Here is a 115,343-nt window from a genome sequence, read left to right as displayed (position 1 = left end):
TCCACCTGCCCATCACCGACGATCAGAAAGTCAGCCGGGGCGACCTGCTGTTGGCCATCGATCCCAGCGATTATCAAATCAACCTCGATAACGCGCTGGCCAAATCGGCACAGCTGATTATCCAGCGGGACCAAGCGCTGCATCAATACGCCCGGCGCGCGCGGTTGACCAATCAGGTTATTTCCCAAGAAGATCTTGAAACGGCCAAAACAGCGTTGTCCTCATTGAATAATCAAATTGATCAGGCAACGATTGCCATCAAAAAAGCCCGTCTGGACTTGAGCCGCACCAAAATATATGCCCCCGCCGACGGTTACGTCACCAATCTGGCATTACGGGAAGGAAATTACATCAGCGCCGGGCAATCCCTGCTGGCGCTGGTGGATGCAAATTCCTTTTATGTCATGGCCTATTTTGAAGAAACAAAATTGCGCTATATTGCCGCCGGCAAACCAGTGGAAATCGACCCTTATGACGGCGGGCAACCCCTGTACGGACATATTACCGGCATCGGACGGGCAATCGTCGATCAAAGCGCGTCGACCGGAGAGCAGCTATTGCAAAACGTTGAGCCCGATTATCCCTGGGTTCGTCTGGCGCAGCGGATTCCGGTACGGATTGCCATTGACCGCCGGGACGGCGGGGCGGCTTATCCGCCGCTGATCGCGGGTACCACCTGCACCGTAAAAATAAGGGACCGCTAATGGGGGTGGCGGCGCAAAGCATCGCCGAACCGATGGCGAAGATCGGCCGGTTTTTCCAGCGTCCGGATTACTTTTTCGCCCTGCGTTTTTGGCTGGCGACGCTGTTGGCCTGGGCGGCCGCTTTTTCTCTGCAGCTGGATAAACCCTATTGGGCCATTATGACGGTGGCGGTGGTAAGTTACCCCAGCCAGGGGATGCTCATCGCCAAGTTTATCGCCCGGCTGGCGGGCACCGTGGTGGGTATCCTGATGGTGACCTGGCTTGCCGGCATCAGCCTGAACGCGCCCTGGCTGATGTCGCTCTATCTGGCGCTATGGCTCTCCCTTTGCACTTATATTGCCGGCCGCTATAGCGGGATGGTGACCTATGGCTGCGCCCTGTGCGGCTATACGTCGGCCATTGTGGGTTTCGGCATCTCGGTGTCGCCTACGCCCTATACGCTGTTTTTCATCAGCCAGGCCCGGCTGTCGGAAATCGCGTTGGGTCTGGCCGCCGCGCTGCTGGTGACCTTTGCGCTGCCGTCCCGGCTGGATAATCGATTGTTTTTGCAGGCGGCGCAGGGTAATAGCCACAGGATGCGGGATCTGTTCCAATCCTGCTTGCACAGGTATGTGCCGGAACGGGCGCTGTTCCAGCGATGGTATGAACTGTCGACCGGTTTGATGAATGCCGAACTGCTGGCGGCGAACGACTCCCTGTCTGCGGCCGCTGATAGTACCCTGCGCCGGCGGCAGTCCCGTCTTACCCGCCGGCAGCTGAGCTCGGCGAGCGGCCTGTTATCCCTGCACTCCATGTCCGCGCTGCTGCTGCATGACAGCGGCGCGGATGCGGGGGACTATCTCAATGAAGTGGAAAAATGGCTGGGCCCGCGTCCTTTTCCGCCCGATACCGCGCCCCCTTGGCCGCCGGACGGTTTGATGGCCCACCGCGCCGGTCAACACTTCTGTTTAACCCTGCGTTCCTGTCTGGATGACGCGGGGGCACAGGCCGCCGGACCGGCGGAAAGCCGGACGGGGCAAGTATTTGCCGGGGCCCGGGTGTTTCGCGATAGCCATGAAATGCTGCTGAATGCCGTCCGGACCTTTTGCAGCGTCCTGGCGGGCGTATTTTTCTGGTTGGGGAACAACTGGGATATGGGCTATATCCTTACCGTACTCATCGGTATTTCCTGCGCCTTGGGCGCGCATTATCCCGCGGTGAGCAAATTGGTGCTGGTGGTCTTGGCCGCCGTCGTCCTGGCGGTGCCGGTGGCTTATGTGCTGTTGTTCTACGCGTTTATCTCTACCGCCGAACTGTTGCCCGCCATGCTGGCCATGACCCCGGTGCTGTTGCTCGCAGGCGCGGGGAAATCCCTTTCCCCCGTTGCATTCATATTTTTTCATGTGTTTATGCTGGGGGTTATTTTTCTGATTAATTTTGCCAACCCCATGGACTATGATTTTTCCCGCTTTGCCAATATGGCGGTGGCGGCGGTCTTTAGCGTGCTTATCGTCGCCGTGGTCTTTTATTTCATTCCCCAAAGCGCCGACCGGGTCAAACTGGTACGGATGACCCGCGCCATTTCCGATCGTTTTACCGGCGATATGGCGCGGGAAGCCCGGCACGGGCCGTTTGAAGACTATGTCTACAGCGCGCTTTTTCTTACCAGGGTGATGCCGCGCTCTCCGGAGAAACAGCGCTTTGTCCAGTTCTGCTGCGTGATTCTCGCCATGAGCCGGATAAGGTCACGGGCAGGACGGCGCTCCCCGGCGGAACCGTTTTTCCCGGCGGCCTTTATTGACGCATTGATGCAGGGAAATTATGCCCTTTGCCTGGCATTGACTGAGACCTACCTGGCTAAGGGGGATGATAGCGACTGGGGGTATTGGTGGGAAACCGGCACTGTACTGCGCTATTTATCCGGGAAGTTATCCGGAAATTTATCCGGGAATTTACACGGGAATATGCATGGGAATTTGCACGGGCACGCCGCGGGCGGGGAGCGGGGCGGCTGAATGCGCGATTATCCGGGCTTTGGCCCGAACGTGCCGCGCAGGATAAACCGGACAGCGCCGACATCGCCGGACGGGATCGGCGTCAAAAAGGCTAAATCAGCGGCTTATGCAGCAGAGACTCCAGTACCTTTACCGGCGCGCGGCGAGGATTTTTCATGGCCTCCGGCGGCAAGAAAAAAGTCTGTTCCAGCATGAATTGCCCGTTCATCGCCGCGTGGGGCGTCTGATCGGAAAAACAGATCCAGCTGCTGCCGGGGGGGAAATCCACCGCCAGCTGCGGTCCGTACTGCTGGTAATCCCGGTCCGACTTCATGGCGTCGTGCAGCTGCAGCATCAGATGGTCATAGTGGCTGCGGCGGGTTTTGGTGATGCCCATCTTGTTCAGCAGCCAGCTGTTCAGCGGGGAGTAGCGGCCGAGATTCGGCAGGAAGCGCTGCGCCAGCTGCGGAAAAGGCTCGCCCACCCGCCAGGAGCGGTTTTCCCCGTTGGGATTGATATTGGTGAAGATGCGCAGTATGCGCTGGCCGTGGGTAGGGCGTGAAGGGAAGGCATCCACATGCAGGCGGCTATCGTCTTTGCGCCATGAGGTGGTGTTTGTCCAGGCGGTAATCGGATGCAGCCGCAGGGTATTGGCGGGGCTGTGCAGGGTCTGCCGGTATAGGGGGAGTATCGCCGCCGCCAGACGGCAGCAGTCCTGGTAGTAGCGTTCAAGCAAATGCCGCACCGCCGGGATTCGTTCCGTCGCCGCCACCCCGGTGAGCCGGTTTTTCAGCGGCTGGAAGCTGATATTCTTCCGTTTCGGATCCACCAGCGTCGGATCCAGGAGGGCGATTTCATCCGCGGTCAGGCTAAACGAGAGGTGGGGGAAAAAAAGTATTTTTCCCTCTTCCAGCGCTTCCAGGGCGAAAGGCGCATCTTGTCCGTCCGCGTCCCACCGTTCATGGGTAAACGTGGTTACGGCGTGCTCAAAGACAATTTTATTATCTGACATATCATGTCCTTGCTATTGCTATATAACCGTCATACTTGGTTATCAACTCTCTCACGATATTCTGGAGCAATACAATATCAGTATTAAACGAAGCTTAAATACAATAAAACTATATTTCAAACGCCAGAATGTAATGATCCATGAACGTTAATGTATTTCTCCCGGAATAATAGGCATAACGAATTGAGATCGAACCGGCGGGGGATCCACCTGAATATAAATCAGCTGTTTTATTGATGTATTTCCATCCGGCGGCCGGGAGAGGGTATTTTTTGCTGTGTTGAAACTGTGTCCTGAATCACACATTAAATGGCGCTTTCCGCCGCCGCCGGCAGGTTCGCGCCCAGTGAAGAGGACCATGCGACGCCGACCTGTCCGTGGACCAGGCGATTATCGATGCGCAATAAGAGAATATTGGGAGTTGCCATGATGTTTCTCCTTGCCGTTAAGACTGACCGTATCCCGTCTTCGCATCCGTGGGGAAAAACAGGCAGGATGGATGCAAAGAAGGGACACAGGGATTGTGCACGGAGAAGGTTGCCGCGTTGCGTCATGAAGTATGACGGTATGATGCCGCAGGTCCAATTGCGCCATTTTATCGCTCAACCCCACCGGCAGCGACGGATCCGCCAGCCATGGCGGCAACAGCGACCCGAGCGGGTAGTCGCCGAACTCAATACGTTGGCGAATACCCCGGCAATATGCAGATAAAGCGGCGCGGGGATCCTCCGCGGCATAAATGCCGACGACCTTGCCCAGGGGATGGCGCTGGGCTTTCAGCTCGGCCGCCATATCCAGGTCATAGCGGAGTATCTCCTCGTCTGGTGAAAGATACACTATCACCGCGACCGGCTGGTTCACTATCAGTTTGGGGCCGTGGCGAAACGATAGGCTGCTGTGATCGTCGGCGACCTGCAGGCCGTTACACATCTCCAGCAGTTTAAGGCTGGCGTCGGCGGCAATGTATCGCAACGAAGCGGAGCCCAGGCTCACCACCAGCGGTGCATCGGCCTCGGCCAGCTGCATGACCCGGTCCGCCTGATGACTGAAAAAGGATTGGGCGCCATGGCGATATACCGTCAGCGCGCGTTCCGCTAACGCCCACTGATCCGGCCGGAAGATCAACAGTAAATACCACAAGGGCAGCGTGAATTCCGCCGTGGCGGCGAACACTGCGCCTGTTTCACCGGAAAATCCGCGATCGTTATCACGGCGCAGTCCGATGCGCATAAGGGTTTGCAGATTTTCGCGGCCGCTCCCCTGGCGGTTTTGCCCCGGAACGCTTTGTGATAAGCATCACCTTTTACTGGACAGGCGGCGCAATAAATATTCCTTCCCGGACTGTTTTTTATCCATCCCGACATATTAAAAAACCGGCGGCCCCCGGATAATATCGCCAGGTTTCAGATTCACGCAGGAAATAGCAATGAATGAAATTTCAAAGAAATTACATTCAATAAAATAATTATCTCTACTTTTCATAATTAAATAACCTTACATTTAAAACTGGAGTTTTAATCCCATGCACGATTTGCATTTGGCTTGGTATGGCGCCATATTGGGTCTGTTTATTGCCATATTTTTAATATTAAGAAAAATCAATCCCGTCTATGCCCTGTTTTTTGGCGCCATTGCCGGCGCCATTATCGGCGGCGCTGATTTACAGCAAACCATCAACGTGCTTATATCAGGCACCCAAAGCATTATGGGTACGGTAATCAGGGTATTGGCGGCAGGGATCCTGGCGGGGGTCATGATGGAATCCGGCGCCGCAAATACCATTGCCCGGGAAATAGTCCGCCGGATGGGCGAAGGTAAAGCCATTTTTGCCTTGGCGCTTGCCACCATGGTTATTACCGCCGTAGGGGTATTTATTCCCGTGGCGGTGCTGATTGTGGCGCCCATTGCCCTTTCGGTGGGCAACAGGATGGGATTATCCAAAACCGCTTTATTATTGGCGTTATCCGGCGGCGGCAAAGCGGGCAATATTATTTCCCCCAACCCTAATACCATCGCGGCGGCCAATGGTTTTCATCTTGGCTTAAGCGATGTCATGATTGCCGGTTTTATTCCGGCCATCGGCGGATTAATTGTCACCGTATTGCTGGCTTCGCTGATTAAGCATAAGGGACAAATGGTCTCGGATGCGGAAGCCGATACCGATACCCGCGCGCAGGTCAGCGGTCCGTCGCTGGGAAAATCCATCGTCGCTCCCGCCGTGGCGGTGATATTGCTGATGATCAACCCCCTGGGTTCCATTTTGCATATCAGCGCATTAAGCGCATTCAAACTTGACGCGATGTATGTGCTGCCTATCGCGGGCATTGTCGGTATGGTGGCCATGGGGCAAAGCGGGAAAATCATTCAATACACCACCTCCGGCATTGAAAAAATGACCGCTACCGTGCTGATACTTATCGGCGCCGGCGCCATAGCCGGATTAATCGGCGCGTCCACTCTTTCCGAGCAGGTGATTGCCCTGATAAACGCGGCGGGCATCTCGGGCACCTTCCTCGCCCCGATATCGGGCATCCTGATGGCCGCCGCCACCGCATCAACCTCCACCGGCGTTATTCTCGCCACCGGCACGTTCGGCTCCACCCTTATCCATATGGGGATTCCGGCCCTGGCCTCGGCGGTCATGATGCACACCGGCGCCACGGTAATCGATTCCCTGCCGCAGGGCAATTATTTCCACGTCACCGCCAACAGCATGTTTATGTCCATCAGGCAACGTATCGGCCTGATTCCTTATGAAGCGCTGGTGGGGGGCACCATGACCATTATCGCCACGCTGCTTTATGGCTTTATTCTGTAATTGTATGAAGGTAAGCATTATGACCCACATGAAATTCGTCCTGGCGCCGGATTCCTTTAAAGAGAGCATGACCGCCAAACAGGTTTGCGTGGCGATGGAACAAGGTTTCAAAACCGTTTTCCCCGATGCCGAGTTTGTCCATGTCCCCATGGCGGACGGCGGAGAAGGGACGGTACAGTCGCTGGTGGACGCCACCGGCGGGGAAATCTTTCACCTGGACGTCACCGGGCCGCTGGGAAGCCGGGTCAAGGCGGGTTACGGCGTGCTGGGAGATGGCAAAACCGCGGTGATTGAGATGGCTTCCGCCAGCGGCATCCAGTATATCAACGCGGAAAACCGTAATCCCCTCATCGCCACGACCTATGGCACGGGAGAATTGATAAAAGCCTGCCTGCAGCGCGGGATTCGCCGCATCATCATCGGCATCGGCGGCAGCGCCACCAATGACGGCGGCGCCGGTATGGCGCAAGCGCTGGGGGTGAGGTTCCTTGATGGGGAGGGGATGGCCTTGCCATTCGGCGGCGGCGCCCTGGGGCGGCTGCATAGTATCGATATGTCGGGGCTGGATCCGGCGGTGGGGGAGACGGAGATTATCGTTGCCTGCGATGTCACCAATCCGTTATGCGGCGAGCATGGCGCATCCGCGGTGTTCGGTCCGCAAAAAGGCGCCACGGAGGAAATGGTCCGCACCCTGGACGGCAATCTGGCGCATTACGCGAAGATTATCCGCCGGCAGCTGCGCCGGGATGTGGAGACTATTCCCGGTGCCGGAGCGGCCGGGGGACTGGGGGCCGGTTTGCTGGCGTTTACCCGCTGTGAATTGAAAAAAGGCATCGATATTATTATCGACTTCAGCAAATTGAAGGAAAAACTGGCCGGCGCCGATTATTGCATTACCGGCGAAGGAGGGATTGATTTCCAGACCAAATTCGGCAAGACCCCTTATGGCGTGGCGAAAGCGGCCAAGGCCGGCAATGTGCCGGTGATTGCGCTGGCGGGACGTATCGGCAAAGGTACCCATGAGTTATACCAGGAAGGTATCGATGCGATATTCGGTATCATTCCGGATATCGGTGAGCTTGGTTCTTTATTGGCCGATGGTGAAATCAATATAACCAGAACCAGCGAAAATATTGGCAGATTGATGAAAATAGCCACGCTAAAGTAAAAAATCATTCGCCGAAATGATACCCGTCATACTTCAAGTTGCAGGTGCGCTGGCAGCAATACTCGGCTCATCCATGAGCCTCGCCCCTACGGGGCCGCCTTCCTGCAACTCGAATTATTTTGGGTATATCACTAGTCCATACTTTTATTATGGATATCTGTACTAACCATAAGTGTTATTAAAGCGTAGCCGAAACTAGCGACATGTGAATTATCTTGTTGCGTTATTTAAAACAGCGCCGGAATTTACCGGCCTGCTTTTACTTAAGTGAAACGTGCTTTAATGATGGCCAATGGGATTGTGGGTTGAAATATATTTTAATATATGTAATGGTGACCGAAGAACATCTGTTTTTAAAATATCATTCCACCATAATGCCGGGAGAAATATCCATCAATATATTTACCTTTGATGCGGAATTTTATTTTGCATTAAAAGTTATTATTATTTTTGGAAATAATTACAATGAATGATTATCTGGAACCTAAACTTGCCGGGCAAATTGTTGCCAAGACGATGCAGATTATCAACTGCAATGTTAATGTCATGGACGGACAAGGAAAAATAATTGCCAGCGGCGATCGGGATCGCATTGGAGAATTGCATGAGGGAGCGTTGCTGGTGCTGTCCCAGGCGCGCATTGTGGAAGTGGACGACAGCATGGCTAAACATCTGTTCGGCGTTCGCCCCGGCATAAATTTGCCGCTGAAAATCGACGGCAGAATAGCCGGCGTAATCGGCCTTACCGGTAATCCCTCCCAGCTCCGGCAATACGGCGAGCTGGTATGCATGGCGGCGGAGATGATGGTGGAGCAGGCGAAATTGCTTTCTTTCCTGGCCCAGGACAGCCGGCTGCGGGAAGAGCTGGTGCATAACCTCATTCGCTCCGATGAAATTTCTCCCATGCTGGCGGAATGGGCCGAACGCCTGGGCATCGATCTGCATCAGCCCCGGGTCGTCGCCGCCGTTGAAATCGACAGCGGGCAGCTGGACGTGGATAATCCCATCGAGGAGCTACAGCAATTACAGGCATTATTAACCCAGCCGGGGGAGAAAAACCTCATTGCCATTATTTCCCTCACCGAACTGGCGGTGCTGAGGCCGGCGCTGAATAAATACGGCCGCTGGGATGAAAATGAACATTTGCGGCAATTTCAGGAAACGCTGGCGCTGCTGAAAACCAAAGGCCACCTGCGGATACGTTTTGCGCTGGGCAATTATTTTTCCGGCGCCAACAGCATTGCCCGTTCGTGGCAAACGGCCCATTCCACCATGTCAATCGGTAAAAGGCGTATGCCGGAAGAGCGCTGCTACAATTACCGTGATTTGAAACTGCCGGTATTGCTGCAGCGGCTGCAAGGGGGCTGGCAGGAAACGGAACTGCTGCTGCCGGTCACCAGATTGAAAATGATGGACAAGAACGGCCAATTGCTCAATTCATTGAAGATTTGGTTCAAGCATAATAATCAAACCAGCGTCGCCGCCAACGGGCTGTTTATCCATCGCCATACCCTGGAATACCGGCTCAACCGTATCGCCGATATCACCGGCCTCAATCTGGCGGATTTTGACGACCGCCTGGCGCTGTATATCGCCGTACAGCTTGACGAAGAGAGCCAAGTGAAAAACGGCGGCGCTTTGCACGTTCACTCCCTTTGATGCCGTCGGGCAACCCGCCCTGACGATTATTTGACCTGGACAGCGGGCTGTTCAAGCAGCAGCGGTTCCGGCGGCTGCGGCACCAGATGATCCAGTATTTGACGCTGCACCCTATACAAATGGTTGCGCATGGCTTTTTCCGCCGCGTCCGGGTTACGGGCGGCGATGGCCAGGGCGATTTCCCCGTGTTCATGGTTGCGCACCGTCAGGCGATCTTTTGACAGCGGCAGATCGTTTTTCTGGATATGCAGACGGACATCGGAGCCGATTTGCCGCAGCAGGCTGTAGAGTTCCGCCGCCAGCCGGTTATTGGAGGCGGCGGCCACCTGCTTATGAAAGGCCAGGTCCACCTTGCCGTTGTCATATCCCCCCTCCATGGCCGCGGTGCGCAGAATACGATCGATGTCCTGCTGGGAAGCGCGCACGGCGGTCAGGCGCACCAGCATGGGTTCAATCAGCAGGCGCAGTTCGATGACCTCCAGGGGATTGGTGATTAACGCCAGGCTTTTTTTACTGGCCTCCAGCGACGTTTTGGCACGCCCGGCGGAGGCTGCGGGCATCAGGCCCGATGCCCGCAACTGCTGCAAGGCCTTGCGCAGGGCATAGCGTTTCACCCCCAGCTCCTCCACCAGCGCCCGCTCCGAGGGCAGGGTTTCCCCCGCGGCAAGGCGCGGGGTCAGGATCTCGACAATGTGTTCAATCAGGTCTTTTTTGCTGTCATGGTGATGTAATTGCATGTTTGATTGCATATCGCTATCGGGTTACCGTGATAGGTTGAAAAATAGCCGCCGGCTAACAGCACGAGCCGCAGGCGACCTCTGGATTCACCAGGCCGGCGGGATGCCAGCCGTCCCGGCCGAACCCCAGTGCGGCGATAAGCTGTTCAGCCGCCTCCAGGGCGGGACCAAGACTCAACCCCGAACACTCTTCCCCCGCATCCACCCGCGTGACCCGGATCCCGCGGCGGGTTAGAGCCGGCAAATCCATGGCCGGATGCAATACACCCAGTACGCATACCGCTTTAAGCGACGGCAGGCGGGCCAACAAGCCGGCATCAAGACAGTGCTGCCCGGTGAGCATCACCGCCGCGTTGCCGGCCAGGGCCGAATAAAACCCCTCATCGTCCATCGTACCCGAGCCGCCGGCCTGGCGGACTTGGAAGAACAGCCCCAGGCGCTCAACGGCGGCGGCGGCCAGGGGCGTGCACAGCAGTATGGGGTGTTTAGGTAGACTTAAGCTCATTTTATACCTCAATGCAAGAGGGGGTCAGGCCGGTACCGGCGCGGATTGCGTTTGATTGAATGTCTGCCGGATCATATCGGCGGCGCGTTCGGCAATCATGATGACCGGGGCGTTGATGTTGCCGGAGGTCAGGTCCGGCATTACCGAGGCGTCGATAACCCGCAGGCCCTCCGTCCCCATGACCCGCAATTGGCTATCCACTACCGCCCCGGCATCGTTTTCCGCCCCCATGCGGCAGGTGCCCGCCGGGTGGTGCACGGTGATGGCGGTTTGGCCGATAAACGCATTTAACGCTTCATCGCTGTCGTTTTGGGGGCCGGGGGCGGTTTCCACATCGATAAAGGGCGCCAGGGCCGGTTGGCGGGCGATGTCGCGGATCCGCCGGATGGCCGTGCGCAGCGCACGCCATTCGTCATCAGTGGACAGGAAATTCTGGAATATGCGTGGGGCGTCCAAGGGATTATCAGACATCAGGCTGACCTCGCCGCGGCTTTGCGGATGCAGCAGCACGGCGCGGCAGGCGAACCCGTCGGCAAAACCTTTGCGAAAGGGCTCAAGATAGGGCCAGGCCCCTAGCGGCGCCGCGGTCAGCAGCATTTGCAGATCGGGCGCTTCCTGCCCGGCTTCGCTGTTCATAAATCCTACCAGGCCGCCGGGGACATCCGCCGCAAAGCCGGTGCCGGCCATCCAGGCCTGCAGCAGGGCCGGCGCGATGCGATCGAAACGCATGGCGCGATGAAAGGGGCCGGCTTCCTTACGGCGGTACATGACAATCACCGAGGGGTGATCCTGCAGATTTTTGCCGACCCCGGTCAAGGGTACCCGGGTTGTCAGGCCGTGCCGCCTCAACTGCGCCGGATCGCCGATGCCGGACAGCATCAACAGCTGCGGCGTATTGATCACGCCGGCGCTGAGCAGGATTTCCCGCCGTGCCGTGACGTGCCGCACCCGATTGTCTTGAATGAATTCCACGCCGTGGGCCCGGCTACCCGACATCATCAGCCGGGTGACATGCACCCCCACCTTCACCTCCAGGTTGGGGCGCCCCAGGGCCGGGCGCAGATAAGCGGTGGCCGCGCTGCAGCGGCTGCCGTTGCGGATGCTCATCTGCAGCCGGGCGAAACCCGGCCGGCTGCCCGTACGGTTGTAATCGTCGATCCAGTTGAAACCGGCCCCCTGCGCGGCATCGGCATAGGCCTGGATAAGGGGATCCTGGTAGCGGCAAAATTGCACATTGACCGGCCCGGCGCGGCCGCGCTCCGGCGCCGGCTGTTCCGACCAGGTCTCCTGGCGGATAAAATAGGGCATGACCCGATCCCAGCCCCAGTCGGGCAGCCGGTAATCCCGCGCCCAGCGATCGAAGTCCGCCGGGCTGCCGCGTACCCAGGCCATGGCATTGGTGGAGGAGGAACCGCCCACCACCTTGCCGCGGGCGCACTCCACCCGCCGCCCGCCCACGTTGTCCTGCGCCTCGCAGAAATACATCCAGTCGTGTAACCGCTTTTGCAATATCCGGCCCCAGCCCAGGGGGATTTTCAGCCAGGGATCCCTGTCCCACCGGCCCGCTTCCAGCAGCAGTACCCGGACGTCGGGATCTTCGCTCAGGCGGTTGGCCAGGGTGCAGCCCGCGGAGCCGGCGCCGATGATAATGTAGTCGTATTCCTTATCCATGGCTTACTCCTCGGCCGCCACGCGGCGCAGGCTAATGTGGATGTTTTTCTCGCTGGTGAAGGAGAGCATTTCCCCCAGGCACTCTTCACGGCCGATGCCCGATTGTTTGACGCCGCCGAACGGCGCGCCGATAAAGTGCTTGCCTACGTCATTGATCCAGATGAAGCCGGCGTCCACCCGCTGTGCCGCCCGGTGGGCTTTTTCCAGATCGTTGCTCCAGATGGCGCAGGTCAGTCCGTAGTCCAATTCGTTCACCTGCCGCAGCATGTCCTGCTCGTCCTGCCAGGGCAGCACCGCCAGCACCGGGCCGAAGATTTCTTCCCGGGCAATGCGCATGGCCGGGGTAACGTCGGCAAACACCGTAGGCTCGATATAAAAGCCGTTGCGCAGCAGCGGGTCGCCGGGCACGCCGCCGCCGCAAATCAGGCGGGCGCCCTGCTGCCTGGCCTCATCGATATAGGACAAAATGCGCTTATGCTGAACGTCGCTGATAATCGCCCCCATGGTAGTGGCCGGATCGGTGGGCAGACCGGGCACAAAGGCGGCGGTGAACCGCTCCACATGCCGCAGCACCTCATCATAGATATCCCGGTGCACAAAGGCCCGGCTGGTGGAGCCGCAGGATTGGCCGCACCAGGTGAAGTTCATGCCGTCCACGATGCCCCGGGCCACCATGGCCGGATCCGTATCGCCATACGCGATGAGCGCATTTTTGCCTCCGAGTTCCAGCAACACCGGCTTTAGGCGGGCGGCGCCGGCGGCCATGACGTTGCGGCCGGTAGGGACGCTGCCCACCAGACCCACCATGGCGATGTCCTTATGGGCCGTGAGGGCGTTGCCTATTTCTATGTCCCCCGGCAGTACCGAGAACACGCCGGGGGGCAGCATGCCGCCGATGATTTCCGCCAGGCGCAGGGCGGAGAGGGGGGCCTGCCGGGGCGGCTTGATAATCACCGCATTGCCCGCCGCCAGAGGCGCCGCGGTTTTACCGGCGGCAAACAGCAGCGGATGGTTGAAGGCGACAATGCGCGCCACCACGCCCAGGGGCTGGCGCACCGAAAAATTCACCGCATCCGGCCCCATGGGAATGGAGGCGCCTTTCAATTCCGTCACCAGGCCGGCGAAAAACTCGAACAGCGCCGCCGCCCCCAGGCCGTCCCGCCCCATTTCCCGCACCGGATTACCGCAGTCGGCGGCATCCAGCATGGCCAACTCCCCGGCGTGCCGGCGAAGCTCGGCGGCGATGGCGCGCATAATGGCGGCGCGTTCCAGCGGCGGCGTGTCGCGCCACTGCCGGAAACCGGTTTTAGCGGCGCTCACCGCCGGCTCCGCGTCGGCCGCCGTGGCGATGCCCACCCGGGCCAGGGGCTCGCCGCTGCCGGGATTGAAGATCGTTTCATAACCGCCGGCCAGGGGCGCATGCCAGCCGCCGCCGTAATAGAGATCCCGGTGTTCGGGCAGGATCCAGGGTGGCGGATGTCCGCCGGATTCATTGAGATTCATCATCGGCTTTCCGTGAGTATCATCGTTGCATTCATCATCGGCCTCCAGTGTGGGCCAGCATTACATACATCCCCGACTTAGAGGGTATGTCAGCGTTTCACCGGATTGGCCGCCAGCAGAAATGACGTATCAAAGGCGGCGTTATAGTCGGCGTCTTTGGCGAGCACCTGCTGGGATATCAGGATATCGGCGGTTTTTTTCCATTGCCCGGCGGTAATAATGCCCAGCCCCTGGCTTTGGGTGAATTCGCTGGTGGCGGTATGTTGAATGTCCTGCCCAAGCTGCTCGGCGAGAACGTTTTCCTTGCCCTGGTACTCCGGATTATCTTTCACCAGGATGGCCACGGCTTCCTTGGGATGGTCCAGTGAGTAGGCAAAGGCCTGCAGGTAGGCTTTGACAAAGCGTTTCACCACATCGGGCTTGGCGGCGATCATCTTGTCCGAGGTAAAGACGCCGGAGCCGTAGGCGTCGTAACCGAAATCGCCGCCGTACAAAATCGACAGCGATCCGGCGCCTCCGGCCTTGGCCTCCAGCTCGGGCACCTCGGCGTCGACGTAACCCGGTACGCTGTCCACCCGGCCCATCAGCAGAAAGCTTTCATAGGGCGGCGAAACGGTGCTTTGCTTGATATCCCCCAGGCTCATACCGTTGGAGGTTAAAAAGGCCTTGAGGAATACAAAGGTGGATCCGGACGGATGCACGCCGATGTTCAGTCCCTTCAGGTCGGCGGGTTTAGCCAGCGGATGTTTGGCCTTGATGCTCAGCATCGCCAGCGGCGTTTTCTGGTTGAAGGCGATCAGGGCTTTATCATTCACCCCCTGGGCGCGGCTGGTGATAAGGGTAGGCAGGTCGCCAAAGCCGAAATCGGCATTGCCGTTGGCCACCAGCCGCAGCGCGTCCGACGTACCGGAGCCTTTGCGGATGGCGGTGACGTTGATGCCGTTTTGGGCAAAAAAGCCCTTATCCCGCGCCACGAAAAACGGTGCGTGGCCGCCGCGCACCACCCAGTCGAGCTGGACAGAGACATCGTCCGCCGCCCGGGCCCGGCCGAAGGCGCCGGACACCGCGATAGCCAGACCCGCACAGGCGGCAAGCCGCCGCAATTGATAAGATAACGCCATGATGTTCTCCACTCGAATTATTCAGGTTGTAAACCCAGGGGTAGTACGCCAACGTTCAGGATTTGGTCGCCCAGGACAAATAACGCCATTCGATCAGCTCGACGGCGTAATAAAACACCATGCCCAGCAGCGAAATCTCCACCAGGGCGGCAAACACCAGATTGGTCTCCATTTGCGTCGAGGCGAACTGGATAAGGTAGCCCAGCCCGGCGGAGGCGCCGGCGAATTCGCCGACGATAGCCCCGATCACGCTCAGGGTGACGGCGATCTTCAGTCCGGACATCAGGTAGGGCAAAGAGTTGGGGATCTGCACCCGCCACAGGATCTCCGTGCGGCCGGCGCCCACCGAACGCAGCAACGCCATCAAATTGGGATCGGCGGCCCGCAGGCCCATCAGCATATTCAACGCCACCGGGAAAAAGGCCATCACCACGATCAGCAGCAGCTTCGGCGCCAGGTCATAACCGAACCAGAGGATAAACAGCGGGGCCAGGGCAATTTTCGGCACGTTCTGAAACAGCACCATCAGGGGATAGACCGCTTTGCCCACCAGTTGGAAACGGGCGATGAACAGAGCCATCGCCACCCCCACCAGGCTGGAGAGCACTACGCCCAGGACAATCTCCCGGGCCGTGACCCAGGCCGCCTGGGCTAAAATCCCCTGCTGGTTCACCAGGATGCGATAAATTCCCGCCGGCGCCGGCAGCACAAATTCCGGCAGTTGCCAAAGGCTGACAATGCCTTGCCAGCAGGCCAGAATGCCGACGATGAGCAGCAGGGCCGGCGACGTTTCACGTACTGCTTGACGAAAATGAGACATCTTTTTCTCACTGCCTGGTGCCGGCCTGAAGGCCAGCGTCGCGCGTAGAGGATTGTTCATGCCGCCGCCCCCGCCCCGTGTCCGTGTTTCAGCAATGCCCGGAGCCGGCCGGCGGTCATGCCGAAATCCGGCAGGGCGTAGGTGGCCTCGCAGCGGGGCAGCGGCAGGGCGATGGGCAGCGTCTCGATGATGCGGGCGGGGTTGGTGGCCATCACATGCACCTCCTGGGACAGGAAGACCGCCTCTTCAATGGAGTGGGTGACCAGCACGATGGTCTTGCGGGTACGGGCCCAAATCTCCAGCAGGAATTCGCACATTTCCTCGCGGGTGATGGCGTCGAGGGCGCCGAAAGGCTCATCCATCATCAGGACTTCCGGATCCAGCGCCAGCGCCCTGGCGATGGAGACCCGCTGGCGCATACCGCCGGACAGCTGCGACGGCAGCTTATTGGCGGATTTTTCCAGGCCCACCAGGGTCAGCATCTCCATGGCGCGTTCGTTTATCTGATCGTTATTCAGATCCCGGCGGGCGATTTCCATCAGCAGCTTGACGTTATCCAGCGCGTTTTTCCACGGCATCAGCGTCGCCTCCTGGAATACCAGGCCGATACGCTGCTGGCGCGCGGCCTCCCCCGGTTCCACATCCGCCACCCTGACTTCGCCCTCGGTGGGCGCCAGCAGGCCCGCCAGCACTTTCAACAGCGTGCTTTTGCCGCAGCCCGACGGGCCGATAAGGGAAACAAAGCTGCCGCGGGGAATATCCAGCGCAATATTGTGCAGCACCCGGTTGCGCACGCCGTCATGGGTAAAGTCCACCGCCACGCCCCTGGCCCAGAGATGCGGCCGGGTATCGGGCGTATCCATCGTTGCATTCATGTAAGCTGCCTCGTGAGGTTAACCAAACGCTATCCGCCGGTGGCGGACCGGAAAGCCGGCCGCTGCTGGAGCCGGTCTATCCAGGCCGCCAGGGCGGGAAAAGGCGGCAGGTCGAAGGGGAATTTTACGCAGCGGCTGATGATGGGACCCAGGGCGATATCCGCCAGGGTGAATTCGTCCCCCGCCATCCAGTCTCGTCCGGCAAGATTCTCTTCCAGTATCTGAAGCTCATCGATGAGCTTGGGACGGGTATCGGCGGCCCGTTCGGCCGGCTCTTTTTTGGCATCGCGAAAGCCGCTGAGATAAACCGGGTTCATGGACGCCAGCAGCCAGTCCATCCAGCGTTCAATCTGGCTGCGCATGGCCGGGTCCGCCGGGTACAGGGTCTTAGGCGAAGCAGCGGTTGCCGGGCTTTGGGAAGAAGGGGCGAAGCTGGAGGCCAGATAGCGCAGGATGGTATTGGACTCCCAAATCACCACATCTCCGTCAAGTAGCGTCGGCACCTTCCTGGTGGGATTAAGGGCGGCATACTCCGGCGTGGCGGTATTGCCGAACTGGCGGCCGTAATCCTCGCGCCGGTATTCGGCATTCAGTTCCTGCAGCAGGAACAGGACCTTCTGGACATTGCCGGACGTGGCCCGGCCAAGCAGTTTATACATGTGACTTCTCCAGTGGGGCGTAAGCGATACAGTCGATTTCAATACGGGTGGTGATCACGGCACGGGCTTCCACCGTGGTTCGCGACAGGCGGCCGGCGGGGAAAAAGCTTTTGAACACGCCGTTATAGCGGCCGAAGTCCCTGGCGTCCGCCAGATAGACCGTGGCCTTCACCACCTGGTCCAGCGTGCAGCCCGCCAGGGACAGGATCCGTTCAATGGCCAGCAGGGTGGCGCGGGTTTCCTCTTCGATGGTGCCGCCTATCATATTGCCGTCGCTGTCTTTGGCCACCTGGCCGGAGACGAACAGATAGTCGCCGGCGCGCACCGCGGGGTGGAAAGGCAGGTTCGGATTTTTGTCGCCGAAAACCTCGGCGTTGCCGCTGCTCATGGTTGCTCCTTACAGCACGTTGCTTTGTATAATGTCCAGGCCCTGCTGACGGTCGAGCAGGTAGATAAGTCCCCGTTCATCCATCGTCACGTCATTGGATGACACCCGTTCATAGCCCGCGGGCACATCGGGCTCGTAAAAGCCCACTTCCTTCGGGGCGAAGGGGTTGGAGATATCAACCAGGCGCAGCCCTTGGGCGAACCAGGCATAGGGCAGTACGTGGCCGAAAAATTTCTCCGCCGGCTGATGGCAGCCGGTCATGGGTTCCTGCGGACGCCCGTCCGGGTCAATGCCCTCCACCTGGAAGGTGGAGATGGGCATGGGCTGGCGCTCATCGGTGATGTCATAAAACCAGCTGAAAGCCGGCGGCGCGGGGTAGAGCTTGGCCACATCCTCATCGGACACCGCCATGATCCGGCGGCCGCGCAGTAGACCCGGTATCGGCAGGGCGGTATGGGTGGGATGGGGATGGGCGGGGCTGCTGTTCATGCCGGAGATCAGGGTCGGCTTGCGGATATCCGAAATATCCAGAATAAAAAATCCGTGATGCCAGTAGGAGACATACAGCCGGTCGCCCATACGCAACGGGTGATGGCAGCGGGGTTTGACATAGTCATCCCACGGGTAGCTTTCACCGCCGGCGACGTGCTGGCCCGGGATCCACCAGCTGGACACTTCTTCCGGCCGGGCGGGATCCGCCAGGTCGAGGATTTTGACGATATTGCCGATATACCCCTCCTCGGTGGGGGAAATATAGGCATAGCGGCCGTCGTAACTGAAACGGTGGACGCCGCCCTGTTTCCCTTTGACCCGCCACTTGTTCAGCAGCCGCGGCCGTTCGGGATCGGCTACGTCAAAAATCCCCAGTCCGCCGCCGAATTCATCGGCGCCGGTACGGAATTTCTCGTAGTTCACGATCATGATGTCGTCCTGGACCCGCACCTTGTGCGAGTGCCAGCCCAGGGGGATCTCCATCTTATGGAGCAGTCTGGGCCTGCGTGGGTCGGATACGTCATAAATGGAGGTCCCGTCCGGCGGCCGCATGTGGGAGACGTAGAGAATATTTTTCTCCACCCAGACCTGCCCGCCGCCGGGACAATCGATATGACTCACCAGTTGCGTGTTAAAGGCTCGTGCCATGAATAGGTTCCTACACCAGACGAATGATGTCGCCGGCCTCGTTTTTGCCGAAGCGCTGCAACAGGCCGAAGGCTTTCAGCGCCGGTTCGTCGCTGGCGATAAACAGGATGGCGGACTGGGTGGCGCTGGGGTTGACCCACTGCATCCAGCAGTTGCCGGGAAGGGCCAGGGTATCGAAGGGATCGCAGCTGAAGGTCTGCTGGTCAACGATGCACCGGGCCGAACCTTCCAGCGGCGAAACCAGCAGGCTGGCGGTTTGTTTCATCGGCAGCGTGCGTTCGCCGGGACGCAGCAGCTGCATGAAATATGTCATGGTCTTGTAGACCGGGCCGCCGCTTAACGGGTCAGTGTATTCCACCAGCAGGCCTTCATAGGGGTTGGCTTCCGAGGAGCGGTTGCGCTCCAGCAGCTCGCGCATGGCGTCGTAGCGATAAACGAACATCGGCGAGGAGCCGCCGACGCCGCGATAGTGATTGACGAAACGGGGCGTCATGCCGCCGGTACCGTAAATGCGCGCCGAGTAGTGCGGGTCGAAACGGGCGCTTTGCTGCTTTTTCGCTTCGCCGTTTTCTTTGTAGTCGTGTTCAAACTGCAAGGCGTTGAGGGACTCCACCAGCGGATAATCCAGCACCGACAGGTTGATGGCCGGTTCGCTGCCCTGGTTGCCGTGGTTGTGCCAGGTATCCCGCGGCGTCAGCACCATGTCCCCCGGCCCGAACACAATGTCCTCCCCCTCCACGCCGGTAAAGTTTTGCGTGCCGGTCAACCCCAGGCGAATGGCGCTGGCGGTATGGCGATGGGGCGGCATCACCTCGTTGGGATCGTTAAGACGGTAGGCGGTATACAACGTGGTGACCGTGGCGCGCTGCGGTTTTAATCCGGGATTAAGCAGGATCAGCGAACGCCGGTCCGAATCGCCGGTGGAAATCAGGCTGGCGGATTGATAGAGCAACGGCTCCAGATCGCGTTTGTAGCTCCAGTGAAAAGGCACCGCCTTGCGGCCCTCCATCAGGGAGCTGATTTCGTCATGCTCCACGTCCGAGCGCTTGGCCCAAAACGGGAACATGTTTTTCCGGTTGATCTCCTCATACATGCTGTCGAGGGCCTGTTTACGCGCCGTAGGGTCGGTGCTGGGCTGGGTTATGTCGGACATGCTGGGTTCCTGCTGTGGGCTTGAAAAATGAACAACCAAATTTAAACCATAATTAACCAAAACGGGCAATAGGTTGAAATTAACAAAATCAGGTTGCTCTTTTTTTGGCGATTAGAAACAGGGTTTTTTGGATTATCGGCGATGAAGCAGTGATAAAAGCCTGATTATTGAAAAATGAATAATAATAACTATATGATAATTATAAAAATATAACTTACGCCTGTTAAGAGGTGAAAAAAGTTATCCGATAAATGGTTGTGGCTGGTAAAAGATATAAACGGCAATATGGTTTTTATATGGTTGCACTGAATTAAAGCGTTATTGAGGGAATTGACTTCATTTGCACAATAATCAAACAAAAAATTAACCGTGACATGGCGGTGAGAAAATGAGCGGTTTCAATGGCGGCCGGAGGGGCCGGCGGTAGACGCTTTGCCGCTCGCCGCCGGCAACCAGCGGGCGCTGCTCTTGGCCGGTGCAGCGGCGCGTGCGGGATGACATGAAAAAGTGATGGCAGCCAAGCCGGTTATACCGGCATCGCCAGCCTGGTTTAACCGAGAAAAATCCTCATTTCAGCGAAGAAAAATTTTTTTTTAAAAAACGCGTTTTTAACCCGGTCTTACCGGTATAAAAGGAAAAATACCGGTGGATACCGTCAAAAACCGCGGCATAAGGTTAGCGGATGAATACCCTGATATCCGATACGATAATGCTGATAGCAGTCAAGGCGCAGGCGATAATCACCGTCAGCGATACCGCCCGAAGGATGTGGGGTGAAAGGGTGTTCAAGGCGTGTGGTTTATGGGCGACGGAGAAATGGCGGGCCAGTACGACGCCCAGGGTAAGCAGGAATAACAGGCCTCCCGCCAGGCAGGTGAATATATTGCTGTTTATCAGCCCGACGCGCAGGAAGAATACCGCGTCAAGCATGATGACAAACAGGGTTCGATCCCATGCCTGCCGGGTGCGTTCGGGCTGCAGGCCCGGGTCCCGTCCCATTTATTCCCAACCGCCTATAATGATAAACGCGATAAAACACATCGCGGTTAAGACAACCAGCAGTGTGATGGCGGGTAATAAGCGGGTATAAGGCAGCGGCCCATCGTTGCGCATTGCCTTTTCATTCTCTTCCCAGCGGCGCAGGGCCACCAGGGCCAATACCGCCCCTCCTATCGACAGGAATATCGCCAGCAGGCTGCGGATTAGCGGCGAGGCGAACCCCGAGGCCAACTGGTCCAATGCGATGGAACCCGCCAGGAAGGCGAGGGCTGTGCGTATCCAGGCCAGAAAAGTGCGCTCATTGGCCAGCGAAAAGCGGTAATCAGGGTTCTTGCCCTGCTGCTGCCAGCCTTTGTTTTTGAAAAACATATCTCTTCCCGCGGTGAAGCTGGTGATCTAGGGTAGGCATACTCCCGCCATAAGTAAATGGCCGCTTGGGCCCGCTCTCCCTTTAACAGGCTTGATTCAGGCGCCGGTGATGGCGAGCCTGGCGTGCCATGTGGCTCGGTCGGTTATTGCGGATACGGCACCCAGTCGCCGCCGTCGAGGCGGATAAAGGTCTTGCCCTGGTAATTGATCACCGTGCTGGCATCGTTTTCCGATACGGCGGCGGTTTGGGGCAGGTCTTTCGTCAGGGTGGCCCAATCGATTTGCGGCGCGTCGAATATTTTGCCGTCCACCAGGCGGGAAACCAGCTCGGACAGCGCCAGATAGCTGCTGGGGGCGGATATGCGCAGCGAGGGCTGCTGGTGGGGCGCCTTGATGCCGATAAATTTTATGCCCATCGGCACATGGGTAATGGATGGGCTGGGAATGTCCCGCAAACCGGGCATTTGCATTTTATCGCCCACCAGGGCGGCGCCATGTTCCGGCACCACCACCACGACCACCCGGCGACCGGATTTTTCCAGCTGCTGGAAAAAGCTGTCCAGCTGGCTGAACAGCGTGCCGGCCCTGGAGGCATAATCGGCGGCGCTGTGGGCGCCTACATAACGGTTGCCGTCATGCAGGGGGATGAGATTAAAGAAGGTGGCGGAGCGCGCATCCCCGTCCCGGGTTTGCTGCGCCAGCCAGCGATCCAGCAGCGGCAGATCCTCATAGACCGGCTCGCCGTTAAAGGAGTTTAGCTGGTGTCCGATCCCGGCCTGTGACATCAGCGGCGCCTGCATATTTCCGTCTTCGCGCAGTTCTTGCAAAAAATTATCGAAATTCCCGCTGTGGTCGAGCATCAACTCCGTCCTGAATCCCAGCTTCGCCAGATTATCGAACAGATAGCACTGCTGGTTGGCGGGAGAATAGAGATCCTTGTGCTTTTCCTGGCCGCAGCTGGCGCGCAGCAGACGTATGGCCGCCGGACCGCTGTAGGCGGTTCCGGAGTTGAAATTATCGAACATCAGATCAAACGTGCCCCAGAACGGCGAATTTTTCATCTGGATTGCCTCCAGATCGGACCAGGACAGTGAGCAGATCTGGATGATCAGCAGCGAAAAAGGGGCGGCGTCGGCGGGCAGCGCCTGGGGGAACACCGTGGCGCGCTGGCTTTCACGCTGATAAAAATCATTGAGATAAGCGGTGAGATTCTGGTTGTTGGGCGGTGCGCTCATGGACGCCGCCGCTGCGGCCTTGCCGTCGCCGGCGGGGGCCGGTACATCGGCGGGCCCGGCGGCTACGGATGTTATCGGGCCCAGTTGGATGAGCGGACCGGTAAGGTGCATCAGGTTGAGGCCTATCAAAATCGCCACGGTAAATACCGTAATCCGCAGCCATTGCGATATAAACAGATACGCCACCAGCAGGGCAAAAGCCGCTCCGACCCATTGCCAGTCGATAAAGCGGTTAACCAGCTCCAGCAGATACAGGGCGCTGAAGCCGGTCACCTGCGATCCCTCCGACAGGATGGAATGGATGCCCGGCAGCCAGGTGTCGTTGTAAAACACGGCAAAGCCGATGGGAAGGCCGATGATATTTCGCCAGCGGTGCAGGCGCGGCGAAGCTAACGGATACAGCAAATAGGCGGCGAATACCAGGTTGTCCAGCGCGTGGAAATTAAGATAGCCCAGCCACAGCAGCGTAAATTTTATCAGGAAATAATAATTCCAGGCGCCAAGACCGCGCCAATGGTATTTGAAACCCGGTTTTTTTATCAGATTCATGATTTCTTCTTTTTACCTGACGGGAGATCGCTGCGCGTCCAGATGCCTGCTGACTTCAAATATCGCGGAGAGAGAATAAAGGATTGCAGGGCGGGCAGCCAAAAAGGAAACCGGCGGTGAAACAGGTAGCCCAGCGGGAAAAACACCAAAGCACAAAGCAGAATCAACTGCAAAATATCGTCAAGGTTCATGGCTGGATGTCCTGGGGGGCGGCAAGGGACAGCGTCAAGGGGCGCGGACTATGCCGCGCCGTCGCGGGGCGGGCGACGGTGACGGCCGCCGTGATGGGCGTATCGGCGGGCTCCGGCGAGCCTGCCCGGCGGTCGGTTTTACCCATCAGTTTGACTTGGCTGATGATGTGCACGTCTTGGGTCCAGACCTGGCGGTTGCTGAAGGCCTCGGCGATAGGCAGGCGGAAGAGATAGCCCAGCACGGTATCCAAATCGTTGATGCGGCAATTGGAGAGAAACAGATAAATCCGGCGCGAGGTGGCGGTCATCACATCGCCCCCGCGCCGCAGGCGGCATAAGGACAGCGCCTGCCGGGGCGGCAGGCCGGGCACCGGCCGCAGGGCGATGAGAATGCCCTTGTCGTCTTCCGGCATGAGGGGATTCTCAATCAGCTCCGGCACCACCTGGCGGAACCTGTCGTTACTCATCGCGCCTTTTATGCGCGAAGGGTTGATGGCGGCCAGCAGCCGATCGATGGTCGCCGGCACATGACGGGTAAAGCGCTGCCCCTGTATGCTTTCCAGCAGGGTCAGAAAGCTCGATAACGGCGCGATATAGGGCACCACCAGATTGGCGCCGCAGGCTTGCAACAGTCTTTCATCGGTATAACGCAGGCTGGCTTTCATTTCCCTGACCACGATTTTCAGCGCAATACCCCGCTGACGGCGCAGTGTGTGGATCTGCCGCGCCAATTCGGCGACCTGTTCACTTTCGGTCAGGGCGAAAATCAGGGTGGCGGAGTGTCTCGCCATGCCCTGCTGCATCAACAGGGCGTTATCTTCCAGCAGCCGCCAGTTTACCGACAGGGGAGGCGCGCCTTCCAGCACGCTTTTTTCCGCCAGGCACAGCTGTTCGTCATTTACCGACGGGGAAAAAGCGGGCAAAAGAACGCTCTGCACGAACCGCTCCCGATCGTCCGTTTCCCAGTTCATTGCCTGATTGGCAATTAATCCTTTACCGCTAAACCACCAAGATACTTGATATCGTACACAATCTTGCAGCGAGTGCACGCTGGATAAACCGGAGAGGGTGGGAAATTGGGAAATAAGTTGATTCTTTAATTGCGATATGCCGCTGCCGTAAGTCAGAATTAAAAAAGCGGCATTGTGTTTTATTAACCACCGCTGGGTATTTCCCAGCCAGTCATCAATTTCCGTTTGCGAAAAGTCTTTCCATGCGCTTGCGGTCGATAGAAAGATAAACAGGCGTTCCTTGACATTAATCGCCCGGGATAAATCCGCGGTCAGCCGGCGAAGGGCCGATTTTTTTTCCGGCAGGGTAAACAGGGGCAGCGAGGCCGGCGGTCCGGCGCCCTCCGCGCCGGTGGACGGCAGCCCTTCCAGCAGCCGTTCCGGCCCATCCCCGCAGCAGATCAGCGCCCCGCGGGTTGCCGCTCCCTGGGCGTTAATGATTTGCCGGCATAACTGGCGCGCATCCGCTTGGCGTTCTATATTGACCCAGTAACAGCCGCGGGACTGCATTACCGATAACTCTTCAAAACTATGATAGAGACCAAAAGAAAAGGAGAGCGCCATGTGTTATTTTGCTTTTAGTTAAAAGTCTGTTGAGATAATAACGCTTTTAAGAGTATGCTAAATTGTCATCTCGCTATTAGCAATAACTAAATGAACTCTCGTTCAAAGAAATGTGCTGGGCCAATTCTGCAGCGATTAAACTAAATTATAAAGTTATTGAAATATTTTAAGGCGCGATATGGAAAATAAATTATTTATCCCTGGTGTGACTCCGAATGCAGAAAAACAAGATGATGTCCTTGTGCTAAGTCATATTTTCGCCCTGCCGAGTTTTCATTACGTCGATATCAATTTGCAAGAACAATTTCCGCATATTTTGTCGCGCTGGCCGCTGTTGGCCGAATTTGCCCATTCCGACGGCCTGGATGCCCAGTCTTCGTCAACCGCCGGCTCCCTTCAGAAAGAGTAACCCATGCCGATTATCGCCTTGTCCGGTATCCGCGGCGGCGCCGGGACAACGTCAATCACCGCGGCGCTGGCCTGGGCGCTATGTCAGGCCGGTGAATCCGTCCTGGCGGTGGATTTGTCGCCGGATAATTTGCTGAGGCTCCATTTCAATATGCCCTTTAGGCAAGCCAGGGGATGGGCGCGGGCGGAAATTGACGGCGAAGGCTGGCATCAGGGTGCGATGGAGTACCTGGAAAGACTGGCGTTTTTACCGTTCGGGCGCACAACGCCGGCAGAACGGCTTGCGCTGTTTGAGCCGCCGGCGCCCGGGCGGGAGAGCTGGGGGGATCGTCTTTGCCGGCTGCGCGACGGCAAGCGCTATCGCTGGATCCTGCTGGATATGCCCGGCGCCGACACTCCCTTGGCGCAGCAATGCCTGCCGGTGGCGGACCATGTGCTGATGGTCATCAATCCGGATGCCAATTGCCATGCCCGTTTGCACCAGCAGGCGCTGCCCGCCGGCTGCCGGCTGCTGGTCAATGGTTATCTGCCCACCAGCGGACTGCAGCATGATATCAACCAGCTATGGCTGCAGGCGCTGGACGGCCTGTTGCCGGTAATCATTCATCGCGACGAGTCGGTGGCCGAAGCCTTGGCGGCAAAACAGCCCCTGGGGGAATACCGGCCGGACAGCAACGCGGCCGAAGAGATCGTGACGCTGGCCAACTGGTGTCTGATCCATTGCCCGGAATCCGCTGCATGAATACCCTGCTACGGTTATTTCTGATGCCGTCGGCGACATGGGGCCTGCAGCAGCGCTACCGGGCTTATCGCCGGCAGGGGGCATCTCGGGCGGCATCGGTCCTGATGAGCGGCATGATTGCCCTGTGCTGGATGTTCCTGCGCCTGGAGTCAGCCTCCTGGCGCCGGGTGCGGTATCGCCGCCGGCAATGGTTTCCGCATATTTCCCCGGTTCGTCCCCGGTTGCTGGACGGCCTGCGCTATCTGCTGCAGGGCGTCTGGCTGCTGCTGGTAATATCCGGCCGGCGCCGGGAAAAGTGGCTGACGGCGCCGGGGTTTATCCTTCGCTGGCGGCAATCCTATTATCTGTGGCTGCAACTGCTGCCCCAGCGCCTGGGCAGGGCGGGGGTGGGGCAGGACGCCATGCAGCGGCTGAGCCTGCTCAATCGCGGCATGCGCCGGGCGATGCTTTACTCCCTCATACTGGTGGCGGTGGTGACCACGCTGTTTTGCATCTCGCAGCCCTTTAGCCTGTGGGCCCAGTTTGTCTTCGTCTCGCTGCTGTGGTGTATCGCCATGGTGGTCAGACGGATTCCCGGACGGCTGCCGGCGCTGATGCTTATCATATTGTCCCTGACCATTTCCTGCCGCTATATGTGGTGGCGCTATACCTCGACCCTGAACTGGGACGATCCGGTAAGCCTGACCTGCGGCCTGCTGCTGCTGCTGGCGGAAACCTATTCCTGCGTGGTGCTGGTGCTGGGATATTTCCAAACCATCTGGCCGCTGCACCGCAAGCCGGTGCCCATGCCGCCGGATGTGGCGTCCTGGCCGACGGTGGATATCTTTATTCCCACGTTCAACGAGGACCTGGCGGTGGTGAAACCGACGCTCTACGCCGCCCTGGGTATCGACTGGCCGCAGAAAAAACTGGCCATCTATTTGCTGGACGACGGTAACCGGCCGGAATTCAAGGCGTTCGCCGAAGAAATAGGCATCCGCTATATCGCGCCGCCGCCCCATAAATATGCCAAGGCGGGCAATGTCAATTACGCCCTGGCGCGATCGGAGGGGGAGTTTGTCGCGATTTTCGACTGCGACCACGTTCCCACCCGCTCTTTTTTGCAAATAAGCCTCGGCTGGTTTTTCAAAGACCGGCGGCTGGGTATGCTGCAGACTCCCCATCATTTTTTCTCCCCCGATCCCTTTGAGCGCAACCTGGGCCGCTTTCGCCGCGCCCCCAATGAAGGTTCGCTGTTCTATGGCCTGGTGCAGGACGGCAACGATCTCTGGGACGCCACGTTCTTTTGCGGCTCGTGCGCGGTAATGCGGCGCGCCGCGTTGGAAGAGATAGGCGGGCTGGCGGTGGAAACCGTGACCGAAGATGCGCATACGTCGCTGCGCCTGCACCGCCACGGCTACTCCTCCGCCTATATCCGTATTCCCCAGGCGGCGGGCCTGGCCACCGAAAGCCTGTCTGCGCACATCCGCCAGCGCATTCGCTGGGCGCGGGGCATGGTACAGATATTCCGGCTGGATAATCCGCTGCTGGGCAAGGGACTGAAGCTGGCGCAGCGCCTCTGTTACGCCAACGCCATGCTGCATTTTCTGTCTGGGGTACCCAGGCTTATCTTTCTTACCGCGCCGCTGGCCTTTTTATTGCTGCATGCCTACATCATCTTCGCGCCGGCCATTGCCATCATGCTGTATGTCCTGCCGCATATGGTGCATGCCAGCCTGACCACCTCCCGGGTGCAGGGCAAGTACCGCTATTCGTTCTGGAGCGAAATCTACGAAACGGTGCTGGCCTGGCACATCGCCATGCCCTCCACCATGGCGTTGCTCAATCCCCGCAGCGGGAAATTCAACGTCACCGCCAAAGGCGGCCTGATTGAAAAACCCTATGTCGATTGGGTGCTCACCCGGCCGTACCGGATACTGATGTTTTTGAATCTGTGCGGCTTTCTCACCGGAATCTGGCGGCTGGGCTATGGCGATCTAAATGAAGTCATGACGGTTTTCATCAGCCTGGGCTGGACGCTATACAATATGATGATCCTCGGCGGCGCCATTGCCGTCGCCTTCGAGGCCAGGCAGCTGCGCCAGGCCCACCGGGTGGAAATCAGCATGCCGGCGGCGCTGATGGTGGGGGACGGCCATATCTACACCTGCACCCTGCATGACTATTCCGATTCCGGCGTCGGCGTCCAGCTGAGCTATGGGGAGGCCATCGCCGACGGCGACCGGGTCAATTTGATCTTGCGGCGGGGCCGGCAGGAATATACGTTCCCTTGCGACATCACCCGCGTTTACCGCGATCGGCTCGGCATGCGGCTGTGCCCGCTGACGACCCGGCAGCACGTTGAATTTATCCAATGTACCTTTGCCCGCGCCGATACCTGGGCGTTATGGCAGGACGGTTTTCCCGAAGACAAGCCTATCAACAGCCTGCGCGACGTTATTGCCCTGGGTTTTAGCGGCTATCAACAGATGGCGGAGTATGCTCCGCCCTTTTTCCGTCGGCTGTTTTTGGGCCTGGCGGCGGCGGTGACCTGGTTTATCTCCCTGATGCCCCGTGGCGTGGCGGCCGCGCCCGCCGCCCCTCTTAACGACGAGACGGCGTCCTGACGCCGATGATAATAATATGATGAAAAACCTGACCTGTTTGACTCTGTTGGTTTTCGCCCTGGGCACCGCCTATGGCGCCCACGGCATGGACAATCTGACGCCGTCGCCGGAAGCGGTGGCCCCGGTACGTCCGGTTGCCCTGCCTCAGGCGCCGGCGCGGGATGTACAGCTGCGGTTCGCCAACGTGGCGCCGCCGCCGGGCGCCTTTGTACTGCGCGGCATCAGTCCCGAAGGACAAATCGAATTCGGCGTGCGCAGCGATGAAGTGGTCTCCAAGGCCCAGCTCGACCTGGAGTTTACCCCGTCGCCGTCGCTGATACCCATCGAGTCCCATCTCAAAGTCTATCTTAACGACCAACTGGCGGGCATCGTCACCATAACCAAGGATCAACTGGGCAAATCTAATCGTGTCCTGATGGATATCGATCCGCTGTATATCAGCGATTTCAACCGGCTGCGCCTGGAGTTTATCGGCCACTACCAGGATATTTGCGAAAATCCGGCCAACAGCACGCTGTGGCTGGATATCGGCAAAACCAGTTCGCTGAACCTGCACTACCAGCGGTTGCCGCTGCAAAACGAGCTGTCGCATTTTCCGGAGCCTTTTTTTGATGCGCGCGACAGCCGGCCGCTGGTGCTGCCGATGGTTTTCGCCGCCTCGCCGGATGCCGAACAGCAGCGCGCCGCCGCGATACTGGCCTCCTGGTTCGGCGGCCGCGCGCAGTGGCGCGGCCAGACCTTTCCCGTATTGTTCAATCAGCTGCCCGACAGCCACGGCATCATCTTCGCCACCAATGCCCGGCGTCCGGATTTTCTCCACGACCATGCGGCGGTGGACGGTCCGACGGTGGAGATGATAGCCCATCCCGCCGACCCCTACGTCAAGTTGCTGCTTATCATGGGGCGGGATGACAAGGATCTGGTCAGGGCGGTGCAGGGCATAACCCAGGGAAATATCCTGTTCCGCGGACCGCGCGTGACGGTGGACCAGGTCAGCCAGATAGCGCCCCGCCAGCCTTACGACGCCCCGAACTGGGTGCGTACCGATCGGCCCATGACGCTGGGGGAATTGAAGCAGTACCCGGAACAGCTGGCGGCCAGCGGCATCCAGCCCGCGCCGATACCCCTGACCATCAATTTGCCGCCGGATCTGTTCCTGATCCACAGCTCCGGTATCGATATGCGGCTGAAATATCGCTATACCGCGCCGCAGCGGGAAAACGATTCACGGCTGAATATCAGCCTGAATAATCAGTTCGTGCAGGCCTATACGCTGGTGCCCGATCGGCATCAGGACAGCGCAATCCTGCATCTGCAAATGCTGCAGGGGCTGTTTGATTCGTCGAAAGCGCTGACCATCCCCGCCCTGAAGCTGGGGGCCAACAATCAGTTCAAATTTGATTTTGATTACACCACGCTTTTGTCCAGCGGCGCCGTAGGGCGTTGCGACACCTATACCACCGCCGTCAATCATGTGGTGATTGACGACAGCTCGACGCTGGATTTCTCCGGCTATCGCCACTTTATGCCGATGCCGGATCTGCGCGCCTTCGCCAGCGCCGGTTTTCCCTTCAGCCGTATGGCGGATTTGTCCGAAACCCTGGTGCTGGTGAATCGGCAGCCGGAGCCGGTACAGGTCACCACGCTTTTAAACGCGCTGGGAGAAATCGGCGCGCTGACCGGTTATCCGGCCCTGGGGCTGCGCCTGAGCGATGACTGGTCGCAGGCGAAGAATCTCGACAGCGATATCCTGATGGTGGGCACCATTCCCCTGTCGCTGCGGGACGATCGCAAGATGAGCATGCTGGTGGACGCTACCCAGAGCTGGGTGGAGCAACCCAACCGTCAGGTGCCGCTGCCGGATATGGCGCTGCCGGTGAGCGATGCGGCGCCGGACAGTCAAACCACCGTCAGCGCCCAGGGGCCGCTGGCCGCCATTATCGGCGTCCAGTCGCCGTCGCACGCCCAACGCAGCATCGTGGCGCTGCTGGCCGACAGCCGGCAGGGTTTTGACTTGCTTAACCAGGCGCTGGCGGACAGCGGCAAGCGCGCAGCCATGTTCGGGTCGGTGGCGATCATCCGCGATTCCGGCGTCAACAGCCTGCGGGTGGGGGACATCTACTACGTCGGGCATCTGCCATGGTGGGAACGTATCTGGAATGCCCTGGCGACGCATCCGGTACTGATGGCCATCATCGCCATGCTGTCGGTGGTGCTGGTGGCATTGCTGCTGTGGCGGGGACTGCTTACCCTGACCCGCCGCCGCCTCTCCCCCGATGACCGGGAATAAGGCAGATGCATAACATGCCCCTGATCCGCGGCGTGATGCTGGCCGCGGTTCTGCTGCCTCTTTATCCGCCGCCGGCGTCGGCGGACGTGTCGCCGCGGCAATGGCTGCTAAAACAGGTCCGGGTCGGGGAAGCCGCCCATAACGATCTCCTGGTTCGCCAGTCCCTTTATCGCCTGGAACTGATGGATCCGGATAATCCCGAGGTGATAGCCGCCAGGCTGCGTCTGGCCCTGCGCCAGGGCGACCTGGTCCTGGCCGGCCGGCAACTGGATAGATTGCAGCGCCTGGCGCCGGATTCGGCCCTTACCCGGCAGGCGCGGCTGAACATCAGCCTCACCACGACGACGGCGCAGCAGCAGTTGCAGCAGGCCCGCTTATTGGCGACGGCGGGACGCTTATCCGAGTCCAAGGAGCAGTATGACGCCCTGTTCCAGGGACAGCCGCCGACGGTGGATCTGGCGGTGGAGTACTGGCGGCTGACGGCCCGCCTGCCCGGACAACAGTCCCTGGCTATTGACCGGCTGCAGCAGCTGGATCGGGAGTTTCCCGGCAATGCGGATCTTCGCATACTGCTGGCTAGATTGCTGTTTGCGCAGCGCCGCGACGCCGAAGGCTACGCCTTGCTGCGGCAATTGGCCGATTCCCCTCTCGGCCGCGGCGACGCGCTTGATATCTGGATGGACAATATCAAGGCCATGCCGGTGGGTGAAGGGAGTATCGACGCGCTGCGGCAATTTATCGTGGTTTTTGGCGACGGACAGCAGGTGGCGGAGGCGCGAAAAGAGCTGGCCCGCCAGCAAAGCCTGGCGGCCGACCCTCGTTATCAGGCGCGGCTAAGAGGCCTGGCGGCAGTGGAGGGCGGGGCAAGCACCCGGGCGATTGCCCCCCTGCGACAAGCCCTTCAGCTTGCCCCGGACGATGCCCAGGTCCTGGGGGCGCTGGGACTGGCCTACGCCCGCGCCGGACAGCGCCGGCAGGCCATTGCGCTGTTCGAGCAGGCGCAAAAGGACGATCAGAACGGTTTTCACGGCGATAAATGGCGCACCCTGATCGCCAGCAACCGCTACTGGCTGCTGTTGGACATGGCCGACAGCGCGCTGAAAACCCATAACCTGCCCCTGGCGCAACAGCTATACCGGCAGGCCCTGCAAATCGACGGCAGCCGCAGCCAGGCCTGGGTCGGATTAGGGGAAACGGCCGCCGCCCGATCCGATGATGCCGCCGCCGAGGGCTATTACCTGCGGGCGCTGCGCATCGAACCGGACAACGGCAGCGCGATACGCGGGCTGGACGGGATCTATCAGCGCCGATCGCCGCAAAAGGCTTTAGACTTTCTCACCGGTTTGCCGCCGGCCCCCCGTGCCGCTATGCATGACAATATCGTTGATTTACAGATTGAACTGTGGAGCGCGCGCGGGGATGAACATGGGGCCCGGCGGCAGTGGGCACAGGCGGCGGATGACTACCGCCGGGCCCAGCGGCTGGACCCTGACCGGGTGTGGCTAACCTACCGGTTGGGAAAAGCATTGCAGAACGCCGGACAGATACCCCGGGCGGACGCCGTTTTCGCGGCGCTGGCCGCACGCCGGCCGGACGATCCGCAGCAGGTGTATGCCTACGCCCTGTATCTCTCCTCCACCGGCCGGCCGGATCGGGCGCTGGCCCGTCTGGAACAGCTTGCGCCGGCGAAATGGAGTCAAGGTATGGGGGAACTGGCGGCGCGGCTGCGGCTGGCGGCCAGGCACGATAATGCCTCCCGCCTGCGGGACCGGGGCGACGAAGCGGCGGCCATCGCCATGCTGTCAGCGCCGCCGGTGGACAACGGCAGCCGGCTGATGCTGGCGGACTGGGCCTCGGCGCGCAAAGACTACGCCGGCGCGCTGGCGGATTACCGGCGGGTCAGCGCCGATGAACCCGGCAATCGCTCCGCCCGGCTTGGGGAAATCGAGGCATTGGCGGGGCTGGGGCGAAAAGAGGAGGCGCGGCAACGGCTGCTGGCTGCCACGGCGTCCCCGGCGTCCGGCCAGAACGACAGCCTCAATACGCAGCGCAGAATCGCCGCGCTTTGGACCGAGCTGGGCGAGCCCCGCAAAGGGCTGGCGCTGTTAAATCGCCTGAAGCCCGCGGCGCTAGGGCAGGGCCCGTCGCAGGCCGATGCCCTGGTATTTCGCGACAGCGCGCGGCTGGAAGCGCAATCCAACCAGCCCCGGGCCGCCTTTGAGGACTATCGGCAAGCCATGGTGGACAGCGGAATCACTGACCGATTGCCCGCGGATCATGATGAGTATACCCGCCTGACCCGCACTCGCCGGGATGACGATTGGCTTAAAAGCGGCATCCGCAGCGACGCGGCGGATCTCGCCCGGCATGAGGAGGTTAACGTTACCCTGGCCCATGATTACTCCTCATCCAGCGGCACCGGCGGCGTTTCTGATTTAACCTCCCATGACACCATGCTGCAGGTGGATCTGCCGTCATGGGACGGACGGGCCTTTTTCCGCACCGATACCATTCAGATGGATGCGGGACGTTTCGCCACCCGCCAAGGGACCTATGATAACCTGTTCGGCACCTGTGCCGGCGTCGGCTGCCATGGGGACACCCGGCAAAGTACCTCCGGCATCAGTCTGGCCGCCGGCTGGCAAAACGACCGCTGGCAGGGGGATCTGGGCACCACGCCGCTGGGCTTCGACGTGGTGGATTGGGTGGGCGGATTGAGCTACAGCGACGTCTGGCAGCATATCGGCTGGACCGCTACCGCGTCGCGCCGGGCCCTGTCCAGTTCCCTGCTGGCGTTCGGCGGCGCCCGCGATCCCGCCACCGGCACGACCTGGGGCGGCGTGCGCGCCACCGGGGTGACCCTGTCCGCCAGCTACGATCGGGGGGAAGCCAACGGGCTGTGGAGCAACGCCGGACTACAGCAGCTCACCGGGCAAAACGTCGCCGACAATGAGCGCGTGCGGCTGATGGCGGGGTATTACCATAAGTTTATCAACGACGATAACCGCAGGATGACGGTGGGCCTGAACGGTATGTGGTGGCATTATCAAAAGGATCTTAGCGATTATGCCCTCGGCCAGGGGGGGTATTACAGTCCCCAGCGCTACGTTTCGCTGTCGGTGCCGGTGAATTATCGCCAGCGCAGCGACAACTGGTCATGGCAGTTGGGGGGGACGGTGGGCTACTCGCAGGCGAAAACCCGCGATGGGCTGCGTTATCCTTTGCAGGATCTTATTCCCGATGGCAATGGCGATAAGGCTGATATCGAGCAGGGGAGCTCCAGCTCCGGCATCGGTTATACCTTGCTGGCGATGGTGGAGCGGCGTTTGGATGCCCATTGGACGCTGGGGGCGGGCATTGATATTCAGCAGGCCAAGGATTATACCCCAAGCCATGGTTTTATCTATTTGCGGTATGGTTTGGCGGGTTGGGAGGGGGATTTGGATTCCCCGCCGCAGCCGCTGACGCCTTATGCGGATTTTCGTTAAAGCGGCGGCGTTCGCCGCTGCAAGCCGGCAATGACGGTCTCCCGTAACACGATCTCCCTTTAGCAGGGTCGTTGCTCCATGGGTGATGGCGGGCCTAGCGTGCCATGGGGCGCCAGCCGTTACACTACGCTTTGGCCGCCGTCCACCACCAGTGCCTGGCCGGTGACGTATGAGGCGCGGTCGGACAGCAGGAACAGCGCCGCTTCGGCCATTTCTTCCGGTTCCGCCAGCCGGCCCAGGGGGATGCCCGCGCCGAACGGGTGGGATTCATGGCCCTGTTCATCGGTGCTGATGCGTGAGAGGGTCATGGGGGTGCGGGTGATGGACGGGTTGATGGAATTCACGCGGATACCCACCGGTCCGAACTCTACCGCCGCCGCCTGTGCCAGAGAGACAATGCCGCCTTTGCTGGCGCTGTATATGGTGGTCCCCGGCTGGGCTATCTTCGCCAGTACCGATCCGTTAAAAAGAATGGCGCCGCCGTGGCCTTGGCGTTTCATTTGCGCCACTTCTGCCTGCAGGCAGAAAAAGGCGGCCTTGAGGTTGGTGTCCACCACGTTATCCCACACGGCTTCATTCAGGGTTTCGATGGGGCCGCCGCCGGACACGCCGGCGTTATTGAACGCGCAGTCCAGCCTGCCGTATTCGTCCACCACCCGGGCGATTATCTCCGGGATGGCATCGGTTTGGTTCAGATCGGCCTGGATAAACAGCGCGCTGCCGCCGGCGTGTTCTATTTCCGCCACCACGTCGCGTCCGGCCTGTTCCTGCCGGCCGGTGAGGGCTACCTTTGCTCCTTCGCGGGCGAACAGGATAGCGCTCGCCCGGCCGATACCCGAGGTGCCGCCTGTGACCAGCACGACTTTATTCTTTAACAGTTCCATGGTTTTTCCTTTTTTTTGATTGTAGATAAACCTGGTTATTTTAGAGTATACATATAATCTAAATTATATGATCATTGGAATCTATTTTGTCAAGAGAAGGTTTTGCCGACAGGGCCGGCCTTGACCCTCATTTGCCAAGGAATTTCGCGGACCAGGGTGTTTTCAATATGACTTTCCGGTTACGGCCGAGTACGGCGGCGAGGTCGTTATGCGAAGTAATCCAAGGGCGAAAAACCGCGCGGAACCATGATGCAGGTCATCTTTCGGCTATGGCAGCGGCGCTGGAAAACGGATAATATGCATTTAAAATACATTTTAAAACTTAAACAAAATGCATAAAAAAAACCAAATTATCAACCTTCCCGCCGGCTATTTCGGCATGGTGCTGGGCATCATCGGCATGGGCTTTGCCTGGCGCTATGCGGCTACCATCTGGCCGGTCAGTGCGGCCATCGGCGAAGCACTGGTGGCGTTGGCGACGTTGATTTGGCTGGCGTTGTCGCTGACGTTTATCACCAGACTGGTGAAATATCCCCATACGGTCATGGCTGAGATTCACCATCCCCTGATGAGCAGCTACGTCAGTTTGTTTCCGGCCACGACCATGCTGGTCTCCATCGGGGCAGCGCCTTATCTGCGGCCGCTGGCGGTGGGACTGTTCCTCTTCGGCGCATCTTTGCAATTGCTGTACGCCGCCTGGAAAACCGCCGGGCTATGGCGCGGCGACCACCCGGAAACCGCCACCACCCCCGGCCTCTATCTGCCGACGGTGGCCAATAACTTTATCAGCGCCATGGCGTGCGGCGCATTGGGTTATCACGATTTGGGATTTCTGTTTTTAGGCGCCGGGGTGTTCTCATGGTTAAGCCTTGAACCGGTCATACAGCAGCGGATGCGCAGCGCCGGCGAGCTGCCGCCGGCAGTACGAACCTCGCTGGGCATCCAGCTGGCGCCGGCGCTGGTGGCCTGCAGCGCCTATTTGAGCGTTGACGGCGGCCAGACCGATGTCTTCGCCAAAATGCTGTTCGGCTACGGCCTTCTGCAACTGCTGTTTATGCTGCGATTGATTCCCTGGTATGCGGCGCAGCCGTTCAACGTTTCTTTCTGGAGTTTCTCCTTTGGCGTCTCCGCACTGGCAAACACCGCGCTGCGCCTCGGCCATGGCGGCAATGACGGCCTGTTCAACGCCATCGCCTTGCCGCTGTTCCTGTTTAGCAATGCCATTATCGGTCTCCTGCTGGCGCGTACGGTTATCCTGCTATTACAGGGGAAGCTGATTATGCGGGCGGAGCTCAGCGGCGGCGGCCGGACGTGACCGTTAGATAAATGCGCCGCGAGCGTCAATGGGCAATATTTCGCCATCATACTGCGCATTGCGCAGCACATAATGATTAAACATCGCCATCACCGCGCAGGAATGGTTCGGGAAAATCCGCATCAAACTGCCCAGCGGCGGCGGCGTTCCGTGATGAGGAATAAATCCGTGCTCTTCAGATAATTTTTCCACCTGATAGTGCTGATGATTATCGGCATTGACGGCCACGCCCCAGCCGCTGGCGCCGGTGCCGTGAGGACCCCGGTCGGAGCTGAGCGCTTTCGACCCCGCATCGATTATTGCATACCGATCGTTTACCGCCACCACCCGCGTTACCACCGTCATCGCCAAATCACCGGCCTGGCACAGGCCAAGACGCAGGGCGGTGAGATCAAGCAGGGCATAGTTTCCCGGCCGCTGCTCATCAATGCCCTCCGCCAGCGGGGCGCCGAGGGCGGTGGGCGTGGCACCCACCGAGAGCGCGCAGCGGGTAAAGCCCGCCTGCCGCAAAAGAGCGCCTAACGTTTTCAGCTGCTGCGCCTCCTGTGCGGCAATGGCGGCTATTTGCTCGCCGGTGTGCGCCCCATAGGCGTGGCCGGCATGGGCCACCAGCCCGGCGAACCGCAGTCCTTGCCGCTCGATATGCCGCGCCAGCTCAATGGCGAGCGGGCTATCCGTGGCCCGGATGCCCACCCGTCCGAGGCCGACATCCACTTTGATGTAGACCGGCAGCCGTTCGCACCGCTGCCGGCGGGACGCGCCGGCAATGGCATCGATGCCCATTAGGTCGGCGGCGATACAGGAAACGCGGGCCTGATGCAGCTGCGCTTCCAGCAGCAGCTCCCGCAGGCTTTCCGCTTCCACCACCGGATACGCCAGCAAAAGGTCGCCTATGCCGCCGCGGATAAACGCCACGCCTTCGCTGGGTTTCGATACCGTGATGCCCACCGCCCCCAGCGCCATCTGACGGCGGGCAATCGCGACGCTTTTATGGGTTTTGACATGAGGGCGCAGTCCGACGCCGGCCTTATCGGCTTTTTGCTGCATCCGCTGCAGATTACGCTCCAGACGCTGCGCATCAATTTCGATATATGGTGTCAGTCGGTCGTGACGAAACGGCCGGCTAAATCCCTGATCCATTATTTTCTCCCGGTGTTAAGCATCTATAGCAATAAAGTGGCCCGGCGCAATCTCTTTCATCCTCTGCGCTTGCATCTGATGGTCCAGTGCGCGGATCGGGCTTTTCAGTTCGGTGGCGCCGCTAAAGCGGTTGGTCCGCTGATGGCTGGGGTCCGCTACCGGCACCGCCGCTATCAATCGTTGAGTATAGGGATGGCCGGGTCGGGCGAAGACCGACGCTTTCGGACCGATTTCCACAATGCGGCCCATTTGCATCACCGCCACGCGATGCGCTACCCGTTCCACCACCGCCATATCGTGTGAAATAAACAGCCAGGCAATGCCGAGCTCCGCCTGCAGTTCCAGCATCAGATTAACCACCTGGGCCTGTATTGATACATCCAGCGCGGAAACCGCCTCGTCGGCGACAATCAGCCTGGGGCGAAGCGACAGGGCGCGGGCGATACACAAACGCTGCCGCTGGCCGCCGGAAAACTCATGGGGAAAACGGCGGCTCATTTCCGGCGCCAGCCCGACGCGACGAAACAGTTCGCTGACCTGGGCGTCACGCTCGGCGGTGCTGCCCACCCGGTGGATATCCATCGGCTCGCGCACCTGGCTACCGGCATCAAGACGAGGGTTGAGGGAAGCAAAGGGATCTTGAAAGACCATTTGCACCAGTTTGCGCACCGGTTGCATACCGTGGCGGTCCAGCCGCGTCACCTCATATCCATCCAGCCAGATATCCCCCGCCGCGGGCTTCTCCAGCCCGATAAGCGAACGGCCGGTGGTGGATTTGCCACAGCCGGATTCACCCACCAGGGCCAGCGTTTCCCCCGGATAGATGACAAATGAGACGCCTTCCACGGCATGTACGCGGCCGGTTAACCTGCGTAATAAACCTTCGCGTACGTCGTAGCGTACGTGCAGATCTTTCACCTCCAGCAGCGGCTGGGGGGGCCGGGGGGAAGACATTGGCCCGCTTGCGGCTATCGGCGGCGTTTCGTCTTCATCTTCCCCCAGCAAACGGAACCGTACCGGACCCTCGGCGCCACGGCTTTCCCCCAGGCGCGGCACCGCGCGCATCAGCGCCCGGGTATAGGCATGCTGCGGCGCGGCAAACAGCCCGCGCACCGTATTTTGTTCAACCATTCTTCCCTGTTGCATCACGATCACCCGGTCGGCCATTTCCGCCACCACGCCCATGTCGTGGGTAATCAGGATGATGGACGTATGGAATTCGCGCTTCAGTTCCCGCAGCAGTTCCAGTACCTCCGCCTGGATAGTGACATCCAGCGCGGTGGTCGGCTCATCGGCGATGAGAATTTGCGGCCGGCATGCCAGCGCCATGGCGATCATTACCCGCTGTCGCATGCCCCCGGACATTTCATGGGGATACTGGCGAAAGCGCCGCTGCGGATCGTTGATGCGCACGCGATCCAGCATGGCTATGGCCCGCTCTTTCGCCTGCGCCGGCGACAGCTTCTGGTGGACGATAATTGTCTCGGTCAGCTGCAGTCCGATGCTCAGCACGGGATTGAGGGAGGTCATCGGCTCCTGGAAAATCATTGAAATTTGCGCCCCGCGCACCTGGTTGATCTGCCTTTCATTCATGCACAGCAGATCCTGGCCGTTGAACCGCGCTTCGCCGGCGCGAATAAAGGTACTGTGCTTGGGCAGGAGCTGCATGAGAGACATCATCGACACGCTTTTTCCCGAGCCGGATTCACCGACGATGGCCAGCGTTTCACCGGCATGCAGCGTAAAGCTCAGTCCTTCAACCATCGCCGGTTTCAGCGGGTCGGCGCTAAAGGCGATAGTCAGGTCGCTGACGCTGAGCAAGGGTTGTAGAGAAGGGTTCATTATCTTTCCTTATCCCTGGCGCTGGCTGGGGTCGAGCGCTTCACGAATACCGTCGCCGAGCAGGTTGAAACCCAGCACGGTGATGACGATGGAGAGGCCGGGAATAATGCAAATCCAGGGTGCGCGGGTAATGTAGTCGCGTCCTTGGGATAACATCAGCCCCCATTCCGGCAGCGGCGGCTGAGCCCCCAATCCCAGGAATGACAGCCCGGCCGCCGCCAGCATGGCCGTGGACATACCCAGCGTCGCCACCACAATCAGCGGCGGCAATACGTTGGGCAGCAGGTGACGGAAAATCAGCCGCAGATGGCCGGCCCCCGCCGCAACGGCCGCTTCAAAATAGGGACGGTTCTTTTCAATAAGCACCTGTGAATAGGTAATACGCACATAAAAAGGAATAGCCGCGATACCGACGGCAATCATGGCGTTTTGCAGCGTCGGCCCCAGCACCGCCACCGCCGACAGGGCAATCAATACCTCGGTGAACGAGAACAGTACGTCGTTGCCGCGCATGATGATGCGTTCGAGCCAGCCGCCGGCGTAGCCCGCCAGCAGGCCGAGCAACAGTCCGGACAGCGCTGAAATGCCAACGGAAATCGCGCCGATCATCAGCGTCAGCCGCGAGCCGTAAATGACGCGGCTGAACATATCGCGGCCGAATTCATCGGTACCGAACGGGTATGCCGCGCAAGGGGGCACCAGGCGCCGTCCGGCGCCCATGCGATCCGGCGCATAGGGCGCCAGCAGCGGCGCGAAAATTGCCATCAGGATAAGCACCGTGATGATGGCCAGTCCCACCAGGGCCATTCGGTTATGCCGCACGCCATGGGCAATACGCCATAACGCGCCATTGCCGGCTTTCAGCGGTGAACGGCCGATATCACTGGTTATCTGCACACTCATGTTGCGTTCCTCAATGTACTTTTATGCGCGGGTCGAGCCAGGCGTAGAGGATGTCGAGCAGCAGCGACACCACTGCCACAATCAGGGCGAATATCAGGATAAAGCCCTGGATCAGCGGATAGTCGCGCTGAAAGATGGCCTGGACCGCAAGGCGGCCGAGCCCGTTCCAGCTAAACACGTTTTCGATGATCACCGCGCCGCCCATCAGGTAGGTGAACTGCATGCCCATCATGGTCACGATGGGGATCAGGCCGGCGCGCAGCGCATGGCGATACAGCACCAGCGTGCGCGGCAAGCCTTTGGCCCGCGCGGTGCGAATAAAGTCCTGGCTGAAGATTTCAATCATGGAGGAGCGCGTCAGCCGGGCAATGATCGCCGCATTGGTGACGCCCAGCGTCAGGGCCGGCAGAATCAGCCCCTGGATGCCGGTACCGGCCACCGGCAATAGCCCCCATTTAACCGAGAACAGCAGTATCAGCATCAGCCCGAGCCAGAAGTGGGGCAGCGAGACGCCGAGGATCGCCGTGACCATCAGGCCGGAATCAAACCAGCTGCCGCGTTTATAGGCGGCGATAAAACCACAGCTCATGCCGATCACCAGCGCTATCAGCATGGCGGTACAGGTCAGGGCCAGGGTGTAGGGCAGGCAGATCAGCAACAGCTTCAGCACCGGCTGCTGGCCGCGAATGGTGACGCCCATGTCCCCATGCAACAGCTTGATAATATACATAAAATATTGCCGGTAAATGGGCAGGTCCAGACCGAAGTTATGGCGGATTTCCTCAATCTGCGCCGGCGTGACGCCTTGTGACTGGGCAAACATGGTACGTACCGGATCGCCGGGCACCAGGTGAATCAGCAGCACCGCGGCAATGGTGGCGACCCATACGGTGAGGAGCGCGGCGAGGCTGCGGCGGGCGATAAACTGAAGCATAGTGATTTCCTGCAAAGCGGGAACGAATGTTCCCTTCCCCCGTGAGGGGGAAAGGGGGCCAACTATTGCACCGTCACATCATTGAAGATCGGGCGGTTGAACACGCTGACCTTAAAGCCGTGCACTTCATTGCGCACCGCGTACAGCCAGTTCCAGCCAGGCGTATACAGCGGCACCTGCACGGCGTGCTTGAGCAGATAGCTTTGGGCGTCCCGCACCACCTGCAGCCGGGCGTTGGGATCGATGGTGGTGCGGGTCTTATCCAGGATGGCATCCAGTTCCGGCGTCTGGTAGCCGGAGTAGGCCCCCGGCGAATGCCACAGGTTGTAAAGGATATCCGGGTCATACCATGACCAGCCCATCATGTTGAACGAGCCCTTGCCGGTTTTCATCTCGTTTTCCTGCTTGACGCGGGCGTTGAGCGTACCGATATCCATCAGTTCGATGTTGGCCTTGATCCCCACCTGCTGCAGTTGGTTCTGGAATACCTGCAGTATTTTCTCGCGGTTATCATCAGGCCAGGTCATGACAGTGACGTCCAGCGGTTTGTCCGGGCCGTAACCCGCTTCCTTCAGCAGCGCCTTGGCTTTCTCCGGGTCATACTTGTATCCCTGGGTGGCGCACCAGGACTCATCGTTGCCGAACACTCCCGGTCCCACCGCGCAGTGTTCCCGTTTTGCCACGTCGCCGAACACGATATCGATGGCGGCATCGGGATCGACGGCATAGGCCACCGCCTGGCGTAGGCGTTCGTCGTTGAACGGCGGACGGCTGGTGGTAAACTCGAAGAAAATGGTGGCGCCGGTTTTGTCAGCGGACAACAGCTTCATTTTCGGTGAGCTGCGTACCGTGTCAACGTTATCCAACGGCGGCGTGGCAATCTGCACCTCGCCGGTTTCCAGCGCCGCCAGACGCGTTTGCGCTTCCGGCATGCGGCGGATAATCAGCTCGTCAAGCTTCGGCGGCCCGGGATTGGCGGCCGGACGACCGTAGTTTTTGAAGTGCGGATTGGGTACCAGCACCATGCGATCGCCCTTGACCCAGGATTTGACCATAAACGGCCCGGACCCGATGGCCTTGCTGGAGCCAAAGTCTTTACCCAGCGCTTTGTTGCTGTCGCACAGAATGGAAGAGAAGGGCTCGCCCATAAAAGCCAGAAAGGCGCTGAACGGGCTGGAGAGGGTAAATTTCACCGTCAGCGGATCCACTACCGTCACCGCCGTGACCGGGCCGAAACCGGCCTTCATAACGCTCGGATTTTGTTTGTCAAAGGCGCGATCCAGGGTGTATTTCACATCGGTGGCATCAAGGGGCGTGCCGTCGCTGCACTGTATGCCCGGATTAAGATGAAAGGTATATTCCTTCCCATCCGGCGTCACCTCCCAGCTTTTCGCCAGATTGGGCACCACCTTGCCGTTGCCGTCAAATTGCAGCAGAGAGTCATAAATCAGATCGAATGTTGCCCAGGATTCCCAGGTCGTGGTGCGGTGCGGGTCGAGGGAGTCGGCGTCAACGCCCATTGCCCAAACCAGTTTTCCCGCCGCTTCCGCCGGCAGGCTTCCCAGCGCCGGCAGCAGTGCCGTTGCCAGCAAGGTGCGACGCATAATCGTTGTCAAGGACGTTGAAGGCATAAAAAACTCCCGAAAAGTTAACGATGAGAAGTAACCGGCATTTCATCGGCGAACAGCCGTGAAGTCCGATCGGTGGTGAGCAGCAGCCGCCGGCGTCCGTTCTCCATGAAAAGGCGCACCGTGGGCCGGTAATCACCGTCCGGATTGATGGCCGGGGCGGCGATCAGTACCTCCTCCGTCAATGGCGTCAGGTGAAAGCGGCTGCTGCCCAACGGGCCGGACAGGGTTAACAGCAACTGCTGATTTTCCAGGCTTATACGCCAAACGCTTTTCAGCGCCGGCTGATAAAATGTCCCGGTATAAGGGTGAAGGTCGGCAGGATGAAACGCGGGCAGCCGGACGAATTCCACCGGCTGAGGTCCGTCGGTTCCCGCCAGCGCGTCCCCAGCCGGCGCCAACTGTAGGTGCAGCATCGGCCAGTAAGGGCGGAAGCCATCGGGCCGGTGCCGCTCAAGGGGCGTGCGCGTCATGGTGCTTTCCAGCTCGGCCGAGGCATTCACGCCGAGCACGCGGCTCTCTTCCCGGCTGTAGTAGTATCCCGGTAGCGGATCCGGGGCGGGCAGGCGCGGCGCCAGCGCTTCCGGGAACAGTGCGTCCGCCAACTGGCGGCCCAGCAGGAACGGATTGATTTCGGTGGTATTGGCCAGCAGCACCAGGGTGGTGTCGATATCCGGGAACCAGGCGATTTCGGCAAATACGCCGGGAAGCTGTCCGTGGTGTCCGAAAGAATTCAAGCCCCGGTAGGGCATCACGGTAAAGCCCAGGCCATATAGGGAAGGGGTGTTGTCCCGATAGGGACGGGCCTGGGTCATCTTTGCGAACAGCCCGGCGTGCGGCGACGCGGGATCGGCAACATAGCGTGCCCACTTCAGCAGATCGTCCACCGTGGAGATCATGCCGCCGGCGCCTTCCAGCGGTATCGACCAGCGCCCTTGCACGGGTATCCCATCCGTCACCACATAGGGTACCGCGCGTTCCGCCAGCCACGGCGTGTCGCTGCGGGCCAGGCTTGTCTGCGCCATGCCCAGCGGTTTTAGAATGCGCCGCCGCAGAATATTCTCCAGCCGATCCTGCTCCAGCGCCTCCACCACCTGGGTCAGGAGTTTGAAACCGGTGTTGGAATAGGCGAAACGGGTGCCGGGTTCGAAGTTCAGTTCCGCCGTTGAACAGATAAGCGCCTGGCTTTCCTCATCGCTGGCGGGATCGCTGAAATTGCCCCCCGACAGCAGGCGCAGCTCCAGAAAGTCGCGCACGCCGCTTTGATTGGACATCAGGTCACGCAGCGTTACCGGTACGCCATAGTCGGGCAGTGCCGGTATATAGCGGCGCACCGGATCATCAATAGAGAGTTGGCCCTCGGCTTCCAGCATCATCGCCAGCGCGACGGTAAACTGTTTGCTAAGGGAGGCGATGCGCATCGGAACCTCCGGCGCGTTGGGCCGATGATTGCCGATATCCGCCAACCCATAGCCTTTGCGCAGCAGCACAGTGTCCCCTTGTAGGATTCCCACGCTCATGCCGGGCATGCCCGGACGCTGAAAACGGCCCAGCACGCTGTCCGCCGCGCCCTCGATATCCTCTACCAGCGGGTTCATATCGCATCTCCGCCGGCAAAGGGATCGGCAACCTGCGGCCACAGCGGACGGCCGGCTTTCGGCAGGGCGATGTGCCTGAAATCCGGTGACGCGGTACCCGGCGCGCTGACGTATATCACCCGGTCGGCCACCGGCGCGAAACCGGCATAAAAGTGCTGGGCGGATTTCACCACCACGACCCGGTAGTCCTCCAGGCGGATACCGAACTGGGTATAGGCGTCGGGATGAAAGGTTTGGGTGCGCACGGTGTTGATGACGATATGCGGGCCGCCGGCATCCAGCAGCACCGCATCGCCCATCGGCTGCCGTCCGGCGCCGAAGGTGACGCCGGCATTTTCCACCACGCGCAGCACCCGGACGGTTAAGTCAACGGGATTGCCCGACTGCGGTCCGACCTTACCGCCGATACGCAGGGGCAATACCGCGCCTTCGCCCGCCTCCTGGCAAATGCGCACGGCCACCGGATCCCACAGGTTGCCAAACAGCACCCCCGCCGTTTTGGCGGCGAGCATGGCCTGTAGCAAAAAGGTGGAATCGCCGGCCGCGCCGCCGCCGGGGTTATCGGCGATATCGGCCACCACGCTGATGCCGTCAAGAGCGGGCAACTGCCCGCAGGCCTCGTCAACGGACAGCAGGCGGGGGTGGTAATTTTCCCGCAGCGCCAGAATGCGGTTTGCCAGCTCGCCGGCCAGCTCGCCGGCCAGCCCGGCATCGCCATTGGTCACCGCCAGCGCCTGCGCGCCGACGTTGGGCACGTCGGCCCAGGGGAAACCGTGGCAGAAACTCAGGGACAGCACATTGTCCCGCTGTTCGCCGGCGGACATCCAATCCACCACCGCGCGTACCGGCGCATCGGGGGTGCGCCAGACGCCCAGCATGCGACAATCCCGCAGCGCCATCACCGGCCTGATTTTTCCTTCAGCCGCCGCCCGGCAATGATTAAACAGTTCCACCGCCCGGTCGTTGACGTCGGTATGGGGATACTCTTTGTACAGGATTATCATAGTAGCCGCGGCGACCATCGCCGGATCGAGATGGCAATGCAGATCCAGCTCAACGCCTATGATGACCCGCGGGCCGACGATGTCGCGTACCGCCAGCAGCAGTTCTTTCTCGCAATCGTCGCAGTGGTCCGCCGCCATGGCGCCGTGCAGCTTTAGCAATACCCAATCCACCGGGCCGGCATTTTTCAAATCCGCTAAAACATCGTCCCGCAGGCGCTCCCAGACCTCTTGACGCGTCAGGCCGCCGGGCTGGGCAAAGGTCGTCAGGCTTTCCACCACGTCATCCTGGCGCCGCTGCGCCATTTCCCGCCAGATTCGCATGGGCTGCGCGAAATAGTGGGCTGACCGGCGGCTGCCATCCTGGCGCAGGTACAGCGTTTCATCAAAATTTTGCTGTCCGGTGGGCAGTGGCGAGAAGGTATTGGTCTCGGTGCCCAGCGCGGCGATAAATAATTTCATCTTTGACTCCAGCCATTTTTTTCACATCCTAGAGGTAATTTTTCTTTTAGTAAAAAAAGATTTTCTTATAGTAAAATATGAGCGTCTTCCGAGAAAATTAGATACACTTCCGCCAGAGCGCGGTAAGCGAGGCAGAGGTGAAAATGGCGAGGAACAAACAAGAAGATGCAACCGGGATGCCCAATGAGCTCGATTTTGGCGCGAGAATGAAAACCATGCGCCAGGAACGCGCCTGGACGCTGGAACAGTTGGCGGAAAAAAGCGGGTTGTCCATTTCAACCCTATCAAAAATCGAGAACGGCCAGGTTTCCGCGTCCTTCGATACCATTGTGAAAATTGCCCATGCGTATGATCTGACGTTTGGCGAGCTGTTTACCGAGCAGGCGCCGGCCAACTCTCCGTCCACCCTTCCGGTCGCGCCGATTTCAGGACGGCGCACCTTTACCCGTGCGGGAAAAGGGCTGACGTTCAATACCCCGAACTACAAATATAATGTGCACTCCTCTGAATTGACCCATAAGGGAATGATTCCGCTGATTATGCAGATCAGCGCCAGACAAGTGCCTCCGCGCAATGAATGGTCAAGCCATGAAGGGGAAGAATTTATCTATGTCACCCACGGCGTGACCGTGCTGTATACCGCCTGGTATGCGCCGCTGACGCTGGAAACCGGCGACAGCGCGTACATTGACAGCACCATGCCCCATGCCTTTATTTCCGCCAGCGACGAAGAAGCCACCATTTTGTCCATTTGCCTGACGCAGCGGCTGCATTTTAAAGAGGGCATGGTGGGAGTCCCGGCGGACTGAGCGATGCCATTGACGGCAAGGGGTTAAAGGCGCCAAGACATCGGCATCTATCGGCGCAGGGTTATAATGCTCTATCATGAGTTTCTGTTCATAAAGCTGATTTTCGAATCTCGCACCAGGAAACACGATTATGAGAGACCTGCCGCCCACCGCCACGCTGCGCGCCTTTGAGGTCGCGACACGGCACGCCACATTCACCGCCGCTGCAGAAGAATTGCATATCACCCAAAGCGCGGTCAGCCATCAGCTGAAAAATCTCGAAGAGCTTTGGGGGCTGCAGTTATTCCAGCGCGGCAAGTCATTGAGCCTGACGCCTGCCGGCGCGGCCCTCGCGCCTATCGTGCGTGAATTCTTCATGACTCTGGAGGCGACGCTCACTGATTTGAGAGAGCAAAAGGGCAGGGTCCGGCTTAGGGTCAGTACGACCTACTCCTTCGCGCTGAAATGGCTGCTGCCCAGATTACCGGGCCTGTCCCGGCAGCACCCGGAAATTCTGGTCACGCTGGAAACCACTGACCAGGCCATTCATTTTTCAAGCGCGGAGTCGGACGTCGCGATCCGTTTCGGCAGCGGGAATTATCCGGCCCTGTATTCGGAATTCATGTTCAGGGAACAGATATTCCCGGTTGCCAGTCCTGATTTCCTGCGTCGCTTCGGCGCGCCGGGCAAACCCGCCGAACTCCTGCGCTACCCGCTGCTTACACGTGACGGCGCGGATCTGGTGCCGAAATGGGAGGTTTGGTTTGGGCAAGTAGGCGTCGGCATCACCGCCCTCAAGGAAAGCGTCAGATTCGCCGACACCAACATGACTATCGAGGCGGCGCTGTTGGGCCAGGGAATCGCGCTGGCGCGAAGCGGGCATGTGGAAGCCGAGATCGGCGACGGCAGCCTGGTCAGGCTGTTTGACGTGCCGTTCCCTTCTCCGGTCGCCTATTATTTTGTCTGTCCGAAAGGCATCGAATCCCAGTCCCACATCATCAGCTTTCGTCAATGGCTGCAGACGGAATCAAGCAAGGCCCGGCAAGACTATCGATAATGCATGAGTAATTGCTCATGCTGAAATGAAGAGACTTCGCTTTAACAACGGCGCCGGGCTGCTTAGTATGGCGTATGCCTTTTGATATCATTTTACTGACGCTTTTTGCGGCGCTGTTGCATGCCGGCTGGAATGCGCTGCTGCGCGGCGGGGCCGACAGACTTTGGTCGATGACGATCATGTGTCTGGCGGTGGCCATCGTAAGCGTCGCCATAGCCCTGTTTCTGGCGCCTTTGGCCAAAGCCGGCTGGAGGTATGCGGTAGTTTCAGCGGTGCTGCACGTTGGCTATAACCTGTTTCTGGTCAGGAGCTATCAGGCGGGAGACCTCGGGCAAACCTATCCGATTGCGCGGGGTTCTTCCCCCATTTTAATCACCCTCGCGGCATCTGTTTTCGCCGGCGAGAGGGTAGGGATGGGCGCCCTGCTTGGCATTGTTCTGGTATCGGTCGGCATTGTTTCCTTGGCCTTCAAAGAACGCAGGCTTGCGGTTCCCAGCCTGCCCTATGCCTTGGGAACCGGCTGTTTCATTGCCGCTTACAGCGTCACGGACGGCATCGGCGTACGTCTGTCCGGCGCACCCATAACCTATACGGTCTGGATGTGCGCCTTGTGGGGCATCTTGATGCCATCGGTATACATCGGCCTGCGCGGCGCGCGCAGTTTATTGACCTGGCGGCCCGGATTTATCATGGCCTTCATCGGCGGGCTGCTCTCTCTTCTGGCCTATGGCATCATCATCTATGCCATGTCCTGCGCGCCCATGGGCGCGGTGTCGGCATTGCGCGAAACCAGCGTATTGTTTGCAGCGTTGATCGGTTATTTTTTCCTGGGGGAGACGTTGACGGTTCGAAAGATGCTGGCGTGCGCGGTGATTGCCATCGGCACGATCCTCATCGGCTGACCGCTGTTGTGTGAAGCTATTGAATATCGAGGGCTGGCCCGAGCCGCACGGCGGTCAGGGCAGCAAATGACTATCAGAACAAGAGGATAAAATGATGTCGGAATATCCAACCGTCGCCCTGGTGGGGCCGGGGGCAATAGGCACCACCGTGGCGGCAGCGCTGCATGAGGCGGGGCGTACGCCGACGATTTGCGGCCGCACGGCGCACCAGCGCCTGGAGCTGCGCTTCGATGGCGGTCGTATCGTTGTCCCGGGGCCCGTGCTAAGCGATCCGGCCGAGATCAAACACCCGTTCGACCTGGTTTTCGTCGCGGTCAAGGCGACACAAACGGAGGCGGCGGCGCCGTGGCTTTCCGCACTGTGCGATGCGAAGACGGTTGTCTGCGTGCTGCAAAACGGCGTTGAGCAGAAAACGCAATTCGCGCCCTTCCTGTCCGGCGGCCCGGTGTTGCCCTCGGTGGTGTGGTTCCCCGCTCAACGTGAACCGGACGCATCGGTGTGGCTGCGCGCCGAAGCGCGCCTCACCTTGCCGGACACGCCGGCCACCGGCGTGGTGCTCGAAGCGTTGCGCGGAACGAGATGCACGGTTGATGTCGCGGCGGATTTCACGTCGGTTGCGTGGCGAAAGCTTTTACAGAACGCGGCGGCGGGTTTAATGGTGCTGACCGGCCGCCGTTCCGGCATGTTCGCCCGGGCCGATATTACCGCGCTGTCTATGGCCTACCTGCGGGAATGTCTGGCGGTTGCCCGTGCGGAGGGCGCCACTCTGGGGGACGACGTGGCGCAGGAAATAGTCGATAAATTCCATCGCTCCCCGCCTGACTTGGGCACCTCCATCCTCGCCGACCGGCAAGCCGGCCGTCCTCTGGAGTGGGACTGCCGGAACGGGGTCGTGCAGCGATGCGGCCGATCCCGCGGTATCCCGACGCCCATAAGCGATTTGATCGTGCCGCTGTTGGCGGCCGCCAGCGACGGACCCGGCTGAGATTTCCCCTTGCGGTTATATTCTCGTGGTCAGCGATGGCCTATCGGCGCCTTGTGCCGGCGGCTATCGCTATGATATTCATACAATAATAATTTATTACACTTTTTAGTAAATCCTTTCGAAATATCTTAAGAAAAATAATTATCATTAGCATTCTCATTAGACACCTTAAAAAATTACTCATGGCTAACTTTATGTCTCTTTGTGTCTCTTTAAGGCAGGGAAAAAGGCGCCGTTCTATGCGCGTCGGTTATCAAAATGCGTTCACCGTTTCATTGCTGGCGCTGGCGATTCACGCACTGATTAATCCCGCGGTGGCGCAGGCAGCTGAAACCAGCACTGCCGCTACTACTTCAACCGGTGCTGCCGACGCAACAAAGGCGACAGACCCGCAGCAGGTAATGGTGGTCAAAGGGACAGCAAAGGGGTCCACTCAAAAGCAGCAGGATTACCAGGTGACAACCACGCGCGCCGGCACAAAAATGCTGCTGGCGCCCCGTGACGTTCCGCAGTCGGTGAGCGTTATCACCAAACAGCGCATAGAGGATCAAAACCTGGAATCGGTAGGCGAGGTGCTGGACAACACCACCGGTATCGCCACGGAAATTATCGACAGCGAACGCTCCTCTTACTTTTCCCGCGGTTTTTATATCAACAATTACACCTTCGATGATATTCCCACGTCAGTCAGCGATGTTTGGAATTTTGGCGATGCCGCCGAGGATACCGCCATTTATGACCGCATCGAAGTGGTCCGCGGCGCAACCGGCCTGATGACCGGCGCCGGCAATCCGGCGGCATCGGTGAATATGGTGCGCAAACATGCGGACAGCAGCGACTTCACCGGTAATCTCAGCGCCAGTTACGGCAGCTGGAATAAACAGCGCTATGTGGCGGATCTCTCCGGTCCGCTGAATGAGTCGGGCACAGTCCGCGGCCGCATCATCGCCGGTTATCAGGATCAGGACGGCTGGCTGGACCGCTACCATAAAGACAAAAAATTCCTTTATGGCGTGGTGGATGCCGACGTCAGCGAAAACACCACCCTGTCGCTGGGCTACGATTATCAGCAAAGCCACACCGGCAATCCCACCTGGGGCGGCTTGCCCACCTGGTACAGCAACGGCGCGCGGACGCATTTCGACCGCAGCACCAATCCTTCGGCGGACTGGACGCACTACGACATTGACTCGCGCAAGGTCTTTGCCAACGTCAAGCATGACTTCGACAACGGCTGGACTTTTCGCCTGAACGGCACCCATGCCGAAGAGACCTTCGATGATACCCTCCTCTATATCGAGGATTTCCCCGATGCGGTGACCGGGGAGGGCATTTCCGGCTTTGGCAGCAAAGACCGGGGAACGCGCAAAATGGATTCGGTGGATACCTATGCCAGCGGCCCGTTCCATCTGTTTGGTCGCCAGCATGAATTGGTGGCGGGCGTCAGCTACAGCCGCCAGCATAACGACACCTACAGCGCGGACGGTCCTATGGACACGGACCAAACGGGCAGTTTCAACGGCTGGAACGGCGATGTCGCCGAACCGGACTGGGGCGACTGGTACCAGAACCTGGATGACGTCGTACGGCAGAAATCCGCCTATACCGCCGCGCGCTTCTCGCTGGCCAATCCGCTGGCGCTCATCATCGGCGCCCGTTATACGCAATGGAGCACCGTCGGCACCAGCGGCGATATGCGCAAAAACAACCTCACGCCTTACGGCGGCCTGGTTTACGACATCAACGATACCTGGTCGGCCTATGCCAGCTATACCTCTATCTTCCAGCCGCAAACCTACCGCGATCGCGACGGACGCTATCTCGCGCCCGCCACCGGCAAAAACTATGAAACCGGTCTGAAATCGGACTGGATGAACGGCCGGTTGACGGCGACCTTCGCCGTTTTCCGTATCGAGCAGAATAATGTCGCCCAGGCCGATGGCGATAACTTCGTCAATGGCTCCAGCGAGCAGGCTTACTACGCCGCGCAAGGCACGGTGAGCAAAGGGGCGGAATTTGAGCTGAACGGGGCGGTGACGGATAACCTGCAGATGACGTTCGGCGCGACGCGCTACGTGGCGAGAGATAATACCGGCAGCCGCTTGAACAGCAATATGCCGCAAACCGAGCTGAAGCTTTTCAGCCGCTACCGGCTGCCGATGCTGCCGGATCTTACCGTCGGCGGCGGCGTGAATTGGCAAAACCGTACCTTCCAGGATGCCACCGGACCCGACGGCGCGACGGTGCGTGTTTACCAGGGCAGCTACCCGCTGGCCAACCTGTTTGCCCGTTATCAGGTCACCAAACAGATGGCGGTACAGGCCAACGTCGACAATCTGTTTGACCGCACCTATTACTCCTGGCTGAGCGACTACGCGGTCTACGGGGAACCGCGTAATTATTCCGTTACTGTTTCCTATACATTTTGAATAAGGGAGAGGGTGGCATGGGGCGCCATGGGGCCGCCATTGATACACACCGGCGCAGGCTACTGGCGGCGCTGCTGCTGGCGCCCCTATTGCCGGGCGGTTTGGCGCGGGCCGCCGCGCCTGCCGCCAACCGCATCATCGCCCTTGAATGGCTGCCGCTGGAGATGCTGTTCGCCCTGGGCATCACGCCGCTGGCGGCGGCCGATACCCATGATTACCGCCTGTGGGTACGGGAACCGGCGCTGCCCGCCGGCGTCATCGACGTTGGACAGCGCGCGGAACCCAATCTGGAATTCATCGCCGAATTAAAGCCGGAGCTGATTTTGTACTCCCAGGGATTCGGCCCCCGTGAGGCGCAGTTGCAAAGCATCGCCCCCGCCATGATGTTCAACTTTACCGACGCGCGGGGCCAGCCCTTAAGCACGGTGCGCGGCGGCCTGATGTCCCTGGCGGAACGTCTGGACGTGGCGGCGGCGGCCAGGGCGCACCTGGCCTATTTTGATCGGCAATTGGCGGATGCCCGGGCACGGCTTGATTCCTATCGGCGGCAGCCGTTATTGGTTTTCTCGCTTATTGACGACCGCCATGCCGTGATCCTCGGTGAGACCAGTCTGTTCGGGAATGTCATGGGACAACTGGCCATCGAAAATGCCTGGCGGGGGGAAAACAGCTTCTGGGGCACCGCGGAGGTCGGCATAGAACGCCTGGCGACGCTTCCACCGCTGCGGGCCATTTGCCTGGATCACGGTGACGGGGCCGCCAGGGCGCGTGTTGCCGCCACGCCGCTGTGGCGGTCGATCCCGTTCGTACGCCGGAACGCGATGCGCACCGTGCCCGCCATCTGGATTTTCGGCGCTACCCTTGCCGCGCTGCGGTTTTGCCGGATGCTCCAGGCGCTGGAGGAGCAATGGTGAGCCCCGCCTATAAAGACCATGCCATGAAACGAAGGTCTCTTTTCTCCGCCGCCCTGCTGGCGTTGGCCGCGCTGGCCGCCCTGGCCCTCAGCGTCCATAATGCGCGGCAGGTGTTGCCCGTCCGTTGGTGGCTGGGGGCAATCATGCACCCCGACACCGGGGATATCCGGCAGGTCCTGTTTTATTACAGCGTATTGCCGCGTTTGGCCGTCTCACTGCTGGTGGGCGCCGGTCTGGCGCTGGCGGGGGTATTGTTCCAGCAGGTATTGCGCAACCCGCTGGCCGAACCGGCGACGCTGGGAGTCGCCAGCGGCGCGAACCTGGGGGTGACCCTGGCCGGCCTGGGAATGTTGCCCGGCGGCGGGGCGGGTCAGCAGATGGCGGCCCTGCTGGGGGCGCTGGGCGTCGGTATCCTGGTGTTCGGAACAGCCTGGGGAAAACGCCTGTCCCCGGTTACCCTGATCCTGGCGGGGCTGGTGGTCAGCCTCTATTGCAGCGCCATCACCAGCCTGCTGGCGCTGTTTCATTATCAGGAATTGCAAAACCTGTTCCTCTGGAGCAGCGGGGCGCTGAATCAGCAGGATTGGCTGGCGGCCGGTTATCTGCTCCCGCGCCTCGGGCTGGGCCTGTTGCTGGCCCTGTTGCTGGTCAGGCCGTTGACGCTGCTGGGGGTAGACGACGACGTCGCGCGCCAGCTCGGCCTGGGGCTGGTTGCCGCCAGGCTCGGGGCGCTGGCCCTGGCCGTTGTGTTGAGCGCCATGATGGTGAATGCGGTGGGGGTGGTGGGCTTTATCGGCCTGTTCGCGCCGCTGCTGGCAAAATTGCTCGGCGCCCGCCGTCTGCGCCACCGTCTGCTGCTGGCGCCGGTGGCAGGGGCTTTGCTGCTGTGTCTGGCGGATCAGGCCATGGTCCTGCTGGCGCAACTCTGGCAGGAGGTGCCCACCGGCGCCGCCACCGCCTTGACTGGCGCCCCCCTCCTGCTTTGGCTGTTGCCCAGGCTGCGCCACGGCACGGCGCCGGAGATGGCCGGCCGATATGGCGAGATACGTGCTGAGCGTACCCGCACGGGACTGTGGGTGGCGGGCGGCGCCGTGCTATTGTTGGCCGGTCTGGCGGTGGTCCTGACGATAGGTCGCGACAGCCGGGGCATAAGCTGGGCGGGGGGAGACCTGTGGCGTCTGTTGCCCTGGCGCTGGCCGCGCACGCTGGCGGCGCTGAGCGCCGGGATGATGCTGGCGGCCGCCGGCACCCTGATCCAGAAACTGACCTCCAATGTCATGGGCAGTCCTGAGGTGCTGGGTATCAGCGCCGGCGCGGCATCGGCTGAGATTTTGGCGATGTTTTTCCTGCCTGCCGACGGATTCGGGGCCATGCTGGGGGCGGGCAGCGGCGGGGCCGCCCTGACCCTTGCCGCCATCCTGGCGGTGGCCGGGCGGCGGCATTTCTCCAGCCAGCGCCTCCTGCTGGCTGGCATCGCGCTGGGCACGATGTTTTCCGCGCTGATCGCGCTATTGCTGGCGAGCGACGATCCCCGGCTCGGCAGCCTGTTGGCCTGGATATCCGGTTCGACCTACGGCGTGCTGGCGCCGCAGGCCGTTGCCAGCGCTGTCCTCGCCGTGGTGTTGCTGATGCTGGCGCCGTTATGCCGCCGCTGGCTGAATGTGCTGCCGCTGGGAAGCGCAACCGCCAGGTCGCTGGGCGTGCCTCTGGCGCGGTCCCGCCTCATCATCCTGCTGCTGGCCTCGGTATTGACCGCGGGGGCGACGCTGACCGTCGGGCCGCTGAGCTTCGTCGGGCTGATGTCGCCCCATATGGCGCGGATGCTTGGTTTTCGGCGCGCCATGCCGCAGCTTGCCGTGGCGTCGATCATCGGCGCCGCGCTGATGCTGGCGGCCGACTGGTGCGGCCGCATGGTGATGTTCCCGAACCAGATCCCGGCGGGGCTGCTGGCGACGTTTATCGGCGCGCCCTATTTTGTTTTCCTGCTGCGGCGGCAGGGCAAAACCGCCGTCTGAACTTTAAATCAATGCAATGGCGCGGACAGGGGAGGCCGAACCTCCCTTTATTCTCAAGGGTAAAGCTATAAAGATAAACGTCTCGGGAACCTTGTCCAGATTCGCCAGGTTTTCCATGATAAGTTTTCCGGCTCCAAGAATAATCTGATGGGCGGGATAGGTGGAATTTGACCAGGCATCCAGCGACAGGGCGTCAGAACCGATGACATTAACCCCTTTTGCTAATAAGTATTCCGCCCCCGCCCCAGACAAACCGGACCAACCCGATAAAAAGGATTTATGATTTGGCCGAGATTGCCATTTTTTATCATGGCCGGTGCGGAATAATACAATATCGTCGGCCTGGATATCTCCATTTCTCGCTTCCCAAGACTGGATCATGGCGACGGTAATTTCCGTATCCGCGGGATAACCGGAAACGTCTATTTTAACGCCCCGGCCCATCAATTGACGGACATCGATTTTTTCGATGGTGTTCCCGGCGGGGATAAAATGCGAGGGTGAGTCAACATGGGTACCGCAGTGATCGCCCATTTGCAATAGGTTATTATAATTTCCGTCTCCTGCGGCATGGGTTTCCCAGTCGTTCAGCATAAACTTCGGATGGGTTGGCCATACGGGCATGGAGGAGTCATAAAAATAATTCAGTTCAATAAGTTCGCAGTGATGCAATAAGGTCAACAGTTCATTATTCATTTAGGCGCTCTTATGGGTAATGGTTTCTTTAATGAAAAAAAGCGGCAAGCAGGACAGGATCAGAACGCCGACGATAATCATATAATGCACATTGAAGCCATAGTCACGGATAATCCAGCCGGTCACGGGGGCAACCAGGATGCCCGCGATCCCGACGGCCAAACCAATCATTAAACCCATGCTGGATGCGGCCGCTTTAGGCGCTGAATCTATCAGCAAGGCATAGGCGACCGGATAAGGCGAGTTTCTGAACAATCCCCAGAAGATCAGTATTCCCCAGCCAAATGCGGCGGAATGGATATACATGCACAGGGCGGTGGCAATCATCCAGCCAAAAATGATAATGCCCAGCGAGCTCTTACGGCCTTTAACATCAGAATAGCCGCCCCATAAAATCTGGCCGATCCAGCCGGTAAGACCCGACGCGCCGGAAATGATGGCCGCGGTGGAAAGCGGCAAGCCCACTTCGCGCGTCAGTTGGAGGGTAAGAAAGTTGGCTATCCCCATTTCCGCCCAAGTAAAACCGAAAATTAACGAAATCGCCAGCAGACAGTTGCGGTTTTTCAGGCAAGACAAGGATTTACCCAACGCGGTTCTGAAACTATCACGTTTTACATCGGCAACAGGCTCGATGGGCTGGGTAAGTTTATTTTCCACAATCCATTGCATCACCTTTTGATGATTTTTTTTCGTCCCGACGAAATATTGTATAAAGACAATGGATAGGCCGATGAGCGGAATGAAGAGAAATGCCTGACGCCAGGTACCGAAAGCCAAAATCCCCGCAATCAGTACCGGTCCGATAAACTGGCCTAACGGGAAACCGGTATGGTGGACGCCGATGGCGAAGCCCCGGTTCTCTTTTTGCCACCATTCGCCTAATAATGCCACATTGATGGGTTCGGATCCGCCGGTCCCCATTCCCATGAAAATCCGCAATGCCTGGAATGCGCCCAAGGTTTTACAAAATGCGGTGGCCACTCCGGATACGACTTCAACAATGACCGCCACCGTCCAGCTATAACAGCGTTTATGACCGGTTCCCACAAAATCGGAAAATATTCCGAAAATAACCGCGCCGCTCAGCGTACCGAAAAAGCTTAACGAGTTGAGCCAGCCGACTTGTATTTCCGTCAGGTTGAAATCTTTCATTATGGCGGGCAATAATGTGGGCAATATAATTCTGTCTATTGAGTTCATCAAAATGGCTAATGTTGTTATTACCAACATCCACCACGATAATGGGTGTGCCTTGGGAAAAAAGCGACGCTTTCCTCTAGAATTCAATGTGTCATTCGTGCTCGCCACAGGTTCACGCCTATTTTCTTCAGGGTTGAGTAAAGATAATTCTTCTTTTCCCATTTCTAAAACCTCTTTATTGTAAGGCAAATAGTTTTTATCCAATTTTTTTTCGCCCCAATGACATTCGTAACGAGACGAGGAAATAATAGACGTAAAATATCAACCTTTGATCAATAAAAGACAATCATGATAAATGTCCTCTAAAGATAAGGTGAAATATCTAAGCTCCAATAACAGAGATCAGTTTTGTTATTAACGCTAATATCAAGTCAAGCCATAATGTCTCCTTTTTGAGAATGAACTGCGTACCGAAAACACCAAGAAGCAAGGTTGTTGATGTAAAGATAAGCGCTTGAATTCTACCATACAAGAATGGAAACGCCGATTTTAGATGTAAATCACATTTCTTTCACATTACGTTGGCCTCCTTCACCAGGACATGCCCAATTCCGCAGTGTTCTATAAATGAATTTTTTTCATAAGGGCATTTTCCCAAGGACGCTACCGTACAGAGCTTCGGTCTGCTAACGTTGATTATCCGCATCAGATAATCGATTAAAAACAACAGGCCGGCCTCATGCTGGCCTGTCCTGTTCAACCTATGCTTGCTGGAGAAAAAAAATGCAAAAAAGAACGCTTGGCAACGGTAACCTGGAAGTATCGGCGGTCGGCCTGGGCTGTATGGGCCTGAGCCATGCCTACGGCCCGGCGAAGGACCGGCAGGAAGCCATTGCGCTTATCCGTGCCGCGGTGGAGCGTGGCGTCACTTTTTTTGATACCGCGGAAGTCTACGGTCCGTACACCAATGAAGATGTGGTGGGAGAGGCGCTGGCGCCGTTTCGCGATCGGGTGGTAATTGCCACCAAGTTCGGTTTTGTGCTGCCGAGCCCGGACGGCAAACAGCATCTGAACAGCCGGCCGGATCATATCAGGCAGGTGGTGGAAGCTTCGCTCAAGCGGCTCAAAACCGACGTTATCGATCTGCTTTATCAACACCGGGTGGATCCGGACGTCCCCATTGAGGATGTCGCCGGTACGGTCAGGCAGTTGATCCAGGAAGGCAAGGTAAAACATTTCGGGCTTTCCGAAGCGGGCGCGCAGACCATTCGCCGCGCCCATGCCGTTCAGCCGGTAACCGCGTTACAGAGCGAATACTCATTATGGTGGCGGGAACCTGAGACGGAAATCCTGCCGACCCTTGAAGAGCTCGGCATTGGTTTTGTCCCCTTCAGTCCTCTCGGCAGAGGGTTCCTTACCGGCACCATTGATAAGAATACCGCCTTCGACAGTAACGACTTTCGCACCGGTCTACCCCGCTTTAGCCAGGAGGCGCGGGACGCCAACCAGACCCTGGTGAAGCTCCTTGGCGATCTGGCGGCAAGCAAGCAGAAAACCCGCGCGCAAATCGCCCTTGCCTGGCTGCTGGCGCAAAAACCGTGGATTGTACCCATCCCCGGCACCACTAAACTGCATCGACTGGAGGAAAATCTGGGAGCCGTCGAGGTGGTACTCACCGCGGACGATTTGCGTGACATTAACAGCGCCCTGGCGAACATCACCGTGCAGGGGGATCGTTATCCAAGCCATCTGCAAAAGAGCACCGGCCGCTGAATTACGCTGTGTCTTTGCTTCGCAGTGCCCTGCTGGCATCCAGCACCTCCGCAATCGTGGGGAGGTCTATGGATGTCGGCAAAAAATGGGCATCGTCGTGAATATAGGTCTCGTTCCCGACAAGGGTCCTTTTTTTACCTTGGGCGATAATCGCAAGACTCGGCTCATAGACCACCGCCTGTGGCGCCACCGGACCCGGTCGCCTGAACAGGGTGACATGGGGAATTGCTGTCGGCAGTACTTCGGTATCGGCAGTCAGCGCCAGGATCCTGGCGGCCAGCCTTTGGCGTGAACAATGAATGGGCGGGGCGGGCATGGCCGGGATCTCCTGAAACACAGTGAAAGTGCCGACACAAGCGAAGGCGCCACAAATTATAGGGCGATCAATACTATTGGGCAATAAATCCCGCCAATCCCTCTCCCGTCTATAGGCTTTGCGCCAGCCGGCCTTTGGTACGCATTAAATTGTCAGGCTACGGCCTGTGCAGGGCGGCAGCAAGAGAATCAGGCAGCGAATGGGAAGGAACGTGTCTTTGCCGGTTTCGGCGCAGGCTTTAGTATCGCCGGCCCGGACAAATACTTGCCGCACTGGAGGGGTATGGCGCGCGGTTGTCCGCGGTTCAGTTGGACGTTACGTCCGATGCATCGGTGGAAAGGGCGGTGAACGCGGCGGTTGGGCAGTTTGGCCGGCTGGACATTCTGGTTAATAACGCCGGCTACGGTCAACTGGGCGCGTTTGAAGAGCTGTCGCCAGAACTTATCCGTAAACAGTTCGAGACGAATGTGTTCGGCGTGTTCAATGTCACGCGAGCAGTGCTGCCCTTAATGCGAGCGCAGCGTTCCGGCCATGTCATTACCGTCTCTTCCACCTGCGGTATCGCCGGATTTGACGGTGCATCCATCTATTGCGCGACGAAGTTTGCGGTCTCGGGCTGGTCCGAATCCCTGAGCATCGAACTTGAACCTTTCGGCATCAAGGCGACCTGCATCCATCCGGGGCCTTTTCGCACCGATTTCCTCGAGTCCACCTCGGTGAGCTATGGCGATCTCGTCGTGGATGATTATCAACGGTCGAGCCGGGCCAAGCGCGAGGCTCTCGATAATGCGAACCACAACCAGGATGGGGATCAAGTAAGAAAAGAGAACCTTGCCCTGACCGTAAGCGGACTGGGCGAAATAGGCAGCCCCTGGAATCGTGGACGTTCCGGGGGCTGCCCTCGATTCAACCGGTTTTTTTTACCTCCAGCGTGGTGAAATCCGCTATAAACTTTTTCAACAGTCTTTCCAGTTCACTGCTCTCATCATTTGGCCAGTTGCGGAAGATGCTGCCATAAATTTGCGCGCGCGTTTCATCAATTTTATCGGTCATCCTTTTCCCTTCTGCGGTAATGGCGGCTTCATTGATCCGTTTGTCCTTTAGATTCTTTTGTCGCCGCGCCAGACCGGTTTTCTCTAGTTTTGCCACCTGACGGCTCACCGTGGTGTAATCACGGCCTACCCGGTCGGCGAGCTCTCCAACGCCCATTGGACCAAAACGGCTTATCAGCACCAGAAGTGGAAACAATGCGCGATCAAGATGAATACCGGATTCTTTTATCATCACTTCATCCCGTTGCGGACGGTTAAAAGCACCAACGATAGCCAGCAGAGCATCATGTAATTCTTCGAAATTTGCGATTTTATGTGTATTTTGCACTTTTTTCATTGACGCCGCTCAGGTTGATGTGTGTATTATACACTTATATTTCATAAAGAGAAGGTGATAAAAATGAAAGCAGCCATTGTCAATGGGAAAGGTGAAACGCCGATCTACGGTGATTTCCGCGATCCACTCGCTGACGAACAGCATCTGGTGGTCAAGGTAAAAGCTGCCGCGATAAGTCAGTTGGCTAAAGCACGGGCTGCGGGTACCCATTACAGCTCCGACATACAATATCCGTTTATACCCGGGATCGATGGCGCCGGTTATCTCGGTAACGGCGATCCGGTCTTTTTTTTCGCATTTGGTTCTCCCTTTGGCAGTATGGCGCAGATGACGCTGGTGACGGCCAAGAGTATCGTGCCGCTGCCGGAAACGCTTGACCTTTCAATGGCGGCCGCAATAGGTAATCCCGGTATGTCATCCTGGACGGGATTAACGCGCCGGGCGCAGCTGCGCAAAGGTGAAACGGTTCTGATTAATGGTGCCACCGGCACATCCGGCAGCCTGGCAGTGCGGATAGCCCGTCACTTGGGCGCCGGTAAAATCATTGCCACCGGACGTAATAAGGAAGTACTGGAAAAACTCCGTACCCAAGGCGCGGATATCACTCTTGCGCTGGATGAATTATCGGCGCAACTGCCGGCATTGATGGAGGCGGGTATCGATGTGGTACTGGATTATCTCTGGGGTCAGAGCGCACTGGATATCATGATGTCTGCCGTTGCCGGAGGCGACAAGGTGGTGCGCTTTGTGCAAATCGGCTCGTTGAGCGGCCAAGAAATTTCATTGCACAGCAAATTGCTGCGCTCATCAGGGTTGACCTTAATGGGGAGTGGTCTGGGTAGCGTATCAAATGCAGAGTTGGTTGCTTCAGTGGGTGAATTTCTGCGAGCCGCTGCACAGAGCGATTTCTCCATTCCATTCCGTTTGCGTCCGTTAAGCGAAGTAGAAAATGCCTGGAATGAGGATGACAGCCGCTGCCGCACTGTGTTTACCCTCTGATATTCAGATGTTTTACTCCCACCGCTACAGCCTGTCCCCATTATTCCATTAGAGTTTTTGATGGGGGGCATTTATCCTGACACCAGGGACCGGACCGAACCCTGGGAATGAGAGATGACGCACATTCTGAAAGGGGAATTAGGAATTCCCCTTTAATAACTTTTGGGTTGCGTTATTAATATCTCAGGGATTCACATCGGGGAAGAATGGCATGAACAAAACAGAATTCTTTCAACGTGTCGCTCAATTGGATAATTTGACTGCGACCGATCGGCGCGTCATCGATTATCTTGACAAGCATTTTCTTTCCCTTCCGTACAGTAAAGTGGTTGATATCTGCAAAGAAATAAACATCGCAAAGTCCACCTTGGGCCGTTTCATGATAAAAATCGGTTTTAATGGTTTTCAGGATTTTAAAAAAGCCACGATAAAACCCGAGCTTTACCGAAATATTTCCCCTATAGAACGGTTTAATAAAGAAAATAATCTGCAAAGCGGCATGGCTTATGTGCAAAGGCATTTCTCCGACGTCACGGATAATATCACTGATACGTTGAATAAAATGAATGCTCAGGACCTCGAAAAGGGGATCGCACTGCTTTGCGACCCTGGAAAAAAGCTTTATGTTATCGGCAGCGCGAGCGCCAACGCACTGGCGGAGTATTTTTATTTGTTGGGTCGCTATATCAAGAAAGATATCGTGTTGCTTGATGCCAATATCGGTAATCTGCCCCATAAGCTGGTGGATTCCCGCCGGGGCGACGTGTTATTGGCCATTTCCTATTTCCGGTTTTCCAGCGTCACCACACGCCTGGTGCGATGGTTTCACCAGCATCGGGGAGATACGGTGGTGATAACCGACCGTGAGGTTAACCCCTTCAGCCATTTCGCCAGCGTGGTGTTGCTTACGGAAAGCCGGCATAAAGGGTTATTCAACAGCCGAAGCGCGGGCTTCGTTCTGATTGAAGCGTTGGTAAATTATATGGGAGAGGTGACAGGTAAAGAGCTGGGAGATAATTTCCAGGTGATGGAATCTTTATTTGAGGAATTTAATGTATTCAACAAATAATATTCGCTGACGTAGATTTCATTCCAACTATTGACCATCAGGCCGACGCCTGGAAATGTTTTTACGCGCTCCGGCTTTTACTTTATTAATAATACAGTACTCTCAGGCAGCGTGTTGCCGGTTATTGTATTATCTAAACATAGTACTACAGGATTAATTCAAGATAATTATTATCTAATTTACATTACAAGGTTCTAATTATGAATATAGAAAGTAAAGAGGTTCCTGCCTGTCCGCCACAGCAATTAATGGTCACCAGCCAGGGTATGCTGTCGTATCGATGCTGCGGCAAAGGCGACGTGGTGATTTTCCTGCACGGACTGTTGGGCAGTTCAAAAGCCTGGGCATTCCAGTTTGCCGGGCTGTCCGGCGCTTATCATGTCGCCGCATGGGATGCGCCGGGGTATGGGGAATCCGCGCTGGTGCCGGCGGATATCGATGCATATGTCCTGGCATTACATGAATTTATCGGGCGATACGGCGATAAAAAAATAACTCTGGTGGGCCACTCCATGGGCGGGACGGTTGCCAGCCGGTACGCGGTGCGGTATCCGGAGAAAATACGGCGTCTGGTATTATCCTGTACGCATCCCGGATACGGAGCGCCGGAAAACGCGCCGGCCTCCGAAAAACTGGAAAAGCGTCTGCGGGAGTTACAGGAAATAGGCCCCGAGGCCTATGGCTGGAACCGGGCCCGTGATTTATTGCCCTTTCCTGATATCCCGGCCGCGGTGCTGTCCTATGCGGCTCATATCGCCGCCGAGACCCATCCGGAAGGGCTCAGGCGCGCCTCGAGAATGCTACAGCTTGCCGATAACCGACCGCTGTTGCCGAAAATATCCCAACCGACGCTGATACTGACGGGGGAAAAAGACCCGGTGGTTCAGCCGCGGCTGACCGCCGACCTGCTGGCGGGGATTGCTTTTACCCGGCATATCAAAATGCCGGGATTGGCGCATGCGCCGTATTTTCAGGCTCCCGGCTATTACAATTCTCTGCTGCGAGACTTCATCGCCAATGATGGCACGGAATAAAAGGAGGAGAGTATGGCCGGATTTATTATCGGGATGATTGTTACCGTCTTTGCCGCCTGGTTCATTATTAAAAATTATCAGCCGCAAACGGTGCTGCTGCTGGCGGGATTGAGCCTGTTGTTGATGACGGCGATATTTTTTCCGCAGCGCTCAATTTTATATGGCAAAGCGGTTTCCATCGGCTGGGTGGGCGGGGATATTTTCGCTTTTGTCAAAGAATCATTGACTACCCAGGTGGCCGGCGTGGGGTTGATCATCATGGCGGCCGGGGGGTTCGCTGATTATATGGATCATATCAAAGCCTCCAACGCCATGGTGAATCTGTGCATCAAGCCGTTGCAAATGATAAAGGCGCCCTATGTCATTTTGTCCATAGGGTATATTTTGTCCCAATTGCTGCACGTCGCCATCTCCAGCGCCGCGGGTCTCGCCATGTTATTGCTGGTGACTTTTTTCCCGGTTCTGGTGCGCCTCGGGGTCAGCAAAGCGGCCGCGGCTTCCATGATCGGGATGTCGGCTTTTATGGATCTCGGCCCGGCGGTGGGCACCGCTAACCTGGCGGCCAAGCACGCCAATATGGAGGCGGCGGTGTATTTTGCCCATTATCAGCTGCCGGTTGCCGTCGGCGTTATGCTGACCGTGGCCATATTGATCTTTTTCACCGCCCGCTATTTTGATGCCAAAGAGGGATTTGCGGCCGGCGGGCAGGAACCGGAGCATCCCGCCGATGGGCCGGTTGAGCGGGTGCCGGGCTTTTATGCCCTGCTGCCGGTTTTCCCGGTGGTGCTGGTGCTGGTTTTCAGTCCCTTGATTGTCAGCAGTATCAAAATTGATGTGGTGACCGCCATGATAATCGGGACGTTACTGGCCTTTTTCTCCGAACTGCTGGTGAAACGGGATGTTAAAACGGCATGCCGGGGCGTGCAGGTGTTTTTCAAGGGCATGGGCAATATGTTCGCCAGTATCGTTTCTTTGCTGGTGTGCGCGGATGTGTTTGCCCAGGGACTGCAAATCATCGGCGCCGTGGATTTTATCATCCATACGGTCCAGACCGCCGGCTATGGTTTTGCCAGCATGACCGTGGTAATGGCGCTGCTGGTGTGTGTGACCGCGGCCCTGACCGGGTCCGGCGTGGCGGCGTTTTTTTCGTTTTCCGGCCTGGCGCCGGGCATTGCGGCCAAATTCGGCGAAAACGCGGTACGCATGATTCTGCCGATGCAGCTTATGGCCGGGATGGGACGGGCCATATCACCGGTGGCCGGCGTCATTATCGCCGTCAGTAAGGCCGGCGAGTGTTCCCCGTTTATGATTGTCCGGCGGACCTTTATCCCCGCCATCGGCGGTATGCTGGCGATGCTTATCTGCAATGGCCTGCTGAACTGAGCGCGGCGCAGGATCCCCGCGGCTATCCGCCGGTTGACAGATCCCCGCCGCGCGTTGTCTGCTACCAGACCGCTTGAGCGCTAATCCCGGCTTCTCCGGTTAAAGGCCGCACTCGGGGTCGTGGCGAGGGAAGGTGGCGCCCGGAGGACCGGATTTGGCTTTTTCCGCATCCATGCTAAGGGCGCGGATGGCGTTGGCAAGCCTTTTACGGGATAACATAGCTATGTTATCCGGGATAATTACAGTTCAGCGGTCAGCAAGTCTTCCAGTTTGCGCTGGTCGACAGCAAACAGGCGGATACCTTCAGCGAGCTTTTCCGCCGCCCTGATGCCCTCCCAGATTGAAGCCAGCTTGATGAGGATGCGGGATTTATCGATGCCTTGTTGCTGATACAGGGCTATCAGCTTGCGGGCCTTGGCGACGCACATGCCGCGGTCGAACGACATGCGGGCGTCAACTTCAGTGGAGATACGGCCGGGCACGGTTTTCAGAATTTCAAGACCAATATTGACCGCCAGCTTGTCACAGGCGTTGATGAGCCGGGTTTGTTTGCAGCCGCCCTGCTTGCGGGCGTAATCCAGCGCTTCGATAATCAGGGGCTTGTATTGAGACAGCGCGGCGGCTTTCAGGAAGGGGAAGGGTTGGTTGTGGCGTCCTGGGTTCAAAACCGGCGGATAGAGTCGATATCACCACTGTCGGCAACCACGACGGTCATTTGCTTGAGTGCGTCTAATTGATTCATCTGGAAGTTCCTTAACTCAATCTAAAGAAATGAAACTAGAGTACCTCTGCACAGCGGTTTCAGTTCCGGCCGGCGAGGCGTTCGTAGTAGCCGATTTTTTCTACTTTGGGGGCTGAAGAGTTTTTCATATCGTTCTCTCATCTGTTCATATGCTCATATGATCATTATTTGTTCTTATGATAAATCATTTCTTTTGCCATTTGCGAGCCATTCTTTAGAGAGATTGCCATTATGCGGGGTTTGTCGCTATTTTAAGCGACTAGAAGAAAAGGTTCGAGGTGTGTAGCGAAATTTATCCGTAGGCGTGGGCAGTCTTTGACAATGAATTGATTGTTTATATGTTTTGTAGTTGTTCATATGTTTAAAAACGAGATTCTGGTATATGTAAAGGCCTGCCCGGAATGCTATGCCGCCACCGCTACCTTTGTCGTTTCCGGGAGCGCTTTTAGCAAGGTAATAAATTTCATCAATGCGCCGGCAAAAAGGTATAGGCCGGTATAAATCCAAATAACGCCGCCGCTGTAAACGAACCAGAAAATTCCCACCGCCGATCCCAATCTTTTCGGCGGCGCCTCATAGGCAACCTTAGATAACCAAGCTAGCGCCGGGTTTCCTGCCGGGCAATGCAGGGGCGGACGATTGTTCATGAATAAGGGGTGATTCGCAAAATTCAAAATGGAACGGTTCGGGGTTGCCAATGGGGGCAGTGTTCCGCGATGATGGCCTAATGAGGGTATTCAATACAGGGAGGTTATAATCATGGGAGAACGCCGGATGGCCAAAGCTAAATCATCACGCAAGAAAGGCGGATCGCCGGGGCCGGATCTAGAAGCCCTGCGCAGGCACATACGGGCAAAGGGCGCCGACTACCTCAAGGATCCCAATATCACGTCCGTTGGCATTGGCTTGAAGAATGGGGATGGACCCGTTTGCATTCAATTCACCGTCGGAGCGAAGGGCGAATCCGCCCTACAGTCCCTCGGTAGCCTGCCGATTCCGCAGGCTATCGAAATCGAAGGCGTTATGATACCCACCGACGTAATACAGCGTTCTTATGATCCTTCGTTCAAGCTCGTCAAGCCGGAACAAATGGATGCGCGCCGGGAACGCATCGATCCCATCCGTCCGGGCGTCAGCGTTTCTCATCTGGCGGGGACGGCGGGGACGATCGGTTTGATTGTCTACGATCGATCCACCGGCATGCCCGTGATTCTGTCGAACTGGCATGTCCTGCACGGGAATGCCGGTCAGGTCGGCGGCGCCATCGTTCAACCAGGGCCTTTCGACGACAACAACACTGCCCGCAACGTGGTCGGCGAACTCCTGCGCAGTCATCTGGGGCCGGCCGGGGACTGCGCCCTTGCCGGAATCCGCCTGCGCGGGTATGACGCTTCGGTTTTGGAGCTGGATGTGATGCCGACCCGCATGGCGCAAGTCGAGCTCGGCGATCCGGTCGTCAAGTCGGGGCGCACCACCGGGGTGACCTATGGCAAGGTTCGCCGCATTGATGTAATGGCGCGTATCAATTATGGCCTTCCCAAGGGCGAGCAGGCGATCGGCGGCTTTGAAATCGGCCCCGATCCGGCTCATCCTTCCTCGGATGGCGGTGTCAGCAAGGGCGGCGATTCCGGCTCGGCCTGGCTTATCGCCGAGAATGGCAAACCGAGCGATATATTCGCGGGATTGCACTTCGCCGGCAACGCCGACGGCAATCCGGACGAGTACGCGCTCGCGTGCTATCCGGCATCAGTACAGAAGAAGCTCGACTTCTTGCTTACGCCGCCTCATTCTGATGCGAAAAATTTGCCTTTTATTGAAACGGCCGTTGTCCGAAACGGCTATGATCCTGATTTTCTTGGAATACCTGCTCCGGAACCAGGTCTTTCAACGGCCTTCAAGCGCGACGCGGTGAATTTCGGCCGCGGCCAGACCCTCCCCTATACCCATTTTTCGGTGTGCCTCAGCGCTGCCCGCCGCATGGCGCGCTATGTGGCCTGGAATATTGATGGCTCGCGGATGGTCAAGCTTCCCAGGCTAGGGTTTGCGCTTGATCCGCGCATCGACGGCAAATATCAGATTGGAGATGAGCTGTACAAGGACAACCGGCTTGATCGCGGGCATATCGCCCGCCGGGCGGATCTCTGCTGGGGCGATATTGAAGAGGCAAGGCAGGCAAACAAGGATTCCTTCTACTTCACCAACATTACGCCCCAGCACCAACGCTTTAACCAGTCGTCCCGCAAGGGCCTGTGGGGTGAGCTGGAGAACCTGGTTTTTGATCAGGCGGATGTGCAGGACCTCAAGCTTGCCATCCTTGGCGGGCCGGTATTCGGCAACGAGGATCCCGCCTACCGCGAGATACGCTTACCTCGCGCCTTCTGGAAGCTGATTGCTTATCGAGCCGGTGACGGTCAATTGCGCTGCTCGGCTTTCATCCTTTCGCAAGACAATCTGCTAAACGATCTTGAAAGCCTCGACCTGGACCCTTTTCGCATCTACCAGGTCAGCGTGCCGCAGCTCACTGCACGAACCGCGCTCGACTTCTCCGCCTATGGGGCGGTTGATGTCATGCAGCATCCCGAAATGGCGACTACCGGGCAGGGTATCAACGCTTTTATGCGCGAGCCGAGGACCATAGTGGAAATCAGTTCCAGCGCCGAGATCGTTTTTTAACGACAATGGCGGTCAATACACTAATACGCTGCTGCTTAAAAAATTGATAATCCCGACGCGCCGGCGGAGCGCTTAATCATGGACTGGCATTTCATTGCACGAGCCAGTGGTTAGGTAACCGACGGCAATCTCCCGCGCCAGGGCAGGGGTAGGATAAGTAGGGCAAACAAATGGGAATTCGAGGGATAAAAAGGGGGCTACTCATAGATACCGGGGTACGGATCGGTGTCTATGAGTATGCAGATTAACTGAAATTACACCTATCCTCGATTTAGCACTCGAAGAAAATCCTCTTTATTTGAGATGAGTGATAATGCATTTGCAATGATCTCATCACTAAAAATCGATGCGACTTGTTTTAGCACATCTATATGCTCCTTTTCTTTAGCAATAACGCCAATAGCGATAAACATGACATTGTTTCTATCCCAGATGACGCCATCCGGAAATTGAAAAATCTCAACGCCTTTTTTGATAATGATATTATTGGCCGATTTTGGCAGATGAGGAAGGGTAATACCATTCCCTAAGAACGTCGATACCTGTTGCTCTCTTTCGTTGAGAAAAGCAGCGCAGGCCTGGTTTACGTATCCCTTTTCCAAAAAATCCCTCGCCACCATATCCAAGACTTCAGCTTTGTTTTTGGCTTGACAACCTAAGTGAAGGTTATCGATTGAAACATTGTCTATCATAATCTGTCTCCTTTACGATATAATTTATATTGATTGCGCGTAGAGCACTTTTTTTACTTGCCGGAAGACAGCTCTTCTTCTAATTGTTCCAATGATTTATTTGATGTTTCCGGTAATGCAAATATGACAAATAGAATTACCAGATAGTTGATGATCGCAAAGATCAGGAATACGGGCCCTAAACCGAGCTTGGCCTGAAGGACCGGGAATAAATAGCTAACAATGGCATTCATGATCCACATAAAAAATACCGAAATGCCCATTGATAGCCCGCGAAATTTCAGTGGGAAAAGTTCAGCCAATACCACCCAGGTAAGGAACCCCATGGTACCCTGCATGACGCCGACAAATAATGCTCCTAGCAACCAAATAGCCGTGGCTTTCAAATCACCCGTAAGGTAATAGTCAACGCCCGCTATGATAAGATGCAACGTTGCCATAAGGGCGAAACCAGAAATAATCAGCGTCTTGCGCTTAAACCGATCAACCAGAAACACCACCCCAATAACCATGCCGCCGACAGAAAAGACACCGTTTAACACATTGCAGATTAATGAAGTTCTTTCGGAAAAACCTGCTGTTCGCAGTATTTCCGTACCATAATACATGATGACATTCACCCCGGTTGTTTGCTGCAAAGCTGCCCAGGCGATACCAACCAGGAGTAGTTTGAAAATCCAGGGTGTGTTAAGAATAATTGACAGCGATCCTCCGGAATGCAGCTTTTTTTCTGCTTCAATATTAATTAATGTTACGATATCTTCAAATTCCTTTTTTGCTCTTTCTACGGGTCGAATTTGTTTTAAAATTGCTAAAGCTTCTTCCTTACGATTTTTACTCACCAGCCAGCGGGGGCTTTCCGGTGCGCGCCACATGCCGATAAGCAAACTCATGGCGGGTATTGCCTGGACTATTAACATATATCGCCAAACGTTAGGCAGGTGCCCCCAGATGTAGCCAATGATGGCATTGATCGCAAAGGCGGCCAGCTGGCCGATGACAATGGCTACTTCATTCAAGCCGGTGAGTTTCCCTCGCATTTCTGTCGGCGCAACTTCAGATATAAATGTTGGCGCTGTGACCGATGCTCCCCCTACGGCATAACCAAGTAAAAAACGGGCAATCAATAGGATGGTGATCGTGGGTGATAATGCAGAGATCATGGCGCCGAAAAAGAAAACAAAGGATAGATATAATAGATATTTACGACGTCCAAAATAATCGGACAGCTTGCCGCCACAAATACTGCCAATAGCGGCCCCGATTAACAGTACGCTCATGACGAGGCCTTCTGTCGTCGGTGTGAGGGCCATACCTTCCTTTAAGGAAGGGAAAGCACCATTAATAACACCCGTATCATAACCGAAAAGCAAACCGCCAAAAGTAGCAACTAGCGTTATTTGGTGTAGCCGTTTTCTTTGGTCTATATTGAGATCGATATGAGAGATAAGAGTCATTTTTCTACCTTTTTATTTTATTCTCTACCGGCGGCTAAAACATCTTTAGCCGCTGGTGAATTAAAGGTGATGAAGGGGTCGAGTGTTCTTAATTATTTCCTTAATTAAATTTATATTACATACTTATGAGTCAGCAGTGAGATTGATTCCGGTGGTACCACTGGTTTGATTTCTCACCCTTGCCCCTTCGCCATTATCGAATTCTATAGCTGGACCCACCGGCGTTCCTGCGCTGACTGGGCAATAGCTTCCAGCACTTTTGAAACCCGCAAGCCTTCTTCAAAGTCGGGCCACAATTTATCGCCGGCTGCTATACCATTAATCAAATCCCTGATTTCGATCGTCTTCTGATCGTTAAAACCAAATCCATGCCCGGCAGAGACACAGAAAGGGGCATAGTCAGGATGTGAAGGTCCGACCAAGATTGTTTTGAAACCCTGCCTTTCCACGGGCTCATCATGCCGATATAGTTTTAATTCAGCCATTCTCTCCTGCGTATAGGTAATCGATCCCTTCGTTCCGGTGACCACATACGTTAATCCCATCTTGCAACCGCTGGCGATCCGTGATGTTTCAATCACGCCCATGACACCGGACTCAAAACGGATTAACGCGCTCGCTTGGTCCTCATTTTCCACTTTGGCCCGTTTAGACGGAGCTTGAGGATCGGGGCGTTCAGCGATAACAGTTTGCATATCGCCGGCAACCTCACGGATATTGCCGATAAGGTAATGAGCCATATTAACAATGTGCGCCGCAAGATCCCCCAGAGCGCCCAGGCCGGCTAATGCTCTCTTGCAATGCCAATCAATGGGCGTCTGCGGGCTGGCTAAATAATCCTCGTTATGCGTCCCGTAAAAATGCACTATTTCGCCAATTTCACCATTTTCTATGATCTGCCTGGCGAGCTGTGCCGCCGGGTTTTTCATATAATTAAAACCCACCAGCGTCTTGACGTTGGCTTTTTTGGCGGCTGCAACCATCTCAGCGGCGTCGGCCGCAGTCAGTGCCAAAGGCTTTTCGCTATAGACATGTTTGCCATGCTTGATGGCTTCAATAGCGACTTCTTTATGAAGAAAGTTGGGCACACAAATATCAACGACATCAATGCGCGGATCGCTTACCAACTGATGCCAGTCAGCTGTAAAACGCGTGAAGCCAAAGTCCTTTGCTTTTTTTTCCGCCAGGTCTTCATTTATTTCCGCCAGCATTTCTTTGACTATTATTCCTTTTAACGGAAAAACAGTGGGGGCCTGGGCATAGGCAATTGCATGGCAACGGCCAATATAACCCGTACCCACTAATCCAATTCTGACTTCTTTCATGAATGATTCTCCGTACTTTTATTTTGCCCATCAAATGCGTCATAGGGGGCAACCGATAACCGCGGGGCAAAAAAGCCTGGCGGAAAGTATTTAACCATTATGCAAGGATGACCGGCGTTAAATGCCCGCGACCTCGCGAATGTATCGCCTGGCTTTAACCGCATATTCAAAAGGATTGGCTTTGGCAGGGTCTTGTTCCGCTTCCACCACCAGCCAACCTTTATACCCAAAATCATCCAGCAGCCTGAATACCGGCTTGAAATCAATCACCCCGTCGCCCGGCACGGTAAAGGTGCCTTTCTTTACGCCGTCCAGAAAACTGAGCTTATGGGCGCGAACCTCGGCCACGACCTTATCCCGCACATCTTTCAGATGAACGTGATTGATGCGCGGCAGATGCTTTTCCAGGATGCGAAGCATCGCTTCCTGCGAACCTTCCGAGTAGTAGGCATGGCCGGTGTCATAGAGCAGGTAAACATCGTCATCCACCAGATCCAGAAAATGGTCTATTTCCTCGGCGGTCTGGATGCCGGTGCCCATATGGTGGTGCAGGCCGACGGTCATCCCCTTTTCAGCGGCGAGATCCGCCAACTCGTTATAGCCGCTAGCCACCAAACTCCACTCCCTGTCGGTAAAGTCGGGACGTCCCTCCAGTACCGGTTTTGGCGTCCCCTGGGTACTGCGCGATTGCTCGGAACAGCCGATGACTTTCGCCCCCATGGCATGCAGAAAATCGCGGTGGGTGATAAATTCATCGATGGTTTTGGCTTTAAGTCCGTCGGCAAAAAAAGTGCTGAACCAGGCGTTGCAAATCTGAATACCCCGGATATCCAGCATCGGTTTAAGGATTTTAGGATCGCGGGGATATTTACTGCCCACTTCGCTGCCGATAAAACCGGCCAGCGCCATTTCACTCACTGTCTGCTGAAAGGTATTTTCCTTGCCTAAATCGGGCATGTCGTCATTGGTCCAGCCGATGGGGGCGATGGCGAGTTTGACTTTGTTTTTATCCATGATAATGGCACCTTGAATTGAACGATAATAGAATGATTGTCCAGCGCGGCTGCCCGCTGCGCTTAATAAAAGGGCATTGAGATTTAATGTGGGTAAAATGCCGGACGGGGCGGCAGCGATATCTGTACCACGCCAGGCGTTTTTTGCGCCGCTATGCAGGCGTCCGCGGCTACTGAGGCTGCATAGCCGTCCCAGGCGGAAGGGCCGGTCAGTTCCGATTTTGTCACACCGTTAATGAAGTCCTGCAGCTCGACGTCATAAGCATCAATAAAACGATCCTTCCAGTCGGTGAGAATGGTATGGGAAAGCTTGGCCTTGCTGCGCAACAAGATACTGGAGGGTTCCGGCAGGCTGGCGATGCCTTCCTCGCCCACCACCTGGGTTTGTATGTCATAGCCGTATTGACAGTTAACGAAAATCTCTACATCTATCCGGGCGCCCTTGACGGTTTCCAGCAAAACGATCTGCGGGTCGCGCAATTTGGCATGAGTATGAGCGGAGGCCCTTGGGAAAATCACCTGCGCTGAAACATAATCATCGTCCAGCAGCCAGCGCAGCACGCCCAATTCATGGATCATGGTATTGGTGATGGCCATGTCGGTGGTATAATTTTCATCCACTTTCTGGTTGCGGTGAGCGCAATGAAGCATTAGCGGCCGGCCGATTTCGCCGCTGTCGATCACTTTTTTCAGCGCCCTGTATCCCTGATCGTAAGGACGCATGAATCCGACCTGTACCAAACGTCGGCCATAAGCAATTTCGGCATCGACGATGCGTTTGCAGCCGGCGGCGGTGACGGCCAGCGGTTTTTCACAAAACACCGGCTTGCCGGCGGCGATGGCCTGCAAAACAAATGCTTCGTGGGTGGGGTCCCAGGACGTGATAATCAGCGCGTCCACATTGGCGGCATTAATCACCTCCTTGCCGTCCGGCAGCACTACGGCATCCAGGCCGAACCTATCTACGGTCTGGGAGGCGCTTTTAAGGTCGATATCGGTAACGGCAACGACCGTTGCCCCTTGCAATACCTGGCTACAACGGCGGATATGTTCCTGGCCAATGGCCCCGGTACCGATCACCCCTAATTTCAGCGTCATGTTTTTTCTCCTCGTAATATGTTTATTTCACTTATATGAAAATATATATTTCATATTATATTAATGCAGAAAAAACGTTCTGTTCTGAGATGAAGATCATACATTGAAGGTTATTTTTTACTTCAGCCCCTGATGGGACCCTGGCTATCCTAGTTGAAGAAACATGATAATTTAATATAACTATATGATTTTTAATTAATAAAATGGATAAAAAATAGTGTAATCCTATCAGGATATTCTGGCTGGCAAGGAGAACAGGGGGAGAAAAGGTAAAGGATATTGATGAGCAATCAATGCGATGCATTTTTTTAGCTATTTTTTTTAAAACTTAAATTTTTTAAAAATTAAAAATATGAAATAATTGTTTTATATAGTCATCATCTGAGCACGATGTCCGTGAGGTCGCAGGGTAGGAAAGGGCGGTGGGAAGGCACCGAGGGAGATAAAGCGGAAACAGGTTTTTGCTGATTAAAAAACGTGCGTTGATTACGCCGGCACAGCCAGCGCCGGTTCTGAGCATTGATGGTAGGCACTGACCGGGGCCGCAGCATCGGCGGTTTAGGGTATCTAACCGCCGATGCTGCGGCCCGATGGTTCAGTACTGACGGGCCTTGCCGATATTCTCTTCCAGCATGCGGGCCACGGCCTGTATATCAGCGCTGGCGGAGACCTGCGCGCCGCCGACCCGCCACCAGCTGAAATAACCGTGGATCATGGTTTTTGGCAGCACTTTAATATCAATCAGCGTCGAGACGGTCTGCCGCTTGGCATTTTCCAGCGCATCCCGTAACTCCTCCACCGTGGAGACCCGGTAACTTTTGCAGCCGTAGCCCTCGGCGATTTTGGCAAAATCCACCGGTACAAAGGCGCCGTCAAGCCGGGCCGGCGATGTCCCCCGAAAGCGGAATTCGGTGAAAAAGCTGTGCATACCGTGTCCCAACTGCAAGTTGTTAATGCACCCGTTGGTCATGTTGTCGAACAGAATCACATTGATTTTACAGCCTTCCTGTAGGGAGGAAACCAGTTCGGAATGGGACATCATGAAGGCCCCGTCGCCTGCCAGCGCGTACACCTCCCGTTCCGGCTCGGCCATTTTGACCCCAAGCGCCGCGTTGACTTCATAGCCCATGCACGAGTAGCCGTACTCAACGTGATAGCTCTGGATGGATGTCGTACGCCAGATCCGCTGCAAATCCCCTGGCAGACTGCCTGAAGCGGCGACGATCACCGCGTTCTCCGGGAGAGTTTCATTGAGAATACCCAGGACGCGGCTTTGGGTAAGCCACGAACCGGTAACTTTGTTGAATTCGGCAAAGACGGACTTGCGGTCCAGGCTATCCTCGATTTCGGGCACAAAATCATCGCCGGTATAGTTAATGGCATAAACGCGTTCCCGTTCCGTCTGCAATTGGTCGCGTACCTCCTTTATACGGTTCCCCCAGTCCCCATGCCACTCTTGCGACGCCAGGCATTGATTGAGGGCCCGCAGCGCCTCGCGTGCGTCCGCGGTGACCTGGCAGCCGTCGAGCTTGAAGGCGTCGAAACGGTTAATATTCAAATTCAGGAACGAGACCGCCGAATTCTGGAAAATCCATTTGGATGAGGTGGTGAAATCGGTATAACGCGTACCAACACCGATAATCAAATCCGCTTCCTTGGCCAGCAGATTGGCGGACAGGGCCCCCGTTTCGCCGATGCCGCCGACATTCAGCGGGTGGTCGGAAAGCAATGTGCCTTTCCCGGCCTGGGTTTCGGCAAAGGGGATGCGGTAACGTTCGGCAAAATCCCTCAGCGCCTGCCCGGCATCTGAATATTTAGCGCCGCCGCCGCAAATCAGCAGGGGTTTGCTTTTACGTAACAACAATTCCACCGCCTTGTCCAACATGTCTGCCGTGGCGGGCCGGCGCTCGATGCGATGCACGCGTTTCTGAAAGAAATAATCCGGATAATCATACGCCTCGCCCTGGACATCCTGCGGCAGGGACAGGGTGACGGCGCCGGTTTCCGCCGGGTCGGTCAGCACACGCAAGGCATTGATACAGGCGCTCATCAATTGTTCAGGGCGGGAAATCCGATCCCAATATTTGCTTACGGTGCGAAAAGCATCGTTGGTGCTGATACTGAGGTCATGGGACTGTTCGATTTGCTGCAGTACCGGATCGGGCTGGCGGGTGGCGTAGACATCGCCGGGCAGCAGCAGCAGGGGAATACGATTGGCGGTGGCGGTGGCCGCCGCCGTAATCATGTTGGCGGCGCCGGGACCGACGGAAGAGGTACAAGCATATATCTGCCGGCGCAAGGATTGTTTGGCATAGCCGATGGCCGCATGGGCCATGCCTTGCTCATTTCGGCCCTGATGGATATGCAGTTGTCCGCAATCCTGCTCCAAGGCCTGCCCGAGCCCCAGGACGTTGCCATGGCCGAAGATGGCAAAAATTCCTTTGATGAATTTCGTTTCGACGCCATCAACGTCCACATACTGATTATCTAAAAAACGTACCAGCGCCTGTGCCACGGTCAATCTGATTCTATTCATGTTTTCCTTCCATTATCCCTGGCCTGCGGGAGATCCCACCGGCCGGGATAACCGCCGGTCGTAACAGGATCCGTGAAAGACAAGGGTTATGATGTGGTGACTAGGGTGATGAAGACCTGGAACGATTATAGGTATTTCCATATCTAAAAAAACCAAAAACAAAATTTTAATTTCATTTATGAGAGAAATATCAAACATTGGAAATGTTGCCTTCATTTTATGAAAAGGCGCTTCCAGTAACATTTTTTGAAGGATAATGTAGTTAATATATTGAAAATAAACAAAATAAATATTTTTTAATCTATATTGGCATACTATGAAATTTTTAATTCCATTTAATAATTATCGTTTATAATCAATATTATAAATGGATATAGGGGAATAGAATGAGATTTTGTTACTTTTATGTTAAATATTTAATTATTTTCTGTTGTCATGGAAAATGAAATTTAAATTCTGATAATGGTCCGACGTTTCCAGTCAAACAATGTCTTTTAAACCCACTGGTTGGCAGGCTGCGGGCCGGTCCATAAAAGAAGCGGGGCATCGGCAGGATCTGCGGCGAATGCCTCTGGGCCGCCTGGAGACCGCCCATGGCGGAGATACTCATCTCCCCGGGGTTTTGTGGAACGCAAGCATGATGCACTTAATAAAATGACGAGATATTTTCAATAATAGGTTGATTTGAAATTTTCAATCGTAATAATCGAGGCTAGCGCTTTCGCTGACATTGACGGTGTGTAGTTTTCATGACAACTTCTTCTTCACAGCTCTCGGCACTACAGGATGACATACGCAACCGCTACGATACGCTCAGTAAGCGATTGAAGCAGGTGGCGCGCTATATGCTGGATAATAGTACCAGTATCCCTTTTGACACCGTTGCCTCTATCGCTGCAAAAGCCAACGTTCCTCCTTCAACGCTGATCCGATTTGCCAATGCGTTCGGTTTTGATGGTTTCAATGAAATGAAACAGGTATTTCGTCAATTCATGATGGAAGATACCGGCAGCTATACCGAACGCGCCCGGTTATTTCGCCAGACCGCCGGCAAAGAGGCCAATGCGCCGGAAACGCCGATGGAAATACTGAGCATGTTCAGCATGGTCAACAGCCTGGCGCTTCAGCAACTGCCGGGGCAGATCAAAGAAGAGGATTTGGCCCATGCGGTGAAGCTGCTGGCGGATGCCAACAATATCTATGTCATCGGGCTGCGCCGCTCCTTCAGTATCGCCGCTTATTTGACTTACGCCTTGCGCCATCTGGAACGCCGCGCTTTTCTTATCGACGGGCTGGGCGGTATGTTTGCCGAGCAACTGAGCATGGTGCAATCCGATGACGTGGTGATTGCCATCAGCTATTCGCCGTATGCTCAGGAAGTGGTGGAACTGGTCTCGATGGGCGCCAGAAGCGGCGCCAAGCAAATTGCCATTACCGATAGCCTGGTGAGTCCGCTCGCCGCATTCAGCGAAGTCTGCTTTGTGGTGCGTGAGGCGCAAGTGGACGGCTTTCGTTCCCAGGTGTCTTCCATGTGTTTGTCCCAGACGCTGATGCTGTCCCTGGCGATGCAAAATGCCAGCCACTTGTCCGGCGACAGGCAAAAAGCAGGCTGACGGCCCGGTGGACAACGTCCCGCTTTATTGCCCCGAGTAGGTTTGTCAGCAGTCTGAGCGCCCCCGCAGGGGCGCTTGAGTCGACCGAAAACCCGTTTTACTCGGATGGCGCTAAAGGCGCCTTCGGGTATTCCGCCGAGTTGATCCAGGCGTGGTCCTTTTCCCAGGTAAACTGCCATCTCCGTACGGGACCGGCCATCACATTGAGATAATAATCGTCATAACCCGCCAGGGTGGCCACCGGGTGGTAGCCGCGCGGGACCTTTACCACATCCCGGTCATACACCGGCATACATTCGTCAAGGGAGCGATCGTCGGTGTAAACCCGTTGCAGGCAAAACCCCCGGGACGGATCGAGACGATGATAATAGGTCTCTTCCAGATAGGTTTCATGGGCCGAGTTTTCCGTATCATGCTTATGGCTGGGGTAGGAGCTGGTATCCCCTTCCGCGGTAAATACCTCCACCACCAGCAGGCTATCGGCCGGGGCGTTTTCCGGCAGAATATTATGCACCAGCCGCTTGTTGCGTCCCTTGCCTCGTTGTTCAACCCCGACATCCCCCGGTGCGATAAGCCGCGCCGGTAAATTGCCGCTGCCGGGCGCGCGGCACACCGCGAGTTCCAGATCGGTTAATGCGGCGATATGCGCCTGATCGTGATGAGGAACGTAAACCGAAAAAGGCGGTGTGCGCTCAAAGGGACTCATGCGTTTGCCGATAGGGCCGAAATCGGCATGGCGGGTGGTGATGGCGGCCAAACCGGCCACCAGCACCAGGCAAAGCTCCTGGCCGCCGCTGTCAAGCTCCAGCGTCTGTCCTTTTTTGAGCTGATAGGCGTCAAAACCAACATAACGCCAGCCGGCATTTGCCGGAGTGATGTGCTGAATACGTCCGCTGGCATCCCCGGTATGGTACTTGGATAATAATGTGGTCACACAGTCCTCCTGTCCGAATCCACTTCAGCGTCCCGATGCGTTGACCTGACAATTCTGCGTCCCGGTTAAGGCAAGGAGGGGAAGTGGTACGCATTGTACAATTTTTACCACCATACATTTACGGAATAAACATTTCAAATGTATTGTTTTGAAATTTTAATTTAATGGGATGCCTCGCACATTTCCTTGGACGAAGCGACGTGGGGGCGCGGAAGAAACAGCAAGACCGGCCGCCGGTGATGGGTAAAGCGGTTTACGCCGGGTAACGCCGCGCCATCGGGTATTACCCGCCGGATTTTTATGCGGCGGATCTAATAATTAGAATTTCGTTATTAATTTTTTTGAAATGAATGTTCTAATATGGGAAACGAAATATCTCCCGGCGATGCCCCCCTTAAGCATGGCTTCCTATTATCAACGATGGAATCGGGCAGGCGGGGTGGGTTGGATGATGCTTTCTTTATTCACATACTCAAGGACCTGACTATGACAATTTCAACTTTTTCTCTGCCCCGCAATATTATCTATGGGGAAAACGCGTTAGATCATTTATCGCAATTAACCGGTAAAAAAGCCGCCCTGGTGACCGGCGGCAGTTCGATGAAACGCCTGGGCTTTTTGCAGCGCGCCGAGGATTTGCTAAAACAAGCAAAATTTGACTGCATCATTATAGATAACGTGGAGCCGAATCCCTCGATTGAAACCGTCCGCAGAGGCGCGAAAGCGATGCTGGACTTTCAACCGGACTGGATCGTGGCTATCGGAGGCGGATCGGCGCTGGATGCGGCCAAAGTCATGTGGTGTTTTTATGAGCATCCGCACTTGAGTTTCGAGGACATCATCCCCGTTGGCGCCATGCCGCCCCTGCGCACGAAAGCCCGCTTTGTTGCCATTCCCTCCACCAGCGGCAGCGCGTCTGAAATCACCGCTTTTTCCGTGATCACCGATAGCCGAAACCATATCAAATATCCCATCGTCGCTGCGGATATGGTGCCGGATATAGCGATTCTCGACCCGCTTATTCCAGCGAAAATGCCGCCGGACGTTACCGTTCACACTGGCATGGATGTATTGACCCATGCGCTGGAAGCCTATGTTTCCACCGCGGCGACCTCATTTACCGACCCCTATGCCGTCGAGGCAATCCGGTTGGTGTTTGAAAATCTGGAAACCGCTTATCTGCAGCCGGAAAACATGACTGCCCGTTTCAATATGCATAACGCCTCCGCCCTGGCCGGTATAGCCTTTACCAATGCCTCGCTGGGCCTGGTGCATTCCATGGCGCATAAAATCGGCGGTGAGTTCGGCATTACCCACGGTCTGGCCAATGCCATTATGCTGCCCTATATCATCCAATATAATCGCCTTTCCACCGATAAATACCGTCAGTTGGAAAAAACGCTGAGAATCAATGATTTGATTGATGTGATTAGAGATCTCAATCGGCGGTTGAATATTCCCTCCACCTTGAAAGAATGCCGGGAAACGGCTATCGAAGAGAGAAAGTTCAATGCTGTGCTGGAAAGAATGAGCAAAAACGCCCTGGCTGATCCTTGTACCTTAACCAATCCGGGCCATCCCGATGTGGAGGATGTCAGAATACTCTATCAGCAAAGCTATTATGGAGAAGAAGCATTTATGTTTTTGGTAAATTAACGCAAACGGGGCGGTCGGGCGACCGCCCCGTAAGGCTGAACCCAATATCAATAATTGTCGTTAAATCGTCCCATCCCAGGAATCCACTTTTTCGCGTTTACGCTCCTCCTCATCGAACCAGCGGCTGGTAACACACTTGGTTTCGGTATAAAAACGTACGCCGTCTTTGCCCAGACAGTGCAGATCGCCAAAGAAGGAGTTTTTATGGCCGGAGAAGGGGAACACGCCCACCGGTACCGGAATGCCCACATTAATGCCCACCATGCCGCCGTGGGTCCGTTTCTGGAATTCCCGGGCATAGTGGCCGTTCTGGGTAAAGATAACCGAACCGTTGGCCAGCGGATTGCGGTTCATCACTTGCAGCCCTACTTCGAAATTTTTTACTCGCTTGAAGCATAGCACCGGACCGAACACTTCCTCGGTGCCGATGGTCATCTCTTCAGTTACCCGATCAAACAGCGTCGGGCCGACATAATAGCCGTTTTCAAATCCTTCGACCTGAAAGCCACGGCCGTCCAGCACCAGCTTGGCGCCTTCTTCGATTCCTTTGGTTATCCAGTTTTCCACCGACTTTTTATGTTCAGCCGAGATAACCGGCCCCATATCCGTCTCTTTGCGGTAACCCGGTCCCACCTTCAGCGCCTGCGCTTTTTCCAAAACCGCCGCAATCAGCCGATCGGCGATTTCTTCCTGCACCACCACCACCGGCAATGCCATGCAGCGTTCTCCCGCACAGCCAAAGGCGGCGTTGATAATGCCTGCCGCGGTACGGGCAATAGGGGCGTCCGCCAGCACCAGCGCATGATTTTTGGCTTCACACAGCGCCTGGACGCGTTTACCGTGCGCCGCCGCTTTGGAATAGACATGCAGTCCCACTGAGGTGGAGCCGACAAAGGAGACGCCGTTGACATCCGGATGGGTCAGGAACAGATCGGCTTCGTTGCGCGAACAGGTCACAATATTAATGACCCCGTCGGGTACGCCGGCTTCCTGGTAGAGTTTGGCGATTTCCACACAGGTCATCGGCGTCATGCTGGCCGCTTTAATCACAATGGTATTGCCGGAGGCGATACACAGCGGGGCCATCCATCCCATGGGGATCATGGCGGGAAAATTGAACGGCACGATACCGGCGAACACCCCAATGGGTTCACGGTACAGGGTGGTATCAATACCCACCGAGGCATCCATGAGGCTTTCACCGGCCAATAATGTCGGAATAGAGCAGGCCAGCTCCGTACCCTCCTTGGCTTTCAGTACATCGCCCTGGGCATCGCCCCAGGCTTTGCCGTTTTCCCTGGCGACCAGTTCCGTCAGGCGTTCCTCATGTTTAATCAGCAGCTCGCGTAACTGGAACATGATCTGCGCCCGTTTGATGGCCGGGGTATTTGACCAGGCCGGGAACGCTTTGCGGGCGGCGGCGATGGCGGTTTTGACTTCATTTTCCGTACAACAGGGCGCTTTGGCGATAATTTCGCCGGTGCTGGGATTACGCACGTCCATAAAGCGGGTGGTTTTGGAATCGAGCCAACGGCCGTCAACCAGATACTGCAGTGTTTTTACTGTAGACATATCCATACACTCCATCATTTGATAAATCTCTCTTCATTTACTAGGCGCTATCTTGCTCAACGGCCCTGACGGCATTATAGGGTTGCAGGGTTTTAGATAAATCAATTTTAGAATATAAATTTCATTTATGAGATATGAATCAAGAAAATGAAACTTATATTTCTTTGCGTGTTTATATGAGAATTGATCCCAACATAACGGAGGGGGTATTCAAATAAAATTTATTTATATCAATATATTAAATATTTTTATCGTAACGGATAACCGGCGCAGCGCCGGTTAGGGCAATGGGTGATGCCAGCAAATTATGCTCCAAATTGCTGGAGAAACCCTTCCAATCTAAGGTTTTTTATAAGGGATATTCGTTTTAATGTGATTGAAAATGAAATTTTTACTCCTCATAATGTCCACAGGCTTTTTATTGACGAGGGGATTGATCATTATGAGTACGGCGCAGCAGCACAAAACGCTTGATGTCATATGCATCGGGCGCATCGCGCTTGATTTGTACGGACAACAAATCGGCGCCCGGCTGGAGGATATGGCCACGTTTGCGAAATATCTTGGCGGTTCGTCGGGCAATGTCGCCTACGGTACGGCGGTACAGGGCCTGAAGTCCGGCATGCTGGCGCGGGTGGGGGACGAGCATATGGGCCGTTTCCTGCGGGAGGAGCTACAGCGCGTCGGAGTGGACACCCGTTATCTCATTACCGACAAAGAGCGGCTTACGGCGCTGGTTATCCTTGGGGTAAAAGATCAGGAAACGTTCCCGCTGATTTTCTATCGCGAGAATTGCGCGGATATGGCGCTGAGTCCCGGAGATATCGACGAGGACTATATTGCCTCCAGCCGGGCGGTGGCCATAACCGGTACCCATCTTTCACACCCGAATACCCGCGCCGCGGTGCTTAAGGCGCTGACGTTAGCAGAGCGCCACGGTTTGCGCCGGGCGCTGGATATCGACTACAGGCCGGTGCTGTGGGGCCTGACCGCTCTGGGAGACGGCGAGACCCGCTTTATCTCTTCTGAACGCGTCACCCGCGAGCTCCAGGACGTGCTGCATCATTTTGATCTGATTGTCGGTACCGAAGAGGAATTCCATATTGCCGGCGGCAGCACCGATACGCTGACAGCGCTGGGCAATGTTCGCCGGGTCAGTAAAGCGACTCTGGTCTGCAAGCGGGGCGCGCAGGGATGCTCGGTGTTTGAAGGGGATATCCCGGCCGGTTGGGACGCGGTGGCGCTCTACAGCGGCGTACGGGTGGACGTGCTCAATGTGCTGGGGGCGGGGGATGCGTTTATGTCCGGTCTGCTGCGCGGCTATCTGAACGATGAAGGCTGGGAGAAGGCCTGCCGTTACGCTAATGCCTGCGGCGCGCTGGTGGTGTCGCGTCACGGCTGCGCGCCGGCGATGCCGACCCGCATTGAACTGGACGACTACCTGCTGCGCGAGCAAACGGTACCGCGGCCGGATAAAGATGTGCGGTTGAATCATCTGCACCGGGTAACGACCCGCAAGCAGCAGTGGGACGAGCTGTGCGTTTTCGCGTTTGATCATCGCAAACAGTTGGTGGATATGGCCCGAGCCGCCGGGCGGAGCGAGAGCGATATCCCCCGGTTGAAACTCCTGTTGTTGCAAGGGGCCCGGGCGGCGGCGGCCGAGGCAGGACTGAAAAACAACGGCGGTATCCTGGCGGACACGACATTCGGCCAGGCGGCCCTTAACGATATCACCGGCCAGGGATGGTGGATAGGCCGCCCGATCGAGTTGCCGGGCTCGCGGCCGCTGCGCCTGGAACATGGCGATATCGGCTCGCAGCTCAGGGGTTGGCCGCTGGAGCATGTGGTCAAATGCCTGGTGTTTTATCATCCCAAGGACAGTGAGGTGATGCGCCTTGAACAGGAGGCGTTGATTACCGAGGTGTATCAGGCCTGCTGCCTGTCCGGCCATGAACTGTTGCTGGAAGTGATCCTGCCGGAGGATAACCCAGACCGGGATGAAAGATACTACGGGCAGATCCTGTCGCGTTTTTATGCCTTGGGGATCCAGCCGGACTGGTGGAAGCTGCCGCCGCAGTCACCCTCCGGCTGGCAGGATATCAGCCGTATTATCCAGCGTCATGATAGCCATTGCCGGGGCGTGGTGATCTTGGGATTGGATGCGCCGGAAGCCACCTTGAAGGCCGGTTTCGCGGCGGCGGCGGACACGCCGTGTGTGAAGGGCTTCGCGGTGGGCAGGACTATTTTTGGCGAGCCGTCCGCCAAATGGTTCCGGGGCGAGCTGGATGACGCTCAGTTGGTAAGGGAAGTGAAACAAAATTTCCTCAGGCTTATCGGCTACTGGCGAATTTATCGTCCCGCAAAATCCTGAACCGGCCATCAAGACTATCTCAGCACTATCTCAGCGCGGGAATAATGGCCGTCCCGCGCAGCTTTGGACACAAATCGTCAAGCGAATCGGCGTTATGAACAAAATAGTGAAGCAAGACTCTTTAAATGGAAAAAATATGGGATTACACTCATTTTAATAAGAATGAGAATTATTCAATGTTAAAATTATGTTTATAACATGATGCATGAAAGGGATATCAAGGAGTCTATGATGCGCTTGAGTTTGGCTTTAAAAATAACGCTATTGGCGTCAATGCTGGCGCTGGCGGGGGGCTATGAGCAGGCCGTTGCCGCCGGACAGGCTGCAACGCTGTCCATTGAACATGCGCAGGGCACGACAAAAGTCCCGCTGCGGCCGAAAAAAGTTATCGTGTTAAACCCCCAGACGCTGGATACCATGGATGCGCTCGGGATTGCGGTGGCAGGCGTGCCGCAGACCAGCACACATCTGCCGCCCTTTCTGGCCAAATACAGCGGCGGCGGCTATTTGAATGCCGGCACGCTGTTTGAACCGGATTACGAGGCGCTTAGCAACGCCAACCCCGATCTGATCATTGCCGGCGGCCGCGCCCATGATGCCTACGATAAACTGAGCGCTATTGCGCCCACTATTGCATTGGATGTGGACGATCAGCACTTCCTGGCCAGTTTTACCCAACGTACCGAGCAGTTGGCCGCTATTTTCGGCAAAGAAGCGCAAGCTAAAACGCAGTTGGACGCCTTCAGGCAGCAGATAGCCCTGATCAAGGGAAAAACGGCCAATGCGGGCAGCGCCCTGGTGCTGATGGTCAGCGGCGGGAAAATATCGGCTTATGGCCCGGGGTCCCGTTTCGGCTTCATTTTTGATGAACTGGGATTCAAACCGGCCACGGTATTCTCCGAGACGGGCAAGCACGGCAACATCGTCACCTCTGAATTTGTGCTCAGCATCAATCCCGACTGGCTGTTCGTACTGGATCGCGACAGCGCCATCGGCCGCCCGGCCGGGGAGTCGGCGCAACAGGTGCTTGATAATCCCCTGATCGCCAAAACCACTGCCTGGCAAAAGCGGCAGGTGGTCTATCTGGACTCGGCGTCCCTGTATATCGCCGGCGGCCTGCAAAGTTATACTCAGTTGATGAGTACCGTGAACCAGGCGTTGGACAGGAAATGAACATCTTTACCGCTATAGAAGCATGAAACCGCTTCCCCTGGCATTGAGCCTTATGGCGCTGCTGTGCCTGGTGGCCGCCAGCCTGTTTACAGGAGCAGGGGCGGTCGGCCCGCTGGCGGTATGGTCCGACCCCATCATGCAAGACATTTTCTTCATCAGCCGCGTCCCGCGCACGCTGGCCCTGCTGCTGGCCGGCAGCGCCATGAGCGTGGCCGGCCTTATCATGCAGTTGCTGACCCAAAACCGTTTCGTTGAGCCCTCCATGGCCGGCACGACGCAATCGGCCAGCCTGGGCCTGCTGATCATGATGGTGCTTATGCCGTCGGCGTCGATCATGATGAAAATGGCGGTGGCGAGCCTGTTCGCCCTGGGGGGAACCTGGCTGTTCATGAAGCTTTTGACGCGGGTGGTGCTGAAATCGGCGCTGGTGGTTCCCCTGGTGGGTATTATGTTTGGGGCGGTGATCAGCGCCATGACCACATTCGCCGCCCTGCATTTCGATCTGATGCAGTCGCTGGGCAACTGGGAAAGCGGGGATTTTTCCGGTGTGCTGGCAGGCCGTTATGAGCTGCTGTGGCTGGTTGGCGGGCTGACGCTGCTGGCCTGCTGGGTCGCCGACAGGTTTACGGTTGCCGGGATGGGACGCGCATTCGCCGTCAACGTCGGGCTGGACTACCGGCGCGTTATGCTGATGGGACTGGCGATTATCGCCCTGGTCAGCGGCGTGGTGGTGGTAGTGGTGGGAGCGCTGCCGTTCCTGGGATTGATTGTTCCCAATCTTGTCCGCATGCTGATGGGGGATAATATGCGCAAGACCGTCCCGTGGGTATGCCTGCTCGGGGGCGGCCTGGTACTGTTTTGCGACATGATCGGGCGGATTATCCGCTACCCTTTTGAAATTCCGGTCAGCGTGATCCTGGGTGTTATCGGCGCCGTGGTTTTTCTTATGTTACTGCTCAGCCAAAAACGCCATGTCAGAGAATAAAGCCAGGCCGGCGCTATCGCCGGTCATCATCTCCCTTAATCGAAAAGTATCGCCGAAACAGCGGTTATTACTGCTGGGGGGCCTGTCGCTGGCGGTCATGGCGCTGTTCATGACGGTAAATCTGGGCGGCAATCTGCACTATATCCTGGTGCATCGCGCCCTGATCCTGGCCACCATGCTGCTGGTGGCCTTTGCCGCCGGCGTCTCAACCCTGTTATTCCAGACGGTCACCCATAATCGAGTCCTGACGCCGTCGATTATGGGTTTTGAGGCGCTGTTCGTTCTGCTGCAGACCGCCATGATTTTTTTTATCGATGCACCAGGCATCATTTTGCTCGGTGTCGCCGGGAAATTCCTTTGCGAATCGCTGCTGCTGGTGCTGTTTTCCGCGTTGTTGTATCGCTGGCTGTTTATCGGGCGGGGCAATGACCTGCATCTGTTGCTGCTGGTGGGGATTATCTGCGGCACCCTGTTTCGCAGTTTTGCCACTCTGTTGCAGCGGCTGCTCACCCCCGGCGAGTTTGCCATCCTGCAGGGGCGGATGTTCGCCACCTTTACCCGTGCGCCGCCGGAGCTGCTGGGGGTATCGGCGGCAGTGGTATTGGCGGCGGCGCCTATCATTTGGCGCATGCGTTTTCGCTTTGATGTTTTGGCGCTGGGGCGTGATACCGCCGTTAGCCTGGGCATTGATTACCGGCACAACGTGACCGTGATCCTGCTGCTGGTGTCGGTGCTGGTGGCCATTTCCACCGCGCTGGTGGGCCCTCTGACCTTCCTGGGGTTTATGGTGGCGAACCTGGCTTATCTCATCGGCGGATCCCATCAGCACCGTTTTCTGCTGCCCACCGCCTTCCTGCTCGGCATCATTTCCCTGGTGGGCGGCCAATTGATTCTGGAACACCTGCTGAAAATGTCCGGTGCGTTGTCGGTGGTCATTGAGTTCCTCGGCGGTTCCCTGTTCCTGTATTTGCTATTGAAAAAGGCCACCCTGTGATTGAAATCAGGAATGTCAGCAAACGCTATAGCGATGTCGCCGTACTGAAAGGGATTACGGCGACCATTGCCGAGGGCGGGATCACCTCGATAATCGGTCCCAACGGCGCGGGCAAGTCAAGCCTGCTTTCGGTCATCAGCCGCCTGCTGCCGGCGGATGGCGGACAGGTAAGGGTCAATGGCCTGGATGTGGCCACCACGCCGGGGGATAAGCTGGCGACATACCTGTCGGTATTGCGGCAGGAGAATCAGTTTACCAGCCGTTTAACCGTGGCGGATCTGGTGGGGTTCGGCCGTTATCCCTACACCAAGGGACGGCTGAATGAGGACGATCGCGGACGCATCGCCGCGGCGATGGACTTCCTGAACCTGACCGATTTGCAGCATCGCTATCTGGATGAGCTCTCCGGCGGGCAGCGCCAGCGGACCTATGTGGCGATGGTGCTGTGCCAGGATACGAAATATGTCCTGCTGGACGAACCGCTTAATAACCTGGACATGAAACACGCGGTGGCGATGATGAAGCAGCTCCGCCGCGCGGCGGATGAGCTGGGTAAAACCATCGTCCTGGTGATCCATGATATCAATTTCGCCTCGGTTTATTCGGATGACATCATCGCCATGAAGGAAGGCCGGGTGATTTATCAGGGGACGCCGGCGCACATCATGACGCCGGCGATCCTGGAGGACATTTTTGATACGCCGGTAGCCATTGAATGGCTGAATAATCAGCATATCGCCGTGTATTACCGCTGACGACCGCCTAGCATCCGCGCGCGGATGCCCAAGAGAGACTAAATGTGCTGCCTCTCTATTTTACCGACAATCAGCAGATAGGAGAGCAGGCCCAGCAGCCCCATGGAGCCTACATAAAGAATCGCCATATCAAAGGATTTGGTCCAAGACAAAATAAACCCGATGATCAGCGGTGTTACGATGCCCGCCAGATTGCCGCACATGTTAAATACGCCGCCGGCGATGCCGAGCACCTCTTTCGGCGATGTGTCGCTCAACACGCACCAGCCGAGGTTACCAAATCCTTTTGCGAAGAAAGCGATACTCATGGCGCCCACGACGAGAATATCTGACTGCGTATAATTTGCCGTGATAATGGCGCATGACAATAGCATGCCGCAGATTATAGGGGCTTTCCTTGCCACCGTAAGGCTGTAGCCTTTCGTGAGCAGGTAATCGGAAAAAACGCCGCCGATAATGCCGCCGATAAAACCGGCGACGGCGGGAATAGAGGCTATCATCCCCACTTTCAGTATCGACATGCCTTTTGCTTGATAAAGATAAGTAGGAAACCAGGTCAGAAAGAACCAGGTAATGGAGGTCAAACAAAATTGGCCGATGTATACGCCGATCATCATTCTGTTGATGCAGACTTTTTTTATCTGTTCAAGCGTCACGGTTCCTTTTTGCGTATTAATACCTAATTCCGGCTCGCCGCCGCCGTCCCTGATATAGTCAATCTCGGCCTGATTGACGTTTTTGTGGCGCAAGGGATCTCGGACATACGTCAACCATAATCCGCCCAGTATGATGCCAATTAAGCCTATATAATAAAAAACGTGATGCCAGTTGCCTATGTTTAATATAAAGGTCATCAATGGCGTTATAAGCGCTAACGATATATATTGTGCCGCCTGGTAAATCGCCGTGACGAAGCCACGCTCATTATTGGGAAACCATTGAACGCTCAGGCGGCTATTGGCGGGGAAAGCCGGCGCTTCAATCGCCCCCATGAGTAATCTTAAAATGATTAGAGCCATCAGCGGCGCGGAAAATAAATATATCGTCCCTTGCAGCATGGTGACCAGGGACCAGCCTATTAAGGCGTAGCCATAAACCAGCCTTGAGCCGAATCTATCTAATAACCAGCCGCCGGGTATTTGCATTATTACGTATGAAATGCCGAATACTGAAAACGCCACACCCATCATTTCGGGAGAGAAATTAAATTCTTTACTCATAAAAGGCGCGACGACAGAAAGCGTTGCCCGATCGGAATAATTAAATACGGTGGCGGCAAACAGGAAAAACAGCGTTATATATCTTATGTTGGTTTTCTTTACCAGTTTTTCTTTCATGTAGGGCCTCTGACATAATGTTAAGTCTAGAAGGTTATTTTTTTATTTTTTAATAAAAATGCCCTAAAAACCGATGTATTAAAAAACACATCGGCATTTGAAATGCAGTAAATTAAGGACGCTTACCGAATTCGGCCTGTTGCACCGTCCATGCCAAGGCCTGTTCGCTTAAGGTAAATCCAAGGCCATGGCGGTCGGAAATCAGCATGCGGCCGTCGCGTAGCTCCAACTGCTCATTGAACAACGGGTTCAGCCACTCGAAATGCTCAAGCCAGGGCTCGATGGGATATGCCGCCGCAAGATGCAAATGGATCTCCATGGCGAAATGCGGCGCCAGTTTGCGGCCGTTTATGGCGGCCAAGTCCATGATTTTCAGGAATGGCGAGATGCCGCCTACGCGCGGGGCGTCGGGTTGAACGAAATCACTGGCATTCCCCAGGATCAGCTGTTCATGTTCGCGGAAGCTGGTAAGCATTTCTCCGGTGGCGATGGGGGTATCAAGGGCGGTGGTTAACGCGGCGTGGCCCTCAACGTCATAGGCATCCAGCGGCTCTTCAATCCACACCAGATTGAAGGCCTCCATCTTCCGTCCGATACGCATGGCGGTTTCCCGATCCCATTGTTGATTCGCATCCACCATTAGCGGGAAATCATCCCCCAGCTCTTGACGCACCGCGGTTAACCGCTTCAGATCCTCGGCGGTATCCGGCTGCCCGACTTTGATTTTAATGCCGCCGATGCCGCTTTCCCTGGATATGGCCACATTCTTTATCACCTGATCCAGCGGCGTGTGCAGGAAGCCGCCGGAGGTGTTATAGCACCGGACCGAGTCCCGATGGGCGCCCAATAATTTCGCCAGCGGCAATCCGGCCCGCTTGGCCTTCATATCCCAAAGGGCAATGTCAAAAGGCGAAATGGCCTGCACCGCCATTCCGCTGCGGCCCACCGAGGCGCCGGCCCACAAAAGCTTGGTGTAGATCTTATCGATATCGTTAGGGTCTTCACCCAGCAGGTTATCGGCGATTTCCTTAGCATGGGCATAGATGCCCTGGCCTCCGGCGCGTTTGGAATAACTAAAGCCAATGCCCTCGAAACCGTCGCGGGTGAGAAGCTGGGCAAAAATAATCGCCACTTCGGTGAGGGGTTTTTGCCGACCGGTCAGTACCTTGGCATCGCTGACGGGGGTTGCCAGGGGCAAAAACGCCAACGAAATTTTGACCCATACGATGCGATCCCCGCTTTCAGCGGCGGTACGCACATGCGATACCTTGGCGTAGGATACCGCATCAGAGTTAGCACTGGCTGTCATATTCATTTCTCCTCATAGGGGGGACTTATTCAATTTATCAGTAAATGATTGCGCTAACATTTTTAGCGCGAACCGCAGAAATACAGTATATTTTCCGGGTTTATGTGCGGGGCTGATCACAAAATATTTCTGGATAATCGGCGGGTAAATCACCCGATATTACACCGTCATGGGCATAAACAATTAATTCATATGGTAAATGATTGCGCAATCATTATAACAATGCGCGGCTCCGGCCGATACCGGTGCCAAGGACGCCGGAAACGCGGGTAATTGAGACGATGGCCATCGCTTTCGCGGCCGGGGCGGTGGTGACCTTTTCTTCACGGCGGGGGCTAAGAAGGCAAGTCTATGTTATTGGGTTATGCACTGTTTTTACGGTACTCTATCCGCGGTAACACTGTTTAAGCGTCGCTCAAGGACCGGTATGATGGCTAAAAATACGCAGAAAAACGCGGGGAAAGCGAAGTCTCCCACCCTTGAAGATGTCGCGCTCAGGGCCGGCCTGTCTCCCATGACGGTGAGCCGGGCGTTAAATAATCCTCATCTTGTGCGCGCCCTTACGCTGGAAAAGGTCAGGGAGGCGATTGCCGCCACAGGCTATATCCCAAACCTGCTGGCGGGGGGACTGGCGTCAAGGCGCAGTAAGCTGATTGCCGTGGTAGTGCCGCAAATCAATAATAATATGTTTGTGGATACCGTTCAGGCCTTAAGCGATCGGTTGGCGGAACGCGGCTATCATATGCTGTTATGCGTAAGCGGCTATACGGAAGAACGGGAGGCCGACATCGTCTCGGCGATCCTTTCGCGGCGCCCGGAAGGCGTGGTATTAACCGGAATACAGCATTCGCCGAGGTTAAAACGCATTCTTTTATCTTCCGAGCTGCCGGTGGTGGAAATATGGGATTTAACCCCCACTCCCCTGGATATGCTGGTGGGCTTCTCCCATGAAAGGGTAGGCAATAAAATAGCCCGGTATATGTGTGAAAAAGGCTATAAAAACATCGGCCTCATTTGGACCGAGGACAAACGGGCGGCGGTGCGTAAAAAAGGGGTGCTCGACGTATTGCACGAAAACAAGCTGGACGCTATCCCGTCAGTATCCGTTCCGCTGCCGGCCGCTCTGTCGAAGGGCCGGAGCGGATTGCGCCAGCTGCTTGAATCCGGGCATGAGATTGATGCCGTCATCTGCAGCTCCGATACGCTCGCCCAGGGCGCCATCATCGAGGCGAACCATCGGGGGCTAAAAGTGCCTAGGGATATAGCCGTCATGGGTTTTGGCGACCTGGATTTTTCCCAGCATCATAGTCCTTCCATTTCAACGGTGAAAATCGATCGCTGGCGTGTCGGCATAGATGCCGCGACTATGCTGGCGGATAAAATCGAGGGAAAAGAGTCCATTGACGCGGTGAGAGATATCGGTTTTGAACTGATTGAACGGGAATCTACCTGATTCCCGCCGTCATGGGCCGCAGTGCTTCCGGGGCGCTATCCCATCAACGCCGGGACGACGGCGCGTAGAAGGGTTCGCGCGGCGTTTCCTGCGCCAGGTAATCGCGGTAAAAGTCTTTCACGTGCGCGAAGACCGCTTTGCCCAGCTCAAGGCGCGCCTGCTCGTCGGCGGTGCGTGGCGCGGCCAGTTTTTGCGCGATTTCATTGAGCACCTCCGTGCGATCCACCCGGGTGAATTGACCCTGATGGCAGATTTCTTCCCCCGCAATAAATACGCTCTCGATATCCTTGCCGCGCGCACGGTGGACCAGCACATCCAGCAGGGGGATATCGTCATCCTGATAGGGCCAGGTAATACTTTTCCAGTCAAACAGCACCGCATCCGCCAGTCTACCCGGCTCCAGACGGCCAATGCGCCCGGCGAAGGGCGTGGTTTTGGCGCCGCCTTCCGTTGCCATGTGCACGATTTCGCCGCAGGATGGCACTTCATCGTCGTCCATGCCGGGTACGCGGTGTACGCGTAACGCCAGACGCATCTCCTGCAGCATATCGCGATCATCGTTGATGCCGGCTTCATCCAGCCCCAATCCCACGGTCAGCCCATGTCGGCGAAAGGCGTTCAGCGGCGCCACGCCGCTGCGCAGGCGCAGATTGGAGCTGCAGTTATGGCACACGCAGGTGCCGGTCGCCGCCGCCAGCTCGATATCCGCTTCATTTAGCCAGACGCCATGTCCGAGGGTCAGCGACGGCCCCAGCAAACCCAGCTTATGCAAATGCGCCAGTGCCGTGCCGCCGGTACGCCTGCGCGCATATTCACGCTGGTAGGCGGTCTCGACCAGATGCATATGCATCGGCACGCCGGCATTATCCGCTTCCGCTTTAATGGCCTGTAATGCCTCATCGCCGCACCAGTGCAGGTTGGCGGGCGCCAGCTGGATCCGGGTGAGCGGCTGTCCATGATTATCTGCCGCCAGCATACGGAACAGCTTAAGATGATCGTCCAGCGGCAGCCGCTGCTTTTTCAGATGGGCGGCCAACTGCGGGCGGATTTCAGCCGGCACGCGGGCCACGAACTGCTCATCGGCTTCATAGACCAGTAGATTCTGCTCACGCACCGCAAAGCTATAGGAGGCGCGCATGCCAATCTCACGGTAGGCGGCAAGCACCGCGCCGGCCGCCTGGTGTATCGTTTCCAGCGTTCCCGGCCGCCAGCCGTGGATATGCTGTACCGTGGTGATGCCGGATGCGATCATCTCAAAAGCGGAATAGAGCGTATCCAGCCGCAAATCCACCTCGCGCGCGCCCATACGGCTGGCAAACCACAATTCCAGCGCATAATCGGGCGAACCCAGCTGCAACGGGGTTAAACCCACATGATGATGGCTGTTGACAAATCCCGGCATCAAGACGTGCTGCATGGAACCGTAACGCCGGGCCTGCGGATAGGCGGCTGTTAAATCATCGGCCTTGCCGATGTCACGGATGACGCCGTCTTTTTGGTAAAGCGCGGCCTGTTCCACAGCGATCGGGCGACCATCATCGCCGATCCCCTGGATCAGCGTGCCTGCTAATATCAGTGACTCAGTCATAGGGGGATATCCTGTAGCGGTAAAATCAACGCACCCAGCCGTGCGGCACGGGCCCAAATAAATCGCCGCGGCGATCGTCGAAATAGCGTAGCTGCTTGCGAATCTGAACGAGTTGCTGATGCTCCAGCGTAGCGTTCACCACGCCCGGTCCCTGCGTTCGGGAACGGTGCGCCAGGATTGCGCCGTCGGCATTGATCACGCATGACTCGCCGTAATTGTCCGTCGCCATACCGTCCAGCCATTCCTCGCCCACTTTATTGGCGCAAAGGACTATCAGGCCGTTTTCTTTGGCATGGGTACGCAGCTCGCCTAAAAAGAATGCCGCATCATCGCCGCCGCTGCCGGCGACCGGCACGATAACCAGTTCAACGCCCGCCCGTCGCAGCGCGCGCCAGCATTCGGGGAAACGCCGGTCATAACAAATCAGCACCGCGCACCGCCAGCCTTCGATTTCAAATGTTTGCAGTTCGTCGCCTGGGGTGAAATGCGCGGCCTCGTCAAAACCGGGCGGTGGATAATCGTTGACCGGCAAATGCAGTTTCCTGGCCAGGGCGCCGTTGCCCAGCCTTTTCCCCTGGCGGTCAAAGCCGATAACGGCATTGTGATAACAGCCGCTTTGGCTGTGGTGCTCATAGAGCGGCAGCAATATGGCGCACCCGAGCCGTCGGGCCAGCTCCGCGCACCAGCCGCTGCTCTCACCCTGGACGGATTCGGCCCACCGTCGGTATTTTTCCGCCGGCGCGGCGCAGAAATAGGGCGTCAAGGCCAGCTCGGGCAGCGCCACCAGCCGTGCGCCGTCTTTAGCCGCGCGGGTAATGGCCGCCTCCAGCATCTGGCGATTAAACGCCAGGTCCTCGCGGCCCGGCGGCATTTGCAGCGCGGCAACCGGCAGGCAGGGAGATGTCATCAGCCCACCTCCTGTTCGGCAAAGGCGCGATCGACTTCATCACGCAGCAAGTCGATTAGATGATCGCTGAGCTGATGGAACAGGGGGCTTTTGGGATCGCGCGGCCGCGGGAGATCGATAGGGATGATTTCTTTAATGCCGCCGGGACGCGCGGTAAAGACCACCACGCGATCGGCCAGCGCTACGGCTTCATCAATATGGTGAGTGACAAAAATCATTGATACGCCGGTTTGCCGCCAGATACGGATCAGAAAATCCTGCATTTTCGCCCGCGTTTGCACATCCAATGCCGCAAAAGGTTCATCCAGCAGCAGCGCCTCGGGATTTAGCGCCAGCGCCCTGGCCATCGCCACCCGCTGGCGCATGCCGCCGGAAAGCTGATCGGGTCGTTTATCCGCGGCATCGGCAAGGCCGACGTTTTGCAGGATGGACTGCGCCCGTTTCAACCTTTGTTCTTTAGACATGCCCTGCATCTTCAGGCCGAAGGCGACATTTTCCGCTACCGTCAGCCAGGGATAGAGAGACGCGTCCTGAAAGACAAATCCGCGATCGGTGCCCGGTTGGGACACCTCGGCTCCACCGCAGCGGATCGATCCTTCGCTGACCGATTCCAGCCCGGCTATCATATACAGCAGGGTGCTTTTACCGCAGCCGCTGGGACCGAGCAGCACGACAAACTCCCCCCGCGCTACCTGTAAATCGACATTATTCAATGCGACGACGGCAGCGCCTTGCGCATCAACCCAGGTTTTACCCACGCGGCTGCAATCGATCAATGGCGGTTGCGTGCTGGTATTGTTCGTCATTTCCGGCCTCCGGCGTTGTTTTCAGGTATCCAGTAAAGAAGCTTCTTCTGCACATAGCGCAGCAGCAGATCGAAAACGAATCCGGTAATGCCGATGATGGTCATGGTGAAAAATGACAGGCTGGAATTGAAGGTATTGCGCGCCTGCATAACGATTTGTCCCAGTCCGCTGCCTACGCCTGTCGCTTCCGCCACCAGCACAATCATCCATGCGCCGAACAGGTTCATGCGCAACACGAAGAATAACGAAGGCAGGATGGCGGGGATAATGACGTAACGGAAAGTCTGCGCCCGGGATGCCCCCATCACCGCCGCCACGTTGAGGTGCGTTTTGCTCACACTCTCAATCTGGCTGATCGTGGATACCGTCATGACAAAAAACAGTGAAATAAACACCATGAAAATCGCCGGCGGATTGCCGATGCCGAAGATAAAGATGGCCACCGGCAGCCAGGCGATGGGGGAGATGGGCGCCAGCAGGGTGATGGTCGGCAATACCAGCTTGCCGAACAGGCGGAAATAGCAAATGGCCAGGCCGCTTATCAGGCTTAGGACAAAACCCAGGGCCAAGCCCGCCATCACGCGTCCAACCGTGGCGATGATGGTTTTACCCAACGACAACAAGGCGGTGTCGTTGGTGACCTGGCCGATAACATCGGTGGGGATAAAGTATTGCGCCTGCTGGGCAAAATTCGCCAGGAAGATATGCGGCGGCGGTAATAACAGCGGATTCAATCCCCCAAAAGCCCATATCGCTTCCCAAATCCCGGCAAACAGGGCGACGGAAGCCACGCCCCAGCCGAGGCGCGAGAAAAAATCCGCCCAGCCGCGGCGGCGGGTTTTCCTCACCGGAGGATTGACTGCAACCGGTGAAACACCGCTCGCTTTTACCGGCTTTGGCAGGGTATTCACATTCATGCGCTTTTCAGCTCCAGCGAGGCATACAAGTCGGGATTTTCCTTAATCACTTCATTGAGCAATGACCAGTCGAAGATATCCGCTCCCGGCACCTTCTGGATGTAACGCAGCTCTTTGAGGTTATTGGCGCGCTGCAGGATAAAATCCTGGTTCTGCCGTTGGTCGATCATCGCCGGCTGTTTTGTGGCGGCGTCCAGGGTGGCTTCGTAGCTGGTCTTGAAGTATTTGCCCACGGTATCTTTGACCGCCGAGGCGCGGTCGGTCTCTTCCTGGTGCTGGCCGATCATCATGCCCTTGATAAGCGCCTTCACCGCTTCGCGATTCTCTGCCAGCACGGAGGCGCGTACCGCCAGTACGCAATCGCTGTAGTTCTTGCCATAGATATCGACGCCGTCGGAAAGACGTACCGCGCCCGGACGCGCCTGCAGCGCCTGGGTAGCGTAAGGCTCGATATGGCACATGGCGTAGATATTGCCGTTGATAAAGGCCTGAGCCAGCTCCGGCGAGGTACCGAAGTAACGTACCTTGACGTCGGCAAAGCTCATGCCCGCTTTTTTCAGATAGTCGTAAGGCAGCATTTCCAGCGTATCCGCCTGAAAGGTTCCCAGCGTCTTGCCGCGCAGCTTTTCGGCGGAATCGATACCCTGCTGGCTGACTATCACGCAGCCTTGTACCCCTGAGCCGGCGACGATCTTGATCGGCGCGCCTTGAGCGAAAAGCGTAATGAAGTTGGTGTAAGGCACCACGGTTACGTCAACCAGACCGGCGCCGAACAAGGCGGCTATATCGGCATTGGTCGGGGTGGTGACAAAATCCAGAGCGACGTTTTTCGCCAGTCCGCGCTCCTTTACCAGGAAGAAGGGACAATTGCACAAGCCCGTGCCGTGCGTTGCCTTGAAAGTTGTTATATCCGCCGCTTGGGCGGGGGCGCTGATAAGGTACTTGCCCAACGCCAGGCCGCCGGCTGCCAGCGCGCTGTGTTTCAGAAAATGGCGGCGATTGATATCAAAGCCATGAAGCCGCGGTAAAACACGTTTTGTTGACATAATCTTTTTGTCTCCTGGTGTTGATAAAAGTGCGAACGAACCCCTGCCAGCAAGGCATAGCGTCCAGCGGATAGCTGTCGCGGTTTAAGGTTCGGCGAAGCCGCGCGTTAGTGCGTATATTCCGTTTGCGACAGCAGGGCGGATAAGCGGCTGAAATCAAGCACGGCATACGGATTATCCGGCGGTACCAGCCTGCCCATTGCAGCCAGAGCGTCGAACCGGCCGATAATGGTGCCGGCAAGGGAACGGATATCGATTTGCGAAGGCTGTCGTGACAGACCCTGCGTCATCACCGCCAGGGAAACGCCGGGGTAAAATCGCGCCACGCTTGACAAGGCGCCCTGTGGATCGGCCTTTATCGCATTTTCCGCCTGCAGCAGAGCCTTTATCACCGCATCCACCACATCCGGATACTGATGCAAAAAACTCTGGCGCGTGACCAATACGGTATCGGGATAACCGGTTCCCCAGACGTCGGCGGCGTCGCACATTTTTTTGAATCCCAGCAGTTCGAGCTGGCTTATTACCGGCTCGATAAAGGTGCAGGCGTCTATTTCACGCCGCTGCATGGCGGTTATCCCCTGCTGGAGGGTGTCGAAATAGCGGATATCGCTGCGTTGCCAGACCCCCTGGTAATGGTTGATAGCATCGTGCAGCAGCACCTCCATCGGATCCTCGAAGAAGGTGCCGAAGCGTAGGGTGGCGGGCGCCGCGGCCACGCTGTCCGGATGAATCATTACCGCCATGCCGCCGACGCCGCTTCCAGCGATAATGCGCAACGGATCAGCGGCGTTGAAATCCCTCAGCGGCTGGGTAAATCCCGTGGTGCCTATTTGCGCCGCGCCGCTTCTGAGTAATGCAATGGTCGACGCCGTGCCGCTGAGTTTCGGCACCGTTACCGTCAATCCCCGGTCGCGAAAGTAACCGCATGCCTGCGCCACGAATAACGGCAGATTGGAAAGCGCTTCACCATGAGCCAATACCAGTTCAGACATGCAGTGCTCCACAAAAGACTCAAAGATTGTTAACAATTATCTGCGGCGAATTGGCGTCGAGCGAATTGGCGTCGAGATAGTTGCGGCAGAGGATATGGATTAATTTTGACAATAAGATCATGCAAAATTGAAGTCAATAATTATTTAAATTGTTCATCAGTTTTATTTTTGTGATATGCATTTCTTATATTTAGCGTTTTCCGAGCGAAAAGAAATAAAAGTATAAAGTGAAAAAAAAGAGCGCCTAAGGCGCTCTTTCTACAGGGAAAAACCGGTGGATGTAAGGGCTAGGGGGAAATTAAGGCTTCCGGGCCAGATGCCCTAGATATAAGAAATTTAGTTTCCAGTGCCGAGCAGGATCTCTTCCAGATCTTCCTCCTTTTCTTCCGGCTCATCCAGATGCAGCGAATTTTCGATCCCCAGCAGGTGATCCAGCATCAGTTTTTGCGCGCGCATGCTGTCCCGCGCCTCTACAGCATCCACCAGCCGTTCATGTTCATTGTGCTGGCAGGTAACGTCCGTGGGGGTGTCATACAGCAGGATAGTCAAGCACGTCAATAACTGCAGGCCGCGTACCGTTCTTTCAAGAAAACGATTTCCCGCCAGGGAGGCCAGCAGCACATGAAACTCGCCGGACAGGCGCACAATCTTGCGACGATCGCCTGAATGCCTGGCGTTTTCTTCCTGTTTAACGTGCTGGCGCAGCAGCGTGATTTCCTGCGCGGTCACTCGCTTACATATATTTTCCAGCAAGGGAACCTCGACATAGCGCCGGGCCTGGAAAAATTCTTTAGCTTCCGCAATGGTGGGGCTGGCAATAAACGCGCCGCGGTTGGGCAGTATTTCCACCACCCGCTCGAAAGCCATTTGCTGCAGGGCCTCTCTGACCACGGTGCGGGAAACCTTGAAAATGGCCGCCAGCTTTTCTTCCGTAAGTTTGGTCCCCGGCTTAAGGCGGTGTTCCGAGATGGCATTCATCAATTTTTCATAAACCGCGCTGCGATCCCTGGCGCACAGTGTGGCCGCGGCCTGCATATTTTCATCTGTCGGACGTTTTGCTCTGGCCATGTTTAAAAACTAAGCCTCCTAACCGGTAGCGGAAATGAATATCAGTATTAATGACAATCATGACACCAGGATGTATATATCCACAAGGAAAATTGTTTACTATCAAAATAAATTATGTCTATCGTTTGGCGTTGGCGGGAGGCATGCCAGCACGGTTTCGCCGCGCGTATGGACTGGGCCATCAAAGATTTTGCCCATGCCAACCCTAACCCGGTGGTGGTTGTGAATAACCGGCCTGGCAAGGGCACCATCTACCTCCATATTCAGTATACCAACTATACATGGAGTATTAGGCGTGCCTTTAAGCTTTTGAAACAGGTCCGGGACTTTGAGTTACGGTACCGCAAGGCATTGCTGAGCAAAGTGAAAGCCTGTGTATGCTGTTTTCCGCTGGGGTAGTAAAGGTAATTTGAAATCTGATAGTCTTCATGTGACATATCCTGAGCCGGCGCCGACGGCAGAGGATGAATGGATGGACAATCCGTTATCAGGGAATAACGGACTAACCCGGCTACAGGGTAAGCAAGCGGCCGGGTCAATCAATGGGGGATGGTTTAATCAAAAGTTATTTAATGAAATAGCATCATGAATTTGCCCAGCGCAATACCGACGATACCAAAATCAGCATCGCCAAAGGTGGTGGAGGCGGAAAGATTCCCCAGTACCGATAATAATATTGCCGGCAAGAACGAAATGATCAAGCCGTTGGCAAAAGCGCCGATAATCGCTCCCCGCCATCCACCGGTGGAATTACCATACACGCCCGCCGTAGCGCCGGTGAAAAAATGGGGCACCAGGCCCGGGACAATAATGCTTAACCCCAATAGCGGGAAGAAAAACATGCTGATAAGCCCGGCACAAAAGCTGCTTAAAAAACCGATAATCACCGCGTTGGGCGCAAAGGGAAATACCGTCGGGCAATCCAGGGCCGGCTTGGCATCCTTGACTACTTTATCGGCAATGCCTTTAAAGGCCGGCACGATTTCTGCAATGACCATGCGCACCCCGGCCAGAATAATATAAACCCCCGCAGCAAAGGTAATCGCCTGGATAATGGCGAAAATAATGTAGTTCTGTCCACCGCTGACTTCGGATTCGGTAAAGTTTTTACCGGCTACCAAAACCAGGATGATAAACAGGATCGTCATTGTCAACGCGATGGCGATGGACGAGTCATGCAGGAATTTGAGATATTTCGGTACATTGAATTCTTCGGTCGATCGGCTATTTTTGCCGACAATTTTGCCCACTAGAGCGGCACATAAATAACCCGTCGAACCAAAGTGGCCTAGGGCAAAATCATCACTGCCGGTGATTTTGCGGGTAAACGGCTGCAGCATGGCCGGTGAAATGACCATTAGCGCCCCGAGGATAATGGCGCCAAGAGTGACCAGCACTCCTCCGCTGAGTCCGCCGGTGGTGAGGATTACCGATAACATGGCCGCCATATACAGGGTATGGTGTCCGGTCAGGAAAATATATTTAAGGGGAGTGATCCGAGCCAGGATAATATTCACAAGCATGCCGAATATCATGATCATGGCGGTGGAAGTGCCGAAATTTTTCTGTGCCAGCGCGGCTACCACATCATTATTCGGCACAACGCCCTGGATATTAAAGGAATGGATAAAGAGTTCACTAAAACTGGTCAAGGTGGTGGCAATGACACCTGCGCCAGCGATTAATATCAGGAACCCCATAATTGTTTTTAGCGTACCGGATATCGTATCGGAGAAAGATTTTTTCTGCAGCAGCAATCCGCAAAAAGAGAATAATCCCACCAGTATTGCAGGCGTACCTAATACATCATTAATAATAAATGAGAGCATTGTAAACTCCATGGAGCTACCATGTAGAGGAATTATAAATTATTGGCAAGTATCTCTTTTATTTTATTGTTATCTAAAAGGTTACTCAGACCAAAAACATGACGAACGCCATTATCCAATCCGGAAATGATATCATTGGACCCAATATAAATATCCGCAGATTCGGATTTGGCCGAACTTAAATCCGTATGACTGACTTCCGCTTCCTTACCTAATTCTTTAAGGATTTTTTTGACATTCATTTCCACGATGAAACTACTGCCTAAACCATTACCACATACGATCAGAATCTTTTTCATATATATCCCTTAATAAACATCAGTATTTATCAATCAAAACCTGGATAGCCGCAAGGGTATCCGCGCCAAGGAGTGCCTGGAGATCTTCTTCGTTGCTGAACAGTTCGGCCAACTGGGATATCATGCTCAGATGCTCATCACCGTTTTGGGCGCAGAGCAAAATCACCACATGCACCGGGTCATTTTCCAGGGATCCGAAACTGACGCCCTGGCGAATATGCAGCAGAGATAGCGCCGTGCGGTTAACACCTTCTTCGGGGCGGGCATGGGGCATCGCCAGCCCGGGCGCTAACACATAATAGGGCCCTATTGCCTCATGTGAGGCGAAAATCGCCTGAATGTAGCCAGGGGCAATCGCGCCTTCCGACAGTAATGGACGGGCGGACAATTCAATAGCGCCGCGCCAGTCGACGACCTGTTCCACAATGGCGATCCTTTCGGCGGTTAACCATTTGGCAAGCATCACGAATCCCTATTTGCTGAAGATGCATGGAGTGTAGGCGAAAAAGTAACCCTTATTCTGTGATATAAATCTCAAAAGTTAGCGCTAACAAAGGTGAAGGGGAAAATATTGTTACCGCTAACATTTTGGGGCTGATTTTGTTGTACAGTGAGGGGAAACCTATCAAGGGACGGTGATAGGGACCGATACAAGATTGCCATGGAAAATAACGGGAATGTTGCGATCGCCTGTCAGTCGGGCAGTCCTTGCGCTGTAGTTATGATAAAATCCATTTTTTAAAAAACCGGGCCAATTAACTGCCGAAAAGGAAAGAAAAAAAGGTGAAGCAGCGTCGCAATTCTGGTAAAAGTACCCTGGCTGATGTGGCAAATATGGCGGGTGTCAGCACCATGACCGCCTCGCGTGCGCTACGGGAACCGGAAAAAGTGTCGCCAAAACTCCGGGAAAAGATCGACGCGGCGGTAACCGAACTCGGCTATGTCACCAATCTTGCAGCCAGCACCCTGGCTTCGGCCTCCTCGCGGCTGGTAGCCATGGCGACGCCGGCATTGACCTCGCCTGGCTGCGCCATTATTTCTCAAGCCCTTCAATCGGTGCTCCGGCCTCGTGGTTACGACGTGCTATTGTCGGAGGATAACTACGCCGCCCCCCATGGGTCCAGATTAATTGAAAAGCTGCTGTCCTATAATCCGGCCGCCATGGTGCTATATAATTTCGATAATTCATTGGAAAGCCGCCGGCTATTGCTCACCGCCGGCATCCCGGTGCTGGAAATCGGCGGCGTTACTCCTGCGCCCGTCATGATGAGCGTCGGTGCCAATTACGGCCTGGCCATCAAACAACTGATTAATGCCCTGGCCATCAAGGGATTTAAAAATATCGCTCTGCTGTGTGCCGCCCATGAGCACCACATACATCAGCAAATCCTCAGCGGCTGGCATTCGGCTATGCTGTCGTTAAATCAGTCGCCCCATCGGGTTGTCAGTTCTTCTCTACCGCCCGATTTCAGCACTGGGAAAAATCTTTTGCCGAAGATCCTGCTTGACTGGCCCGAGCTGGATTTACTGATCTGCACCTCTGACGAGGTGGCCTGCGGGGCCATCTCCTCCTGCCATGCGCGGGGAATATCCGTGCCTGCGCAATTGGCCGTTGCGAGCCTTGGCGGGGGCGTCCTTGCCGAAATTTGCTCACCGGCCTTGACCACCGTAGAGCTACCTTACCAGGAGATGGGCATCCTGGCCGGCAAACAAATCTGGTCGGCGCTTCAAGGCAGGAAAGCGGATGATTCCGCTACACTTGCCACGCAGCTGGTCATGCGCGCCAGCACCGCCATGCCCTAGCTCCTTTTACGCATGGAAACGGATGCTGAAAAGGGATGTGAAGTATGGCTTTGTCATCGATATTGCTTCCTTGAAAGCCTGGCTGGAAAGATAAACCCTGCTATCCATCGCCGCTTGCGGCCCGCTCTTCATTGAGCGCCCGGTTTCTTTCCCGCTGGTCCCGAATACTGTATACGCAGCGCAAAAATGCATCCAGCGCGATGGGCAATGGCTGCTTCCTGTCGCGGATGATAAGTTCAAAGTGCGACTGACGGCTGATGCGATCCGGTATCAGGCAGATTAAGTCACCGGTTTCAAGCCAGCGCTGGATATAATGGTTTGGGAAAAAGCCGATGTAATGACCGGTCATTACCAGCATGGCGGAGGCTTCCAGATTAGTCACGCTGGCGGATACTGTGTCATTGAATATTTGCAGAGGGAATTCGTTATCGTCGAAAAAGGTTCGAACCACGCGGGGTATTCGGGGGATCGCTTCGATGATACGTTGCGCGCTATCCATCCGTGTCAGCGGGTGATCCTTGCGGCAAACAAGAATATCGCGCTCATAATACAGCGATTGGTAACAGAGGCCGGGGATACGGCTGGGGAATATTCCTATGGCCACATCCAGGCTATTGTCGAAGACCCTTTTTTCCAGTTCGGGCGGCGAAAGCGTCTCCAGAACCAGATGGAGGGTGTTTTGCGGTAGCGACATCAATTTTTCTATGGCCCGACTGAGCGGGTTTTCCGGATCGGTAATGACATTATCTAAAAAACCGATACGCAATGTGCCGGTCAATCCATCCTTGAGTTCGGTGGTTCTGACCTGAAATTCATGTAAAGACTGAAAAAACTGCAGCGTGTAGCGGTAAAACTCCTCTCCCTTGGCCGTAAGCTGAAAGCCGCCGCGTCCACGCTGACAGAGTATAAATCCCAGCCTGATCTCAAGTTGGGACATTTGCGCGCTGATGGTGGACTGGGAAACGTTAAGCAACGCACGGGCATTCGAAAATCCATTGGCTTCCACGACCATCTTGAAGACCTTAAGCAGTTTCAAATCGATATCGCTGATAATCATTATTCTCACCTGCTCTGCACCGAAGAAAATACCTGGGTGCGTCACTCATGATGACCGCCTTTCGACGGGGTGGGCAGCAAGGTCGGCGGATAAGTCCTTAAGGCGCAGAGGAACCGCAATGAAGTGGAAACGGTGGCCATATACCCCCCTTCAATTTTTAGCAACCTTATCGCCATGGCATGGTTGGAGGGATCCGGTTCGGCGCAGCAATCGCTCAGCACCAGTACGCCATAGCCCCGATCGCTGGCTTCCCGCGCCGTGGATGAAACGCATACGCCGGTGGTGACGCCGGTAAGTATGAGGTTCTGGATCCCGCTTGTCGTTAGGATATGATGGAGATCGGTACCATGAAAGGCGCCGGTTCCCGGTTTATCTATCACGGCTTCCCCGTCCCGCGGCCGCAGTTCCGGCACCAGATCCCAGCCTGGTTCACCGCGGACCAGCAATCGGCCCAATGGGCCGCGCATGCCGATTTCCGCACCCGCCCTGGCGGTTTTAAGCCGTTTGCTCTGCGGCAAATCGGACAGGTCGGGGCGATGTCCCTCGCGGGTATAAATGACCCTGATGCCCACTTGGGTGGCCGCCGCGCGCACCTGGACGATAGTCGGGATAATCGCCCGCGCGGCGGTAATATCATCGCCGCGATGATTCATGTAACCCTGCGGATCGCAAAAATCCCGCTGCATATCAATGATCAGCAGCGCGCTGCGCGCCGGGATCATCTCCCCTGAAATAGGAAAATCATAGGGCTCGCCGGTAATAATCATTTTCCCTCCACGATGAGTAATGGCCGTGGGGGAAAATGGGCCTCCTGATGCAAATGCGCCTGGTGCGTATGTTCGCGGATTTTCCGCTCCTCCTCATCCCGCGACGCCAGGCTTATCTGCGGCGTTCCATCCAGAAGCACGGTTAACGCATCGACCCAGCAGCTATAGTAGCGCTCTTCGTCGGTGATGGACTCGCCCCGGGATTCCGACTCGGCGATCCGTTCGATTAGCGCATGCTGAAACGCCTGCAAACTGAACAGATTTTTCTCCACCGCCGCCAGGGTCAGGCCGAAGGCCCGCGCGGCCCAGGGATTGGGAAAGACAATGGACCGCAACGCCTGCGCATCGTTTAAGGCGTCTTTTAACATTTCCGGCGAATTCATGGTCGTGTTCCTCCGTGCTCCGGCGTGCTCAGCCGGGCGACGCCTATCATGGAATCACGGGTAACCAGCGCCGCGAGGGCCGTTTCATCAAGATGGCCGGTATTCGCCGGCCGCTCCGGCAACACCAGATAGCGGATTTCAGATACGCTATCCCAGACGCGCAGGGTGACCTGCGGCGGCAATGCCAGCCCCATTTCGGCCAGCACCCGGCGTGGTTCTCGGACGATACGCGAGCGGTAGGCGCTGGATTTATACCAGGCGGGGGGCAGGCCGAGGATAGGCCATGGGTAGCATGAACAGAGCGTGCATACCACCACATTGTGGACAGTGGCGCTATTTTCCACGACTTTCAGATACTCGGTTTCCGGCCCGCCGATGCCCAGTTCGGCGCAGGCGGCCAGCCCGTCCCGCAGCAGGCGCTGTTTGAAGCCGCTGTCGACCCAGGCATGGGCCACCACCCGCGCCCCGGTGTGAGGGCCGACGTTTTTTTCGTAATGATGGACGATATCGTCGACACGATTGGGATCAATGATGCCGGCGCCCGCCAGCAGGCTCTCCATCGCTTCGATGCGCACGGCTTGCCAGGGTTTTTCCTGACTGGATTTATCACTCATGACTATTTTCCTTACAGGGATTCAAGATGATCTTCGCTAAGGTCGATGTGATTAAAAACGTCCGCTTCGGCCTGCAAGCCCCACAAGGTCCGGGCCGAAAACCGGACGCTGTACACCGGCTGGACATTCTCTCCCTGATAATGGGCGCGGGTGTCGGGAAATACCCAGGCCTGATCATAGACCTGGACGATAATGCCGGTTTTTCCCCGTACATAATTCGTCACCCGGGTATGGCCGGGGGGATGGATATTACGTACCCGAACCTGTTGTTGTGGAGCGAATCGCGGCGTTACCTGCACTTCTTTGCGCCAGGCGCCCCAACGTACCCGTTCCCCCGGCGCCAGCGGCCAACGGCGGCGGGAATTGTCCAGGGGGCTGTAATGACGTACATCGGCGCGATATTCGGCGATCCGCCGTTCCATTTCCTCCCGGCTGACGATGCCTTTCCTGTCCAGCAGTTGCTCCATGGCAAACAGCCAGCGGCCGTAGTAACCCGCGGCCAGGTAATCCACCGGATTCATCCGCTCTATCTCATGGCGATGCTCGTCAAGGTTCCAGATTTCCAGCGTATCCAGTACCTGGGTGATACAGAATACCCGGCTTTCCCATTCGCTATGGAAAACCGGTTCATCAAATTCGACTTCCACCGTGCCGAATCCATGCAAGCCGCCCATATCATGAATACCGTTCATCGCCGCCTCCCGGTAAATAATGTCAGTAAATAATGGATTCGATGTGCTGTTGCAGCTGGAGAAACGCGTTCGAATACCGATCGCCGAATTCCGCGGCGCCGGTATCCTGCTCAAGCAGGATGGCCGCCGGTTGTCCGCCCATGACGATAATCCGGTGGCCGACGGTGATCGCCTCCTCGATATTATGTGTGACCATCACCATGGACATTCGGGTCTCCCGCCACAGCTGCCCGAGCAGCCCCTGCATCCGCCGGCGCAGGCTGATATCCAGGGCGCTGAAGGGTTCGTCCAGCAGCAGCACCCGGGGATCCGCCACCAGTGCCCGCGCAATCGCAGTTCGCTGCCGCATGCCGCCGGATAACTGATGGGGATAGCGTCCGGCCGACTCGGTCAGACCAACGGTTTCCAGCATGGCGCCAACCCGTTTATCGCGCTGTTGACGGGATAACCCCGGTGCTGAAAAGCGCAGTCCGAAAGCCACATTGCCCTTCACCGTCAGCCAGGGGTAGAGGTTGTTTTCCTGGAAAATCATTACGCTGTGCCTGTTCGGTCCCGTCAGCCGGTCGCCGTCAAAGAAGATGCCGCCCCCGGCGTTGCCGGCGATAAATCCTCCCAGCGCTTTGAGCAGCGTGGTTTTACCGCATCCCGATTTACCCAGAATGCAGGTAATCTCATGAGGGCGGATCGTCAGATCAAGGTGGCTCAGCGGTGTGGCGCCGGGGTACATCACGCTGAAATCAGCGATGCGGAACAGAGGGTTATCAGACGCGCTGTTCATTCCTAGACCCTCCACCACAGCAGATGTTTGCCGATAAAGGCCAGGATGCGATCCACGACAAAGCCGGACAGGCCGATAATCACCATGCCGAACATGATCAGATCGTTATTAAAAAGATTGCGGCCCATCATGATAATAGCGCCCATACCGTCATGCAGGCCGACCATTTCCGCCACCAGCACCGCCATCCAGGCCGCGATAAAATTAGTGCGCAGCAGGGTGAATGCGCCGGGCAGGATGGCGGGCAGCACCACCCATAACCAGCGTTGCCATGGTCCGGCGCCGAGATCGTCGGCGATGATATGGAATTCCTCCGGCAACCGGCGGATCTCGGCCAGCGTGCCGATGGTCAGGATAAAAAAGACGCCCATGAAGACGATAAAGACCGCGGTCAGGTTACCGATGCCGAACAGGGTAATGGCGGTGGGGATCCAGGCAATGGGCGCGATGGGCGACAGTAAATAGATCAAGGGACTGACAACCCAGTTGACGACTTTTGACAGGCTCAGCAGCATGGCGGTTAAAATCGCGACGATAAACGCGATAAATAATCCGCTAAATACCCGGATGAAGGTGGCGAGCACCGACTGGCTCACCGGCGTGGACTGGCTGCCGAGCCCGATACGAAAATCGCTTTGGGCAATCTCGGCGAGGAAATGGCTCGGCGGAGGCAAGACCGCCGCCAGTGATGAATCGCTGTTGCCGGCGCAGAACTCCCAAATAAGCACCAAGCAGGCGACGGAGGCGGTACCGACCATCACGGGCAGGTACCTTTGAACGCCGGTGTCTGACTGGCTCATTTCTTCTCCAGACCGCGGATCATATCCAGACGGAAGATATCCTCGGCGCGCGCGCCGCCTTTGATGTAGCCGAGTTTACCCAGATCGTCCACCACGCTCTGAATCGAGGCCAGATCCGGCGTGAAACTGATGGGAGCAGGAGCGGACTTGAACGCCCGCGTCAGTACGGCGGGGGAGACGCGGAAATAGTGGCCCTTATCCAGATAGCTCACCGCCTGGTCGGGGTTTTTATTGATAATGTCCGCCCCGCAGATAAGCCCGCTCAGAAATTCCCTGACCACGGTTTTTCGCTGGCTAAGGGTTTTATCCAGCACGCTAACCACTGCATTGGGGGAATATAACGACCAGGTTTCGGCATTATTGGTTAACAAGGTGGAGCCTTTATTCACCTCCATATCGGTGGTATAGGGCTTGATATGGCTCAGAATATCCACCTGGCCGCTGCGGTAGGCTTCCACCATCGCCAGCAAATCATTGAAATAGACCAGTTGCACGCTTTTGGGATCGATACCGTTGCGGGCGAATTGCCGGTCAAGGATCAGCTCCAGCGTATCCCCCTGCAGCGTGGCTATCTTCAAGGGATGGCCGGGGTGTTGTTGGATATAGGTTTTTAAATCCGCCATGCTGTGTAAACCCAGCGAGCCTTTAGCCACCACCTCCATGATGCCCCAGCCCCCGGCGGCAGAAATCACCCGGATCGGCACACCGCTGTTGGCGGCAAAAAACGGCAGAGTAAATGGATTGATACTAAAATCGATGGCGCCGCCTGCCAGCGCCGCGTTATTGTCGCCGGGATTGGCAAAAAACACCGTCTCCACGTCCAGCCCTTGGCGGGTAAAGCAGCCGCTTTCCTTGGCGACAAAAAGCGGCGCCATATCCAGCGCCACCAAATGGCCGACTTTGACATGGGTTAATGTCTCCGCCCCTTGAACAGGCATAATAGTTAAGCCTAATAACGTGGCACCGATGATTAATCCGACGTTAGGTTTCATGCTGGCTCCGGTAATTGAGATATTACTCTCCCTATGGCATCAAGCACAGGGAAGAGTATTGGGTTCAATTAGTAATACCCCGACATTGTTGACGGGTTATATAGCGGCGACTCAATGTAAACATCGATTTTCTTGAACTGACTGTTTATCCGAAATAGTGGTTTTGATTGAATCATACAAAATATGGGACCGTCTCTTACCATAAGAAATTCTTTTCGATAAATATTAAAGGCCGCGGATGTTAATATGATATTAATATCCAAAGGGTTATCTTGGGCTATTCATTATTTATTCCTGCATCGATGATGGTTATTTGTATAAATCAGTATTTAATAAACGTTGAAAACGAAATCCATTCAACAGCGGACAACGCTATTGTCGTTAACCCATAGAGATTATCCCATTAAGGTTGGCGCGATAGGATCCCATAACTGTCCGTCAGGCGGTTGCGCAACATATTTACCCCGGGAATCATCTCTTTTTGCCGGGTCAGGGCGCGGTTGGCGTACAGGGGGGTTACCGCGCCCCAGCGGGGATTGGGCGGTAGCAAGGCGTCTATATCCCACGACGGGAAACCGGCGGGGGGAATAATAAACGAACCGCCGGGGGCGGGGGCGTCGCAGCGGTTGGCGCAGACGACATAAACGCGATTATCCTCAGCCTTCGGCACCGCCAGCAGGTTCCTTTGGTTCGGGTGTCGCCAGGCGCAGCTCCATAGGATAATTTCCGCCCCCAGCAAGGCCAGCACGCGGCTGGATTCGGGAAACATTCCGTCATAGTCGTTAAGCAGTCCCAGACGGCCAAAATCGGTCTCGAATACCTGGAAGCCTCCGTCCGCCACCGCGGCCCAATCGCGCGTGCCGGGGTTGGCATGCACCTGGGCCTGGCGTCCGATAACGCCCCGCGGGCCGACTAAAACCATTTCCGGCAGCAGCGCGCCTTGCCGTTCCTCTACGGTGGGCAGGGCGATTATAGTGCCGTAACGCCGGCACAGTTCGGCGATGCGGGCGACGACAGCCCCGCTGTCCCGGGCCAACAGGGCGGCATTATCGGCATCCGGGCGCCAAAGCGGGGCGGCGAACCAGGCGGGCAGCACCATAACCCTGATGCCCAGCAACGCCGCGTGTTCAATCATCTCCAGCGCGTCGTCCAGGGTGTGACTTTCGCTCACATGGGCCTGAACCGCCGCCAGTTTGACGGTGCTGTTTTCAGGTATCAGCGCTTCCCCCATCAATGCCGCCAGGGGGGTGGTTGCAAACGGCTGATTGATGATAGCGTAGGTTTCCGGCCGGCGATCCGTCAGTTTGTCGCCGCCGAATTGCCATGGCTTACGGTCCCGGTCCGGCAGGCTTATCCGAGCGGTGGCCACGCCGTGGACATCATAAGGCACCTTGGCCTGCACCCGGCCCTGCGGGTCGACAATCATGCTGCCTCCCGGGTAGTAGATACTCCGCTCTACGCCGGATTTGGTGGCGGCCACATACCAGCTGCCATTTTCATATGCCCGGGCCGGTACCCACATTTCCGCCTGGTCCATGGCGAAGAAATTTGCCATATCAATCACCACATCCACTTTTTGCGCCGCCAGGCAGCGGGCGATTTCCGGAATGCGCCCGTCAAAGCAGATAAGCAACCCCAACCGGCCCAGTTCGGTATCCACAAAGGGATTGCCCTTCACGCCGACTTCAAACCAGTTCTGATCATGGGTGGCCAGGAACTGTTTCTGATAATGGCAGATAAGGTCTCCCGCCGGATTGAACAGCACACCGGAATTATAGATTTTGCCATCCTCGGCTATTTCGGTCATGCCGGAGGCGATGAAGACATTATATTCGCGGCACAAGGCGGCCAACGCCCGGCAATAGCGGCCGTCCACCGGTTCGGCCAATGCCCGGCAGTGCGCCGCCGAGTCAAATAGATAGCCGGTGTTCATGCATTCCGGCAGTACGATCAGTTTGGCGTCTTGCCTTACCGCCTCGCGCACACCGGCGGCGGCCAGGGCGATATTGGCCTCGATATCGCCGAGTACGGCGAGTGTCTGAATGACGGCGGCATTAAAGGTGATAGTCATGGTTTCTCACTTGGTAAAATCATTGTTGTTCAGGATCATCGGTTTGACATCCATAGTTTTTTTCAGCACGCCTTCTTTTTCGAATACATCCACCAGGGCCTGATAAGAATGGATATCCTCGGCATCGATATCTTTCCAGGCCCGCAGGTAAGGCTGCGCCACCAAAGGCAGCTGATCCGGCTTGATGGGCGTGAAGTCGGCGATAACCGGGCGGTATTGATCAAAGCGTTCATTGGCCAGGCGGGTGGCCTCATCCAATACCGCGACCACCTTTTTCGCCGTTTCGGGCCGTTCCTTGATGAATTTTGTGGTTAATAACGAGACGCCGGAATAAAACGGATCGGCTATCAGGGTCTCGGCGGGATTGGTCAATGCCCGTTTGGCTTCGCCGTCGGCCACGGCGATGGAGCCGACCGGCTCCAGGGACAGGGTGGCGTCAACGCTGCCGGAAACCACCGACGGCACCTGCAGGCCGGTAGCGATATCCTGCATATGCACGTCTTTATCCGGATCCAGGCCGGACTGACGCACCATATAGCGGGCAAGGGTCCGCCACTGAATGCCCGGCAGCTGGCCCATGTTTTTTCCTTTGAGATCGGCGAAACTTTTTATTGAGGAATCCTTGGCGACAATCAGGCCGTCATTGATGCGATGGTATTTGATGCTTCCCCCCTGCAGGCCGAACACCTTGAAGGTGCCGGGAAAACGGGACTCGGCCAGTACCGCTATACCGGCGGCCGAGCCCGGCGCGCCGACATCGGCCTGTCCCGAGACCAGTGAATCGATAATCTGATTCGGGTTCTCGAATTTGACCGCGTTAATATCGATTCCCGCTTTTTCAAATAATTTATCGTGCATCGCAATATAAAAAGCGGTGGTTTGCATAATGGGCAACCAGGCGACGGTGACTTTTTCATTTGCCCATGACGGCAGAGCGGAGAATAAAAGAACCATCGAGGTTGCCGCCGCCGGCAACGTCAGTCGTTTCATACGATTTCCTTATGGGGTGATGATTTATTTACCAGACCATTTAATAAAATGGCGTTCAACAATAAGAAAAATGAAGTTGATTAAATAGCCGATGCATCCGGTTACTATAATTGAGCTGTACATCTCGGCCAGGTTATAGACTTGTTCCGCGTCAATGATCCGGTGTCCCATCCCGGTGGATGAACCGATAAACATTTCAGCGACAATAATGACCACCAGGGCATAAGAAACCCCGAGCCTTAAACCGATAAACGTTTGCGGCAGCGATTCGTACAGCAGCACGTCGCGCAGAATGCGCCATTGGGATGCACCCATGACCTTGGCCGCCAGGATGCGGGTTTGCCGTGCGTTCATGACGCCGTAGGCCACGTTGAATACGATTACCAGGCAGGCGGAGAACGCAGCGATGGCGATTTTTGACTCTTCGCCGATGCCGAAAATCAGCAGGAACAAAGGGAATAAGGCGGTAGCGGGGGTGGAGCGAAAAAAATCAATTATAAATTCCACGCTGCGATATATCAGCTTGCTGGAGCCGATGGTAATACCCAAGGGTATGCCGATGATAGCCGCAATCAAGAAAGAATAGACCGTTCTTAATACCGTTTGGATAAAATCGCCCCACAGGCTGCCGTCGGCGATACTTTCCAAGAATGCGTTAAAGGTTTCCAGCGGACCGGGCAACAGGCGCGGCGTGACCCAATGGGCCGTATGCGCTAGGCTCCAGATAATAACCAGTAGGATTGGACCGATAAAACCGGGGCGAAAAAAACGAGGGTGACGCCGTAATGAAAGCCTGATCATTTATGAACCTCTTGCTGGAAAATTTCCAGGCTGCGCCGTTTGGCCTCTAAAAATTCAGGCAGTTGCAGCGTTCGGTCGTTTCTGGGATAGGGTAGGTCCACCGGCACAATTTCAACTACACGGGTAGGTCTTTTACTGAGCATTAATACTTGTTCAGCCAAAAATACCGCGTCCTCAAGATCGTGAGAGACCAATACCATGGCAATTTTGCTTTGGGTAAATATCAACTGTAATTTATCCCTGATGAACAGGGTCATTTCATAATCCAGAGCGGAGAAAGGTTCATCCAGGAAAACAATTTCCGGGTTGGGCGCTAAGGCCCGTAATATTGATATAAGCTGTTGCTGCCCGCCGGAAAATTCATAGGGGTAGCGGTTGAGATCAAATTTAATGTCGAATTGTTCAATGAGTTCATCGAGCCGCTGATGCCGTTCAGCGGCCGGCATGCCTTTAATTTTGAGGGGATATTCGATATTTTCATAGGCCTTCCACCAGGGGAAGAGCGCCTCGCGATAATTTTGGAAAACATACCCGATGGTGGCTTTACTGATATCCCGGCCATTATAGAGTATCTGTCCCCCGTCATAAGGCGTCAAACCGGCCATCATGTTGATTAAGGTGGATTTGCCGCAGCCGTTCGGGCCGAAGATGGAGGTAAAGGTGCCGTATTTGAAATCGAAGTTGAAATCGTCGTAGATGATCTCAGAACCGAAATTTTTACAAAGATGGGTTAGGGTGACCACGGAGGTGTTTGGCCCCGATGAATAGGAGTTAGCCGAGTCGGTTACCGTCGCGTGCATTAATCTACCCTTAGCATTGTTAAGCATTAAACTAAAAATGAATGAATCCTGTGATATTGAATAAAGCAAGAGTTGCGCCAAATGGGGTTAATTTCTTTTTTTTATTTATAATACAAATTAAATCAGCAGCTTGTCCTTACCAATGGGAAAGGTGTGCGCCGGATTGGGGTAGGCTGGCTGGTCTAGGAAATCAATATTATTGACAAGTTAATAAATTATTAATAATTTAACATTAGCCTGCTATTCGGTCTTAACGCTTCCCACAAGGTATGCCATGAAACGCGCTTTCCATCAGCAGGTCTCATCCGCGCGCGCCGCGCTGACGCCCGATGTGCATGTGAATGTCGACTGGGCGCAGCATGAGCTGTTTTTTCGGCGGGAGATGGCGAAGATATATAGCCGGTATACCGATACCGACCAAAATCTGCGGGAAGTTTTCCATCTGCTGTCGGAGATTTTAGGCCTGAACCGCGGCAGGCTATTTATCTATGACGACAATAGCGGATTGTTATCCATCCGTTGCGCCTATGGCCTGACCGAAAAGGAAAAAGCCCGTGGGATACTCCGTCCGGATGAGGGCGTCACCGGCAAGGTCTTTGTCTCGGGCCAGATGACCATCGTTCAGGATATTGACTCCGAGCCCACCTATCTTTGGCGGTCCGTGGCCCGTTCCGCGATGCCCAGCGGCACGACATCAAT

At 56.4% G+C, this 115,343-nt stretch carries 98 protein-coding genes and 3 pseudogenes (2 of these 101 only partly in view); 36 read left to right on the top strand and 65 right to left on the bottom strand.

Annotation, left to right across the window (positions count from 1 at the left end; translation table 11 throughout):
* Both ACL2XJ_RS25570 and ACL2XJ_RS25565 read left to right on the top strand, forming a co-directional pair.
* On the top strand, positions 1-704 hold the 3' portion of the coding sequence (locus tag ACL2XJ_RS25570) for an efflux RND transporter periplasmic adaptor subunit (protein WP_413724973.1). Its footprint begins 127 nt before the window's first position; 704 of the gene's 831 nt are visible here — the last part of the coding sequence; its start codon lies off the left edge, out of view; its stop codon occupies positions 702-704.
* A complete protein-coding gene (locus ACL2XJ_RS25565; RefSeq protein WP_413724972.1) occupies positions 704-2,698 on the top strand; it encodes an FUSC family protein in 1,995 nt (664 codons plus the stop codon). Before ACL2XJ_RS25570 ends, ACL2XJ_RS25565 begins: the two co-directional genes overlap by 1 nt.
* A 91-nt stretch (positions 2,699-2,789) precedes the next feature.
* On the opposite strand, the gene ACL2XJ_RS25560 is transcribed toward ACL2XJ_RS25565, so the two are convergent.
* From ACL2XJ_RS25560 to ACL2XJ_RS25550, 3 genes and pseudogenes are all read right to left on the bottom strand, one after another.
* A complete protein-coding gene (locus ACL2XJ_RS25560; protein ID WP_413724971.1) occupies positions 2,790-3,689 on the bottom strand; it encodes a Kdo hydroxylase family protein in 900 nt (299 codons plus the stop codon).
* A 308-nt stretch (positions 3,690-3,997) separates the two neighbouring features.
* Positions 3,998-4,117, bottom strand: a pseudogene (locus ACL2XJ_RS25555) (PTS sugar transporter subunit IIB); the annotation flags it as partial.
* The gene (locus ACL2XJ_RS25550; protein WP_413724970.1) at positions 4,080-4,919 is read right to left on the bottom strand and encodes a hypothetical protein; all 840 of its coding nucleotides are present in this window, start codon (positions 4,917-4,919) and stop codon (positions 4,080-4,082) included. The gene ACL2XJ_RS25550 and the pseudogene ACL2XJ_RS25555, both read right to left, overlap by 38 nt.
* A gap of 292 nt (positions 4,920-5,211) precedes the next feature.
* Between ACL2XJ_RS25550 and ACL2XJ_RS25545 the strand changes: the two genes are divergently transcribed.
* The 3 genes from ACL2XJ_RS25545 to ACL2XJ_RS25535 all read left to right on the top strand — a co-directional run bounded on the left by ACL2XJ_RS25545 (position 5,212) and on the right by ACL2XJ_RS25535 (position 9,334).
* Positions 5,212-6,507: a GntP family permease gene (locus ACL2XJ_RS25545; RefSeq protein ID WP_132927631.1), complete on the top strand. Its 1,296-nt coding sequence runs from the start codon at positions 5,212-5,214 to the stop codon at positions 6,505-6,507.
* 28 nt (positions 6,508-6,535) lie between these two features.
* On the top strand, positions 6,536-7,675 hold the full coding sequence (locus tag ACL2XJ_RS25540; protein ID WP_413726972.1) for a glycerate kinase: 1,140 nt from the start codon (positions 6,536-6,538) through the stop codon (positions 7,673-7,675).
* Between the two features lie 465 nt (positions 7,676-8,140).
* Complete coding sequence (locus ACL2XJ_RS25535; RefSeq protein WP_413724969.1) at positions 8,141-9,334, top strand: CdaR family transcriptional regulator; 1,194 nt, start codon at positions 8,141-8,143, stop codon at positions 9,332-9,334.
* A gap of 26 nt (positions 9,335-9,360) precedes the next feature.
* Here the strand turns inward: ACL2XJ_RS25535 and ACL2XJ_RS25530 are convergent, their stop codons facing one another.
* The 16 genes from ACL2XJ_RS25530 to bcsE form a co-directional block, all read right to left on the bottom strand.
* Complete coding sequence (locus ACL2XJ_RS25530) at positions 9,361-10,071, bottom strand: FadR/GntR family transcriptional regulator (RefSeq protein ID WP_413724968.1); 711 nt, start codon at positions 10,069-10,071, stop codon at positions 9,361-9,363.
* Positions 10,072-10,126: 55 nt separating this feature from the next.
* Positions 10,127-10,576: a hypothetical protein gene (locus tag ACL2XJ_RS25525; protein ID WP_413724967.1), complete on the bottom strand. Its 450-nt coding sequence runs from the start codon at positions 10,574-10,576 to the stop codon at positions 10,127-10,129.
* Between the two features lie 24 nt (positions 10,577-10,600).
* Entirely contained in the window at positions 10,601-12,247 is a 1,647-nt protein-coding gene (locus tag ACL2XJ_RS25520; protein ID WP_413724966.1) for a GMC family oxidoreductase, read from the bottom strand.
* Between the two features lie 3 nt (positions 12,248-12,250).
* The gene (locus ACL2XJ_RS25515; protein WP_413724965.1) at positions 12,251-13,753 is read right to left on the bottom strand and encodes an aldehyde dehydrogenase family protein; all 1,503 of its coding nucleotides are present in this window, start codon (positions 13,751-13,753) and stop codon (positions 12,251-12,253) included.
* Positions 13,754-13,839: 86 nt separating this feature from the next.
* Positions 13,840-14,871, bottom strand: a complete 1,032-nt coding sequence (locus ACL2XJ_RS25510) for an ABC transporter substrate-binding protein (protein ID WP_413724964.1) — start codon at positions 14,869-14,871, stop codon at positions 13,840-13,842.
* 55 nt (positions 14,872-14,926) lie between these two features.
* Positions 14,927-15,751: an ABC transporter permease gene (locus ACL2XJ_RS25505; RefSeq protein WP_413724963.1), complete on the bottom strand. Its 825-nt coding sequence runs from the start codon at positions 15,749-15,751 to the stop codon at positions 14,927-14,929.
* Positions 15,748-16,566 (bottom strand): ABC transporter ATP-binding protein, encoded by an 819-nt coding sequence (locus ACL2XJ_RS25500; protein ID WP_132927639.1) that lies wholly within the window; start codon positions 16,564-16,566, stop codon positions 15,748-15,750. The genes ACL2XJ_RS25505 and ACL2XJ_RS25500 overlap by 4 nt, the downstream gene beginning before the upstream one ends.
* Positions 16,567-16,595: 29 nt before the next feature.
* A complete protein-coding gene (locus ACL2XJ_RS25495; protein WP_413724962.1) occupies positions 16,596-17,225 on the bottom strand; it encodes a glutathione S-transferase family protein in 630 nt (209 codons plus the stop codon).
* Positions 17,218-17,613, bottom strand: coding sequence for a RidA family protein (locus ACL2XJ_RS25490; protein ID WP_132927641.1), 396 nt, complete (start codon positions 17,611-17,613; stop codon positions 17,218-17,220). The genes ACL2XJ_RS25495 and ACL2XJ_RS25490 overlap by 8 nt, the downstream gene beginning before the upstream one ends.
* Before the next feature lie 9 nt (positions 17,614-17,622).
* Positions 17,623-18,753: an LVIVD repeat-containing protein gene (locus ACL2XJ_RS25485; protein ID WP_413724961.1), complete on the bottom strand. Its 1,131-nt coding sequence runs from the start codon at positions 18,751-18,753 to the stop codon at positions 17,623-17,625.
* A 10-nt stretch (positions 18,754-18,763) separates the two neighbouring features.
* Positions 18,764-19,906 (bottom strand): cupin domain-containing protein, encoded by a 1,143-nt coding sequence (locus ACL2XJ_RS25480; RefSeq protein WP_413724960.1) that lies wholly within the window; start codon positions 19,904-19,906, stop codon positions 18,764-18,766.
* A gap of 675 nt (positions 19,907-20,581) precedes the next feature.
* Positions 20,582-20,905: a DUF202 domain-containing protein gene (locus tag ACL2XJ_RS25475; protein WP_413724959.1), complete on the bottom strand. Its 324-nt coding sequence runs from the start codon at positions 20,903-20,905 to the stop codon at positions 20,582-20,584.
* The gene (locus tag ACL2XJ_RS25470; RefSeq protein WP_203523306.1) at positions 20,906-21,274 is read right to left on the bottom strand and encodes a YidH family protein; all 369 of its coding nucleotides are present in this window, start codon (positions 21,272-21,274) and stop codon (positions 20,906-20,908) included.
* A 143-nt stretch (positions 21,275-21,417) separates the two neighbouring features.
* Entirely contained in the window at positions 21,418-23,058 is a 1,641-nt protein-coding gene (gene bcsG / locus ACL2XJ_RS25465; protein ID WP_413724958.1) for a cellulose biosynthesis protein BcsG, read from the bottom strand.
* Positions 23,055-23,249, bottom strand: coding sequence for a cellulose biosynthesis protein BcsF (gene bcsF, locus ACL2XJ_RS25460; protein WP_132927647.1), 195 nt, complete (start codon positions 23,247-23,249; stop codon positions 23,055-23,057). The genes bcsG and bcsF overlap by 4 nt, the downstream gene beginning before the upstream one ends.
* Complete coding sequence (gene bcsE / locus ACL2XJ_RS25455; RefSeq protein ID WP_413724957.1) at positions 23,246-24,823, bottom strand: cellulose biosynthesis protein BcsE; 1,578 nt, start codon at positions 24,821-24,823, stop codon at positions 23,246-23,248. Before bcsE ends, bcsF begins: the two co-directional genes overlap by 4 nt.
* 178 nt (positions 24,824-25,001) lie before the next feature.
* Here bcsE and bcsR point away from each other — a divergent pair, with 178 nt between their 5' ends.
* From bcsR to bcsC, 5 genes are read left to right on the top strand one after another with little or no spacing between them, the layout of a single operon-like run.
* On the top strand, positions 25,002-25,232 hold the full coding sequence (gene bcsR, locus ACL2XJ_RS25450) for a cellulose biosynthesis protein BcsR (protein WP_132927649.1): 231 nt from the start codon (positions 25,002-25,004) through the stop codon (positions 25,230-25,232).
* Positions 25,233-25,235: 3 nt separating this feature from the next.
* Complete coding sequence (gene bcsQ, locus ACL2XJ_RS25445) at positions 25,236-25,973, top strand: cellulose biosynthesis protein BcsQ (RefSeq protein ID WP_413724956.1); 738 nt, start codon at positions 25,236-25,238, stop codon at positions 25,971-25,973.
* A complete protein-coding gene (gene bcsA / locus ACL2XJ_RS25440; protein ID WP_413724955.1) occupies positions 25,970-28,579 on the top strand; it encodes a UDP-forming cellulose synthase catalytic subunit in 2,610 nt (869 codons plus the stop codon). The genes bcsQ and bcsA overlap by 4 nt, the downstream gene beginning before the upstream one ends.
* 16 nt (positions 28,580-28,595) lie before the next feature.
* A complete protein-coding gene (gene bcsB, locus ACL2XJ_RS25435; RefSeq protein ID WP_413724954.1) occupies positions 28,596-30,869 on the top strand; it encodes a cellulose biosynthesis cyclic di-GMP-binding regulatory protein BcsB in 2,274 nt (757 codons plus the stop codon).
* Between the two features lie 5 nt (positions 30,870-30,874).
* Entirely contained in the window at positions 30,875-34,357 is a 3,483-nt protein-coding gene (bcsC, locus tag ACL2XJ_RS25430; RefSeq protein ID WP_413724953.1) for a cellulose synthase complex outer membrane protein BcsC, read from the top strand.
* A 119-nt stretch (positions 34,358-34,476) separates the two neighbouring features.
* Here the strand turns inward: bcsC and ACL2XJ_RS25425 are convergent, their stop codons facing one another.
* Positions 34,477-35,241, bottom strand: coding sequence for an SDR family NAD(P)-dependent oxidoreductase (locus ACL2XJ_RS25425; RefSeq protein WP_413724952.1), 765 nt, complete (start codon positions 35,239-35,241; stop codon positions 34,477-34,479).
* Between the two features lie 331 nt (positions 35,242-35,572).
* Between ACL2XJ_RS25425 and tehA the strand changes: the two genes are divergently transcribed.
* Positions 35,573-36,556 (top strand): dicarboxylate transporter/tellurite-resistance protein TehA, encoded by a 984-nt coding sequence (gene tehA, locus ACL2XJ_RS25420; protein ID WP_413724951.1) that lies wholly within the window; start codon positions 35,573-35,575, stop codon positions 36,554-36,556.
* Between the two features lie 3 nt (positions 36,557-36,559).
* Here tehA and ACL2XJ_RS25415 read toward each other — a convergent pair whose 3' ends face one another.
* The 7 genes from ACL2XJ_RS25415 to ACL2XJ_RS25385 form a co-directional block, all read right to left on the bottom strand.
* Positions 36,560-37,696: an alanine racemase gene (locus tag ACL2XJ_RS25415; protein WP_413724950.1), complete on the bottom strand. Its 1,137-nt coding sequence runs from the start codon at positions 37,694-37,696 to the stop codon at positions 36,560-36,562.
* Positions 37,697-37,711: 15 nt separating this feature from the next.
* A complete protein-coding gene (locus ACL2XJ_RS25410; protein WP_413724949.1) occupies positions 37,712-39,538 on the bottom strand; it encodes an ABC transporter ATP-binding protein in 1,827 nt (608 codons plus the stop codon).
* 9 nt (positions 39,539-39,547) lie between these two features.
* The gene (locus ACL2XJ_RS25405) at positions 39,548-40,441 is read right to left on the bottom strand and encodes an ABC transporter permease (protein WP_413724948.1); all 894 of its coding nucleotides are present in this window, start codon (positions 40,439-40,441) and stop codon (positions 39,548-39,550) included.
* A gap of 10 nt (positions 40,442-40,451) precedes the next feature.
* A complete protein-coding gene (locus ACL2XJ_RS25400) occupies positions 40,452-41,375 on the bottom strand; it encodes an ABC transporter permease (protein WP_413724947.1) in 924 nt (307 codons plus the stop codon).
* A 62-nt stretch (positions 41,376-41,437) separates the two neighbouring features.
* Positions 41,438-43,006, bottom strand: a complete 1,569-nt coding sequence (locus tag ACL2XJ_RS25395; RefSeq protein ID WP_413724946.1) for an ABC transporter substrate-binding protein — start codon at positions 43,004-43,006, stop codon at positions 41,438-41,440.
* Positions 43,007-43,023: 17 nt separating this feature from the next.
* Positions 43,024-44,601 (bottom strand): serine hydrolase domain-containing protein, encoded by a 1,578-nt coding sequence (locus ACL2XJ_RS25390; RefSeq protein WP_413724945.1) that lies wholly within the window; start codon positions 44,599-44,601, stop codon positions 43,024-43,026.
* Entirely contained in the window at positions 44,598-46,064 is a 1,467-nt protein-coding gene (locus ACL2XJ_RS25385) for a M81 family metallopeptidase (protein WP_413724944.1), read from the bottom strand. Before ACL2XJ_RS25385 ends, ACL2XJ_RS25390 begins: the two co-directional genes overlap by 4 nt.
* 143 nt (positions 46,065-46,207) lie before the next feature.
* Between ACL2XJ_RS25385 and ACL2XJ_RS25380 the strand changes: the two genes are divergently transcribed.
* The 7 genes from ACL2XJ_RS25380 to fhuB all read left to right on the top strand — a co-directional run bounded on the left by ACL2XJ_RS25380 (position 46,208) and on the right by fhuB (position 55,154).
* Positions 46,208-46,873 (top strand): helix-turn-helix domain-containing protein, encoded by a 666-nt coding sequence (locus ACL2XJ_RS25380; protein ID WP_413724943.1) that lies wholly within the window; start codon positions 46,208-46,210, stop codon positions 46,871-46,873.
* 130 nt (positions 46,874-47,003) lie between these two features.
* Complete coding sequence (gene gcvA, locus ACL2XJ_RS25375) at positions 47,004-47,909, top strand: transcriptional regulator GcvA (protein ID WP_203523291.1); 906 nt, start codon at positions 47,004-47,006, stop codon at positions 47,907-47,909.
* A gap of 74 nt (positions 47,910-47,983) precedes the next feature.
* On the top strand, positions 47,984-48,811 hold the full coding sequence (locus tag ACL2XJ_RS25370; protein ID WP_413724942.1) for an EamA family transporter: 828 nt from the start codon (positions 47,984-47,986) through the stop codon (positions 48,809-48,811).
* Positions 48,812-48,905: 94 nt separating this feature from the next.
* Entirely contained in the window at positions 48,906-49,796 is an 891-nt protein-coding gene (locus ACL2XJ_RS25365) for an oxidoreductase (RefSeq protein WP_413726971.1), read from the top strand.
* A gap of 239 nt (positions 49,797-50,035) precedes the next feature.
* A complete protein-coding gene (gene fhuE, locus ACL2XJ_RS25360; protein ID WP_413724941.1) occupies positions 50,036-52,225 on the top strand; it encodes a ferric-rhodotorulic acid/ferric-coprogen receptor FhuE in 2,190 nt (729 codons plus the stop codon).
* A gap of 17 nt (positions 52,226-52,242) precedes the next feature.
* A complete protein-coding gene (gene fhuD, locus ACL2XJ_RS25355; protein ID WP_132927665.1) occupies positions 52,243-53,139 on the top strand; it encodes a Fe(3+)-hydroxamate ABC transporter substrate-binding protein FhuD in 897 nt (298 codons plus the stop codon).
* Positions 53,140-53,162: 23 nt separating this feature from the next.
* Positions 53,163-55,154 carry a Fe(3+)-hydroxamate ABC transporter permease FhuB gene (gene fhuB / locus ACL2XJ_RS25350; RefSeq protein ID WP_413724940.1) on the top strand — a complete coding sequence of 664 codons (1,992 nt, stop codon included), beginning with the start codon at positions 53,163-53,165 and terminating at the stop codon, positions 55,152-55,154.
* A gap of 3 nt (positions 55,155-55,157) precedes the next feature.
* On the opposite strand, the gene ACL2XJ_RS25345 is transcribed toward fhuB, so the two are convergent.
* Together ACL2XJ_RS25345 and ACL2XJ_RS25340 are read right to left on the bottom strand one after the other, a co-directional pair.
* Positions 55,158-55,850 carry a cyclase family protein gene (locus ACL2XJ_RS25345; RefSeq protein WP_413724939.1) on the bottom strand — a complete coding sequence of 231 codons (693 nt, stop codon included), beginning with the start codon at positions 55,848-55,850 and terminating at the stop codon, positions 55,158-55,160.
* Positions 55,851-57,080, bottom strand: coding sequence for an MFS transporter (locus ACL2XJ_RS25340; protein ID WP_413724938.1), 1,230 nt, complete (start codon positions 57,078-57,080; stop codon positions 55,851-55,853). It lies immediately after the preceding gene.
* Between the two features lie 693 nt (positions 57,081-57,773).
* Between ACL2XJ_RS25340 and ACL2XJ_RS25335 the strand changes: the two genes are divergently transcribed.
* Positions 57,774-58,763: an aldo/keto reductase gene (locus ACL2XJ_RS25335; RefSeq protein ID WP_413724937.1), complete on the top strand. Its 990-nt coding sequence runs from the start codon at positions 57,774-57,776 to the stop codon at positions 58,761-58,763.
* A gap of 1 nt (position 58,764) precedes the next feature.
* On the opposite strand, the gene ACL2XJ_RS25330 is transcribed toward ACL2XJ_RS25335, so the two are convergent.
* Entirely contained in the window at positions 58,765-59,079 is a 315-nt protein-coding gene (locus tag ACL2XJ_RS25330; protein ID WP_413724936.1) for an AraC family transcriptional regulator, read from the bottom strand.
* A gap of 260 nt (positions 59,080-59,339) precedes the next feature.
* Here ACL2XJ_RS25330 and ACL2XJ_RS25325 point away from each other — a divergent pair, with 260 nt between their 5' ends.
* Positions 59,340-60,017 carry an SDR family oxidoreductase gene (locus ACL2XJ_RS25325; protein WP_413726970.1) on the top strand — a complete coding sequence of 226 codons (678 nt, stop codon included), beginning with the start codon at positions 59,340-59,342 and terminating at the stop codon, positions 60,015-60,017.
* Here ACL2XJ_RS25325 and ACL2XJ_RS25320 read toward each other — a convergent pair.
* Complete coding sequence (locus ACL2XJ_RS25320; RefSeq protein ID WP_413724935.1) at positions 59,986-60,468, bottom strand: MarR family winged helix-turn-helix transcriptional regulator; 483 nt, start codon at positions 60,466-60,468, stop codon at positions 59,986-59,988. The two genes, ACL2XJ_RS25325 and ACL2XJ_RS25320, sit on opposite strands and share 32 nt — an antisense overlap.
* Positions 60,469-60,531: 63 nt before the next feature.
* On the opposite strand from ACL2XJ_RS25320, the gene ACL2XJ_RS25315 reads away from it, so the two are divergent.
* From ACL2XJ_RS25315 to dcuC, 4 genes are all read left to right on the top strand, one after another.
* Positions 60,532-61,467, top strand: coding sequence for a quinone oxidoreductase family protein (locus ACL2XJ_RS25315; RefSeq protein ID WP_413724934.1), 936 nt, complete (start codon positions 60,532-60,534; stop codon positions 61,465-61,467).
* Between the two features lie 211 nt (positions 61,468-61,678).
* Positions 61,679-62,536, top strand: coding sequence for a MurR/RpiR family transcriptional regulator (locus ACL2XJ_RS25310; protein WP_413724933.1), 858 nt, complete (start codon positions 61,679-61,681; stop codon positions 62,534-62,536).
* A 200-nt stretch (positions 62,537-62,736) separates the two neighbouring features.
* Positions 62,737-63,570: an alpha/beta fold hydrolase gene (locus tag ACL2XJ_RS25305; protein WP_413724932.1), complete on the top strand. Its 834-nt coding sequence runs from the start codon at positions 62,737-62,739 to the stop codon at positions 63,568-63,570.
* A gap of 12 nt (positions 63,571-63,582) precedes the next feature.
* Positions 63,583-64,953 carry a C4-dicarboxylate transporter DcuC gene (gene dcuC, locus ACL2XJ_RS25300; RefSeq protein ID WP_413724931.1) on the top strand — a complete coding sequence of 457 codons (1,371 nt, stop codon included), beginning with the start codon at positions 63,583-63,585 and terminating at the stop codon, positions 64,951-64,953.
* A gap of 135 nt (positions 64,954-65,088) precedes the next feature.
* Here dcuC and ACL2XJ_RS25295 read toward each other — a convergent pair.
* Positions 65,089-65,172, bottom strand: a pseudogene (locus ACL2XJ_RS25295) (hypothetical protein); the annotation flags it as partial.
* A gap of 77 nt (positions 65,173-65,249) precedes the next feature.
* Positions 65,250-65,695: pseudogene (locus ACL2XJ_RS25290) on the bottom strand (transaldolase family protein); the annotation flags it as partial.
* A gap of 774 nt (positions 65,696-66,469) precedes the next feature.
* Between ACL2XJ_RS25290 and ACL2XJ_RS25285 the strand changes: the two are divergent.
* Complete coding sequence (locus tag ACL2XJ_RS25285; RefSeq protein WP_413724930.1) at positions 66,470-68,368, top strand: DNA/RNA non-specific endonuclease; 1,899 nt, start codon at positions 66,470-66,472, stop codon at positions 68,366-68,368.
* Between the two features lie 260 nt (positions 68,369-68,628).
* On the opposite strand, the gene ACL2XJ_RS25280 is transcribed toward ACL2XJ_RS25285, so the two are convergent.
* The 6 genes from ACL2XJ_RS25280 to iolD form a co-directional block, all read right to left on the bottom strand.
* Positions 68,629-69,060, bottom strand: coding sequence for a PTS sugar transporter subunit IIA (locus ACL2XJ_RS25280; protein WP_132927687.1), 432 nt, complete (start codon positions 69,058-69,060; stop codon positions 68,629-68,631).
* 53 nt (positions 69,061-69,113) lie between these two features.
* Positions 69,114-70,517 carry a sugar porter family MFS transporter gene (locus ACL2XJ_RS25275; protein WP_413724929.1) on the bottom strand — a complete coding sequence of 468 codons (1,404 nt, stop codon included), beginning with the start codon at positions 70,515-70,517 and terminating at the stop codon, positions 69,114-69,116.
* Positions 70,518-70,720: 203 nt separating this feature from the next.
* Complete coding sequence (locus ACL2XJ_RS25270; RefSeq protein ID WP_413724928.1) at positions 70,721-71,842, bottom strand: Gfo/Idh/MocA family protein; 1,122 nt, start codon at positions 71,840-71,842, stop codon at positions 70,721-70,723.
* A 117-nt stretch (positions 71,843-71,959) separates the two neighbouring features.
* Positions 71,960-72,856: a myo-inosose-2 dehydratase gene (gene iolE, locus ACL2XJ_RS25265; RefSeq protein WP_132927690.1), complete on the bottom strand. Its 897-nt coding sequence runs from the start codon at positions 72,854-72,856 to the stop codon at positions 71,960-71,962.
* Positions 72,857-72,939: 83 nt separating this feature from the next.
* Positions 72,940-73,953 (bottom strand): Gfo/Idh/MocA family protein, encoded by a 1,014-nt coding sequence (locus ACL2XJ_RS25260; RefSeq protein WP_413724927.1) that lies wholly within the window; start codon positions 73,951-73,953, stop codon positions 72,940-72,942.
* Between the two features lie 595 nt (positions 73,954-74,548).
* Positions 74,549-76,489, bottom strand: coding sequence for a 3D-(3,5/4)-trihydroxycyclohexane-1,2-dione acylhydrolase (decyclizing) (gene iolD, locus ACL2XJ_RS25255; protein ID WP_413724926.1), 1,941 nt, complete (start codon positions 76,487-76,489; stop codon positions 74,549-74,551).
* A gap of 749 nt (positions 76,490-77,238) precedes the next feature.
* Between iolD and ACL2XJ_RS25250 the strand changes: the two genes are divergently transcribed.
* On the top strand, positions 77,239-78,102 hold the full coding sequence (locus ACL2XJ_RS25250) for a MurR/RpiR family transcriptional regulator (RefSeq protein ID WP_413724925.1): 864 nt from the start codon (positions 77,239-77,241) through the stop codon (positions 78,100-78,102).
* 97 nt (positions 78,103-78,199) lie between these two features.
* On the opposite strand, the gene iolB is transcribed toward ACL2XJ_RS25250, so the two are convergent.
* Positions 78,200-79,036: a 5-deoxy-glucuronate isomerase gene (gene iolB / locus ACL2XJ_RS25245; protein ID WP_132927694.1), complete on the bottom strand. Its 837-nt coding sequence runs from the start codon at positions 79,034-79,036 to the stop codon at positions 78,200-78,202.
* Positions 79,037-79,522: 486 nt separating this feature from the next.
* Here iolB and ACL2XJ_RS25240 point away from each other — a divergent pair, with 486 nt between their 5' ends.
* Positions 79,523-80,692, top strand: coding sequence for an iron-containing alcohol dehydrogenase (locus tag ACL2XJ_RS25240; RefSeq protein WP_132927695.1), 1,170 nt, complete (start codon positions 79,523-79,525; stop codon positions 80,690-80,692).
* A gap of 60 nt (positions 80,693-80,752) precedes the next feature.
* On the opposite strand, the gene ACL2XJ_RS25235 is transcribed toward ACL2XJ_RS25240, so the two are convergent.
* On the bottom strand, positions 80,753-82,264 hold the full coding sequence (locus ACL2XJ_RS25235) for a CoA-acylating methylmalonate-semialdehyde dehydrogenase (RefSeq protein ID WP_413724924.1): 1,512 nt from the start codon (positions 82,262-82,264) through the stop codon (positions 80,753-80,755).
* A gap of 442 nt (positions 82,265-82,706) precedes the next feature.
* Here ACL2XJ_RS25235 and ACL2XJ_RS25230 point away from each other — a divergent pair, with 442 nt between their 5' ends.
* From ACL2XJ_RS25230 to ACL2XJ_RS25210, 5 genes are all read left to right on the top strand, one after another.
* A complete protein-coding gene (locus ACL2XJ_RS25230) occupies positions 82,707-84,635 on the top strand; it encodes a bifunctional 5-dehydro-2-deoxygluconokinase/5-dehydro-2-deoxyphosphogluconate aldolase (protein WP_132927697.1) in 1,929 nt (642 codons plus the stop codon).
* Positions 84,636-84,866: 231 nt separating this feature from the next.
* Entirely contained in the window at positions 84,867-85,808 is a 942-nt protein-coding gene (locus ACL2XJ_RS25225; protein ID WP_413726969.1) for a siderophore ABC transporter substrate-binding protein, read from the top strand.
* A 22-nt stretch (positions 85,809-85,830) separates the two neighbouring features.
* Entirely contained in the window at positions 85,831-86,793 is a 963-nt protein-coding gene (locus ACL2XJ_RS25220; protein ID WP_132921109.1) for an ABC transporter permease, read from the top strand.
* A 97-nt stretch (positions 86,794-86,890) separates the two neighbouring features.
* Entirely contained in the window at positions 86,891-87,787 is an 897-nt protein-coding gene (locus ACL2XJ_RS25215) for an iron chelate uptake ABC transporter family permease subunit (protein WP_413726968.1), read from the top strand.
* On the top strand, positions 87,784-88,542 hold the full coding sequence (locus tag ACL2XJ_RS25210; protein WP_413724923.1) for an ABC transporter ATP-binding protein: 759 nt from the start codon (positions 87,784-87,786) through the stop codon (positions 88,540-88,542). Before ACL2XJ_RS25215 ends, ACL2XJ_RS25210 begins: the two co-directional genes overlap by 4 nt.
* A 38-nt stretch (positions 88,543-88,580) precedes the next feature.
* Here the strand turns inward: ACL2XJ_RS25210 and ACL2XJ_RS25205 are convergent, their stop codons facing one another.
* The gene (locus ACL2XJ_RS25205; protein WP_413724922.1) at positions 88,581-89,879 is read right to left on the bottom strand and encodes an MFS transporter; all 1,299 of its coding nucleotides are present in this window, start codon (positions 89,877-89,879) and stop codon (positions 88,581-88,583) included.
* A gap of 112 nt (positions 89,880-89,991) precedes the next feature.
* Positions 89,992-91,188 (bottom strand): L-talarate/galactarate dehydratase, encoded by a 1,197-nt coding sequence (locus tag ACL2XJ_RS25200; protein WP_413724921.1) that lies wholly within the window; start codon positions 91,186-91,188, stop codon positions 89,992-89,994.
* Positions 91,189-91,618: 430 nt separating this feature from the next.
* Here ACL2XJ_RS25200 and ACL2XJ_RS25195 point away from each other — a divergent pair, with 430 nt between their 5' ends.
* Positions 91,619-92,641 carry a LacI family DNA-binding transcriptional regulator gene (locus ACL2XJ_RS25195; RefSeq protein WP_413726967.1) on the top strand — a complete coding sequence of 341 codons (1,023 nt, stop codon included), beginning with the start codon at positions 91,619-91,621 and terminating at the stop codon, positions 92,639-92,641.
* Between the two features lie 43 nt (positions 92,642-92,684).
* Here the strand turns inward: ACL2XJ_RS25195 and ACL2XJ_RS25190 are convergent, their stop codons facing one another.
* The 7 genes from ACL2XJ_RS25190 to ACL2XJ_RS25160 all read right to left on the bottom strand — a co-directional run bounded on the left by ACL2XJ_RS25190 (position 92,685) and on the right by ACL2XJ_RS25160 (position 99,968).
* Positions 92,685-94,229, bottom strand: coding sequence for an amidohydrolase family protein (locus tag ACL2XJ_RS25190; RefSeq protein ID WP_413724920.1), 1,545 nt, complete (start codon positions 94,227-94,229; stop codon positions 92,685-92,687).
* Positions 94,230-94,254: 25 nt separating this feature from the next.
* Complete coding sequence (locus tag ACL2XJ_RS25185) at positions 94,255-95,136, bottom strand: carbon-nitrogen hydrolase family protein (protein WP_413724919.1); 882 nt, start codon at positions 95,134-95,136, stop codon at positions 94,255-94,257.
* Positions 95,136-95,942 carry an ABC transporter ATP-binding protein gene (locus tag ACL2XJ_RS25180; protein WP_203523257.1) on the bottom strand — a complete coding sequence of 269 codons (807 nt, stop codon included), beginning with the start codon at positions 95,940-95,942 and terminating at the stop codon, positions 95,136-95,138. Before ACL2XJ_RS25180 ends, ACL2XJ_RS25185 begins: the two co-directional genes overlap by 1 nt.
* Positions 95,939-96,859: an ABC transporter permease gene (locus tag ACL2XJ_RS25175; RefSeq protein WP_413724918.1), complete on the bottom strand. Its 921-nt coding sequence runs from the start codon at positions 96,857-96,859 to the stop codon at positions 95,939-95,941. The genes ACL2XJ_RS25180 and ACL2XJ_RS25175 overlap by 4 nt, the downstream gene beginning before the upstream one ends.
* Positions 96,856-97,905 carry an ABC transporter substrate-binding protein gene (locus ACL2XJ_RS25170; RefSeq protein WP_413724917.1) on the bottom strand — a complete coding sequence of 350 codons (1,050 nt, stop codon included), beginning with the start codon at positions 97,903-97,905 and terminating at the stop codon, positions 96,856-96,858. The genes ACL2XJ_RS25175 and ACL2XJ_RS25170 overlap by 4 nt, the downstream gene beginning before the upstream one ends.
* A 107-nt stretch (positions 97,906-98,012) precedes the next feature.
* Positions 98,013-98,900 (bottom strand): ABC transporter substrate-binding protein, encoded by an 888-nt coding sequence (locus ACL2XJ_RS25165; RefSeq protein WP_132921007.1) that lies wholly within the window; start codon positions 98,898-98,900, stop codon positions 98,013-98,015.
* A gap of 336 nt (positions 98,901-99,236) precedes the next feature.
* Entirely contained in the window at positions 99,237-99,968 is a 732-nt protein-coding gene (locus ACL2XJ_RS25160) for a GntR family transcriptional regulator (protein ID WP_413724916.1), read from the bottom strand.
* Positions 99,969-100,082: 114 nt separating this feature from the next.
* Between ACL2XJ_RS25160 and ACL2XJ_RS25155 the strand changes: the two genes are divergently transcribed.
* Complete coding sequence (locus tag ACL2XJ_RS25155) at positions 100,083-100,367, top strand: hypothetical protein (protein ID WP_132921008.1); 285 nt, start codon at positions 100,083-100,085, stop codon at positions 100,365-100,367.
* A 170-nt stretch (positions 100,368-100,537) separates the two neighbouring features.
* On the opposite strand, the gene ACL2XJ_RS25150 is transcribed toward ACL2XJ_RS25155, so the two are convergent.
* Genes ACL2XJ_RS25150 through ACL2XJ_RS25140 form a run of 3 tightly spaced genes read right to left on the bottom strand, consistent with a single transcriptional unit; the run spans position 100,538 to position 102,559 of the window.
* Positions 100,538-101,797, bottom strand: a complete 1,260-nt coding sequence (locus tag ACL2XJ_RS25150; RefSeq protein ID WP_203523251.1) for a PTS ascorbate transporter subunit IIC — start codon at positions 101,795-101,797, stop codon at positions 100,538-100,540.
* Positions 101,798-101,829: 32 nt separating this feature from the next.
* Entirely contained in the window at positions 101,830-102,096 is a 267-nt protein-coding gene (locus tag ACL2XJ_RS25145) for a PTS sugar transporter subunit IIB (RefSeq protein WP_132921010.1), read from the bottom strand.
* 19 nt (positions 102,097-102,115) lie between these two features.
* Positions 102,116-102,559, bottom strand: coding sequence for a PTS sugar transporter subunit IIA (locus tag ACL2XJ_RS25140; protein WP_132921011.1), 444 nt, complete (start codon positions 102,557-102,559; stop codon positions 102,116-102,118).
* Positions 102,560-102,879: 320 nt separating this feature from the next.
* On the opposite strand from ACL2XJ_RS25140, the gene ACL2XJ_RS25135 reads away from it, so the two are divergent.
* On the top strand, positions 102,880-103,899 hold the full coding sequence (locus ACL2XJ_RS25135) for a LacI family DNA-binding transcriptional regulator (protein ID WP_413724915.1): 1,020 nt from the start codon (positions 102,880-102,882) through the stop codon (positions 103,897-103,899).
* A 100-nt stretch (positions 103,900-103,999) separates the two neighbouring features.
* Here ACL2XJ_RS25135 and ACL2XJ_RS25130 read toward each other — a convergent pair whose 3' ends face one another.
* From ACL2XJ_RS25130 to ACL2XJ_RS25075, 12 genes are all read right to left on the bottom strand, one after another.
* On the bottom strand, positions 104,000-104,956 hold the full coding sequence (locus tag ACL2XJ_RS25130; RefSeq protein ID WP_132921012.1) for a LysR family transcriptional regulator: 957 nt from the start codon (positions 104,954-104,956) through the stop codon (positions 104,000-104,002).
* 41 nt (positions 104,957-104,997) lie between these two features.
* A complete protein-coding gene (locus tag ACL2XJ_RS25125) occupies positions 104,998-105,723 on the bottom strand; it encodes a cysteine hydrolase family protein (RefSeq protein ID WP_413724914.1) in 726 nt (241 codons plus the stop codon).
* Entirely contained in the window at positions 105,720-106,106 is a 387-nt protein-coding gene (locus ACL2XJ_RS25120; protein ID WP_413724913.1) for a nitrile hydratase accessory protein, read from the bottom strand. Before ACL2XJ_RS25120 ends, ACL2XJ_RS25125 begins: the two co-directional genes overlap by 4 nt.
* The gene (gene nthA / locus ACL2XJ_RS25115) at positions 106,103-106,720 is read right to left on the bottom strand and encodes a nitrile hydratase subunit alpha (RefSeq protein ID WP_413724912.1); all 618 of its coding nucleotides are present in this window, start codon (positions 106,718-106,720) and stop codon (positions 106,103-106,105) included. The genes ACL2XJ_RS25120 and nthA overlap by 4 nt, the downstream gene beginning before the upstream one ends.
* 11 nt (positions 106,721-106,731) lie before the next feature.
* Positions 106,732-107,412 carry a nitrile hydratase subunit beta gene (nthB, locus tag ACL2XJ_RS25110; protein WP_413724911.1) on the bottom strand — a complete coding sequence of 227 codons (681 nt, stop codon included), beginning with the start codon at positions 107,410-107,412 and terminating at the stop codon, positions 106,732-106,734.
* Positions 107,413-107,434: 22 nt separating this feature from the next.
* Positions 107,435-108,190 (bottom strand): ABC transporter ATP-binding protein, encoded by a 756-nt coding sequence (locus ACL2XJ_RS25105; RefSeq protein ID WP_132921017.1) that lies wholly within the window; start codon positions 108,188-108,190, stop codon positions 107,435-107,437.
* Positions 108,191-108,192: 2 nt separating this feature from the next.
* Positions 108,193-108,990: an ABC transporter permease gene (locus tag ACL2XJ_RS25100; protein ID WP_413724910.1), complete on the bottom strand. Its 798-nt coding sequence runs from the start codon at positions 108,988-108,990 to the stop codon at positions 108,193-108,195.
* Positions 108,987-109,982, bottom strand: a complete 996-nt coding sequence (locus ACL2XJ_RS25095) for an ABC transporter substrate-binding protein (protein ID WP_413724909.1) — start codon at positions 109,980-109,982, stop codon at positions 108,987-108,989. Before ACL2XJ_RS25095 ends, ACL2XJ_RS25100 begins: the two co-directional genes overlap by 4 nt.
* Positions 109,983-110,385: 403 nt before the next feature.
* Complete coding sequence (locus ACL2XJ_RS25090) at positions 110,386-112,053, bottom strand: carbon-nitrogen hydrolase family protein (RefSeq protein ID WP_413724908.1); 1,668 nt, start codon at positions 112,051-112,053, stop codon at positions 110,386-110,388.
* Between the two features lie 6 nt (positions 112,054-112,059).
* On the bottom strand, positions 112,060-113,043 hold the full coding sequence (locus ACL2XJ_RS25085) for an ABC transporter substrate-binding protein (RefSeq protein ID WP_413724907.1): 984 nt from the start codon (positions 113,041-113,043) through the stop codon (positions 112,060-112,062).
* A 24-nt stretch (positions 113,044-113,067) separates the two neighbouring features.
* On the bottom strand, positions 113,068-113,844 hold the full coding sequence (locus tag ACL2XJ_RS25080; protein WP_413724906.1) for an ABC transporter permease: 777 nt from the start codon (positions 113,842-113,844) through the stop codon (positions 113,068-113,070).
* Positions 113,841-114,644, bottom strand: coding sequence for an ABC transporter ATP-binding protein (locus ACL2XJ_RS25075; protein WP_203523240.1), 804 nt, complete (start codon positions 114,642-114,644; stop codon positions 113,841-113,843). Before ACL2XJ_RS25075 ends, ACL2XJ_RS25080 begins: the two co-directional genes overlap by 4 nt.
* 274 nt (positions 114,645-114,918) lie before the next feature.
* Here ACL2XJ_RS25075 and ACL2XJ_RS25070 point away from each other — a divergent pair, with 274 nt between their 5' ends.
* On the top strand, positions 114,919-115,343 hold the start of the coding sequence (locus ACL2XJ_RS25070) for a sigma 54-interacting transcriptional regulator (RefSeq protein WP_413724905.1). 1,204 nt of this gene lie beyond the right edge of the window; 425 of the gene's 1,629 nt are visible here — the first part of the coding sequence; it begins with the start codon at positions 114,919-114,921; its stop codon lies beyond the right edge, outside the window.

It is taken from the genome of Sodalis sp. RH16 (genome assembly GCF_047324245.1).
In the GTDB taxonomy this organism is placed as follows: domain Bacteria; phylum Pseudomonadota; class Gammaproteobacteria; order Enterobacterales; family Enterobacteriaceae; genus Acerihabitans; species Acerihabitans ligni.
This window is presented reverse-complemented; position numbering and strand designations above follow the sequence as displayed.

Bases quoted from the DNA above. Each gene is read 5' to 3' on its own strand.
- ACL2XJ_RS25565 (WP_413724972.1), top strand. From the start codon at position 704: ATGGGGGTGGCGGCGCAAAGCATCGCCGAACCGATGGCGAAGATCGGC.
- ACL2XJ_RS25560 (WP_413724971.1), bottom strand. From the start codon at position 3,689: ATGTCAGATAATAAAATTGTCTTTGAGCACGCCGTAACCACGTTTACC.
- ACL2XJ_RS25550 (WP_413724970.1), bottom strand. From the start codon at position 4,919: ATGCGCATCGGACTGCGCCGTGATAACGATCGCGGATTTTCCGGTGAA.
- ACL2XJ_RS25545 (WP_132927631.1), top strand. From the start codon at position 5,212: ATGCACGATTTGCATTTGGCTTGGTATGGCGCCATATTGGGTCTGTTT.
- ACL2XJ_RS25540 (WP_413726972.1), top strand. From the start codon at position 6,536: ATGAAATTCGTCCTGGCGCCGGATTCCTTTAAAGAGAGCATGACCGCC.
- ACL2XJ_RS25535 (WP_413724969.1), top strand. From the start codon at position 8,141: ATGAATGATTATCTGGAACCTAAACTTGCCGGGCAAATTGTTGCCAAG.
- ACL2XJ_RS25530 (WP_413724968.1), bottom strand. From the start codon at position 10,071: ATGCAATTACATCACCATGACAGCAAAAAAGACCTGATTGAACACATT.
- ACL2XJ_RS25525 (WP_413724967.1), bottom strand. From the start codon at position 10,576: ATGAGCTTAAGTCTACCTAAACACCCCATACTGCTGTGCACGCCCCTG.
- ACL2XJ_RS25520 (WP_413724966.1), bottom strand. From the start codon at position 12,247: ATGGATAAGGAATACGACTACATTATCATCGGCGCCGGCTCCGCGGGC.
- ACL2XJ_RS25515 (WP_413724965.1), bottom strand. From the start codon at position 13,753: ATGATGAATCTCAATGAATCCGGCGGACATCCGCCACCCTGGATCCTG.
- ACL2XJ_RS25510 (WP_413724964.1), bottom strand. From the start codon at position 14,871: ATGGCGTTATCTTATCAATTGCGGCGGCTTGCCGCCTGTGCGGGTCTG.
- ACL2XJ_RS25505 (WP_413724963.1), bottom strand. From the start codon at position 15,751: ATGAACAATCCTCTACGCGCGACGCTGGCCTTCAGGCCGGCACCAGGC.
- ACL2XJ_RS25500 (WP_132927639.1), bottom strand. From the start codon at position 16,566: ATGAATGCAACGATGGATACGCCCGATACCCGGCCGCATCTCTGGGCC.
- ACL2XJ_RS25495 (WP_413724962.1), bottom strand. From the start codon at position 17,225: ATGTATAAACTGCTTGGCCGGGCCACGTCCGGCAATGTCCAGAAGGTC.
- ACL2XJ_RS25490 (WP_132927641.1), bottom strand. From the start codon at position 17,613: ATGAGCAGCGGCAACGCCGAGGTTTTCGGCGACAAAAATCCGAACCTG.
- ACL2XJ_RS25485 (WP_413724961.1), bottom strand. From the start codon at position 18,753: ATGGCACGAGCCTTTAACACGCAACTGGTGAGTCATATCGATTGTCCC.
- ACL2XJ_RS25480 (WP_413724960.1), bottom strand. From the start codon at position 19,906: ATGTCCGACATAACCCAGCCCAGCACCGACCCTACGGCGCGTAAACAG.
- ACL2XJ_RS25475 (WP_413724959.1), bottom strand. From the start codon at position 20,905: ATGGGACGGGACCCGGGCCTGCAGCCCGAACGCACCCGGCAGGCATGG.
- ACL2XJ_RS25470 (WP_203523306.1), bottom strand. From the start codon at position 21,274: ATGTTTTTCAAAAACAAAGGCTGGCAGCAGCAGGGCAAGAACCCTGAT.
- bcsG (WP_413724958.1), bottom strand. From the start codon at position 23,058: ATGAATCTGATAAAAAAACCGGGTTTCAAATACCATTGGCGCGGTCTT.
- bcsF (WP_132927647.1), bottom strand. From the start codon at position 23,249: ATGAACCTTGACGATATTTTGCAGTTGATTCTGCTTTGTGCTTTGGTG.
- bcsE (WP_413724957.1), bottom strand. From the start codon at position 24,823: ATGGCGCTCTCCTTTTCTTTTGGTCTCTATCATAGTTTTGAAGAGTTA.
- bcsR (WP_132927649.1), top strand. From the start codon at position 25,002: ATGGAAAATAAATTATTTATCCCTGGTGTGACTCCGAATGCAGAAAAA.
- bcsQ (WP_413724956.1), top strand. From the start codon at position 25,236: ATGCCGATTATCGCCTTGTCCGGTATCCGCGGCGGCGCCGGGACAACG.
- bcsA (WP_413724955.1), top strand. From the start codon at position 25,970: ATGAATACCCTGCTACGGTTATTTCTGATGCCGTCGGCGACATGGGGC.
- bcsB (WP_413724954.1), top strand. From the start codon at position 28,596: ATGATGAAAAACCTGACCTGTTTGACTCTGTTGGTTTTCGCCCTGGGC.
- bcsC (WP_413724953.1), top strand. From the start codon at position 30,875: ATGCATAACATGCCCCTGATCCGCGGCGTGATGCTGGCCGCGGTTCTG.
- ACL2XJ_RS25425 (WP_413724952.1), bottom strand. From the start codon at position 35,241: ATGGAACTGTTAAAGAATAAAGTCGTGCTGGTCACAGGCGGCACCTCG.
- tehA (WP_413724951.1), top strand. From the start codon at position 35,573: ATGCATAAAAAAAACCAAATTATCAACCTTCCCGCCGGCTATTTCGGC.
- ACL2XJ_RS25415 (WP_413724950.1), bottom strand. From the start codon at position 37,696: ATGGATCAGGGATTTAGCCGGCCGTTTCGTCACGACCGACTGACACCA.
- ACL2XJ_RS25410 (WP_413724949.1), bottom strand. From the start codon at position 39,538: ATGAACCCTTCTCTACAACCCTTGCTCAGCGTCAGCGACCTGACTATC.
- ACL2XJ_RS25405 (WP_413724948.1), bottom strand. From the start codon at position 40,441: ATGAGTGTGCAGATAACCAGTGATATCGGCCGTTCACCGCTGAAAGCC.
- ACL2XJ_RS25400 (WP_413724947.1), bottom strand. From the start codon at position 41,375: ATGCTTCAGTTTATCGCCCGCCGCAGCCTCGCCGCGCTCCTCACCGTA.
- ACL2XJ_RS25395 (WP_413724946.1), bottom strand. From the start codon at position 43,006: ATGCCTTCAACGTCCTTGACAACGATTATGCGTCGCACCTTGCTGGCA.
- ACL2XJ_RS25390 (WP_413724945.1), bottom strand. From the start codon at position 44,601: ATGAACCCGCTGGTAGAGGATATCGAGGGCGCGGCGGACAGCGTGCTG.
- ACL2XJ_RS25385 (WP_413724944.1), bottom strand. From the start codon at position 46,064: ATGAAATTATTTATCGCCGCGCTGGGCACCGAGACCAATACCTTCTCG.
- ACL2XJ_RS25380 (WP_413724943.1), top strand. From the start codon at position 46,208: ATGGCGAGGAACAAACAAGAAGATGCAACCGGGATGCCCAATGAGCTC.
- gcvA (WP_203523291.1), top strand. From the start codon at position 47,004: ATGAGAGACCTGCCGCCCACCGCCACGCTGCGCGCCTTTGAGGTCGCG.
- ACL2XJ_RS25370 (WP_413724942.1), top strand. From the start codon at position 47,984: ATGCCTTTTGATATCATTTTACTGACGCTTTTTGCGGCGCTGTTGCAT.
- ACL2XJ_RS25365 (WP_413726971.1), top strand. From the start codon at position 48,906: ATGTCGGAATATCCAACCGTCGCCCTGGTGGGGCCGGGGGCAATAGGC.
- fhuE (WP_413724941.1), top strand. From the start codon at position 50,036: ATGCGCGTCGGTTATCAAAATGCGTTCACCGTTTCATTGCTGGCGCTG.
- fhuD (WP_132927665.1), top strand. From the start codon at position 52,243: ATGGGGCGCCATGGGGCCGCCATTGATACACACCGGCGCAGGCTACTG.
- fhuB (WP_413724940.1), top strand. From the start codon at position 53,163: ATGAAACGAAGGTCTCTTTTCTCCGCCGCCCTGCTGGCGTTGGCCGCG.
- ACL2XJ_RS25345 (WP_413724939.1), bottom strand. From the start codon at position 55,850: ATGAATAATGAACTGTTGACCTTATTGCATCACTGCGAACTTATTGAA.
- ACL2XJ_RS25340 (WP_413724938.1), bottom strand. From the start codon at position 57,080: ATGTTGGTAATAACAACATTAGCCATTTTGATGAACTCAATAGACAGA.
- ACL2XJ_RS25335 (WP_413724937.1), top strand. From the start codon at position 57,774: ATGCAAAAAAGAACGCTTGGCAACGGTAACCTGGAAGTATCGGCGGTC.
- ACL2XJ_RS25330 (WP_413724936.1), bottom strand. From the start codon at position 59,079: ATGCCCGCCCCGCCCATTCATTGTTCACGCCAAAGGCTGGCCGCCAGG.
- ACL2XJ_RS25320 (WP_413724935.1), bottom strand. From the start codon at position 60,468: ATGAAAAAAGTGCAAAATACACATAAAATCGCAAATTTCGAAGAATTA.
- ACL2XJ_RS25315 (WP_413724934.1), top strand. From the start codon at position 60,532: ATGAAAGCAGCCATTGTCAATGGGAAAGGTGAAACGCCGATCTACGGT.
- ACL2XJ_RS25310 (WP_413724933.1), top strand. From the start codon at position 61,679: ATGAACAAAACAGAATTCTTTCAACGTGTCGCTCAATTGGATAATTTG.
- ACL2XJ_RS25305 (WP_413724932.1), top strand. From the start codon at position 62,737: ATGAATATAGAAAGTAAAGAGGTTCCTGCCTGTCCGCCACAGCAATTA.
- dcuC (WP_413724931.1), top strand. From the start codon at position 63,583: ATGGCCGGATTTATTATCGGGATGATTGTTACCGTCTTTGCCGCCTGG.
- ACL2XJ_RS25285 (WP_413724930.1), top strand. From the start codon at position 66,470: ATGGCCAAAGCTAAATCATCACGCAAGAAAGGCGGATCGCCGGGGCCG.
- ACL2XJ_RS25280 (WP_132927687.1), bottom strand. From the start codon at position 69,060: ATGATAGACAATGTTTCAATCGATAACCTTCACTTAGGTTGTCAAGCC.
- ACL2XJ_RS25275 (WP_413724929.1), bottom strand. From the start codon at position 70,517: ATGACTCTTATCTCTCATATCGATCTCAATATAGACCAAAGAAAACGG.
- ACL2XJ_RS25270 (WP_413724928.1), bottom strand. From the start codon at position 71,842: ATGAAAGAAGTCAGAATTGGATTAGTGGGTACGGGTTATATTGGCCGT.
- iolE (WP_132927690.1), bottom strand. From the start codon at position 72,856: ATGGATAAAAACAAAGTCAAACTCGCCATCGCCCCCATCGGCTGGACC.
- ACL2XJ_RS25260 (WP_413724927.1), bottom strand. From the start codon at position 73,953: ATGACGCTGAAATTAGGGGTGATCGGTACCGGGGCCATTGGCCAGGAA.
- iolD (WP_413724926.1), bottom strand. From the start codon at position 76,489: ATGAATAGAATCAGATTGACCGTGGCACAGGCGCTGGTACGTTTTTTA.
- ACL2XJ_RS25250 (WP_413724925.1), top strand. From the start codon at position 77,239: ATGACAACTTCTTCTTCACAGCTCTCGGCACTACAGGATGACATACGC.
- ACL2XJ_RS25240 (WP_132927695.1), top strand. From the start codon at position 79,523: ATGACAATTTCAACTTTTTCTCTGCCCCGCAATATTATCTATGGGGAA.
- ACL2XJ_RS25235 (WP_413724924.1), bottom strand. From the start codon at position 82,264: ATGTCTACAGTAAAAACACTGCAGTATCTGGTTGACGGCCGTTGGCTC.
- ACL2XJ_RS25230 (WP_132927697.1), top strand. From the start codon at position 82,707: ATGAGTACGGCGCAGCAGCACAAAACGCTTGATGTCATATGCATCGGG.
- ACL2XJ_RS25225 (WP_413726969.1), top strand. From the start codon at position 84,867: ATGCGCTTGAGTTTGGCTTTAAAAATAACGCTATTGGCGTCAATGCTG.
- ACL2XJ_RS25220 (WP_132921109.1), top strand. From the start codon at position 85,831: ATGAAACCGCTTCCCCTGGCATTGAGCCTTATGGCGCTGCTGTGCCTG.
- ACL2XJ_RS25215 (WP_413726968.1), top strand. From the start codon at position 86,891: ATGGCGCTGTTCATGACGGTAAATCTGGGCGGCAATCTGCACTATATC.
- ACL2XJ_RS25205 (WP_413724922.1), bottom strand. From the start codon at position 89,879: ATGAAAGAAAAACTGGTAAAGAAAACCAACATAAGATATATAACGCTG.
- ACL2XJ_RS25200 (WP_413724921.1), bottom strand. From the start codon at position 91,188: ATGACAGCCAGTGCTAACTCTGATGCGGTATCCTACGCCAAGGTATCG.
- ACL2XJ_RS25195 (WP_413726967.1), top strand. From the start codon at position 91,619: ATGGCTAAAAATACGCAGAAAAACGCGGGGAAAGCGAAGTCTCCCACC.
- ACL2XJ_RS25190 (WP_413724920.1), bottom strand. From the start codon at position 94,229: ATGACTGAGTCACTGATATTAGCAGGCACGCTGATCCAGGGGATCGGC.
- ACL2XJ_RS25185 (WP_413724919.1), bottom strand. From the start codon at position 95,136: ATGACATCTCCCTGCCTGCCGGTTGCCGCGCTGCAAATGCCGCCGGGC.
- ACL2XJ_RS25180 (WP_203523257.1), bottom strand. From the start codon at position 95,942: ATGACGAACAATACCAGCACGCAACCGCCATTGATCGATTGCAGCCGC.
- ACL2XJ_RS25175 (WP_413724918.1), bottom strand. From the start codon at position 96,859: ATGAATGTGAATACCCTGCCAAAGCCGGTAAAAGCGAGCGGTGTTTCA.
- ACL2XJ_RS25170 (WP_413724917.1), bottom strand. From the start codon at position 97,905: ATGTCAACAAAACGTGTTTTACCGCGGCTTCATGGCTTTGATATCAAT.
- ACL2XJ_RS25165 (WP_132921007.1), bottom strand. From the start codon at position 98,900: ATGTCTGAACTGGTATTGGCTCATGGTGAAGCGCTTTCCAATCTGCCG.
- ACL2XJ_RS25160 (WP_413724916.1), bottom strand. From the start codon at position 99,968: ATGGCCAGAGCAAAACGTCCGACAGATGAAAATATGCAGGCCGCGGCC.
- ACL2XJ_RS25155 (WP_132921008.1), top strand. From the start codon at position 100,083: ATGTCTATCGTTTGGCGTTGGCGGGAGGCATGCCAGCACGGTTTCGCC.
- ACL2XJ_RS25150 (WP_203523251.1), bottom strand. From the start codon at position 101,797: ATGCTCTCATTTATTATTAATGATGTATTAGGTACGCCTGCAATACTG.
- ACL2XJ_RS25145 (WP_132921010.1), bottom strand. From the start codon at position 102,096: ATGAAAAAGATTCTGATCGTATGTGGTAATGGTTTAGGCAGTAGTTTC.
- ACL2XJ_RS25140 (WP_132921011.1), bottom strand. From the start codon at position 102,559: ATGCTTGCCAAATGGTTAACCGCCGAAAGGATCGCCATTGTGGAACAG.
- ACL2XJ_RS25130 (WP_132921012.1), bottom strand. From the start codon at position 104,956: ATGATTATCAGCGATATCGATTTGAAACTGCTTAAGGTCTTCAAGATG.
- ACL2XJ_RS25125 (WP_413724914.1), bottom strand. From the start codon at position 105,723: ATGATTATTACCGGCGAGCCCTATGATTTTCCTATTTCAGGGGAGATG.
- ACL2XJ_RS25120 (WP_413724913.1), bottom strand. From the start codon at position 106,106: ATGAATTCGCCGGAAATGTTAAAAGACGCCTTAAACGATGCGCAGGCG.
- nthA (WP_413724912.1), bottom strand. From the start codon at position 106,720: ATGAGTGATAAATCCAGTCAGGAAAAACCCTGGCAAGCCGTGCGCATC.
- nthB (WP_413724911.1), bottom strand. From the start codon at position 107,412: ATGAACGGTATTCATGATATGGGCGGCTTGCATGGATTCGGCACGGTG.
- ACL2XJ_RS25105 (WP_132921017.1), bottom strand. From the start codon at position 108,190: ATGAACAGCGCGTCTGATAACCCTCTGTTCCGCATCGCTGATTTCAGC.
- ACL2XJ_RS25100 (WP_413724910.1), bottom strand. From the start codon at position 108,990: ATGAGCCAGTCAGACACCGGCGTTCAAAGGTACCTGCCCGTGATGGTC.
- ACL2XJ_RS25095 (WP_413724909.1), bottom strand. From the start codon at position 109,982: ATGAAACCTAACGTCGGATTAATCATCGGTGCCACGTTATTAGGCTTA.
- ACL2XJ_RS25090 (WP_413724908.1), bottom strand. From the start codon at position 112,053: ATGACTATCACCTTTAATGCCGCCGTCATTCAGACACTCGCCGTACTC.
- ACL2XJ_RS25085 (WP_413724907.1), bottom strand. From the start codon at position 113,043: ATGAAACGACTGACGTTGCCGGCGGCGGCAACCTCGATGGTTCTTTTA.
- ACL2XJ_RS25080 (WP_413724906.1), bottom strand. From the start codon at position 113,844: ATGATCAGGCTTTCATTACGGCGTCACCCTCGTTTTTTTCGCCCCGGT.
- ACL2XJ_RS25075 (WP_203523240.1), bottom strand. From the start codon at position 114,644: ATGCACGCGACGGTAACCGACTCGGCTAACTCCTATTCATCGGGGCCA.